The organism is Streptomyces sp. NPDC051219 (assembly GCF_040682335.1).
GTDB lineage: Bacteria > Actinomycetota > Actinomycetes > Streptomycetales > Streptomycetaceae > Streptomyces.
Genome location: NZ_JBFBAS010000003.1, coordinates 163413 through 278755 on the forward strand (window position 1 = coordinate 163413; position 115343 = coordinate 278755).

Consider the following 115343-nt stretch of genomic DNA (forward strand, 5'->3'; position numbering starts at 1 on the left):
GCGTCAGCACCCGCAGCGTCAGCACCCGCAGCGTCAGCACCCGCAGCGTCAGCACCCGCAGCGTCAGCACCCGCAGCGTCAGCACCCGCAGCGTCAGCACCCGCAGCGTCAGCGGCGGTGGTGGTAGTAGTCGTTGTGGTGGGGGGGGCGTCACATCCCGCCGGCCTGGTGATCACGTTGGTGTCCAGCGTCACGGCCCCGTTGCGGGCCAGCACCCGCCCCTCGATGTCCGCCCCATTGACGACCGTGATCGAGGTGAGCGCCATGAGGGTGCCCACGAAGTTGGAGCCGGCTTGGATCGTGGCCGATTCGTCGGTCACCCAGAACACGTTGCACGCCTGGGCGCCGTTCTGGAGCACCACGCTGCTCCCGGTTGCCGTTGTCAGGCCCGCAGGAACCTTGAATACCCAGACGGCATCGGGGTTGTCCTGGGCGTCCAGGGTCCAGACACCGTTGACCAGGAGACCGGACTCAACGGCGTAGGTGCCCGGAATCAGCGTCGGAGTCACCGGCGCCGCGGAAAGGGCAAACTCCGTGGGCTGGGCGAAGGCGTTGTTGTACGCCGTGACCAGGTCGGCCTTCGCGTCCTCAGCCACTTCGTCACCGGCGTGGAACGTCCCGCCCACCACAATGCCGGGCGGAAATCCTCCAATGGCCTCCCCCGGATCTACGCCGACGTCTCCGGTGATCACAGAAGCACCGGTGTTGGTGACAGCCGTACCGGCCAGCACCGCGAAGGGTGTCGCGGTACCCAGTTGTACGAATGTTGCTGCATTTGCCCGCGTAGGCGTCACTGCCACAACTGCAAAGGCGACCAGCAGGGTGAGTACCCCCGCGATCCAGGCCGTCATTGTGCGCCGATGCGGCGCATCGGGAATATTCAGTGTCATCAAGGAGCCAACTCCTGTGGGGGGTGGTGACGTCCGGCGTTCCTCGTCGAACGGAATCGCCTCTTCTGCCGGGCGGCATATTACGCAGACACCCCCACCCGGTTACGATTCATCCGGGGATGTCGCTGGAACTCACCGTATGAATCGAAGAATGTACGACAAATATTGAGCCGACTGGGTGTCATTCGACTCGCGCGGCAAGCCACCGTCGATGCAGTCATTGACGTCAGAGGCAGAAGACGATTTCGGCTCCGAATGCTCCTCCGTCTTCTGCGACATTGAACAAGCGGCACCACATGTCCCCTGGATGGCGCAGGCCGGAAAAAACATATGCCAGGCCGGATGCGGATTCCGAGATCAGTCAGGGGCCCACAGCGCCGGGCCCGTGAGCCGAGCGCACGCGTGCGTCCGGCGGGTCAGGCCGACATGGCCGGCTCGGTTCCACTGCTGGTACCGCCCCCATCCCATATCGTCCCTTGGGGTCTTGAAGCGACCGGGAGTCTCCCCGGCCGAGGTGGCTCGCCGAGCGGGGCACAGCATCCTTGTTCTTTTCCGCTTCTACGCCAAGGCCATCCATCGCACTCAGCAACGGTCTAACCAGCAGATCGAGCAAGCTCTCGACGCAGCAGACGAGGAGTAGCCACACCACTCACCGCAGTGACTACGGCGCCGCTTTGCCCACCGCGGGCAGGGCGGCACCCTCGCGTTTCGCGGGCTGTGGATCGATCGGTACTCCGGGCTGACTCACACCCCATAAGGGACAACCCCTCAGCTCAGGCTGCGGTTTCTGTGATGAGGACGGCGGTGGTGACCGGGCCCGGGGTCTCACTGGTGGCTGCGCCGGCTACCGCTGCCCGGACGGCGCGGGCGACTTCCAGTGGATGGTGTCCGGGGGCGACCGCGAGCTGGACCTCGATGTGCCGGCCGGGTGGATCGTCATGTTGCTCCACCTTGACCGGGCGGCTTCCCAGCACGGTGGTGAGGCGGGCGACGCCGGGAACGGCCGCCGCGACGTCGGCCAGCTCCCCGTTGGGCCCCCGCATGGGTCCTGTTCCGGGCGCTGGGGGCGAGCTTTGCGTGGCTGCAGTTTCCGGCGGGGGTCTCACGGCGCTGTCCGAGGTCTGTGACCTGACGGCTGCCTCCGGGCCTTCGAGGAGGTCTGTGACGCGCAGATCAACTGTCACGATGGCCAGGCCGAGCTGTTCAGCGGCCGCGCCGAGCAGTGTGGTCCTCAACTGTTCGGCGGTCTGAGGCAGCGGCTGCCCCATGGACGCGGAGAAGGCGGCCTCGATCCTGAGCGGGCCAGGCGGTAGCGCGCTGGCCGGTGGACGGACGGTCGGCTCGGACACGGGCTCAAGTGGTGCCGTTCCGATGCGCAGGGTCTCCAGCCAAAGGCCGGGAATCTCAGCGGCCGTGCGCCTGAGAGCCCGGGCGGCCGCTTGCTCGGTGATCCACGTCCCGTCGTCGGGCCCGCCGAGCGGGAGTAGACGGCCAAGGTAGAGATGGCGCCGCGTTGCCTGCGTCCGCACCTCAGTCACCAACCTCTCACCCTCTTTTCTTCCATGGCCGCGGTTCTCTTCCTGCCGCACTGCGCCCGGAGTGTCCGCGAGGACTCCGGGCAGGGGCGCTCGTGCCACTCGTTCGACCACCCGTCCCATGGTCCGAACTTCGAATAGAACGCACTAAAACGAATATAATCCGAACAAAGAGTGCTAGGTGAGCTCCTAAGGGAGGAATGGCCCGATGACTGAGAACACCGGCGTAAAGCCCGGCGGTGCGCCCGGCTCTCGCGGCCGGACGACCGTCGCCGATGTGGTGGTGGAGAAGATCGCCGGAATGGCGGCGCGGGACGTGCTCGGCGTCTATGCCCTGGGCAGTGGGTTCGCGCGCTCGATGGGGTCCATGCGGGAGCGGATGCCCGGCGCCGGTAGTGGCAAATCCGCCACGCGCGGGGTCAGTGTCGAGGTCGGAGAGGAGCAGGCGGCCATCGATCTGGAGATCGTCGTCGACTACGGCATCTCGATCACGGACGTGGCCAGTGCAGTGCGGGAGAACGTGATCTCCGCAGTGGAGCGGATGGCGGGTCGGGAAGTCGTGGAAGTCAACATCATGGTCAGTGATGTGAAGCTGCCCGACGAGGAGGACGAAGGGGAAGAGCGGCAGCGGGTCCAGTAGCCGGCCGGAGCCGGCTGCTTGAGTGAAGGAGCGCGTGATGAGCAGGGGCGTGGTGGGCTTGATTGCCGGAATGGCGCTGGGTTTCGCCGCGCATTTCGGTGGCTTCGGGGCCTTCCTGCTGGTGCTGGGACTGGGCGTCGTCGGACTCGTGGCCGGGCGGTTGATGGAAGGTGATTTGGAACCGAGCGACTTCATCCGCCGCCGTGACAACCAGCAGCGGATCCGCGATGAGCGGCGACGGGCTCGGAGAGACTGGCAGCAGTGACCAGTGAAGCCGATCGGCGCCCGGGCGTCCCCGCGGGGAGCGGGGTGCGACTACCGTCGCCGACTGGGTCGTCACGGAGATCGCTTCCCGGGTGGACCGCGAGGCGCTGAGCCGGTTCACCGAATCGGCCGGCCACGTACCGCCCGGCCGCTGGACGCCAGGCGTGACGACGTCCGTGCGGCGGGCACCCGAGCGGAACGACGAAGGACGAGACGGCGATCCTGCCGAATGCCGACCGGCCGTGCTCGGCGAAGCATGGATGCGCATCGCCGTGAAGGTGGGCTACAAGGAGGGAGCCAACGGCGCGGTGAGTCAATGACGCCGCCCCAGTCGGTCTCCGAGTTGTGGCGAGGCCGTTCGGAGGCTCGGAATGAGTACTCCAGGGCGATGTCGAGGCTGCACGTAACACTGATGAGCTTCGCCGAGGGAGTCCACTCACTTCTCTTCGCAGGCTCAGTACAGCCCCATGGAAGCTGGCGACGGCTTCACCGTTGGTTGGTCGGCTTCCGGGCACCCCGGGAGTCTGACTCGATCCGAGTAGGCCCCCAGACGCAAATCCTGGCCCGCCGCTGGCCCACACGCCCTGATCGGAACCGGGATCCGCGTGAGACAGTTCGAGACGAAATCGAAAAGAGGGGGTGTCCGGAAGCTCCGGACACCCCCTCTCACCTGGCCTTATAGGCCCTGGCGGTGGGTGGGATTTGAACCCACGGTGACATCGCTGCCACGACGGTTTTCAAGAGGGTGCGAAATCGTGGCGCCCCTACGTACTCTGACCTGCTGGTTCTCGGCCCGTCATGGGGCTGAGGTAGTCCCGTGGTCCACACCTGGTCCACGGGCGCGTCCGATGGGCAGACTGGCGCCCCCGCGAATCGTTCTCGCGCAGGCGGCTGCTCTGACCGACGTCAGGGGAATACCAGTGCGCGCAATCCCCTTCCGTACTTCGGTTGTCAACGGTCAGCGGCAGGCCATCCTGGGGGCAGTAGAGCTTGTTGGCCAGAAGGACGGCCAGCCGTTGCGGGGGATAGAGGATTCGAACTCGTGAGGGGTTGCCCCCAACACGCTTTCCAACCGTTCGTCCGGGGGTACGGGCTGGCCCGCCAGTGTCCTGACCTGCGGCGGATTGGTTCGATCTTCGACGACAGGACCGGGCTGAACGGGGGTGAATGCAACCCTGACTGCAACCCTCGGGTTATCCAGCACGGCAGGTAGCCGCAGACCGTCCACGGGTCGTTCTCCTAGGCACCGCGCCGCGCCGCCGCCAGCAGTTCCCTCGTGTGCGGGTGCTCCGCCGCCCCGTACAGCGCCTGCGCGGACGCCGTCTCCACGATGCGGCCGGCCTGCATCACCGCCACCCGGTGCGCCATGTGCCGGACCAGTGCCAGATCGTGGCAGATGAGTAGGTACGCCAGCCCGAGCCGCTCCTGTAGGTCCGTCAGCAGATTGAGCACCCCGGCCCGTACGGATGGGTCGAGCGCGGCCACCGGTTCGTCCAGGACGAGCAGTTGGGGGTCGCTCGCCAGCGCGCGGGCCACGCCGACCCGCTGGCACTGGCCCCCGGACAGCTCGTCCGGCAGTCGATCGCCGTGTGCCGTCGCGTCCAGGCCGACCAGCTCCAGCAGTTCGGAGACCCGGCGCGGTCCGGAGCGCGGATCCCAGCGGCCCTGGACGCGCAGCGGTTCGGCCACCGCGTCCCGTATCCGCCGACGCGGGCTCAGCGAGCCGTACGGGTCCTGGAACACCGGCTGGAACCGCGGGCGCAGCGGCCGCAGCTGCGGCTCGTCCAGGGCTGTGAGCTCGTGCCCGTCGAACCACACCTCACCGCTTTCGGGGCGGCGCAGCCCCAGTACCGCCGAGGCGGTGCTCGACTTGCCCGATCCCGATTCGCCGATCAAGGCCAGCGTCTGACCGGCGGCCAGTTCGAAGGAGACCCCGTCGACGGCGAGCCGGGGCGGCACCCGGCGGTTACGGCCCGGATAGCGGACCACCAGGTCGCGCACGCTGAGCAGGGTGGTCATACGACTCCGTCCCTCAGGAACAAGTCATCGGCAGGGAAAGGGAGTCGCGCCAAGTGGTGGCAGGAGACCAGCGACCCGCCGGGCCCGGCCGGCGTCGGCTCGGGCTCCTGTGTACGGCAGCGTTCGTCGGCCAGCGGGCAGCGCGGCGCGAACGCGCACCCCGGAAGCGGGCCCGAGGGCGGAACCCCGGCGATCGCCGGAAGTCTGCGGCCGGGCACCGGTTCCTCGGGCGGCAGCGAGGCGAGCAGCCCGGCGGTGTACGGAGCCCGGGGGCGGGCGAAGACGCCTTCGACCGGCCCCGACTCGGCGTGCCGTCCCGCGTACATCACCAGCACCCGGTCGGCGCGGTCGGCGACGATTCCCAGGTCGTGGGTGATGAGCAGGAGCGCCGCGCCCGTCGCCTCGCGCTGTGCCGCCAGGACGTCGAGGACCTGCCGCTGGACGGACGGGTCGAGCGCGGTCGTCGGCTCGTCCGCGATCAGCAGCTCGGGCTCGTTGAGCATGGCCATCGCGATGGCCGCGCGCTGACGCATCCCGCCGGAGAACTCGTGCGGATACGCGCGGGCGCGGCGGGCCGCATCCGGGATCGCCACTCGCTCCAGCGCGGCGACCGCCCGCTCGCGCGCCGCCTGTCGGCTCACCCCGCTGACCGACCGTACGACGGCGGCGAGTTGCGCCCCGACGGTGTGCACCGGCGACAGCACGGAGAGCGCGTCCTGTGGTACGTATCCGATACGCCGCCCCCACAGGCCTGCATACACAGCCCGGCGCGCCCCGAGCAGCTCCAGCTCCCCCAGCCGCACGCTGCCCGTGACCCGGGTGGAGCGCGGCAGCATCCCCAGGACCGCGCGCGCGGTCAGCGACTTTCCCGCGCCCGACTCGCCGACGAGGGCCAGGACTTCACCGCCGCGCACATCGAAGGAGAGCCCGCGTACGGCGAGGGTGCCCGAGGGCAGGGCGATGCGCAGATCGCGTACGGACAACAGGGCAGAGGTGTCATGCGGCATGGGTGCTGCGCCTTCGGGTCAGGGGGAGTGCGGCCAGCGATACGGCCAGGCCCGCGAGCAGGGCGAGCGCGCCCGCCGGGGCGAGGGCCGCCCACGGCGCGCGCTCCATATACGCACGCGACTCGTCCAGCAGCAGCCCCCACTCGGGCGCGGGCGGCTGCGCGCCGAGCCCCAGGAAGCCGAGCGAGGCCAGCGCCAGCGCGATGCCCGGCAGCCGCAGCACGGCGTGCCGCACCACGGGCCCGGCCACCGAGGGCAGGACGTGACGCGTGAGGATCCAGAACCGGCTGGAACCGATCGCCCGCTGCGCCGCGAGGAAGCCGGAGGCCCGCACCTCCTGGACCAGCGCGGCGGCGTGCGCGGCCAGTGGCGGCCACGAGACCAGCGCGACCGCCAGCGACGCGCCGCCCGTGCCGGGCCCGAGGGCGGCGGAGACGAAGATGCCCACGATCACCGGCGGCAGCGCGTTGGCGATGTCCGACGCGCCCGCCGCGACGGACGGCAGAAAGCCGATCGCCAGCGCCAGCAGGCAGCTGACCCCGCAGACCGCGAAGGCGACGCCGACGGTCGCCGCCGCGCCGTGCCCGATCCGCGCGAGCACGTCCCGGCCGAGCCCGTCGGTGCCCAGCGGATGCGCCCCGGAGGGGGCGGCCAGCCGGAGCGCGGTGTCCACGGCGTACGGATCGCGCAGCAGCCCCGCGCCGACGATTGCGGTCAGCGCCGCCCCGAGGACGATGGGCACGGCGGTACGAAGCCGTCCGGGGACGGGCGGCGCGGGTGCGGCCAGCGCCAGTTGCGCGTCGCGCAGGCCGGGGCCGAGCAGCCGCCGTCGTACCAGATGGGTGAGCGCGCCCGCCAGCAGCCCGAGCACGAGAAGCGCCAGCACGACGCCCTGGAGCATCGGCAGATCCTGTGACTTGGCCGCGCCCAGCGCCGTACGTCCAATGCCGGGAATGGCGAATACGGTCTCGACGGCGACCGCGCCGCCCGTCAGGCCGACGGCGACCAGTTCGAGTTGGGGCAGTACGGAGGGCAGGGACCGGCGCAGCGCGGCAGCCGCGATACGCCAAGCGGTGACTCCCGAGGCGCGCCACAACTCCGTCCAGCGCTCCGCGAAGACCGCGGGCAGCGCGTCGTCGACGAGACGCCCGAGCAGTCCGCCCGCGGGAATGCCCAACGCCAGCGCGGGCAGCACCAGATGGCTCGGCCCCTGCCAGCCGGAGGTCGGCAACAGCCCCCACCACACCCCCAGGACCAGCAGTCCGACGGTGGCGAGCAGGAACTCCGGCAGGGACACCAGGATCGCCGCGGCCGTCCCGGACCGGTGGCGTGCTGTGGCGCGTGCCCCGCGTACCAGCGGTACGGCGCAGAGCGCGGTCGCCGTCACCAGCGCCACCAGCAGGGACGCGCCCATGAGCCCGAGCGAGACACCGAGCCCGGAGAGCACCGACGGCAGCACATCGGCGCCGGACACCCAGGAGGTGCCGAGGTCGCCGCGGACCAGGCCGCCCGCCCAGTCGCCGAGCAGGCTGAGCGGCCCCGCGCCGAGCCCGAGATCGTCCCGGATCGACGCCAGCGCCTCGGCGGTGGGCTCCTGTTCGGCCGAGCGGGCGCGGAGCACGGTGAGCGCCGGGTCGCGCCCCGAGAGCCAGGGCAGCAGCCCGACACAGGCCGTCACCGCGGCCAACCCGGTCACGCGAGTCAGCGCAGCCTTCATGAGATGACCCTTATGAGTTGAGCCTTCATGAGTTGCGCTCTCATGAGATATGCGTGGCGATGCTGATCAACTCACGCTCGCGCGGGTCCTTCACCGACCCCACCACATGCGCCGCGTCGCCCTGGATGACCCGCTCATGGAGCAGCGGGAGCGCGGCATCGGAGTTGAGGACCGCGGTCTCCGCCGCCAGGATCGCGGCGCGCCGGGCGTCACCCGCGGGGGTGGCCGACGCCTTCCGCAGCGCCTGGTCCACGGCGGGGTCGGAGAGCTGGGCGATATTGAACGAGCCTTCGCTGCCGAAGTCGCTCTGCAGGTACGCGGTCGGGTCGCCGGAGTCCAGGATGGTCGCGCGGGACAAGATGAACGCGTCGAACTTTCCGGCCAGCGCGTCCTGCTCGATGTTGGCGTACTCACGGATGTCCAGCTTCACCTTGAAGCCGGCCTTCTGGAGCTGCTGTTGGAGACTGGCCGCGACCTCCGGCAGCTCGGCGCGGTCGGTGAAGGTGCCGATGGTGATGGTGGCGCCGTTCGCCTTGCCCGGGGCGGTGGCGGCGGTGCGGCCCTGGCGCTGCTTCGCCCACGGCAGCGCGGGTCCCAGCAGGCCCTCGGCGACGTCGGCGCGGTTCTCGTACACCCCGGAGACCAGGGCCTTGGCGTCGATCGCCACGCGGGCGGCGGCGCGTATCGCCGGGTCCTTGAAGGCCCCCTTCTCGGTGTTGAGGTACAGGGTGTTGGTGCGCGGCATCGGCACCTCGGTGATCTGGTTCTCGGCGAGCAGCGGCGCCTGGGAGACGGGGATCGATTCGACGATGTCGGCCTCGCCGCTGCGCAACGCGGCGGCGCGGGCGGTGCCGTCGGGAATGAACCGCACGTCGATTCCGGGTGCCTTGGCCCGGCCGCCCCAGTACTTCTCATTGCGGTCCAGGGCGGCGGAGCTGGTGCCGTTCACCTTCGTCAGCACGAACGCGCCGGTGCCCGCGCCGACCGGGTTGACGGTCTTTCCTTGGTACGCCTTGGCCGCGAGGATCGACAACTGCGGCGAGGAGAGCCGCTGGGGGACCAGCGGATCGGCGTCGCTGGTGGTGACCCGCACGGTGTTGCCCTCGGCCGCGGCCGTCAGGCCGACGCCGTCGAGGATGCGCGGCTTGGGGGCGGCGGTGGCGGCCCGCGTGAGCGAGCGGGCGACGGCCTCGGCGGTCAGCGCGGTGCCGTCGTGGAAGGTGACGCCCTCGCGCACGGTGAACGTCCACGTACGGGGGTCGCTGCGCTGCCACTTGGCGGCCAGGGCGGGCCGGGGGTCGCCGTCCTTGTCGAGTGTGACCAGGGTTTCCGCCGTCGACCACCGGGAGAGCTTGAAGGCATCGTCGCTGAGCGGGGAGAGCCCGGCCCGCGGCGGCTGCATCATCGCGAGCCTGATGCGGCGCTCGCCGTTGGAGTCACCTCCGGCGCTGTCGGCGCCGGAGGCGAAGCAGCCGGTGAGGAGGAGGGCCGAGATGGCGGCGAGGGAGCCCTGGGGCAGGAGCTTGGACGGGTGCATGGGGAGACTTTCAGGCCATGGGACGGGGGCGCTGGAGGGCACACCCGAACCTAGCACATGACAATCATATTCAATTATTCCCAGGGTCCTTTACGCCAGGACCCCTTACACGGCGATGACGACTTCGCTCGCGCGTGCCCCATTTCCAGATACCGGATCGCCTCGGGCGCCTCGCTCAACGGATAGGTCCGGTCCATGACCGGGGTGACCTCGGGCCATAGCATCGCGGTCCTCTTCCGCTTCTACGCCAAGGCTATTCACCGCAGCCAGCAGCGCTCGAACCAGCAGATCGAGCGGGCCTTGGAGGCAGCAGAGGAGGAGGAGTAGGAACACAAGCACCACGGCCCGGCTGCGGGCCGCAAAGGCACCACCCCCACCCACCTACGGGTCGGGGGTGGTGCCTTTCGTGCTCTCGGGCACAGCGTGGTCCTGGTCCTCACGCCTCTTCAGAGCACGGGTGTGACCTGCGAGTTTCCGGGCTCTCTTCGGCGGAATCCTGGTCCACGCCTGGTCCACACACGATGATCCAAAGCGGTACAGAGGCGAATCAAGGTGAGACGGGCCCCACGAAAAAGGGGCGCCCCAGAACTGGGACACCCCTTCTGACCAGCGCATACGCTGACCTGCTGCGGTGGGTGTGGGATTTGAACCCACGGTGACTCGCGCCACGACGGTTTTCAAGACCGTTCCCTTAGGCCGCTCGGGCAACCCACCCCGCGTCACCGACCGACGGTGGCGCGAGGACAGCCTAGCCGGTCAGCTGTCGCCCTCGCGCTGGCCCAGGGTGACATCCACCGTCGTCGTCTTGCCGCCGCGCTCGTAGGTGAGCTTCACCTTGTCGCCCGGCTTGTGGGTCCAGATCTCGCTGATCAGGGTCGGGCCGCTGTCGACGACCGTGTCGTCCAGCTTCGTGATGACGTCCCCCGGCTTGAGGCCTGCCTTGGCTGCCGGGCCGTTCGGGGTCACCGCGGTCGTGCTGCCGCTGCCCTGCTCGGAGATCTTGGCGCCGTCGCCCTCGGCCTGCATGTCGACCGAGACGCCGATCACCGGGTAGACCGGCTTGCCGGTCTTGATCAGCTGCTCCGCGACGTTCTTCGCCTGGTTGATCGGGATCGCGAAACCGAGGCCGATGGAGCCCGACTGCGTCGCACCCAGGCCGCCACTGCCCGCCGACTGGATGGCCGAGTTGATGCCGATGACCGCCCCACGCGCGTCGAGCAGCGGGCCGCCGGAGTTGCCCGGGTTGATGGACGCGTCCGTCTGCAGGGCACTCATGTACGAGTTCTTGCCGCCCGAGCCGTCCCCGGAGGCGACGGGACGATTCTTCGCGCTGATGATGCCGGTCGTGACCGTGTTGGACAGACCGAAGGGCGCGCCGATCGCGATCGTCGAGTCGCCGACCGCGACCCGCTCGGAGTTGCCCAGCGGGAGCGGGGTGAGTCCGGAGGCGTTCTTCAGCTTCAGTACGGCGACGTCATAGCCCTCGGCGCGTCCTATGACCTGTGCGTCGTACTTCTTGCCGTTGGAGAACGTCACGGAGAGTTTCCCGCCGTCGGCGGCGGACGCCACCACGTGGTTGTTGGTGAGGATGTGGCCCTGCTTGTCGTAGACGAAGCCGGTGCCGGTGCCGCCCTCTCCCTCTCCGCCCTCAGCGTCGATGGTGACCACGCTCGGCAGCGCCTTGGCCGCGAGGCCGGCGACCGAGCCGGGTTCCCGCTTCAGGTCCGCCTGGCTCTGCGGCGCGCTGATGGTGGTGGAGCCGCCGGAGTTGTCGCTGCTCTCGGCTGCCCAGTAGCCGATTCCGCCGCCGATCCCGCCCGCGACCAGCGCTGCCGCCACGACCGCGGACACCAGACCACCCGAGCGCCTCGGGCCGCCCGCGGGGGACGGCGTCGGCTGGGGGGCTCCCCATACAGGCCCCCCGCCGCCGGCTCCGTATGGGGGGAGCGCGGCCGGAGGCGGTGGCCACCCGGCGGCACCGCCCGTCGGCGGACCGGCCGGCGGGTCGGCCGGCGCGCCCGTCGGCGTCGCGGACTGCGTATCGGTCGGCCGGTCGGCCTGCGCTACGGGCTCGGGCGCGGGAGCGGCCACCGGCACGGGAGGTGCGGACGGGGCCGCGGGGGAGCCAGGTACCGCGGGGCCCTCGTTCTCGGTGTTCACAGCTCTCTCCTCGTTCCACGGCGTCTTGATGTGACGGCCGGCTGCACGCGTGACTGGGAACAGCTTTTCCCATGGGCCGTCAGAGCACTGTAAGCCGGACCTGTGAGTCCCGTCGCCATCCTTTATCTCCGACAATACGGACGCATCCGCACAGTGGCCGTACACATCGGGACTCCGGACGGTGGCACCATGACGCGGTGACCCACGCACGGCAGCAGACCATCCAAGTCGTCGCTCACCGGGGCGCCTCCGAGGACGCCCCCGAGCACACCCTGGCCGCGTACAGAAAAGCAATCGAGGACGGTGCGGACGCCCTCGAATGCGACGTCCGGCTCACCGCCGACGGCCACCTCGTCTGTGTGCACGACCGCCGGGTGAACCGCACCTCCAACGGCCGCGGCGCCGTCTCCGCCCTCGAGCTGGCCGACCTCGCCGCCCTGGACTTCGGCTCGTGGAAGGACCGGGAGGAGTCCCCGGACTGGGACCCGGACCGTGAGCGGACCTCGGTACTGACCCTGGAGCGGCTGCTCGAACTGGTCGCCGACGCGGGACGCCCGGTCGAGCTGGCCATCGAGACCAAGCACCCCACGCGCTGGGCGGGCCAGGTGGAGGAGCGGCTGCTCCACCTCCTCAAGCGGTTCGGCCTCGACGCGCCGCCCGCCGACGGGCCGTCCCCGGTGCGGGTCATGAGCTTCTCGGCGCGCTCGCTGCACCGGGTTCACGCCGCGGCGCCGGACATCCCCACCGTCTATCTGATGCAGTTCATCTCGCCGCGGATGCGCGACGGGCGGCTGCCCGCCGGGGTACGGATCGCCGGACCGGGCATCCGAACGGTCCGCAACCACCCCGGCTTCGTCGAGCGGCTGCAGCGCGCCGGCAACTCGGTGCACGTCTGGACGGTCAACGAGCCGGAGGACGTCCAGCTGTGCGTCGATCTCGGCATCGAGGCGATCATCACGAACCGCCCCCGGCAGGTCCTGACCCAACTTGGCCGCACATAGTCCCTGTTACGGGGTGTGCCCCGGCGCATCCGGTCCGTATCCGATCGTTACGAGTGCGTCACTGGCCTCCGCTTGGCCGGTTTCCGGTCCAGTCCATTGGGGCATTCACACCGTGGCGTGGGGCTAAGGAGGTTCCGGGGGTGGCGTTGGTGGTGGCACAAGAAGTGCCCACGTCGTCGAGCATGGCCGTACCCCATGGTCCTGCGGGCGTGGGAGAGGCGAGGCACCGGATGCGCGAACAATTGCGTATCAGCAGGGTGCCCGACTCGGTCGTCGACGATGCAGTTCTGATCCTTTCCGAATTGCTGAGCAATGCCTGCAGGCATGGCAGACCGCTGGGGCAACGGGAGGTCGGCGACGGCGACATCCGCGCCGCGTGGCGCGTCGACCAGGCGGGCCGGCTGACAGTCGAAGTGACGGACGGAGGCGGGCCCACCCGCCCTGTTCCGGCCACGCCCTCGGTCACCGCACGTGGCGGCCGTGGGCTCAACATCATCAGCGCGCTGGCGCAGGACTGGGGCGTACGGGACGGCGCCGCGGGCGAGGTCACCGTGTGGGTGATCGTCAGCGAGGGGCATCGGCACGATGATTTCGCTACGCGCGTTGCGGCGCCACCGGTGATCGAGTTCGCCACGTCGCTGGAGGAGTTGGAGTGACGAGCCGGTTCCGGCCTGCGGCGCGTGCGAGCGACTAGGCTCGCGCCCGTCAGCAAAGCCGCACTCGGGAGACACCCACGATGGCCAAGAAGCGCCAGACCAAGGCCAAGCAGCCGCAGCTCGCCACAGGGGCCCGTGCCGGGGGCACTGATGAGAACTATCCGGTGGTGGGCGCCCGGGAGCCCTGCCCGTGCGGTTCCGGCCGCCGCTACAAGGCCTGCCACGGCCGGGCCGCCGCACACGCGGTGACGGAGCTGGTCCAGCGCCCGTTCGAGGGGCTGCCGGGCGAGTGCGACTGGGTCGCGCTGCGCGAGCTCGTGCCCGCCGCGACGATCGCACTGACGCTGAAGGGCGGGCTCCCCGAAGACGTTCCGTCGGTGACTCTGGCGACCGTACTGCCGATGGCCTGGCCCGCGCTGCGCCGCGACGACGGCTCCGTACTGGTCGGCCTGCAGAACGACACGACCTCCAGCGACCTGAGCCGCGATCTGGCGGACACTCTCCAGCGCGCGCTGGTCGCGAAGCCCGGCACGCCCGTCGCGGCCCAGCGCGTCGCGCCCACCGGTCCGCGGCTGCAGGATCTGCTCGACCCGGCGGGTCCTTTCGAGCCGGTTGTGCACAGCGGCTTCGAATTCTGGCTCCCGGACTGGGAGAACGCCACGCCCGAGGTCGCCGCCTCTTTGGAGCGCGCGAACGAGGCCGCCATTCCCACGGTCAAGCTCTCCGGCGTCGAGGCCGCGTACTGGTGTGAGACCCCCGAGAAGAACCACCTCCGGTGGGTCATGCCGCACCCCGAGGAGCAGCTGCTGGACGCGCTCGCCCGGCTGCACGCCGCGGGTACGTCGAGCCTCGGCGAAGGCACCCGCCTGGTCGGCTCGTTCCGTGCGCACGGCCTGATGGTCCCGGTCTGGGACCTGCCGACAGGGGTGGGTGCGAAGGACGTGGAGCAGCCGGCGGCGGAGTTCGCGGAGCGGCTGGCGCGTGCACTCGCCACGGACGCCCCCCTGAGCGCGGACGAGCGGCGGGCGCGCGGCGGGCTCACCAATCGCCAGGTGACGCTGAGCTGACGGCACCGACCGACCAGCCAGTCCGGTGACTCCGGTCACAACTCCTGGTTATGGGCTATAAATCGATGTCCGAATGCCTGAGATCGAATTTGCGAACTGCCGATCTCTTGTTACCGTTCCAGTAGCCCGGTCGCTGGTGCATCCCCCGTCGCCAGCGACCGGGCGTCCGTGTTCTCCGCCATACCGCCGCAATTTCGGCGGCGCCCTCCGCGTGACGCGATACGACTCAACTGCCCGTCGTGGACGCCGGGTTACTGCCCGAGCGCAGCAGTAGCGGATCGCCGACATTCGGAGCAGCGAATTCCGCTACCGCCGTGTAGGCGCCCGGCATTCCCTCCGTCGCCTCGCGCGGCGTCTCGCACGTATCCGGCTCGTCTTCCGCACCCACCGCGCAGTTGATCTGCACGGTACGGCCGTCCGGCCCCATCAGGGAGAGCGCGGCCCGCAGTTCCGTGCCGGTGGCATTGCGGTAATAGGTGCGCGCCCAGGTGCCGTCCTGGGAGCTGGTCAGCACGCAGGTCTGCGCCTCCACGCCGGTCGGCGAGAAAAGTTCGGGACCGCATTGGGCGGACGTTTGCGGCATCTCGCTTTCTTTCGTGCCAGAAAGCTCAATTCCGGACAGAAGAGAATCGGGCGGCGTCTTTCGTACAGGCCTCTTGTCGTCCGCTTGTACGGGACGGGCTTCCCGGGAGCCGGACCGCCCCTCCGGGCCGGCCGAGGCGCCCGCCAGTGGCAGCAGGGCGGTGAACACCACGACGGCCGCGAGCCCGAGCATGCGGAGATTCATGGCGCGTTCCACCTGTCGACGGCCGGAAATCAAGACGGTGAGCCGAAGATAGCGACGGAACTATGGCATGAGGCGACCGCGCGCCCGTTTACCTGGGAACTCCGCCCAGCCCACACCCGTACGAGTGACCGCCGTCAGTAGGCCAGCCGGCTCCCGCCGTCCGGCGCGCTGGTGCTGGCCTGGACCAGTGCGTCCACGACCGCAACGACGTCAGGCAGCCACGGCCGTGCGGAACCGGGGAGCGGAGCCCGTTCCCAGCTCACCTGACCGGTGCCCGCCTCGGACGGCGGCAGCAGCAGATAGCCGCCCTCGCCGTGGAAACGCAGCGAACTGGGCACCCAGTCCTTGGCATGCAGCAGCTCTCCGAGCTGTTCCAGCGAGTACGGCGCCACCAGCAGCGACCAACGGGTAGGCGTCGCGACGACGGGGCCGAGCCGCATGCCCATCCGGTCGAGCTCGACCAGGGCGCGGGCGCCCGCCACAGCGGGCAGGCTCACCGCACAGGGGGCGCGGCCGCCGGTGGCAAGCAGGACCGGGGCGGTCGGGCGGTTGGTCCACCACCAGCGCACCATGCGCTCGTCGGTGGAGGCGGCCAGCAGACCGGGGTCGAAGGGGTGCGCCCCGGGCACCGCACACTCGGCATCCGGACAGGCACAACGGCGCCCCCGGCCTCCGGCCGGTGCCGTTCCCACACCCGGGAGTACGGGCCAATTCCATTCAGTTGCGCAGGTCAGCGCCGCGCCGAGCAGGGCAGGCTTCCCATTTCGCCGGAACAGGAGCCTGCGTCGCCTTCCGAGGATCTCGCGCATGAGCGCTCGTTCCTTTCCGTTGAACGCCGAGGGCCACATCACACCGTGTGTGCATCACTTCACTACACGTACAAAGTTCCGCGTCATCGCTTCCGAACGCCCCGGCCGGCCTGCGGCACGGGTGACTACTCAGTCGAGCGTCGAGCGAAGTCGAACTGGGCTGTGTCCATCAAACACCTGGCGGGGGGTGGCGCGGGCGTGGCGCTTACTGCTCCGTGTACACCGGATGCCGTCCGGGGATAACTTGTCCCGCCACTCGGGGATGCGGCGCGACCCGCTCCGGTAAGGACGCCGAGGCCTGCCGCCAGGTTCCGGGACGGCCCCAACTGCCCCTGACCATCACCGATTACGTACCCCGCACGCTCGATATGACGCTCCCCCCGGGACTTCGTCCTGGGAGGATCCCCCTTGTCGAACGCCCTCAGTCGACCGCAAAAGCTCCTCACCTGATGCATTTTTCAGCCAAGTTCACCATCCGCCGGATGCGCCGATATGGCCCCACAGACACCAGGAATGCCAGCTGGGCAATGCTGGACATCGGCTCACATCTGCGTGTAGATGTGGATGCATTGATAGCGGCGCAGAATGACATGGGGGTTTGCGATGCTATTGAGCAGAACGCACCCGGCGGAAAGGCGACTGCCATGAGCGCCCCCCATCTGCCGAAAGTGGCTGGAATCGACCCGGCCGTCCCCACCCCCGCGCACACTGTGGCGCCCATCCCCGCGGACCGGACGGCCCCGCCTGCCCCGGGCGCGCTGATCCAGGACCGCCTCGCCGGCTGGGTCTCCGACCTCACCACGCTGCACGAGCTCACCGAACGGCTGGCCCGCAGCAGCGGCCTCGAAGAGACGCTGAAGGAACTGCTGAGCGCCGGGGCGGCCCTCGTCGGCGCGCGCCGCGGCCTGGTCGTCCTCGAACCGGCCGACGGGCTCGGCCCCAGCACCACCATCGGCCTCGGTCTCGCCCACGCCGACCTCGGCCACATCGAGACCGTGCCGCGCAGCGCGACCTCGTACGGCCGCATCCTGGACGGCCTGCCGGACGGTGAGGGAGCACACCCCGACCTGCTCGGCGAGGAAGGGCTCGACCCGCGCCACCGCGAGGTCGCGGCCCGGCTCGGCTACGCCGCCAGCTACGCCGTGCCGCTGGCCGCCGAGGCGGCGGGCCGGCTGGGCGCTGCCGTGTGGCTCTACGACGAGCCGGCCGAGCCGGTCGAGCGCCAGCGCCACCTGGTCGGCCTCTACGCCCGGTACGCGACCGAGCACCTCGCCCGCATCCTGGAGCTGGAACGGGCCCGCGCCCAGGTGGCCACCATCGCCGAGGAACTGCTGCCCAGCCGCCTCCCCCGGGTCGCCGGAGTACAGCTCGCCGCCCGGCACCGCACCTGCCCCCGCGGCGGCGGCGACTGGTACGACGCGCTGCCGCTGCCCGAGGGCGCGCTCGGACTCGCCGTCGGCTCGGTCACCGGCTCGGGGCCCAGCGCGGTCGCCGCGATGGGCCGGCTGCGGGCGTCCCTGCGCGCGTACGCCGTAATGGAGGGCGAGGACCCGGTCGCCGTACTCTCCGACCTCGAACTGCTGCTGCGGCTGACCGAGCCCGCCCGCTCGGCGACCGCGCTCTTCGCGTACTGCGAACCCGCCCGCCACAAGATCGTGCTGGCCGGCGCGGGCCACACTCCGCCGTTGCTCATCGGTGAACGGCGGACGGAGTTCGTGGAGACCTCGCTGTCCGCACCGCTGGGAATGCTGTCCTGTTGGGAGGCACCGAGCGTGGAGGTCGAGCCCGCGCCCGGAGAAACGGTGCTGCTCTACACCGACGGGCTGCTGCACCGCACCGGCGAGCCCATGGACCGGGCCTTCGCGCGGCTGCACTCGGCTGCGACGAGCGTCCCCAAGAGCATCCGGGACGATCCGGGGGCGATCGCGGACCATGTGTTGCGGACCGTGCTGCCCGACGGTCTCGACGCCGTCGACTCGGGCGAGGACATCGTGCTGCTCACTGCCCGCTTTGACTGATTTCTCACATGTTTCCGGGCCGTCTTCCGCTCACACATACGATGGATGGGACCTGCCAGGGTCCAGTGCCGTATCGAGGAGAAGACGTGGCTGAGGAGCTCATCCCGGAGACCCCGGAAGCAGCTGACGAAGAACCCATCAAGCAGCGGAAGAACGGCCTGTACCCGGGCGTCTCCGACGAGCTTGCCGAGAACATGCAGTCAGGCTGGGCGGACAGCGAGCTGCACGGCCTCGAGCCCATCGCGCAGGCGCAGCACACCGCCGCCCGCCGCGCCGCGCTCTCCGCGCGCTTCCCCGGCGAGCGCCTGGTGATTCCCGCGGGCAACCTGAAGACCCGCTCGAACGACACCGAGTACCCCTTCCGCGCCTCGACCGAGTACGCGTACCTCACCGGCGACCAGACCCAGGACGGCGTCCTGGTCCTGGAGCCGACGAACGGCGGGCACGAGGCCACCGTCTACCTGCTGCCCCGCTCCAACCGCGGCAACGGCGAGTTCTGGCTCGACGGCCAGGGCGAGCTGTGGGTCGGCCGTCGGCACTCCCTCACCGAGGCCGAACAGCTCCTCGGCATCCCCGCCAAGGACGTGCGCGAACTCCCCGCCGCCCTCACCGAGGCCACCGGCCCGGTCCGGTGCGTCCGCGGCCACGACGCCGCGATCCAGGCCGCGCTGACCGACAAGGTCACCGCCGAGCGCGACGAGGAACTGCGCGTCCACCTCTCCGAGGCGCGCGCCGTGAAGGACGCCTTCGAGATCGGTGAACTGCAGAAGGCGGTCGACTCGACCGTCCGCGGCTTCGAGGACGTCGTCAGGGTCCTGGACAAGGCCGAGGCGACCAGCGAGCGCTACATCGAGGGCACCTTCTTCCTGCGCGCCCGCGTCGAGGGCAACGACATCGGCTACGGCTCGATCTGCGCCGCCGGCCCGCACGCCACCACCCTCCACTGGGTGCGCAACGACGGCGACGTCCGCTCCGGCGAACTGCTGCTGCTCGACGCAGGCGTTGAGACCCACACGCTCTACACCGCCGACGTCACCCGCACCCTGCCGATCAACGGCACCTTCACACCGTTGCAGCGCAAGATCTACGACGCGGTGTACGAGGCCCAGGAAGCCGGCATCGCGGCCGTTAAGCCCGGCGCCAAGTACCGCGACTTCCACGACGCCGCGCAGCGCGTGCTCGCCGAGAAGCTCGTCGAATGGGGCCTCGTCGAGGGCCCCGTCGAGCGCGTCCTCGAGCTCGGCCTGCAACGTCGCTGGACCCTGCACGGCACCGGCCACATGCTGGGCATGGACGTCCACGACTGCGCCGCCGCGCGCACCGAGGCGTACGTCGACGGAACGCTCGAGCCTGGGATGTGCCTCACCGTCGAGCCCGGCCTGTACTTCCAGGCCGACGATCTGACCGTGCCCGAGGAATACCGCGGCATCGGCGTCCGGATCGAGGACGACATCCTCGTCACCGAGGACGGCAACCGGAACATGTCCGCGGCCCTGCCGCGACAGGCCGACGAGGTCGAGGCGTGGATGGCGGCCACCAAGCAGGCCAAGAGCGCCTGACCGGACCGCACGCGCCGCGAGGGCGCGCTGCTCAGGACACTCTGAGCAGCGCGTCCTCGCGCCATTTGAGGATCTTGTCGAAGCTCACCACCGCGCCGCACCCCGGCTTGTTCCTGAAGTGGACGTGGTCGGCGAGCTCTTCGATGAGGCACAGGCCCCGGCCGTGCTCTGCCATGGCCGGCGGACGGACAGCGGTGCGAGGAGCCCGACGTGCGGGAAAACCCGGACCCGAGTCGGTGACCTCGATACGGCATTTCTCACCGTCGAGGTAGGCGGTGACCCGGTAGGCCCCCGAGGATGCGCCGGACCCGTCGTCCCCACCGTGCTCGACCGCGTTCGCACACGCTTCGCTGAGCGCGACCGACAGATCGTAGGAGATGTCCGGATCCACCCCCGCGGTCTCCATGGTCCCGAGAAGAAGCTTTCGGGCGAGCGGTACGCTCGCGGCCTCGCGCCGCAAGTGGAGAGACCACCAGATGCTCATGCTCCAGCCTCCTGGCTGCGGCTCGACATACCGATACGTATTGCCGCTAGTAGCGGTCCGTAAGCACCCCGCGCCTGTGATAGCGCTCATTCGGCGGACGCGCCCGCCCCTTACGCCGGTGTATGTACGGCGTACAGGGACGGATGGGAGGTTCCGGACCTGCCGTATGGAGGGCCGGACGGCAGTGCGATGATGGCCCGGCCATGCCTACCCCTGGCGCGACACCGGTCGCGCACGCCGGAGCCGGTCTGCGGCTGCTGAGGGCCGCGGTGTTCACCGCGGTCCTTGTCGTGCTGTCCGCGGCCGGGCATGCGCTCGCCTCCTGCGCGACCGTCCCCTGGTGGGCGCTGGGCGCCGGGTTCCTCGCCGTGTTCGCCGCCGCCGCGCCGCTGGCCGGACGGACGCGCTCACTGCCGGCCGTCTCCGGCGCACTGGCCGGCGGACAGCTCGCCCTGCACGCCCTGTTCGGGCTCGGTCAGCACACCGCGCCGGCCGGACGGGGCTTCTCGGACAGTTCCCGGGACGCCTCGTCGGCCGCGCTCGCCTCGCTGGCCGCCAAGCTGGTGTGCGGGGGCAACGCCGTACCGCTGAGTCCGGCCGAGGCCCGCCAGGTGCTCACCGCCGCGGGCCTCGGCCCGGCCGCGGGCCATGCCGCGCACCAGCACACCGGCACCGCCGCGAACGCCGCCGACCCCGCCGCGGGACTACTGCCCTCCCTGCCCATGCTGCTCGGACACCTGCTGGCCGCCCTGGCCACGGGCTGGCTCCTCAGCCGCGGCGACGCCGCGCTGACCCGGGTGGTCCGGCTTTCCGCACACGGCATGGGCGAGATCGCGGCAGCGACGCTCGTCAGGGCGCTGCGCGCCGCCCTCTGCCTCGTCCGGGCGCTGCGCACCGGATTGCCGGGGGCGCCCGTACGGGGTGCGCATGGCCCGCGTACCCCTCAGGCCACGCCCCTGCACGCAGGCGGCGCCGTACTCCAGCACACGGTGATCAGACGCGGGCCGCCGGCGCCCGCCCCCGTACGCGTCATCGAACTCGTACGCGCGGCCTGACGCGGCACTCTCCACGGGAGCGGTGCCGCGAGTGCGCGCGCACCCGCGCGCCAACCCACCGTTCCTCACTGCCTGTGGAGTGTTTCTGCCATGAACGTCTCACGTCTCGCCGCCGCCGGCGCCGTCGCCGCTTCCGCCGTCCTGCTGCTGTCGGGCCCTGCCTTCGCGCACGTCAGCGTGCAGCCCGGCCAGGCCGAGAAGGGCGGTTACGCCACCATCAGCTTCAAGGTCCCCAACGAGCGGGACAACGCCTCGACCAACAAGCTCGAGGTCACCTTCCCGACCGATCACCCGCTCGCGTCCGTGATGCCGCAGCCCGTGCCCGGCTGGCAGGTCGAAGTCACCAAGGCCAAGCTCACCAAGCCGCTCAAGGTCCACGGCAAGGAGATCAAGGAGGCCGTCTCCAAGGTCACCTGGACCGGCGGAAAGATCGCTCCTGGACAGTTCCAGCAGTTCCCCCTCTCCGTTGGCCGGCTTCCCGAGGACGCCGACCAGCTGGTCTTCAAGTCTCTCCAGACGTACGACAACAAGGAGGTCGTGCGCTGGATCGAGGAGCCCAAGGAGGGTGGGGAGGAGCCGCAGAACCCGGCCCCCGTACTGAAGCTGACCGAGCCGACCGGCGAGGGGCACCACGGCGGCGCGTCCGGCGGCAAGGCCGACGACACCTCCGACGACAAGGCCACGAGCCACAAGGACGACGACCACCAGAAGGCCGCCGCCTCCGACAGCACTGACACCACCGCCCGTGTCCTGGCCGGCGTGGGCATCGCCGTCGGAGCCGCGGGCGTCGCCTTCGGTGTCCTTGCCGGCCGCCGCCGCAGCTCCTGACCGACCCCCTCACCACAGGACACATCCCCATGCGCAAGAAGAGCGTGCTCACCGCTGCCCTCGTGGCCGCGGCCGCACTCACCCTGTCCGCCTGCGGCGGCGCCGACGACAGGAGCGACAGCCCCGTCGCCGACGTCTCGGCCCAGGCGAAGACGAAGGCCGCGACCGTACTCGACCGGCCGTTCGAGAAGCCGGACCTCGTCCTCACCGACACCACCGGCAAGAAGTACGACCTGCGCGAACAGACCAAGGGCAAGCCGACGCTGATCTACTTCGGCTACACCAACTGCCCCGATGTCTGCCCGCTGACCATGAGCAACATCGCCATCGCCAAGAAGGCGCTCCCCAAGGCCGATCAGGACAACCTGCGCGTCGTCTTCGTCACCACCGACCCCGAGCGGGACACCCCCGCCTCACTCGGCGAGTGGCTCAAGGCCCAGGACCCGTCCTTCGTCGGCCTCACCGGCGACTTCCCCACCATCCAGGCCGGCGCCCGCACTCTCGGCATCGGCATCGACCCCGCCACGAAGGAGAAGGACGGCAGCGTCGTCTCCATGCACGGGGCCCAGGTCATCGCGTTCTCCCCGAAAAACGACGAGGGGTACGTCCTGTACGGCGAGGACACCGAGTCCGACGACTACGCCAAGGACCTGCCGAAGATCGTCAAGGGAGAGAACCCGTGAACGGCCGCGCCACCCTTGCCGCCGCCATAGCCCTCAGCGCCTCCATGACGCTCGCGGGCTGCTCCTCGGACAGCGACGCCGCCGGCGGCAAGCCCGAGTTGAAGGTCAGCGGCGCGTTCATGCCCGAGCCCGTCATGGACGACATGGCGGCCGGCTTCCTCACCGTCGAGAACAGCAGCGGTACCGCGGACAAGCTCACCTCGGTCACCAGCGACATCGCCGACGAGGTCCAGATCCACGAGACCAAGGATCAGAGGATGCAGGAGGTCGAATCCTTCGACATCCCCGCCGACGGCGAACTGAATCTTGAGCGCGGCGGAAACCACATCATGTTCCTGAAGCTGAAGCAGAAGCCGAAGCAGGGCGAAAAGGTTTCGGTGGAACTGCATTTCGAGAAGGCCGGCCTCATCAAGGTCGAGCTTCCCGTGAAGGAGACCACGCACAACCCGAAGAAGCAGTGAGGGACTGACACGTCATGACGGCCACCGCCCCCCGCTTCGGAGCCGCACCACTGGTGCGGCTGCTGCTCGTCGCCGCCGCCCTCCTGGGCACCCTGCTCGCCGGCGCCACCCCCGCCTCGGCGCACGCCGCGCTGACCGGAAGCAACCCGAAGGACGGGGCGGTGGTCGCGGGCGCACCCCAGGACGTCACCCTCACCTTCTCCGAACAGGTCGCCATGGGCGACGACTCGATCCGCGTGATGGACCCCAGCGCGAAACGCGTCGACACCGGCGAACTGCGCGACCTGTGCAGCGGCAACATCGTCAAGTACGGCGTCGCCCTGCATTCCGGGCTGCCCAACGGCACGTACACGGTGGCCTGGCAGGCCGTGTCCGCCGACAGCCACCCCATCTCCGGCGCCTTCACCTTCTCCATCGGCGCCCCCTCGCAGACCACCGTCGACCTGCCCGAACAGCAGGCCGGCGGCGGCGTGGTCGGCGTCCTCTACGACATCGCGCGCTACGCCGCCTACGCCGGGTTCATCCTGCTGGCGGGCGGCGCCGCCTTCGTCCTCGCCTGCTGGCAGCGCGGCGCAGGCGTCCGGGCCCTGCAACGCCTCGTCGTGCAGGGCTGGGTGACCCTGACCGCCGCCACGCTGGCGATGCTGCTGCTGCGCAACCCGTACACCGGATCCGGGAAACTCGCAGACGCCTTCGACCTGACCGGGCTCAAGGCCGTACTCGACACCAAGACCGGCGCGTCCCTCGTCTCGCGGCTACTGCTGCTCGGGGCTGCCGCGCTGTTCGTCGCCGTCCTCTTCGGGGCGTTCGCCAAACGCGACGCCTCCCCCGACGACGAACCCCGCGGAAAAGAAGCGGCGGACGAAGCGGCGGACGAGAAGAAGGACCTCACCTTCGGGCTCGCCATCGGCGGCACCGTCGTCGCCGCCGGCATCGCCGCCACCTGGGCCCTGTCCGAGCACGCCTCGACCGGCATCCAGCCCGGCATCGCCATGCCCGTCGACGTCCTGCACCTGCTCGCCGTCGCCGCGTGGCTGGGTGGGCTGGCGGCACTGCTCGTCGCCCTCCACCAGACACCGGGCATCGAGCGCGACGCCGTGCAGCGGTTCTCCCGGATCGCCTTCGGCAGCGTCCTCGTGCTCGCCGCGACAGGCCTCTACCAGTCCTGGCGACAGGTCGGCTCCTGGTCCGCGCTGACCAGTACGTCGTACGGGCAGTTGCTGCTCGTGAAGGTGGCGCTCGTCGCCGTACTCGTCGGCGTCGCGTGGATCTCCCGGAAGTGGACCGCCCGGCTCACAGCGACCGCGGCCCCCGAGGCGCCGGGCGGCGGCCGCGCGGAAGAACCCGCCGAAGTACCCGCCGGGGAGCCGGCCGAAAATCCCGCCGAGGTACCCGAGCCCGTCACCGTCCCCGACGACCCCGCACGCGCCGTCCAGCTCGCCCGCCAGAAGGCCGTACTCGCCACCGCACGCGAGAAGCGGATCCGCGACGCCGACGCCGAGCGGACCGGACTGCGCCGCTCCGTACTGGCGGAGGCAGCCGTCGCGGTGGTGCTGCTGGCCGTGACGACCGTCCTGACGAGCACCGAGCCCGGCCGCGCCGAGGAGCAGGAGGCCGGCCGCGGCGGCGGCCAGGCGTCCACCGCCGTACCCGACCGCCCCGTGAAAATCAGCATCCCCTTCGACACCGGCGGCGAGGACGGCAAGGGCACTGCCCGCCTCGAACTCGACCCGGGCCGCACCGGCGGCAACGAGATGCACGTCTGGCTCGACCGCCCGAACGGCAAACCGCTCGACGTCCCCGAAGTGAAGGTCGCCTTCACCCTGGAGGCCAAGCGGATCGGCCCCCTCCCCATCACGCCCGACCGCCTCGCCACCGGCCACTGGACCGCGAGCGGCGTGCAGATCCCACTGCCGGGCGACTGGAAGATCGAACTGACCGTGCGCTCCTCCGACATCGACCAAGTGACCGTCAAGAAGAACGTGAAGATCGGCTGACCGGCGTGACCGACAACGACATCACCCGGCGGCGACTGCTCGGCGCAGTCGGCGCAACAGGCGCCGCCGGCCTCGCGCTCGGCGCGGCCGGCGGCGCACTCGGACACGCCGCGGCCGCCTCGGACCCCGCTCCCGCCGCGCCGGAACTGACCACCCTCGGCTCCACCGCCAGCGCCTTCCACGGCGAGCACCAGGCCGGCATCACCACCCCCATGCAGGCCAAGGGACACCTCGTCGCCTTCGACCTCGCACCCGGCGCCGGGCGCAAGGAAGCCGCCGCGCTGCTGCGCCGCTGGTCGGCCACCGCGCAGCGGCTGATGGCGGGCGAGCCTGTCGGCCCCGACGGCCAGGACACCGGCATTGCCCAGGACGCCGGACCCTCCTCGCTGACCATCACGTTCGGCTTCGGCCGTACGTTCTTCGACCGCACCGGCCTCACAGGACGGCGGCCCACCCAGCTCGACCCACTGCCCGACTTCTCCTCCGACCGGCTCGACCCCGGGCGCAGCAACGGCGACCTCTGGGTACAGATCGGCGCGAACGACGCGCTGGTGGCCTTCCACGCGCTGCGCGCGCTCCAGAAGGGGGCGGGCGAGGCCGCCCGGGTCCGCTGGCAGATGAACGGCTTCAACCGTTCGCCCGGCGCGACCGCCCGGCCGATGACCGCCCGCAATCTCATGGGCCAGATCGACGGCACCGGCAACCCGAAGTCCTCCGACGACGACTTCGACCGGCGGATCTTCGTGCCGGCGGGCAGTGCACCGGAGTACGGATGGATGGCAGGCGGGTCCTACGCGATCGTCCGGCGCATCCGCATGCTCCTCGACGACTGGGAGAAGCTCGCCCTCGCCGAGCAGGAACAGGTCATCGGACGGAAGAAATCGAATGGCGCTCCTCTTTCGGGCGGTGGCGAAACCACCGAAATGGACCTCGACAAGACCGGCCCGGACGGGAAACTCGTCATCCCCTCCAACGCCCACGCCCGGATCTCCGCGCCCGAACAGAACGGCGGCGCGGCCATGCTGCGGCGGCCGTTCTCCTACCACGACGGCATCGGACCGGACGGGGTACCGGACGCCGGCCTGCTCTTCGTCTGCTGGCAGGCCGACCCGCTGAAGGGATTCGTGCCCGTACAGCGCAAGCTCGACCGGGGCGACGCGCTGTCACCCTTCATCCGGCACGAGGCGAGTGGGCTTTTCGCCGTGCCCGGTGGGGCGCGGCCCGGCGAGTACGTCGGCCAGCGGCTGCTGGAGTCGTGAGCTCCTGCCGCCCATTAGGGTGACTGTTATGTCGGCGACTCGATATACGTATCTCGGCCCCGAGGGCACCTTCACCGAGGCCGCCCTGCGCACGCTGCCCGAAGCCGCCACCCGGGAACTCGTCCCGATGGTGTCCGTGCCGGCCGCGCTGGACGCGGTACGCAACGGGGAGGCCGCGGCCGCGCTCGTACCGATCGAGAACTCCGTGGAGGGGGGCGTCACCGCCACCCTCGACGAACTCGCCTCCGGCGAACCGCTGATGATCTACCGCGAGGTGCTGCTGCCGATCGCTTTCGCGCTGCTCGTACGGCCGGGAACCAAGCTCTCCGAGGTCAAGACGGTGACCGGACACCCGGTCGCCCAGCCGCAGGTCCGCAACTGGCTGGCCGCGAACCTGCCGCACGCCCTGTGGGAATCGGCCGCCTCGAACGCCGACGGCGCACGGCTGGTCCAGGAAGGCCGGTTCGACGCCGCCTTCGCGGGCGAGTTCGCGGCGGCGACCTACGCGCTCGTCCCGCTGGTCACCGAGATCCACGACGCGGAGAACGCCGAGACGCGCTTCGTCCTTGTGGGCCGGCCCGCCCGGCCGTCCGCCCCAACCGGGGCGGACAAGACTTCCGTCGTCATCTGGCTGGGCGACGACCATCCGGGTGCACTGCTGGAGCTGCTCCAGGAGTTCGCGGTGCGCGGGGTCAACCTCATGCTGATCCAGTCGCGGCCGACCGGTGCCGGCATCGGCAACTACTGCTTCGCCGTCGATGCCGAGGGGCATATCTCGGACCGGCGGGTGGGCGAGGCACTGATGGGGCTCAAGCGGATCTGCCCGCAGGTGCGCTTCCTCGGGTCGTATCCGCGGGCGGGAGTGGCCACCGAGGATGTCCGGGCGCTGCGCCGCGGTACTTCGGACCGGGAGTTCACGGCGGCGTCGGACTGGCTGACGCGCTGCCTCGACGGGCGGGCGTAGCAGCCGGGGGCCGTAGCCCTGTCATCGCACCGTCGGCAGTCCTACTGTCCACCCTTCCGCCAGTCCTGCTGTCATTTTTCATCCACTGCCTGACTAGTTATCCACAGGGGTCGCTCTCGACCTGGGGACAAGTCGACACGGGAATCCGGCATGGTCGACAAATCAACTCAGAGACCGCAGTTGCGTCCACAGGCAACCAGGTCCCCCTTCGTCAGCCCCATTCCATTGATCAACCCTTTGGAGCGAGCCATTCCCACCCGAATGAGTGCGTGAGAGGGGTTTGAGTAGGGAATCCCTCGTCCCGCATGCGCCTTTCGGAATGATCTCTTCCACTGTCCACAGATCGCCCACACAGCCTGTGGATAACTTTATGCGAGCTGTGAATTCCTGTGGACAACCCGCTCCAGGGCCCTTGCGTCCAAGACATCCGCGTCAGGTGACCACCGAGGGGGCGACGCTTCCTTTCCAACACGGGAGGGCTCCCCATTCCGGCAATTCACCCAACCCGTGCGAAGTGGAATATCGGGTCGAGGACACGAAGTCCGCACCGGTAGCCTGGGGGGGTGATTGACCTTCGCCTGCTCCGTGAGGACCCCGACCGAGTGCGCGCCTCCCAGCGCGCCCGTGGAGAGGACGTCGCGCTCGTCGACGCGCTTCTCTCCGCCGATGAGCGGCGCAGGTCTTCCGCCGTCCGCTTCGACGACCTCCGCTCCGAACAGAAGTCGCTCGGCAAGCTCATCCCCAAGGCCACCGGCGACGAGAAGGCCGAGCTGCTCAAGCGCACTGCCGAACTCTCCGCCGCCGTCAAGGCCGCCGACGCCGAACAGGACGAGGCCGCCGAGGAGGCGAAGCGCCTGCTTCTCCAGCTCGGCAACGTCGTCCACCCCGACGTCCCGGTCGGCGGCGAGGAGGACTTCGTCGTCCTCGAGACGCACGGCACCATCCGCGACTTCGGCGCCGAGGGCTTCGAGCCCAAGGACCACCTGGAGCTCGGCGAGGCGCTGGGCGCCATCGACGTCGAGCGCGGCGCCAAGGTCTCCGGCTCGCGCTTCTACTACCTGACGGGCGTCGGCGCGCTGCTCGAACTGGCGCTGGTGAACGCCGCCATCGCGCAGGCCACCGAGGCCGGCTTCATCCCGATGCTGACGCCCGCCCTGGTGCGTCCGCGCGCCATGGAGGGGACGGGCTTCCTCGGCCAGGCCGCCGAGAACGTCTACCACCTGGAGAAGGACGACTACTACCTGGTCGGCACCTCCGAGGTTCCGCTCGCGGCCTACCACATGGACGAGATCATCGAGGCCGGCAAGCTGCCGCTGCGTTACGCGGGCTTCTCGCCGTGCTTCCGCCGCGAGGCCGGTACGTACGGCAAGGACACCCGCGGCATCTTCCGCGTGCACCAGTTCGACAAGGTCGAGATGTTTTCGTACGTCGCACCGGAGGACGCCGAGGCCGAGCACAAGCGGCTCCTGGAGTGGGAGAAGCAGTGGCTGACCGGCCTGGAGCTGCCCTTCCAGGTGATCGACGTGGCGACCGGTGACCTCGGGGCCTCGGCCTCACGGAAGTTCGACTGCGAGGCGTGGATCCCGACCCAGGGCAAGTACCGCGAGCTGACCTCCGCCTCGAACTGCGACGAGTTCCAGGCGCGCCGGCTCTCGGTACGTATGAGGGACGGCAAGAAGGTGCAGCCGCTCGCGACGCTGAACGGCACGCTGTGCGCCGTACCGCGCACGATCGTTGCCATCCTGGAGAACCACCAGCTCGCCGACGGCTCGGTGCGGGTGCCCGAGATGCTCCGTCCCTACCTGGGCGGCCGTGAGCTGCTGGAGCCGGTCTCCAAGTGAGTTCCGCTCCGACCCCTTTCCCGTACCGCCTCATCGCGACCGACCTGGACGGCACGCTGCTGCGGAGCGACGAGACCGTCTCGCGGCGCACGCGTGACGCGCTCTCCGCCGCCACGGCGGCGGGCGCCGCGCACATCGTCGTCACCGGCCGGGCGGTACCGTGGACCCGGCACATCCTGGACGACCTGGGGTACGAGGGGCTGGCCGTCTGCGGTCAGGGGGCGCAGGTCTACCACTCGGGCGAGCACCGGCTGCTGACCTCCGTGACCCTGGACCGGCAGCTGGCAGGGATCGCCCTCGCGAAGATCGAGGCGGAGGTCGGTCCGCTGGCGCTGGCCGCGAGCCGGGACGGGCTCGATGGCGAGGTGCTGGTGGGATCCGGCTACCGGGTGCAGGACGGGCCGCTTCCGGTGGTTCCCCTCGAAGACCCGGCCGAGTTGTGGTCGGCACCGCTGAACAAGGTCTACATCCAGCACCCCGGTCTCGACGACGACGCGCTCGCGCGGGTCGCCCGCTCGACCGTGGGCAACCTGGTCGACGTGGTGATGGCGGGCCCCGGCATCGTGGAGATCCTTCCCCTGGGACTGAGCAAGGCCACCGGACTCTCGCTGGCCGCGCGGCGGCTGGGGCTGCGGGCCGCGGACACGATCGCCTTCGGTGACATGCCGAACGACATCCCGATGTTCGCGTGGGCGGCACACGGGGTGGCGATGGCCAACGCGCACGAGGAGCTGAAGGCCGTGGCCAACGAGGTGACGGCATCGAACGAGAACGACGGCATCGCGGTGGTGCTGGAGCAGTTGCTGCTCGGCTGACGCGCTGCGCTCCGGGTGGCGGAAGAGGTGGGGGTCCAACCCACCCGGGTGCTCGCGCACCCCGACGCTTTTCGAGAGCGGGGCCGGCGCCGACTGTCGGCCGGCTCTTCCCGGTGCTTACTGCGCGGAGGATGCGCGGATCGAACGCGCGCGGGTTTTCACCCGACTACGGCTGCTTCTGATGGTGCACAGTGCAAGCCGCTGCCTTGCCACTCGGCCAATCCTCCGGGAGGGCGGCCCGCGCGAATGCGCGCTCGAAGCGGCCGCCCCGGGCAGTTCCGCGGCGGCTGCGCGGAGTGGTTGGCTACTCCGGTGCCTGCCGCCTGCTGCCCTGAGGGGAACTCGACGGACTCGTACTGATCTCGGTCATCGCCGCGCTCCTCCCCGGTCCTGTGGGCCTGTCCGCCTCCACCACTCTGCCCGTACAGCTGCTGGTCCACCACTCATTTATTCGACCGCTGTCGTGACTTGTGTGATGGTCGGTCGTTCCTCAAGGTGCGTGGAGACAACTGGAGTTCGTGGCGACGTACCTTTCGTGAAGTTGAGGAGTGCCGGTGCCGGCGGAAGCCGGGCCGGTCATTGAGTGAGTGGCATCCGTGAGCGTCCGGGTGGCCCGGACCGGTGACGGCATGGTCCGCCATGAACAGCAGGATGGACCACTTCGCCGACTTGCTGCAGGAGCAGCTGCGGAAGCAGAAGCGGGCGCCCAAGCAGCGATGACGCCCTGATCCGACCCGGGCTTGAGAGGCTCCACAGCGGGCCTTTCAAGCCCGGCCCGGTCCGCAAGGTGTAGATCTAGGGACCATGAGCGACATCCGGGTCCGCCGGGTCTACGACGCCCCCGCGGACGACGACGGTACGCGCGTCCTGGCCGACCGGCTGTGGCCGCGCGGCTTGTCCAAGGACGCGGCCCGCATCGACGAGTGGCCCAAGGCCCTCACGCCGTCCACCGAGCTGCGCCGCTGGTATCACGGCCAGGAGGGGGACGCGTACGAGGAGTTCCGCCGTCGCTACGACGCCGAGCTGAACTCCCCGGACGCGGCCGCCGCGCTGGAGGGCCTGCGTGGGCTGGCCCGTACCGGGCGGCTCACGCTGCTCACCGCGGCCAAGGATCCTGAGCGCAGCCACGCGGCCGTCCTCGCGGACCGCCTCGTCACTCGTCGCCGACGAGGGTGAGCCGGCGCAACTTCTGGCCCGCGTACCAGGTGGCGCCGGCCGTGACGGCCGCCAGCAGTGTCACGGCAGCGGGGAGTCCCACGTCGGAGGCGATGGCTCCCTCGGCGCCGATCCGTTCGGCGAGGGCCAGTGCCCACTGCTGGACGCTGAGGGTCTTGGCGCCCGGCACCAGGCTGCCGAAGAGGGATTCCCACACCAGGGCGTACACGAGGCCGAAGACCACGGCGTGCCGGCTGACCGTACCGAGAAGCAGGAACAACGCGCTGTACGCGATCGAGGCGACCAGTGCCGCGACCGTGTAGGCGATGGCGATCTGCTGTCCGTTGCCGTTGAGGATGAGGCCCGCGATGAACGTGGGGATGGCGGAGAAGGCCATGGTCACGGCGATCGCCACGATCAGTTTGGTGAGGATGATCGTCGGTCGTTTCACCGGCTTCGCCAGCAGATAGACGATCGAGCCGTCGTCGATCTCCGGGCCGATTGCGCCTGTGCCGGCGATGACACCGATCAGCGGCACCATCGTGGCCAGGGCGAATCCGCCCAGTAGGTCGGCGGCGACCTGGTCGTCCGCGCCGGTGAACATCCGCACCGCCGCGGCGATGACCAGCAGCAGGGCAGGCAGCGCGAAGAGGATCAGTGCGCGGCGGCGGCCGAGAAGGGCCCGGTAGGTGAGCCGGGCAACCGTGGGGTTGTACATCGATGCCAGCTCCTTCAGGCCGCTACGAGGTAGGAGAAGACCGACTCGAGGGACTCGTCGGAGGGCGAGACCGTCAGCAGCCGGATGTCGTGCGCGCGGGCGACCCGCGGCAGCAGCTCGGTGAACCGGCCGAAGTCGACCGCCTGGATACGCAGGGCTCCTTCGGCGTGGTCGACCTCGATTCCGGCGGTGGACGGGTCGGCGATCAGCGCGGCGGCGAGCGCGCGGTCGTCGGAGGACCGTACGAGATAGCGGTGCGGGCGGTCGGTCATGAGCCGGCGGATCTTGCGGAAGTCGCCGGAGGCGGCGTGCCGGCCGGCCACGATCACCTCGATGTGGGAGGCGAGCTGTTCGACCTCCTCGAGGATGTGGGAGGAGAAGAGGACGGTGCGTCCCTCGTCGCCCATCCGCCGCAGGAGGTCCATCAGCTGCATGCGCTGGCGCGGGTCCATGCCGTTGAACGGCTCGTCGAGCAGCAGTACCGAGGGGTCGTGGACGAGGGCCGAGGCCATCTTCACGCGCTGCCGCATGCCCTTGCTGTACGTGGAGATCTTGCGGTCCTGGGCGTACTCCATCTCGACGGTGGCCAGGGCCCGCTGCGCGGCCCGCTCGTCCAGGCCGTGGAGCTCGGCGTTGGCGACGACGAACTCGCGGCCGGTCAGAAAGTCGTACATGGACTCCCGCTCCGGCACGATGCCGATCTGCCGGTAGACCGACTCGTTGCGCCAGATCGCACTGCCGTCGAGCGTGACGGTGCCGGTGGAGGGGGCGAGGAAGCCGCCCATCATGTTGATCAGGGTGGACTTGCCCGCGCCGTTGGGGCCGAGCAGGCCGGTCACGCCGGGGCCGATCGTCATGGTGACGTCGTTGACGGCCACCACGTTGCCGAACCAGCGCGAGGTGTGGTCGATGTTGATGGTGGTCACAGCCCGACCTTCCGGTAACGGCGCATGAGGACGGCGTACGAGCCGAGGACGAGCGCGAAGACGGCCAGCAGGTAGACGATGCCGATGGCGGCGGAGGGGCCGTCACCGCCCGGGAAGGATGAGGTCGCCCCGAGGAAGGCGGTCTGTACGCCGTCGATGAGCGTGCCCGGCGAGAAGAGGCCGAGCCATTCGATGGCGCCGGGTGAGCCCGTTTCGTAGGCGATCGCCTGGACGGTGGAGACCGCTCCGTAGGAGATGGTCATCACGGCGATGACGGCGGCGACACCGAACCCGCGGCGCGGTGTCAGCGCGGCGAGCACCAGGCCGATGCCGGCGAAGAAGACGGAGAGCAGCAGCACGGAGACCAGTCCCTGTGCGAACCCCTTCGTCTGGTCCGCGAAGTCGAATTTTGCGAGCAGCGCGCCGGCGTACAGGACGACGAGCGGTGCGGCGGTCAGGATGAAGAGGGCCGACGCCATCGCCGCGAACTTGGCGAGTACGTAGTCGACGCGCTCGATGGGGCGCGAGAAGTACAGCGAGACGCTCTTGAAGCGCAGGTCACGGGAGACGGACTGCGGCGCTTGCGCGGCGAGGTAGAGCCCGATGACGGCCTGGAGGTAGATCGCGTACGCGGTGTACTTGATCGGCAGGGCGGTGGCCACCGGGTTGGCGACGGCGACGGCGACGATGATGGCGGCAGGCAGGACCATCACCGCGAAGAGGATCACCGGCAGGACCTTGGACTTGGCGGAACGGCCGAGTCCGTAGGCGCCGCGCAGCGACTGCGAGAAGAGCGAGCGGCGGGCGTAGGCGCGGCCCAGGCGGGCTCCGTCGTAGTTCCGGTAGCCGATGTTGTGGATCTGGGTGGTCTCGGTACTCATCGCGCCTGTACCTCCATGGCAGGGGCGGAATCGGCCGGCCGGGCGGCGTCCACGCGGAAGACTTCCGCGATGTGGTGGCGGCGCTGCTCCATCCGTACGAGACCGAGGCCGAGGTCGGCGACGGTGTCCCGGACGAGGTCGTACGTGTCCTCGCCGGTGGCCTCCACGAGCAGAATGTGCCCGGCGCCCGGCAGGCCCTGCTCCTCGCCGCCGTGCAGCGTGACGCCGGCTGCGCCGAGGGCTTCACGCAGCGCGAGCGTCCCGTCGGGATGGGTGTCGGAGTCGGTGACCTCGACGGCGAGCGTGGTGGTGATCTGGGTGAAGTCGCTCGTGGAGCTGGAGCGCAGAAGTGAGCCGCCGTCGATGACGACGACGTGGTCGCAGGTGCGCTCCAGCTCTCCCAGAAGGTGCGAGGTGACCAGGACCGAAATGCCGAAGTCGGTGTGGATGCGGCGGATGAGGCCGAGCATCTCGTCGCGGCCGACCGGGTCGAGGCCGTTCGTCGGTTCGTCGAGGAGGACCAGCTGCGGGTCGTGGACCAGCGCCTGCGCGAGCTTGACGCGCTGCTTCATGCCGGTCGAATAGCCGCCGATGGGCCGGTAGCGCTCCTCGTACAGTCCGACGTGGCGCAGGATGTCCGCGGTGCGTTCGCGCGCCGCGGACGGCGGGAGTCCGGACATGCGCGCCATGTGGACGACGAACTCGGTGGCCGAGACGTCCGGCGGCAGGCAGTCGTGCTCGGGCATGTAACCGACCCGTTCGCGGATGGCGCCGCCACTGGTGGCGACGTCCAGGCCGAGCACGGCGGCGCGGCCTTCGGTGGCGGGGGACAGACCCAGCAGGATCTTGATCAAGGTGGACTTGCCGGCTCCGTTGGCGCCCACCAGGCCGGTCACACCGGGTCCGATGTCCATGGAGAGCCGGTCAAGCGCGGTCACCCGTGGGAACCGCTTGCTCAGGCTTTCGGTCACGATCACAGTCACGGTTCGAAGGTAGTGGCGCAGGACACAGAAGTCGTCAGACCTGACGGTGGGATCGGGTCACTCTCGAGTCGTACGTACCCGTAGGGGAGATACGACGAGGGGCAGGCCGGCGGAGCTACGGGAGAGAGCAGTCCGCAGACAGTTGTCCACAGGCCTGCGCACCCTCTTGACGCAGCCGCCGTGCATTGTCACATTCATCAGTGTCAAGTTGATGCGATGCGTACGGCTCACCTCATACTCCTCGGGACGGACAGGTGGCATGACGTCAGCAGTGCCCAGAACAGCGGGTGTCGGCCTGGACGCGGAACTTCGCGGCTTCAGGGAAGTACAGAGCCTCGCCTATGCCTGCGCGGAGGCGGTCGCGGCCCAGCTCAAACCCGGTGTCACCGAGCGCGAGGCGGCGCGGATGCAGCGCGACTGGCTCCGTGAGCGGGGGGTCCGGGACTGGTTCCACCTGCCGTTCGCCTGGTTCGGGGACCGCACGGCCTTCGCCGGCTTCCGGATACCGCTGCAGTTCTTTCCCACGAATCGCAAGCTGGAGCCGGGGATGCCTTTCATCCTCGACATGGCTCCGGTCTACAAGGGCTGCACTGCCGACATCGGCTACTCGGGCTGCCTCGGCCTCAATCCTGTGCACGACAAGCTCCTCGCCGACCTCGAGGTACACCGCGAGCTGATTTTGCAAGAGGTGCGCGAGCGCCGCCCGCTACGTCGGATATACGAGAACGTCGAAAGCCTGATGATCCGCCAGGGGTACGCCAACCGGCACCGCGCGTATCCCTTCGGGGTCATCGCCCACAAGGTCGACCGAGTCAAGGATCGCCGCTGGTCGCCCCAGGTCTTCGGGTTCGGTACGCAGGCGCTGAAAGGGCTGGCGAGCGACGCGCTGCGCGGGCACCGCGAGGGATGGTCGCCATTGTGGAGCCCGTACAAATTTTCCGACCATCCGCCCCGGCCGGGTCTGTGGGCGGTGGAACCGCACCTCGGATTCCGGGGTACGGGCGCGAAGTTCGAGGAGATCCTGGTCGTCACCGACTCCCGGGACCCCGAGCAGAGCGCGTTCTGGCTGGACGACGACCTGCCGCACGTGCGGCGCTGGGCGGAGGAGATCTCGTGAGTCTCGAAGGAGCGCGTGAGCGCCGGGTCCGAACGGGCGGGGTCGAACTGTGCGTCGCCGAGATGGGGACCGCGCCGAAGGACGGCACCCGGCCGACCGTCGTGCTCCTGCACGGCTACCCGGACAGCAAGGAAGTGTGGAGTGAGGTCGCCGAGCGGCTTGCCGAGCGCTTCCACGTCGTGCTGTACGACGTGCGAGGCCACGGCCGGTCGACCGCGCCCGCGCCACTGCGTGGTGGCTTCACCCTGGAGAAGCTGACCGACGACTTTCTGGCCGTGATCGACGCCGTGAGCCCGGACCGGCCGGTGCACGTGGTCGGACACGACTGGGGCTCGGTGCAGGCCTGGGAGTTCGTCACGGTCCGGCGCACCGAGGGGCGGATCGCCTCCTTCACCTCGATGTCCGGTCCCTCGCTCGACCACTTCGGACACTGGATCAAGAAGCGGATTGCCCGGCCCACTCCTCGCAGAGTCGGTCAGCTGCTCGGGCAGGGCGCCAAGTCCTGGTACGTGTACATGCTGCACACCCCCGTGCTGCCGGAGCTCGCCTGGCGCGGGCCGCTCGGCAAGCAGTGGCCGAAGATCCTTCAGCGGGTGGAGAAGTTGCCCGGCGGTGCCTATCCGACCTCCTCACTGCCCACCGACGCGGCGCACGGCGCCTGGCTGTACCGGGACAACGTCCGCACCCGGCTGCGCAGGCCGCGCTCGGACGCGTACGCGCACGCGCCCGTCCAGCTGATCACACCGACCGGCGACGCCTTCCTTTCCGAGCGGCTCTACGACGAGTTGGAGCAGTGGGCCCCACAGCTCGTCCGGCGGTCGCTCCCGGCCAAGCACTGGGTGCCGCGCACGCGGCCCGACCGGGTGGCCGGCTGGATCGCCGAATTCGTGCAGGCCAACGAGAACGGGGCGCTCCCCGGCGGCATCGTGGCGACCGGCCCGTACGCCGAGCGCTTCGGTGGTCAGCTCGTCCTGGTGACGGGCGCCGCCAGCGGCATCGGGCGGGCCACGGCCTTCGCGTTCGCCGAGGCGGGGGCGCGGGTGGTGGCCGTGGACCGGGACGCCGAGGGGGCGGCACGGACGGCGGACATGGCCCGGCTGATCGGCTCGCCCGACGCGTGGGCCGAGACCGTCGACGTCAGCGACGAGCAGGCGATGGAGAAGCTGGCCGAGAAGGTCGCCACCGAGTACGGGATCGTGGACGTGCTGGTCAACAATGCCGGCATCGGGTTGTCGGGGTCGTTCTTCGAGACCACCAGCGAGGACTGGAAGAAGGTCCTCGACGTGAATCTGTGGGGTGTGATCCACGGCTGCCGGATCTTCGGCAAGCAGATGGCCGCGCGCGGCCAGGGCGGCCACATCGTCAACACCGCGTCCGCGGCGGCGTATCAGCCGTCGAAGGCGCTGCCCGCGTACAGCACCTCCAAGGCGGCGGTGCTGATGCTCAGCGAGTGCCTGCGCGCCGAGCTGGCCGGGCAGTCCATCGGGGTCTCGGCGATCTGCCCCGGCTTCGTCAACACCAACATCACTGCCACCGCGCGCTTCGCCGGGGTCGACGAGGCGGAGGAGAAGCGTCGCCAGAAGAAGTCGAGCCGGCTGTACGGACTGCGCAACTATCCGCCGGAGAAGGTCGCCGACGCGATTCTGCGCGCCGTCGTGAACAACCAGGCGGTCGTACCGGTGACACCGGAGTCCCGTGGGGCCCGCTTCCTGTCCCGATTCGCCCCCAAGATCCTGCGGGCGATCGCGCGGCTGGAGCCTCGGCTGTGAGCGCCGCGAAAAAGCACCGGACCGGGGACCACCACAGCATCGTGCCGCGCAGGGTCTCGTTCGACTGGCGCGAAACCCCGTTGCACTGGATACCGGACGAGCCCACGGCCACCCATGTCATCAACGTGCTGCACCTGCTGCTGCCGGCCGGCGAACGGTGGTTCGTCAAGGTGTTCAAGGAGGGCCTCCCGCTCGTCACCGACCCGGCCCTACGGAAAGATGTCAAGGGCTTCATGGGCCAGGAAGCCACGCACAGCGTCCAGCACGCGTACGTACTGGACCACCTGGCGGACCAGCGGCTGGACGCGGAGGCGTACACGCGGCACGTCGACTTCCTCTTCGAGAAACTCCTGGGCGAGAAGCCTCCCTTCGGCGTTCCGATACCCGTCGGGGAGTGGCTGCGATTCCGCCTCGCTCTGATCGCCGCGATCGAGCAGTTCACGGCAGTCCTGGGGAACTGGGTCCTGCATGCCGAAGGGCTCGACCGCGCGGGAGCCGACGAGGTCATGCTCGACCTGCTGCGCTGGCACGGCGCGGAGGAGGTCGAGCACCGGGCCGTCGCCTTCGACATGTACCAGCACTGCGGCGGCACGGGACTGCCTCGCTACGCCCGTCGTATCGAGGGGATGGCCGTGGTCGCGCCGGTGCTCCTGTGGCTCTGGTGCTGGGGCGCCTCGTATCTGATCCGTCACGACCCGCAGCTCGCGGGCCGGCGGCGCTATTCACTCCGGGAGCACAACAGGGCGGTGGCGAGAGGTCTGCTGCCCGGCTGGCGTGAGCTCGGCTCGGCCATACCCCGCTACTTCCGGCGGTCGTACCATCCCTCGCAGGAAGGCTCGCTGCGCAAGGCCGTCGAATATCTGGCGGTCTCACCGGCGGCCCGTGCGGCGGCGGGAGCGATCGGCCGCGCGGCCTTGTTGTAGCTCTTCGTAGGGAGTGGCTTTGTCCGAGCAAGGAGTCGCCGAGTACCGGATCGAGGACCTGTCACACCACAGTGGTGCCACGGTTCGGACCATCCGCGCCTACCAGGACCGCGGGCTCCTGCCGAGGCCGGAGCGACGCGGACGGTCCAACGTCTACCGGGACACTCACCTTGCACGGCTGCGCCAGATCGCCGGCCTCCTCGACCGCGGCTACACCCTGGCCTCCATCAAGGAGCTCCTGGAGGCATGGGACGCCGGACGCGGGCTCGGTGGGGTGCTCGGGCTGGTCGCCGAAGTGCAGGGGCCCTGGACCGACGAGGTGGCCACCCGCATCTCGCGCGCCGAGCTGGACGAGAGGTTCGGCGGCAAGCCCGACGACACCGCGGTGGAGGAGGCCGTCGATCTCGGCGTGCTGGAGCGTGTTCCGGGGCGGGAAGACGAGTTCCTGGTGCCCAGCCCGCAGGAGCTGGCGGTGGCGGCCGAGCTGCACGCGGCGGGTGTGCCGCTGCCCGCGATCTCCGGTCATCTGCGCGAGCTGCGCGGCCAGGTCGAGCACATCGCCTCGCGGTTCCTGGAGTTCACGACGGAGCACGTATTCGCCCGCTACCTGGGCCACCGTCCGCCGACGGATGCGGATGCCACGGAAGCGGCCGCTCTGGTACGGCGGCTGCGCCCGCTGGCCCAGCAGACGGTGGACGCGGAGCTGGCCCGTGCGATGCAGCTGTTCGCCACCCGTCACCTGCAGAGCCACCTCGGCACGGTCGGCCAGCCGCCCGCCGATGAGGGACCGGCTCCGGTGGCCCTCCCGGCGGATACGGTCCGCGCGGTACAGGAGCTGGTGGGACCGGACCAGGTGGCGGCGTTCGTCAGGGCGGCCACGGAGCGGGAGCTGCAGGCCCGCACCATGAATGCCCTGGCCGAGCGGGCTGCCGGACCGCCCGTCGCCTGATCCGACCGCTCGATTGTGCTCATTGAGTTACCCACAGCCCCCGGCCGCCTGGATGTCCGAACCGACCACCACGGTCACGAGGGCGCCGTGCCGACAGGGAGCGTAAACCAGGTGCCGAGGTGCGCCCCGCGCGGGCACTCTGACGTCATGGATGAAAGACGCACCGTGAAGGTGTCGAAGTACCTCTCGAAGCATCTGCGGCACCAGCCGGAACGCATCGGCCTCACGCTCGACCCCAGCGGCTGGGTGGAGATAGACGTCCTCATGCGGGCCGCCGCCGCGCACGGCTTCCCCTTCACTCGGGACGAGCTGGACCATGTGGTCGCCGCCAATGACAAACAGCGCTTCGCCGTCGACGGCAGCCGTATCCGGGCCAGTCAGGGCCACACCGTCCGGATCGACCTCGGTCTGCCCCCGGCCGAGCCGCCCGCGTACCTCTACCACGGCACCGTTTCCCGCAGCCTGGACGCGATCCGCGCCGAAGGCCTGCGCCCGATGAACCGCCACCATGTCCATCTCTCACCCGACCGCGAGACCGCGACCCGGGTGGGTGCCCGGCGCGGCCGTCCGGTTGTCCTCGCAGTCGACGCCGGTGCGATGCACCGAGCCGGGCACGTCTTCCGGGTGAGCGCCAACGGCGTCTGGCTCGCTGATGCCGTACCACCGGAGTTCCTGCGCTTCCCGGGCTGACCGGCAGCACCAAATCCGCCAGCCGCAGGCTGAAACGCCGTGGCCCAGGCTGCGGAAGAGGCCCCGGTGGGAAGTCCACCCGGGCCCCTCGCGTTCAGCAGGTTCAGCCCGCGCGCAGGAACGCGCTGGTGGAAACCCTGCCCACCATCTTCAGCCGGGTATGCCCGGCCAGATGGGCGTCGGCCGCCTCCTGCACACCGGGCCACCTGCCGTCCCCGTAGTCGTCCAGCACCACGATCGCGCCCGTCGCCGCGATCTGCTCGACCCACTCCAGGTCCCTGGCCACGCCCTCCTTGGAGTGGTCCCCGTCGACGACGATCACTCCGTACCGCCGGTCCGACAGCGCCTCCCGCACGGCCGGGTCCTCGGAGAAGCCGCGGTGCAGCCGCAGCCGCTCCGGGTCCACCCCCGCGTAGGCGAGATTGGCACGTACGACGTCCTCCGTGATCGGCGTCCCGGACGGATCACGGTTGATCTCCACGCCCGGCTGTAGTTGTACCGGGGCGATCGGGTCCACGATCGTCAGCTGGTATGCGAGCCCGCGCCGCAGCAGCTGTCGGGCCATTCCGCCCGCAAAAAGGCCGTACAGCGTGCCGATTTCGAGAATTTCGCCGTTCGGCGGCCCCAGCAGCGGTGTGGTGGTCAGCTTTCCCAGGATGTTCGACGTGGAGCCGGCGATCCGGCCGACGCCGCGCGACTCCAGTTCCACCAGGGTACGGAAGGCCTGGACGGTCTCCGTGTACGCACCTTGGCGACCCGTCACCTCGGCGATGCGAGCTGCCAGTTCGGTGATCATCTGCTTACTGGGCATCCGGTCGTTCAGCCGGCCCTCGCGCCCGTACAGCATGTCGTAGGAGTGCGGCCGCACATGCTGCGCGGACATCTGCTGCCGCGTTTCCCTCAGTTCCTTGCGCAGGCTCTCGATCTCACGGTCGGCCGCATGCAGCCTTTTGTCTATGCGCCGGTCGATCCGGGAGATCACAGGCTGGAGCAGGCGCCGCGCGGGCAGGGCCCGCAGCGGGCGCAAGGGGACGTCGGTCATGGTGTTCTCCTGATTCGATGTACGGCGGTACGCAGTCGGGCCACGGGCGTGGCGGGCCCGGGAGCCCCCGGCAGCCCGAGCGCGCGCAGTCTGCGGCGTTTGAAATAGGGGGCGGTCTCCGGGCCGAGCGGGCGGCCCGGCCCTTCGCAGTGCGCGGCAAGGAAACGCTCGGCGTCCTCCCGGAGATGGGCGCAGCCTTCAGGCTGCATGCAGTGGCCGACGGCCGTCAGAAGCGGTGCGATGCGCCCGTTCACGACAGCCGGCGACAGGTCGAGGGGCTTGCCGTCGCAGCCGTCCCGCTCCAGGTCGGGCAGGAGGGCGCGGACAAGGGTGACGGGGACGCGGTTGCTGTTCTCGTACGGGGACAGGCGCTCCAGCAGCAGATCTGTACCGACGGCGGCCACGGGCACGCCGTAGTGCACGGCGGCGGTGAGCAGGGCGGTGGAGAAGCAGCCGGTGACCAGCGCCGGACGCAGCCGCTGAACGAGCGTCTCGGCGAGGATCGGGGTGTCGCACACGACCAGCCGTATCCCGGCCGCTTCGGCCGCGAGCTGCAAGGACTCCTCGCCCAGCGGAAGCGCGGATGGGTGCGGCTTGAACACCACGGTGCGGTGTCCGGCCCGGGCAGCCGCATGCAGCATGCGCCCGTGCAGCTCCCGTTCCTCGTACACGGACAGGATGCCGGCCGCTGCGAGGTACTGGCCGAGCATCAGTACCGGGCCCTCTCGGTCCTGGCCGGGCGGCGTCCCGCCGGGCTGCTCCTGCGCGGCCAGTCCCTGGCCCTCCAACGGTGGGGCGGCTCTTTCCAGTTCGGCGAAGACGCCCTGTATGGCCCCGGCCGGCACCGTCTCGGCCGGCACCGCGTACTCGGAGAGAAGCAGGGGCCGGAGACCGTTCACCAGGTCGGGGTGGAGGAGCCGGCGGATCCGGCCGTGCACGGAGTGCGGGAGGGCGTCGCGGGTGGGCCCGTAGCTCATCAAGCCGTCCGCATAGACGTCGAGGGGACTGTCGGCGAAGACGGCGGCGAGCGCGAGGGCCGGGGCGGCCTGAATGGACTCCAGGGCGAGTTCGACCGGCTCGCTCCCCAGGTCCCAGGCATGGCGCAGCAGCCGTTGCCAGGCGGTGATGTCCTGTGTACGCGGGACCCAGGCGGCGGGGTGGTGCGGATGGATCACCTTGTTCCAGTGGACGACCGCGTCGAAGCGGGCGCGGATCCGGTCGAAGCCGGGCATCCGGTCCAGTGCCGGCGTGACCTCTGGATTGGGTGCGTTGTTGGTGACGAGCAGGGTGCGGTGCACCCGGTTGCCAGGACCGAACATCCCGGCGTCGAGGGCGGCGGCGAGGGTGGCCGCGCCGTACCCGGTGGAGGCGGCAAAGATCTGATGCCGCCTGCCGCTGCGGAGGGTCATACGGCGAGGGCCTTTCTCTTCGTCGGCCGCATCCGGGTCATCAGCCCGCGCATCCCGTACAGCGCGTCGAGGGCGGCGGCACGCTCGGGCGGCATGTCCCTCAGCACCCGGTCGAGGACTGCCCGGTCCATCCGGTCGAGCCGCGCGCGGGCCAGGGCGGGCAGCCGCCGGGCGACCGTCGGCTGGTAGCGGTCGGCTTGCAAAAGCTGGCCCGCCATGATCGAGCAGTACGTCTGGACCGCTTTGGGTAGCAGCCGGTCGTGTTCCGGGTCCTCGGCGAGCTGGTCGAGCAGCAGGTCGAAGGCGCGGAAGAAGTCCAGCCGCCGCTCGTCTCCCGCCTGGGTGAGTGAAGCGGCCACCCCGCGCCGGTAGCGGATGCCGTCCAGCGTGACGACGGCGTACGACCGGGCCTGCCGGTGCAGCCGCCAGATCCAGGGCCGGTCCTCGGTCATCCGCAGGCCGGCGTCGAAGCGCAGGACCCCGCGGTCCAGCAGCGCCCGGTCGTAGATACCGGCCCACGCGTACGGGTAGTCGGTCATCGTCTGCCGGTCGTGCGGCAGGATCGAGCCGCGAGGATCGAGGACCTGTTCGCGGCGGGGTTCGGGGGCCCGGTGCAGCACCCGTCTGAGACCGGTGACCTGCACGTGATCGGTGCGGACGAACTCGCAGCCGTGGCGCTCAATGGCGGCGACCAGCCGGTCGAGATGGCCCGGGGCCAGCCAGTCGTCACCGTCGAGAAAGGTGACATAGCGGCCACGGGCGGCGTCGAGACCCGTATTGCGCGCGTCGGCGAGACCGCGGTTGTCCGGGTGCCGGATGACAACACTGCCGGGCAGCAGTTCCGCGAAGTGCTCGATGATCCGGAGCGTCCGGTCGGTGGAGCAGTCGTCGACGAGAACGAACTCGAAGCCGGGGCGTGTGTTGTGGACCAGACTCTGGAGGGTCTCGGCGGCGTAGTCCTGGACGTTGTGGAAGGGAACGACGACGGACAGTTTCACGTGAAACGACGCTAGGAGTTCTCAGCCGCCACCCCAAGACCCTCGGCCCGAAGTTCGCGCGCTGATCATCTGCCCAGCACCTGTCCCGTCGACCTCCGTTCACGGCCCGTCCACCGTGCCCTCGCCGTGGGGCCGCGCGACGGGCCGGACCCGTATGACAGACGTACCGGTACGGGCGATCGGCCGCCGAGCATGCGGCATGAGCCGTCCACCCGGGTGAGGTAACCCCGGGTCCGTCACCGGGTTGACGGCGGTGGGTAACGGGTCGGCCGCGCGGTGCAGCAGCAGGTTCCGCAGCGGGCGCTAGCCGAGCTGAGCCAGGCCCTCCATCGCGATGCGCTCGAAGACCTTCACGTCGGTGGCGAAGTCCGAGTCGGGGATCGGGGCGTGAATCACGATCTCGGTGATTCCCAGGGCGAAGTGCCGGCCCGCGAAGTCGACGAAGGCGTCGATGGAGTCCAGGGGACGGTCCGGGGTGAAGCCGGTGAGAAAGATCTTGTCGAGTTCGCTCGCGTCCCGGCCGATCTCCGCGCAGGCCGCACCGAGCTTCCCGATCTGCCCGCGGATGGCCTCCAGCGACTGGCCGGGCGTTCCGGACTCGAAGAGCCTCGGGTCGCCGGTGGTCACCCAGGCCTGCCCGTGCCGTGCGGCCAGCTTGAGCCCCCGAGGCCCGGTCGCGGCGACGGCGAAGGGCAGGCGTGGGCGCTGTACACAGCCCGGGATGTTGCGGGCCTCGGTGGCGGAGTAGTGGGTGCCCTCGTGGGTGACCACGGGCTCGGTGAGCAGCCGGTCCAGCAGCGGCACGAATTCCGCGAAATGGTCGGCCCGCTCACGGGGCGTCCAGGGCTCCTGGCCGCTTTTCAACAGCGTCGTGGCGTCGAAGCCGTTACCGCCGGCGCCGATGCCGAGAGTGATACGGCCGCCCGAGACGTCGTCCAGGGTGATCAAATCCTTGGCCAGGGTCACCGGGTGCCGGAAGTTCGGCGACGTGACCAAAGTGCCCAGACGCAGCCGGTCGGTGGACGCGGCGGCCGCCGTGAGCGTCGGGACGGCGCCGAACCACGGTCCGTCGCGGAACGTCCGCCACGACAGGTGGTCGTAGGTGTACGCGGTGTGGAAACCGAGCTGCTCGGCTCGCTGCCACTGCTCGCGGCCACCCTCATGCCAGCGGCGGACAGGAAGGATCACGGTACTCAGGCGCATATGTACGACCATACGGTGCCCGCGCGCACACCCTGTCCGGCCCCATTTGCCCGCGCCCGGTGCCGGAACTCAGATGTGCGCCCTCGCGAACGCTCGTGCACCCCGGTGCGCGAAGATGGATCCGTGACCTCAGCTCCCAAGAACCTCACTGGCCCCCGGCTGATCGCCACCGATCTGGATGGCACGCTGCTGCGTGACGACAAATCGGTCTCGGACCGTACGATCGCCGCCCTTGCGGCCGCCGAGGAGGCCGGGATCGAGGTCTTCTTCGTCACCGGACGCCCCGCCCGCTGGATGGACGTCGTCAGCGCCCATGTGCATGGTCACGGCCTGGCGATCTGCGCCAACGGCGCGGCGGTCGTCGATCTGCACGCAGGCGGCCGGATCATCGAGGTCCGCGCCCTTGAGCGGGCACGCGCCCTCGAAATCGTGCACGCGCTCCGCGCCGCCGCCCCCGGGACGTCCTTCGCGGTCGAGCTGACCACCGGTATTCACTACGAGCCGACCTACCCGCCGTTCTTCCTAGACCCGGGCGCCACCGTCGCCATCGCCGAGAAGCTCCTGCACGAGGAGTCGGAGGGTGCCGGAGCGCCGGTGCTCAAGCTGCTCGCCCACCACCCCGAGCTCGCGCCTGACGACTTCCTCACCCTCGGCCGCACGGCGGCGGGTGACCTCGGGTCCATCACGCGCTCCAGCGCCACCGCTTTGCTGGAGATCAGCGGGCTCGGTGTCTCCAAGGCCAGCACGCTCGCGCTCTGCTGCGCCGAGCGCGGCATCGCGCCCGAGCAGGTCGTGGCCTTCGGGGACATGCCGAACGACCTGGAGATGCTGAGCTGGGCCGGCACGTCGTACGCGATGGGCAATGCCCACCCCGACGTGGTGGCCGCAGCCTCCGGACGCACCGTGGCGAACAACGAGGACGGCGTCGCCGTCGTCATCGAGCGCATCCTCGCCGAGTGCCGCGACGGCCGCCTCTAGCCAGTCCCTGTCCGGTGCCGAGCGCCACCCTGCCGGGCCCGCCTACTCGGTGGGATCCGCCCCGTGTGCGCGCAGCCAGCGCGCCGGGTCGACACCCGAACCGTGGTGGGGTGTGAGCCGCATCTCGAAGTGGAGGTGCGGCCCGGTCGAGTTGCCCGTGGACCCCGCCCGTCCGATCCACTGGCCGGTGCGCACCCGTTCCCCGCGATCTACGGCGACCGAGGCCAGGTGCGCGTACTGCGAGTAGTAGCCGTTGGGGTGCCCGACCACGATCTCGGTGCCGAAGGCGCCGCCGCACGCCACGCGCACGACCTGTCCGTCGCCCACCGAACGCACGGGCGTGCCGGACGGAACGGCGAAGTCCTGCCCGGTGTGCCCGTTCGACCAACGTGCCCCGGTACTGCCGAAGGACGTGGACAACACGTAGCCCTCCACGGGCAGGACCCAGCTCAGCCCGCCGGCCGCACCGCTGGGCTGGTTCACGCGCACTGCGCCGGGGCACGGTCCGGCCGCCCCGGAACCGCTGTCCGATCCGTCGCTTCCTCCGCTGGTGACCGCCGAAACCAGCAGCCCGCCGCATACGCACAGCACGGGAACGAGGGGCAGCCCAAGTGGTCCACGTCGCATGCACGGATCGTCGCCCAGCCCCGGCACGGTTTTTCGTATCAACTGCCTCGATAGGACCGTCTGGCCGACAGCGATACCTCCCTGACCCCTGTCCGGCCCCGGATGGCGTCGTAGGGCGGGGAAAGCCCGTCATCGACTACCGCCGAGGACCCGTCGACGGTCAGTCCGTACAGGACGGTGGTCGCCAGCTCACGCTCCAGCATCCGGCGCAGCGGCCCCTCGGCCGCCGCCAGCTCGGCGTACGTACCGCGCTGCACGACCCGGCCCCCGTCCAGCACGATCACCTCGTCGACCGCGTCCAGCCCCTGCAGCCGGTGGGTGATGAGCAGGGTCGTACGCCCCGCGGTCGCGGTGAGCAGATCTGCCGTCAGCGCGTCCGCCGTCTCCAGGTCGAGGTGCTCGGCAGGCTCGTCCAGTACGAGTACGGGAAAGTCGGCCAGCAGCGCACGGGCCAGGGCAAGTCGCCGGCGCTGGCCGCCGGAGATCCGCTCCCCGTGCTCGCCGACCAGGGTGTCGAGCCCGTCGGGCAGCCCGTCGGCCCACTCCAGCAGCCGGGCGGCGGCAAGGGCGGCCCGCAGCTCCCCCTCCGTGGCCCCGGTGCGGGCCATCCGGAGATTTTCCCGCACCGAGCTGTCGAAGAGATGCGCGTCTTCGGCGCAGAGCCCGACGAACCCGCGCACCGCGTCGCCGTGCAACGCTGACGCGTCCGTTCCACCGAGGGTGTACGACCCCTCTCGCGCGTCCAGGAAGCGGAGCAGCACCTGGGCGAGCGTTGTCTTGCCGGAACCCGAGGAACCGACGACGGCGACCCTCTGCCCTGCCTCCAGGGTCAGATCGAAATCGCTGAGCGCATCCCACTCCTGCCCCGGGTATCGGGCGGACAGCCCGCTCACCTTCAGCGGGAAGGGAGACTCGGGCCTCCGGGCCGGTACGCGCGCCTCGGTGACCGGCACCGGAGCGTCGAGCACCTCGTACACCCGCTCGGCACTGCGCTTCACGCGTTGCCGGTACTGGACGGCGAGCGGCAGGCCGCTGACTGCCTCGAATGCGGCCAGCGGAGTCAGTACGACCACCGCCAGTTGCACTCCGGGCAGCCGCCCGTCGTAGACGGCGACCACTCCGACGAGCGCCGCGCTCACCACGGTCAGGCCGCAGGCGAGTGCGGACAGACCGCCGCCCAGCGCGGTCGCGGCGGCGCCCCGCGAGGCAAGGCGGGTGAGCATGGAGTCCGCCTCCCGGGCCTGCGCCTTGCGCCCCTCCAGGGCTCCCGCGACAGTCAACTCTGCCGTGCCGGAAAGGAGATCCACTATCCGGGTCGCCAATCGGCCGCGGGCCGGAGCCAGCTGCCGCTCCGCCCGCCGGGCGCCCACACCGCTGAGCGCAGGCACCCCCACGCCCGCGACGAGCAGCCCGGCCGCGAGCACCGCACCCGCCTCGGGGAGCAACCATGCGGTGAATCCGACCGATGCGGTGCCCACCAGCAGGGCCGTGCCGACCGGCAGCAGCCACCGCAGCCAGTAGTCCTGCAGAGCGTCCACGTCGGAGACCAGCCGGGACAGCAGATCCCCACGCCGGGTCTCGCGGAGTCCGGCCGGGGCGATCCGCTCCAGCCGCCGGTACACACTCACCCGCAGATCCGCCAGGATCCGGAGCACCGCATCGTGCGAGACCAGGCGCTCGGCGTAGCGGAACACGGCCCGCCCGATGCCGAACGCGCGGGTCGCCGTCACGGCCACCATCAGATACAACACGGGCGGCTGCTCGGACGCACGCGAGATCAGCCATCCGGAGACGGCCATGAGCCCCACGGCCGATCCCACCGCGAGGCTCCCGAGCAGCAACGCCAGTCCGAAGCGCCCACGCAGCGCCGCGGCGTCCCGCCGCACCCGGGCAAGCTGAGCCCCATGTGCGCGGTCGTCGCCCGCGGCTTGCGGCGCGTCCGGTGCGGAAGTGGATTCCGTCACCGTTATACCGGGAGCACCGTCCTGGGTCCACAGAGCCGTGGCCCCTCCGTGCCCCTCCACCATGTCGAGAGCGGGAGCCAGCCGCACCACACGGTCGGCCACCGCCAGCAGCGCCGGCCGGTGGACGACCAGCAGGACCGTACGGCCTACGGCTAGTCTGCGCACTGCGTCGACGACGGCCGCCTCCGTCTCGCCGTCCAGGTTCGCCGTCGGTTCGTCGAGCAGCAGCAGCGGCCTGTCCGCCAGGAAGGCCCGGGCCAGCGCCAGCCGTTGGCGCTGGCCGGCGGAGAGTCCCGTACCGCCCTCACCCAGCACCGTGTCCGCACCTTGGGGGAGTGCCTCGACGAAGTCGTAGGCGCCTGCCTCCCGGAGCGCCGTCCGTACGGCCGCGTCGTCGGCGTCCGGTCGCGCCAGCCGTACGTTCTCCGCGATGGTGCCCGCGAACAGATGGGGCCGCTGCGGAACCCAGGCGATCTGCTCCCGCCACTGCTGGGGGGAGAGCGACGCGAGGTCGGCGTCCCCGACCATTACGCGCCCATCGGTAGGAGGCACGAAGCCGAGCAGCACGCCCAACAGCGTGGACTTGCCGGCTCCGCTGGGGCCGACGATCGCCACTGTCTCGCCCGGCTGGACCGTCAACGACACCGTAGGGAGCGAGGGTTCGGTGCGCCCGGGATGACGGACCATGACGTGCTCAACGCGCAGTGGGCCCGCCGGGACGGCGGCTGTCCCAGCCACCCGCAGCGGCTCCGTCTCCAGTACCGAGAAGATCTCCTCCGCCGCCGAGAGTCCCTCGGCGGCGGCGTGGTACTGCGCTCCGACCTGACGCAGTGGCAAGTACGCCTCCGGCGCCAGGACCAGGATCACCAGACCGGTGTAGAGGTCGAGGTCCCCGTGCACCAGCCGCATACCGATGCCGACCGCGACCAGGGCGACCGAGAGGGTGGAGAGCAGTTCCAGGGCGAACGATGACAGGAAGGCGATACGCAGCGTCCGAAGTGTCGCTCGGCGGTAGTCGTCGGTGATGGCACGGATCGACTCGGCCTGGGCCTTGGCCCGGCCGAAAACCTTGAGCGTGGGCAGCCCCGCGACGACATCGAGGAAGTGTCCGGACAGCCGGGACAGCAGCCGCCACTGGCGGTCCATCCGGGCCTGGGTGGCCCATCCGATGAGGACCATGAAGAGCGGGATCAGCGGAAGGGTGAGCACGATGACCGCGGCCGAGACCCAGTCCTCGGTGACAATCCTGGCCAGTACCGCGACCGGAACCACCACCGCGAGCCCCAGCTGGGGCAGATAGCGAGCAAAGTAGTCGTCGAGGGCGTCGACCCCGCGGGTCGCCAGCGCGACGAGAGATCCGGTGCGCTGTCCACTGAGCCAGCCGGGCCCCAGTTCAGTGGCCCGTTCCAGCAGCCGCACACGCAGCTCGGACTTCACCGCCGCGCCGGCCCGGTGAGCGGCGAGCTCGGTCAGCCAGGCCACCAGCCCGCGTCCGAGTGCCACAACCGCGAGCAGGAGCAGCGGTGTCCGCAGCTCGGAGCCGTCCGGACTCCGCTGGAACGCGCCCACCACCACTTCGGCGATAAGCATGGCCTGGGCCACGACCAGGCCCGCTCCGGCCAGCCCGAGGACCACCACGGCTACGAGGAAGTGACGTGTGGACCGGGCGTAACGGAGCAGACGCGGGTCGATCGGTTTCACGTGAAACATCCCCCACTAGTGCGCATCGGCGATGTGCTGCGTCCCGATCCGCTTGCGGAACACCCAGTACGTCCAACTTTGATACAGCAGCACGATCGGCGTTGCGACCGCCGCACACCAGGTCATGATCTTCAAGGTGTACGGGCTGGACGAGGCGTTGGTGACCGTGAGGTTCCACTCCTCGTTCAGCGAGGACGGCATGACGTTCGGAAACAGCGTCAGGAACAGCATCGCGACAGCCGCCGCGATAGTGACCCCGGACAGGGCGAACGCCCAGCCTTCTCGCCCCGCCACGTTGAAGCCAAGCGCCGCCGCAAGGGCGAGAACCGCCACGATCATCGCGACGAGGCTCTTGCCGTCGCCGCGCGAGATCTGAGTCCAGGCCAGGAAGACAAGTGCCAGCACGGCCGTCACCAGACCAAGTGAGGTCGCGAGCCGCCGTGACCGGTCCCGTATGTCCCCCACCGTCTTGAGGGCGGTGAACACAGCGCCGTGGAAGGTGAAGAGAGTGAGCGTGACCAGTCCACCGAGTATCGAGTAGAGGTTGACCAGGTCCCCGAGGCTGCCGACGTACTCCATCTCGGCATCGATCTTCACCCCGCGCACGATGTTGCCGAAGGCGACACCCCACAGCAGCGCGGGGAGCAATGAGGTCCAGAAGATCGCGTGTTCCCAGTTGGTCTGCCACTTCTCCTCGGGCCGCTTCGCCCGGTACTCGAAGGCGACCCCGCGCACGATCAGGCACACGAGGATCAGCAGCAAGGGCAGGTAGAAGCCGGAGAAGAGGGTCGCGTACCACTCGGGGAAGGCAGCGAAAGTCGCACCGCCGGCGGTGAGCAGCCAGACCTCGTTGCCGTCCCAGACGGGACCGATGGTGTTGATGAGGACCCGCCGCTCCTTGCGGTCGCGGGCCAGCAGCTTGGTCAGCACCCCGACCCCGAAGTCGAAGCCCTCGAGGAAGAAGTAGCCGGTCCAGAGAACGGCTATGAGCACGAACCAGACGTCGTGGAGTTCCATACCTCAGCTCCTCAGCGACTCAGTACGAGAAGGCCATGGGTCGGTCGGCGTCTTTGTCGTCGCCGCCGATCCGGGTGGGCGGGTTGAGGTCGGCCTCCGTGAGTTCGGGCGGTCCCGCCTTGACGTACTTCAGCAGCAGCCTGACCTCGATCACGGCGAGGATTGCGTAGAGGAGGGTGAAGACCGTCATCGAGATGATCACCTCGCCCTGCGAGACACCGGGGGAGACCGCATCGCGGGTGCGCAGGACGCCGTAGACAACCCAGGGCTGGCGGCCCATCTCGGTGAAGATCCAGCCCCAGGAGTTGGCGATCAGCGGGAAGGCCATCGTCCACAGCGCCACGATCCAGTACCACGTGGTGAACCTGGGACTGAGGGCCTTGTTCCGGAAGAGCACCAGACCCGGCACCTCGTCGTGGCCGGTGCGCAGCCCCGGCGGCAGAAGGAACTTCCTCCGCGTGAGCCAGAGGCCGAGGAGCCCGATACCGAAGGACGTCATACCGAAGCCGATCATCCAGCGGAAGCCCCAGTAGGCGACCGGGATATTGGGCCGGTAGTCCCCGGGCCCGAACCGCTCCTGCTCCGCCTTGTTGACGTCGTTGATGCCGGGGACGTACGAGGTGAAATCGTCGTTGGCCAGGAAGGAAAGCAGTCCCGGGATCTCCACGGCCACCTTGTTGTGGCCCGCGTCGACGTCTCCGTACGCGAAGACCGAGAAGGGTGCGGGCGCTTCGCCGTCCCACAGCGCCTCGGCCGCGGCCATCTTCATCGGCTGCTGCTTGAACATGACCTTGCCGAGCAGGTCACCACTCACGGCCGTGAGTGCTCCGGCGATCACCACCGTCACCAGCCCTACGCGCAGGGAGGTCCGCATCACGGGGATGTGCCGCTTGCGCGCCAGATGGAAGGCGGAGATGCCGGCCATGAACGCGCCGCCGACGAGAAAGGCGGCCGTCATGGTGTGGAAGAACTGGGTGAGCGCGGTGTTCTGGGTGAGCACGAGCCAGAAGTCGGTGAGCTCCGCCCGCCCACGCTCCTCGTTGATCCGGTAGCCGACCGGGTGCTGCATCCAGGAGTTGGCGGCCAGGATGAAGTACGCGGAGAGAACGGTGCCGATCGACACCATCCACATGCACGCGAGGTGGATCTTTTTCGGCAGCTTGTCCCAGCCGAAGATCCACAGCCCGATGAATGTGGACTCGAAGAAGAAGGCGATCAGGGCTTCGAACGCAAGCGGGGCGCCGAAGATGTCGCCGACGAAGCGGGAGTAGTCGGACCAGTTCATGCCGAACTGGAACTCCTGAACGATGCCGGTGACCACACCCATGGCGATGTTGATCAGGAAGAGCTTTCCCCAGAACTTCGTGGCCCTGAGGTACTTCTCGTTCTCCGTCCGCACCCAGGCGGTCTGCAGGCCCGCGGTCAGCGCGGCGAGAGAGATCGTCAAAGGCACGAAGAGGAAGTGGTAGACGGTGGTGATACCGAACTGCCAGCGCGCGAGAGTCTCTGGCGCAAGAGCGAGGTCCACGTCGTCTCTCCTTACTTCACCGTTGTCACAGCGGCCGTCTCCCCGGTTGTTCACTGACATCGCGTGACAAACCAGGACGCGCTTGTGAAAGCGTTCACATTCACAAGCATTATTGCTCATAGAAACTTCGCATGTTCCACCGGGGGGTGGCTTCCGGATTTCTTCAACATATTGTTGAATCCGACCATGAAGATCCGAATCTCCTGGCCTGCCGGGCACCTGACGGCAACCCTCGACCGGACCCCGACGAGCAAGGTCCTCATCGCGGCCCTGCCGCTCTCCGCCTCCGCCCACACCTGGGGTGAGGAGGTCTACTTCGATACCTGCCTGACCGCCGCCCTCGAACCGGACGCGCAGCAGGTGGTGGGACCGGGCACGGTCGCGTTCTGGACCGACGGCGACGCGCTAGCCCTGCCGTACGGCCCCACACCGATCTCGCGAGGCGGGGAATGCCGCCTCGCGAGCCCGTGCAATCTGCTCGGCCGGATCGACGGCGACCCGCGCCTGCTGGCCACCGTGCGCGACGGTGACCCGATCCGGGTGGAACTCGTGCCATAGGGAGCGGGAACCTCCCGACCACACGGTGAATCACATCTCCAAGACCTACACCTACACCTACAGCCGAGCGCACCAACTGCCTGCAGCTGCGCGTACCGACTGCGCGCTACTGCCCCGCGGCCTACAGCTCCTGACGGAAGGCCTCGGCCGTGTGCAGGAACAGGTCATTGGCCTCGGACTCACCGATCGTGACCCGCAGGCCCTCCCCCGCGAACGGCCGGACCACCACACCGGCCCGCTCGCACGCCGCGGCGAAGTCGGTCGTCCGCTCCCCCAGCCGCAGCCAGACGAAGTTCGCCTGCGTCTCGGGCACGGTCCAGCCCTGCTTGATCAGCGTTTCGCAGACCCGGTTGCGCTCACAAACCAGTGAGCCGACCCGCCCGAGGAGTTCGTCCTCGGCCTGCAACGAAGCCACCGCCGCATCCTGGGCGAGCTGGCTCACACCGAAGGGGACAGCCGTCTTGCGCAGCGCGGCCGCGACCGGCTCGTGTGCGACGGCGAATCCGACCCGCAGGCCGGCCAGCCCGTAGGCCTTGGAAAACGTGCGCAGCACAGCCACGTTCGGTCGCGCGCGGTAGATCTCGATGCCGTCGGGGACATCGGCATCCCTGATGAACTCCCGGTACGCCTCGTCCAGGACCACGAGCACATCCGTGGGGACCCGGTCGAGGAATCGCTCCAGCTCGGCCCTGCGTACCACCGTGCCGGTCGGGTTGTTCGGGTTGCACACGAAGATCAGCCGCGTCCGGTCGGTGATCGCGTCCGCCATCGCGTCCAGGTCGTGCACGTCGCCGGCCGTCAGCGGAACAGGCACCGCCGTCGCGCCAGAAATCTGGGTAATGATCGGGTAGGCCTCGAACGACCGCCAGGCGTAGATGACCTCGTCGCCAGGCCCCGACGTCGACTGCAGCAGCGACTGCGCGACACCGACCGAGCCGGTGCCGGTCGCCAGGTGCGAAACGGGAACCGCGAACCGCTCGGCCAGCTCGTTCATCAGGCCCGTGCAGGCCATGTCCGGGTAGCGGTTGAAGTTCCCGGCCGCGGCGATCACGCTCTCGAGCACACCGGGCAGCGGCGGATACGGGTTCTCGTTCGAGGACAGCTTGTACGCCGACGGACCCCCGGCCGCGGCAGGCCTGCCCGGCTTGTAGGTGGGGATGCCGTCCAGCTCGGCGCGCAGCTTGGGGCTCTTCTCGCTCACCGCAGGTCCTCCTCGACCGACCGTTCCCGTGCAACTCAATACTCCTCACCTTATGAGGATTCCGCTCTGCTGCGAATGGGCGGCGGACAGAAAGGGGGGAGCGCCCCTCAATCGTCGCGCGCCGGTGGCTTGCGCCGTGGCGCGCATCCCTCGTGAAGGTGAGTTGAGACCGCTTCGAAACATCGGTTCCTTGGCAGGCCCGCGCCGGTCGATGAGCGCCAGATCACCCCCTCTAACCCCAACTGCCTCCGTTTCTAAGGTAGTTGGGGGTGGTGAACCTTGCAGAAACGTGCCTGTCAACGAGTGCATATGCACGCGGACCAACCACCCGTCCGAGCCCTACTATCGGCTCGCCATGACAGCAGCAGGGAAGCACCAGGTAAGCCGGACGGACACACCCCGGCGGGGCAGCCGGCGAGGGCGAGCGGGCATCAGGGACGTGGCCGCCGCAGCCGGTGTCTCCATCACGACCGTCTCCGACGCGCTCAACGGCAAGGGCCGGCTCCCTGATGCCACCCGCCGCCACGTCCGCGAGGTCGCAGAGCGGCTGGGCTACCGCCCATCCGCGGCGGCCCGCACGCTCCGTACCGGAAAGTCGGGCCTCATCGGCCTGACCGTGACGACCTACGGGGATGAACCTTTCACCTTCACCGAATTCGCGTACTTCGCCGAGATGGCCAGAGCGGCCACCTCCGCCGCGCTCGCCCGCGGCTATGCCCTGGTCATCCTCCCCGCCACCTCCCGGCACGACGTCTGGTCGAACGTCGCCCTCGACGGCACCGTCGTCATCGACCCCTCCGACCACGACCCGGTCGTTTCCGAGCTGGTACGACAGGGCCTGCCCGTCGTGTCCGACGGACGCCCGGCCGGCTCCCTCCCCGTCACCGCCTGGGTCGACAACGACCACGAGGCCGCCGTACTGGGACTGCTCGACCACCTGGCCGACGCCGGCGCCCGCCGGATCGGACTGCTCACCGGCACCACCACCGACACCTACACCCGGCTCTCCACCACCGCGTACCTCAACTGGTGCGACCGCGTGGGACAAGACCCGGTGTACGAGTCCTACCCCGCCCACGACCCGTGCGCCGGCGCCGTCGCCGCCGACCGGCTGCTCGCCCGGCCCGACCGGCCCGACGCCGTGTACGGGCTCTTCGACCCCAACGGCACAGACCTGCTCGCCGCCGCCCGGCGGTACGGGCTGCGCGTCCCCGATGACCTCCTGCTGGTCTGCTGCAGCGAGTCCACCGTGTACGCCAACACCGAACCGCCCATCACCACACTCTCGCTCAAGCCGCGCCGCATCGGAACCGCCGTGGTCCAGCTCCTCATCGACGCCATCGAGGGCATCGACACCGGCCGGCCCATCGAGCAGGTGATACCGACCGAACTCATCATCCGCACCTCGTCGCAGCGCCGCCCGCCACGCACCACGGTCAGCGCACCGCGCTCCCCGTCCCAGGAATGAGCCCGACGGACTCCCCGACGGGCTCGCGCACGGGCTCCCCCACGGCCTCCCGGACGAAACCCCTCACCATCTACCGACCGAAACCTTCAGGACCCACCACGAGCGATCCCACCCATTTCGGGAGAAACACCCGGCGAACCTCGTTGCCTGCTCCGATTCACCACCCCTGGTGCGTCACACAGCACGAGCCGCATTCCTATGATGGGCGCACGACACCGCGGACCCCCACGACCAGGAAGGTCCGACGGTGTACGGCGGCGCGACGGTGGTGGAGGGGTCGATGACACAGGGGGCCGGTCAGGGACCCGTGGTGCGGACGGCGACATTGCGGGACTTCCGCGTTCCTCCGGTGCCCGTGCACGAGTCCGTTCCGTATGCCGCCGAGCCCGACCCGTACGCGGCCCAGCGGGTGCCGTACACCGCTGAGCAGGTTCCGTACGCGGCCGAGGAACCCGACGGCTACACCCCGACGCAGCGCGATCTCCCGGTCATCGGCCGTGGCGGCCCCGGCGACACCGTCCAGGTCCAGGTCCCGGCGGACCCGGACTCCGACGCGGACCCGGCCGGCGCGCCGACCCCCGACGGCCCCGGGCCGCTGTACGTCGTCGGCGACGTCCACGGTTACCTCGACGAACTCGTGACCGAGCTGCACGCCCAGGGCCTCATCGACGCCGACGGCCACTGGTCCGCCGGTACCGCCCGGCTCTGGTTTCTCGGCGACTTCACCGACCGTGGCCCCGACGGCATCGGCGTCATCGACCTCGTCATGCGGCTCTCCGCCGAGGCCGCGGCCGCGGGCGGCTACTGCAAGGCCCTGATGGGCAACCACGAACTGCTTCTTCTCGGCGCCAAGCGGTTCGGCGACACACCGGTCAACTCCGGTGCCGGCACCGCCACCTTCCAGGCCGCCTGGCTGCTCAACGGCGGCCAGCGCACCGACATGGAACGCCTCCAGGACGTCCACCTCCAGTGGATGGCCCGCCTCGACGCGGTCGTCGAGGCGGACGGACATCTGCTGATGCACTCCGACACGACCGCCTACCTCGACTACGGCGACTCCATCGAGGCCGTCAACGACACCGTCCACGACGTCCTCAACCGCAACGACGCCAACGAGTGCTGGGACCTCTTCCGGAAGTTCACCAAGCGCTTCGCATTCCGCGACGACACCGGTCCCCAGGCGGTCCGGGAGCTGCTCGGCGCCTATGGCGGGCAGCGCGTCGTCCACGGCCACAGCCCGATCCCGTATCTCCTCGGCGAAGTCGGCTCGGAGGACGGAGAGGACGGCGGAACGCCTGGCGTCGACGGGCCGCACGTGTACGCCGACGGGCTCGCCATCGCGATGGACGGCGGAGTGACCATGGCAGGCAAACTCCTGGTAGTCCAACTCCCTTTGGGCAATTGACTCCCAATGGTGCAGACTCCGTGGTTGATTGGGGGAGATCGGCCCGGCTCGTGCGGCCAATTTCCGCAAAGGCCCTGTCACCGCGTGCCGTAGGCGTTCTACCATCGGCTTATCCGTAGCAGACTCTCCTCCGTTTCCGCCGACTGCCCGGTCTACGCGGGCAAACCGGCCCTACGGAGCATCGGGGGATGCACATGACCAGCGCTCCGCACCTGCTGACCGAGGACCGTCCGGAATTCGAGCGGATCCTCGATGAGGCACTGCGCACCGCGCACGACCGTCCTGATCTGTCGGCCATCGGCGAGCGGCTCAACGCCGAACAACTGCGCACGATGGCACTGAACGCAAGTGCGCTTCTCACCACGGCGGCCGCCGCCGAGTATGAGCATTTCGTGAAGGTCCGCGAGGAGCTCCGGGATCCGTCCGCGGCCCGCGGCGGACTGACTCTCGACACGGGCACGGGCACGGGCCCAGGTGCGGGGTCGGGAACGGGCTTGGCCGACGTGACCAGCGGCGCCGGACTCAGCGCGATTGTCGCCGTGCTCGCGCCCGTCCTCGCCGGCACCGCCGCGTTGATCTTCCTGCTCGTGGGTTACATCCTCAAGCTGCTCACCCCGGAGCCGGCGTTCGCGGACACAATGATCACCACGGGCTGGCTCTTCGGCGGCCTCACCGCGGCGGCCATCCTCGTCGCCGCGGTCGGCCTGCTGCTCACCGCGTTGCGCAACAGCGAGACAGAGGTGGTGGCGAACGAGTCGGACGAGCTCCCCGACGAGGTCTTCCGGGCCCGCGAGGCCTGGCGCAACGCCCTGCTCGAGCGCGGCATCCTGCCGTTCCTGCGCGACGCCCTGGCGGACCCCAGCACCGACCCGGCCGCCTCCGCCCCACGCCGCCCCGTGGGCCGTATCCCGAACCTGGGTTACAGCCGCCCGGATTTCACCAGTCCTGGTCCGGACGGCGGCCCGTCGGCGGGGCGCCCGAGCTACAGCAGTCCGGACTTCACCAGCCCGGACTTCGGCGGCCCGGAACACCAGCCGGACTGAGGGAAGACCGGCGAAGACCGGGCCGGCGGAGACAGGGCCGGCGAGGACAGGGCCGACGGGGGTGGCCGCGTCCACGAGCCGGGGCACCCCCTGCTGTCGCCCCGCGGCGGCACGTGCATGATGGCGGTGCCGGCCCGAGTGGTGGCCGCCGCCAGTGACCGCCGGGGAGCCTGTTGAGTACCGAAGGCCTGCCCGAGGCCGCCCCGGCCCAGTGGGACGTCCCGCCGCGGCGGAAGTGGCAGCTGCCGCTGGTCGGTGGCTGCGCGGCAGCCCTGGGCTGCGGGCTGTTGCTGGCGCTCACGCCCGCCGTGCTGCTCGGCCTGATGGTCCTCGGGCGGTACCTGTTTCCGCCGCCGGTGCCCCTCGGTGACCCGCTCGTGCTCACGCAGGCGGAACTGGTCGGCGCCTGGCAGGACGAGGAGGGCGGGACTCTCGCCCTGGCTCCGGACATGACATTCACGGCGGCCGGGGTCTGCACGGCCGACGAGCCCGTCGTCCTCGCACCGGGTCCGGGCACCTGGCGGCACGACGAATGGGCGTTGCCGGACGACGATGCCCCGGCCACCCAAGTCGATTTTGACTACAACGACGAATTCTTCTCGTACGAAGCGATCGGCACCCAGGACGCCCCGGCGCTGTGGACGTACGTCGGCGACCCCGACAGCGGTGAACTCTGCGTCCTGACCCGGAAGTGACCCGCAAGGCACCGGTATACGCCCCCGAATGACAGGGAAGTGAGCCGACCCGGACCGCCTTTTTCGCGGCGCGGCCCGGGCCCTGGCTCCCGGGTCAGTCCGCGAGCGGCAGGTAGACGCGGTTGCCCGCCGCCGCGAACTCCGCCGACTTCTCCGCCATCCCGGCCTCGATCTCGTCGGTCTGCAGGGCGTCGCCGTGCCGGCGCCGGATGTCCTGGGAGATCTTCATCGAGCAGAACTTCGGCCCGCACATCGAGCAGAAGTGCGCCGTCTTCGCCGGTTCGGCGGGCAGTGTCTCGTCGTGGAACTCACGGGCCGTGTCCGGGTCGAGAGCCAGGTTGAACTGGTCCTCCCACCGGAACTCGAACCGCGCGTCCGACAGCGCGTCGTCCCATTCCTGCGCGCCGGGGTGCCCCTTCGCCAGGTCCGCCGCGTGCGCCGCGATCTTGTACGTGATGACGCCGGTCTTCACGTCGTCGCGGTCCGGCAGGCCCAGGTGCTCCTTGGGCGTGACGTAACACAGCATCGCCGTACCCCACCAGGCGATCATCGCGGCCCCGATGCCGGACGTGATGTGGTCGTACGCCGGGGCGACATCGGTGGTCAGGGGGCCCAGAGTGTAGAACGGCGCCTCCTCGCAGATTTCCTGCTGGAGGTCGATGTTCTCCTTGATCTTGTGCATCGGGACGTGACCGGGGCCCTCGATCATCGTCTGTACGTTGTGCCGCTTGGCGATGGTGTTGAGCTCACCCAGCGTGCGCAGCTCCGCGAACTGCGCCTCGTCGTTGGCGTCGGCGATCGATCCGGGGCGCAGGCCGTCACCGAGGGAGTACGTGACGTCGTACGCGGCGAGGATCGCGCAGAGCTCGTCGAAGTTCTCGTACAGGAACGACTCCTTGTGGTGCGCCAGGCACCAGGCGGCCATGATCGAGCCGCCGCGCGAGACGATGCCGGTTTTGCGGCGCGCGGTCAGCGGCACGTACCGCAGAAGCACACCGGCATGGACCGTCATGTAGTCGACACCCTGCTCGGCCTGCTCGATGACCGTGTCCTTGTAGATCTCCCAGGTCAGCTCCTCGGCCTTGCCGTCGACCTTCTCCAGAGCCTGGTAGAGCGGAACGGTGCCGATCGGCACGGGAGAGTTGCGCAGCACCCACTCGCGGGTGGTGTGGATGTTGCGGCCGGTGGAGAGGTCCATGACGGTGTCCGCGCCCCACTTCGTCGCCCACGTCATCTTCTCCACCTCCTCTTCGATGGAGGACGTGACGGCCGAGTTCCCGATGTTGGCGTTGACCTTGACCAGGAACCGCTTGCCGATGATCATCGGCTCGATCTCCGGGTGGTTCACGTTGGCAGGCAGCACGGCCCGGCCGGCCGCGATCTCCTCCCGTACGACCTCGGGAGAGACGTTTTCGCGGATCGCGACGTACTCCATCTCCGGAGTGATCTCGCCCCGGCGCGCGTACGCGAGTTGCGTCACCGCCTGCCCGTCCCGGCCCCGCCGCGGCTGGCGCGGGCGGCCGGGGAAGACCGCGTCGAGGTTGCGCAGGCCCCCGCGCGGCGAGGTGTGCTTGATGCCGTCGTCCTCGGGACGGACCGGGCGCCCCGCGTACTCCTCGGTGTCGCCGCGGCCGACGATCCAGTTCTCCCGCAGCGGCGGCAGCCCGCGGCGGACGTCGGTTTCGACGGTGGGGTCGGTGTACGGACCGGACGTGTCGTACAGCGTCACGTCCTTGCCGTTGGTGAGGTGCACCTGACGTACCGGCACGCGGAGGTCGGGGCGCGAGCCCGTGACGTATCCCTTGTGCCAGCCCGGCTTGCGTTCCGCCGGATCGGCGGCAGGCGTGCGTGCATCCTGAATGGTCATGAGACCTACTCCCTACGCCGGCATTACCCGGTAACAGGTTCGGCGGTCGGCGCAGCTTCGTCAGCGCCCTCTCAGCCCGGTGCTCCGAGCTCCCGCGTGTGCAAAGGTGCCCCCACGCTAGCGTCCTCTCTGGCGTGCTGAACAGTGGACCCCCTGTGTTCTTGCGATGATCGGTCGGTGACCTCCTTGCCCCCGCCCCCACCAGAGCCCCATGGCCACCCGCACGGCCACTCCCACGGCCACGGTCCTGCGGCTCCCGTCTCGCAGCACCTGCGCAAGGTCATCGCCGCTGTTCTGATCCCGTTCGCCACCGCGGTCCTCGTCGGTCTGGTGGTGCTCTGGCCAGGCGGTGCGCCCGCGCACGAGCGCACCGGTGTGGGTTTCGACCGCCAGACGCAGCAGGGCACGGTCACCAAGGTCGAGAAAGTCGACTGCAAGGACGTCAACGCCGCGCAGGTCCCACCGACAGGCGACACGTCGACGCCCGAGGGCCGCGAGGCGCAGCAGGCCCAGAACGGGGAGTGCGCGAGAGCGACGATCAAGGTGACCACCGGCGAGGACAAGGGCCGCACCTTCGTCGAGATCATCCAGCCTGACGCGCCGCGGCAGTTGACCGAGGGACAGGGCGTGGTGGTGGCGTACGCGCCGGACGCACCCCGCGACCTTCAGTACTCGGTGACCGATGTGAACCGGAAGGTCCCGTTGGCGGTGCTGGCGGGGATCTTCGCCGTCGCCGTGGTCGCAGTCGGCCGGCTGCGCGGCCTGTTCGCGCTGATCGCGCTCGTGGTCAGCTTCGCCATCCTGACGCTCTTCATCCTCCCGGCGATTCTGCAGGGCTCCGATCCGCTGATCGTCGCGGTGGTCGGGGCGAGCGCGATCATGTTGATCGCGCTGTACGTGTGCCACGGCTTTACGGCCCGTACGTCCGTCGCCGTCATCGGCACACTGATCTCGCTGCTGCTGATCGGCCTGCTCGGCTCGGGCTTCATCGACTGGGCCAGTCTCACCGGCAACACGGACGACAACACCGGGCTGATTCACGGCCTTTACCCGGACATCGACATGAGCGGCCTGCTGCTCGCGAGCGTCATCATCGGTTCGCTCGGCGTACTGGACGATGTGACGGTCACTCAGACGTCGGCGGTATGGGAACTGCGCCAGGCCGACCCGACGATGGGTCCGCGCGCCCTCTACCGGGCCGGCATCCGGATCGGCCGGGACCACATCGCGTCCGTCGTCAACACGCTCGTGCTGGCCTACGCGGGCGCGGCGCTGCCGCTGCTGCTGCTCTTCTCGATCGCGCAGAGCAGTGTGGGGACCGTTGCCAACAGCGAGCTGGTGGCGGAGGAGATCGTACGGACCCTCGTCGGATCCATCGGCCTCGTGGCCTCGGTGCCGGTGACGACGGCCTTGGCGGCGTTGGTGGTGTCCGCCGACCGCCCGGCTTCCGACAGCGCCCTGGGATCCGGGGGCGCGCCGGGATCCGGGGGCGCGTCGGGATCCGGGGGCGCGTCGGCCTCTGCCCCCCCGCCGAGGCGTGGGGGCAGAGGCCGGCGCCGCAAGGCCTGAAGTGCCGGTCCGGGCACAGTCCGGGAGGCGAGCGCGTGGCGGCGTGGCGAGGCGAGGGCGCAATCAGCCCGCGTTCTGCTCCTCCGCGTCCTCGGCGAGGATCCGTACGAGCGCGTCGTCGAGGTTTCCCTCGAAGTCCCCGAGCGCGCGCTCCTGCCCCAGGGGCACGAGCCGGTCGGTACGGTCGAGGAACGCGATCAGGGGCGCGGCGCCCACCCGGAACCGGGCCCGGTCCGGGCCGACCTGGAGCAGGATGTGTACGTCGGGGAGGTAGGCGGCGACCGGGGAGCCCGCCCGGATTTCGGCCGGGGTTTCGGCCGGGATACCCGCCGGGACGATGTGGACATCGCCTTCCCCACAGGGCCCGTTGACGCCGTCGAGGAGCAATTCGCGGCCGAAAGCCCAGGTCACCGGGTCGTCGCCGGGAAGGCGGAAGGTCAGCCGGACGGCGTACGGGTCGCTCGCGTCGTACCGCAGATCCACCGGAATCCGGAACGAGAGCTCCTCCGAGACGAGGAAGCTCATCATGACCTCTGCCTGCACCGACTCGCGCATTGCCAACCCCGCTGTTGTGGAGAGTGGTCAGAAATGATCCCTCTGGCCGTATTGACCCAATCGTGGTGTAAGCGCTAGGGGACCACAAGAAGTGAGTTTTCAGATACTGATAGAGAACGCGAGCGAACTCAACAGCGCGCCTACTTCACTCCGAAGTCGGTCAACTGCATAGAGCAAACGCTCTTCTTGATGCAGAGGAAGCGAAATGGCCATGGTCCCGGCGGTCGATCCGGCCGTGATCGGGATGGCGGCGCACACTGTTCCGAGTGCGTACTCCTGGCGCTCGACGACCGGCTGCATACGTTCCGTCGAGGACAGGCGTTGGCGCAGTGCCCTGTTGTCCCGCACCGTGTACGGAGTGATGGCCCGTACCGGATAGCGGTCGAGATGGTCCTGTCGGGACTTCTCGTCGAGCTGGCTCAGCAGGCACTGACCGATCGCATGCGCGTGCGCCGTCTCGCGGAAGTCGGCCCACTCCTCGACGGCGGGCGAGCTGGGTGTGTCGGCGACGGAGACGAGTTCGACCTCGCCTTCGCGGTAGAGCGCGAAGTAAACCGGGACGCCGATGATGTCGCGCCAGTGCGCGAGCGAGTCGATGATCATCCTGCGTTGATTCTGCTGGGCACAGCCTCCGCCCAGCCGCTCGGCAGCCGCACCGAGAACGAACACCCCGTTCTCCCGGCGCAGATAGCCCTCGTGGCTGAGGGTGCGCAGCAGGTGGTACGCGGTCGGAAGCGGAATGCCAGCCTCACGGGCGAGCTGCTTTGCCGGCGCTCCGCCGACATGGGAGCTTGCCGCTTCCAGCAGTCTCAGCGCTCTCTGCACCGAGCCGATCAGGGTCGGAACGACCGGACTTTGAGCCGTGGCCACAGGTCACCCCCAGGCGTGCCGACGGGCAGCGAGCCCGCCCGCGGGGGCCGCCCCCGCGCCCGCCGTACTCCTGGGGGACGGACGGCAGACCATGGACCATCCGACAGAACCGCAGGTCACGGCAATGCAACCGACGAGCTGCCCAGGAAACGGCACAGATTTTCACCGTAGCGGCCCGTCCCCGGCGGGAGGGGGCTAACGCCTCACGTTCCCTCAGCCGGGCTAACCGGTCCGCCGGTGCCGTGTCGCGTGCCGTCGCGTCCGGTCGGCGCCGGTTGCCCTCCCATGGGCGCGTTACGTCCCGTCGGTCCTATTCATCCCCGTCCCGACCCGCTCACATCACCAGTCGCTGCGTGAGGTCGAGGTCGACGTGAACTTCCGCACGACGAAGACCAGTCCGGCAACGAGCGCCACGAAGACCAGGACCTTGAAGAGCAGTCCGAACACAAGGCTGAGCAGGCTCGTGATGAGGCCGCCGAACACGACAAGAGCGATGACCGGCACCGCGATCCACTTCACCCACCACGGCATCCCCGCGAAAATCTCCCGTACGGCCATCGTCCCTACCTCTTTCCAGGCTGTGTCTGTGCCTTTGATGCTAGGGGCGCAGAGGTGCCTAACGGGGCCCCGAAGGCCCTTGGTCTCCCCTGATGTCCCCCCTAGGGAGACCCGGGCCCGCGGGTCAGCTCTCAGGCGGAGAGAAGATGACCATCACCCGCAGATCCTCGCTGATGTGGTGGAACTTGTGCGGCACACCGGCCGGGACGTACACGACACTGCCCCGCCCGACCTGCGTCGTCTCCATCCCCACAGTGATCGAGGCGCGGCCGCTGACGACCAAGTACACCTCGTCCTGCCGGTGCGGCTGCTGTGGATCACTCTGGCCGGCGTCCAGCGCGTACAGGCCGACGGACATGTTCCGCTCACGCAGGAACTGCAGATACGCCCCGTCGTTGGCGGCCCGCTCCGCCTCCAGTTCATCCAGCCGGAATGCCTTCATCGCCCGTCCGCCCCTTGCGCTTGATTCCACGGTCCACTGCACGGTCCGCCGTACGGCCTGCGTGCGCAGATCGATTCCACGGTTTCCGCCGGTGTGCTGCACCGATCACGTCTGCCACGATCAGACACATGAAGAATTTCGTAGTCAAGACGATCGCCAACGCGGCAGCCCTCGCGGTGGCCATCTGGCTGCTCCAGGACATCACGCTGACCGGCGAGAGCACCGGCCGCAAGGCCCTCACCCTCGTCCTGGTCGCTCTGCTCTTCGGGCTGGTCAACTTCGTCGTCAAGCCCGTTGTGAAACTGCTGACGCTGCCGCTGTTCATCCTCACACTCGGCCTGATCACCCTCGTCATCAACGCCCTGATGCTGCTGCTGACCTCCTGGCTCGCCGACAAACTGGATCTCAGCTTCCATGTCGAGGGCTTCTGGACCGCCATACTCGGTGGCCTGATCATCAGCATCGTGTCCTGGGGAATGAACGTCCTCCTGCCCGACGACAAGGACTGAAGAGTGAACATCGGGGACGGTACGCGAGCGGTACGCGCCGGGCTGCCCGAGCCCGTCAAGAACGAACCCACCCTGCCCGGCCCGGTCTTCGCCGCGCACTTCCACCTGCCCGGCGAACCCACCGGCCCGTACACCTACGGCCGCGACGAGAACCCCACCTGGACCCACCTCGAGCGGGCCATCGGTGAGCTGGAGGCGCCGGACGAGCCCGGCGGGGCGGAGACGGTCGTCTTCGCCTCCGGCATGGCGGCGATCTCGGCGGTACTGCTCTCCCACGCCAGGGCAGGCGAGGCGGTGGTCCTTCCCGACGACGGCTACCAGGCGCTGCCGCTGCTGCGCGAGCAACTGGAGGCCTACGGCATCGAGGTGCGCACCGCGCCGACCGCCGGCGACGCGCAGCTGCCGTTGCTGGACGGAGCCCGGCTGCTGTGGCTCGAGACGCCGTCGAACCCGGGGCTCGACGTGTGCGACGTACGGCGGCTGGCCGACGCGGCACACGCCGCCGGGGCACTGGTCGCCGTGGACAACACCCTCGCCACCCCGCTCGGGCAGCGGCCCCTCGAACTGGGCGCGGACTTCTCCGTGGCCAGCGGCACCAAGGGGCTGACCGGCCACGGCGACCTCCTGCTCGGCTATGTGACCTGCCGCGATGCCGAACTCGCCGTCCGGGTACGACGTTGGCGCAAGATCGTCGGAGCCATCCCGGGCCCGATGGAAGCCTGGCTGGCACACCGCTCCCTGGCCACCCTCCAGCTGCGGGCCGCCCGGCAGAGCGCCAACGCGCTCGCCATCGCCGAAGCTCTGGCCGCCCGCCCCGAGGTGACCGGCCTCCGCCATCCCGGACTGCCCGGCGACCCCGCGCACAGGACGGCCTCGGCGCAGATGCGGAGCTACGGCTGCGTCGTGTCCTTCACACTCCCCGACCGCGCCCACGCCGAGCGCTTCCTGGGTGCCCTCCGGCTCGTCGACGACGCGACAAGCTTCGGCGGCGTACGGTCCACCGCCGAGCGGCGCGGACGTTGGGGCGGCGACGCCGTGGCGGAGGGCTTCATCCGCTTCTCGGCCGGCGCCGAGGACACCCCCGACCTGGTTGCCGATGTGCTGCATGCGCTGGACGAGGCGTCCTCGCGATAGCGGGGCGCTACGCCACGGCTACGCAATTCGGACGGTCCGAGCCTCCCCCCTCATGGCTCGGACCGCCCAGGTTCCACGCGTGAAGAACCTCCCGCACAAGGCTAGTTGACTCTGCGTCAGTGTCCAATCACTGTAGCGACAGAGACCTATCGACTTATTTATAGTTGGGAACTCGCCCGGGGGCGCCGAACCAGGAGGGGCTGCTGCCATGGATCTGGCCCTGCTCCGCACGTTCGTCACCGTGCACCGGGCCGGCTCCTTCACGCGTGCCGCCGCCCTCCTGGGGCTCTCCCAGCCCGCGGTGACCTCCCAGATCCGCACCCTGGAACGCCAGCTGGGCCGGCCGCTCTTCCTGCGCCAGGCCCGGGGCGTGACCCCCACCACCATCGGCGACGAACTTGCCCACAAGGCCGCCCCGCACCTGGACGCGCTGGTGGAGATCACCGAAGCCGGACTCGACGAGGAGTCCGCCGTACGGACCCTCCACCTCGTCGGCCCCCCGGAGTTCACCTCGCTGCGCGCCCTGCCCGCCCTCACACCGCTCATCACCCAGGGCCTCGCGCTGCGCGCCGCCTTCGTCGACAACGCCGCGGAGACCATGGAAGGCCTCGCCGCCGGCCACCACGACCTCGCCATCACCACGGCCCGGCCCCGCGGCGGACTACTCGCCGCCAGCCCGCTCTGCGACGAGGAACACGTCCTGGTCGCCGCGCCCCGCTGGGCCTCGCGCATCGGCCCGGGGCTGCTGCGCCACAAAGGCCCCGCCGTACTGGACCAGATGCCCGTCGTCGAAGTGCACGAGTCCCTGCCCTTCTTCTCCCGCTACTGGACCACCGTCTTCGACACCCGGCCGACAGCCGCGGCCACCGTCATCGCACCCGATCTGCGCGCAGTCCTCCAGTGCACCGCGGCCGGCGCCGGAATGGCCGTACTGCCCCGCTACCTCTGCGAGTCCGCCCTGGACAGCGGCGAAGTAGTGGCCCTGCTCGACCCGCCGGTGCCCCCGCTGCGCACGTACTTCCTGGTGGTGCGTGCCGGCACACTCGCCCTGCCGCACCTCGCGCGGGCACACGAATGGCTGCTGCGCGCGGCAGTCGACTGGTGAAGTCCGCCAACACGGGTACGGCCGGGAGTTTCAGAACCGGTATCGCGGGCCACTCTCTTCCCATGACCGAACGACCCGTGGTCAAGCGCACCGCACGCGCCATCCTGCTCGACGGCAACGACCTCGTTTTGATCAAGCGCACCAAGCCCGGCATGGATCCGTACTGGCTCACCCCCGGCGGCGGCGTCGAACCGGAGGACGCCACCGTCATCGACGCCCTGCACCGGGAAGTGGACGAGGAACTCGGCGCCAAGATCACCGATGTGGTGCCCTGCTTCGTCGACACCGTCGAGCACATCGCCGACGGCGGAGTGACGGGCGTCAAGGTGCAGCACTTCTTCGTATGCCGGCTCGAGTCGATGGACACCTCCCAGCGGCACGGGCCCGAGGTCGACGAACCCTGCGGGGAGTACGAGATCGTCCGCGTCCCGTTCAGCCGCGTCGGCATCGCCGCCGTCCATCTCGTACCGCTGTCCCTGCGGCACTACCTCGACGGCAACATCGAGGGAGTACGGGCCATGCACGCACCCGATTTGGGCTAGGCCCGGGCTAGGACCCGTCGGGGCGATCCTGTCGGTGCAGGGCCGTCAGTCGCCTGCTGCGACCAGCTCCTCGACCGAGTCGTGCCGTATCCGCTCGTCCGGTATTCCGATCCTCTTCAGCGCGTCCACCCCACTGCGGATCATGCCGGGCGGCCCCGAGAGGTACGCGTCGTACGAGTTCCACGGACCGTACTCGCCCACGGCCTCCGGCAGCTGACCGGTCAGCCCTCCGGACATGCTGTCGGAGACGACGGGCCGTACCGACAGCCAGGGATGCGACTGCTGCAGCCGAAGCATCGTGTCGATGTCGTACAGGTCGTGGTTGCTGCGTGCCCCGTAGAAGACCTCCACCGGACGTCGTTCGCCGTGCTCGGCGACATCCTCGATCAGCGCCTTGATGGGCGCGATGCCCGTGCCGCCGCCCAGACACAGCATTCCGTTGGCCGTGCTGTGGTCGACGACCATCGAGCCGGCCGGCGGTCCCAGCCGGATCACATCGCCGGGCCGGGCGTGATGCACAAGGGCGTTGGACACCCAGCCCGCGGGGACCGCCTTGACGTGGAAGGAGAGCAGACCGTCGGCACGGGGCGCGGAGGCGAAGGAGTAGTGCCGCCAAATCCGCGGCCACCAGGGAGTCTCCAAGCTGGTGTACTGGCCCGCGAGAAACGGGTACGGCTGGTCGGGCCGAACGGTGACGACGGCGATGTCCGGGGTGCGCAGGTCGTGGGAGACGACCTCGCCATGCCACCAGGCCGGTGCCTGGTGTTCGTTCTCGGCGGCTGCATCGATCATGATCTGCGAGATCGCCGTGTACGTCCGCACCCACGCCGCCTCGGTCTCCGCGTCCCAGGTCCGGGTGGCATACCGGGCCAGCGCCCCGATGAGCGCCTCACCGACCGCCGGGTAGTGCTCGGCCTGCGTGCCGTACTTACGGTGGCCGCGGCCCAGGTTCTGCAGATATGCGACGAGTACGTCGGGGTTGTCGATGTTCTCCGCGGCGGTGAGCAGGGCCTTCAGGATGCGGTCGCGCTGGGTGTCCATCGCGGCGGGGAACAGCGCACGCAGTTCGGGGTGGCCGATGAAGACCAGAGCGTAGAAGTAGGAGGTCACCTTGTCCGCGACGGGGGCGATCTCCGCCAGCGTGCGCCGGACGAGGATGGCGTCGGGCGACGCGTCCGAGCCGTCGTACGGGGCGGTGGCGGGCTCGGCGGGGACTCGAGCGGAGGCCGGCGACGGTTCGTGGCGCGGGACGTACTGCTGCCGCTCGTACTGTCCGGGGGCCTGCGAGGGCTCAGGGCCAGGGCCCGGCGGCGCCGGCGCGTGGCGCGGATCCGGTGCCGACTGGGCGCGGTGCTGCTCAGCTGCGGACTGGGGGCGGTGGGTTGACGGTGCCGGCTGAGGGCGGGAATCCGGCCTAGCCGCCGAACGCTCCTGAGCCGAGCGCACCGGGCGGATCGAGGCCACCTGCCGGATCGGCAACCCGTTCCGCTCCGGTATCCGGTCATGGCTGGAGGCGGAGTCATGGTCCTCACCGGCCGGCTGTCTGTGCGGTGTGAACCAGCCGCTTCCGTCTCCGCTGCCCTCGCCGGACATGCTGTTGCCTGTCGGCGTGGTGGGCAGAGCGTCCATCCTGTGCCTCGCTTCAAGACATTTGGTCGGTCTGCGCGCTGCACGGCCTCACATTTAAACGATCTTGGCCGCAGTTCCCGTCGTCGCAGCATGCCAGGATCGAACAACCCCTCGGACAAATAGCGGGAACTCCGGGTATTCGACTCGTCCGCCCGTTAGGATCGCTACCCGGCGTGCCCGGACGACTGCACAAGGCGGTAGGCCTCCCGTAGGTCCCCCGTCCCTTATTGGTGTACGTGGCGAGCCCGGTCAGATGATGGTCCGCGTTGACCGCGACCGACGCGGAGACGACCCCGAACAGCGCCGCGTCGGACATGGTGTCCCCATACGCGACACAGTCGGTCCTCCCCACCCCGAACTCCGCGCACAGCCGGTCCGCGATCTCCAGGATGTGCGCCACATCGGCCGGCCCCGTAAACGGCACGCCCGGGAAAACGGGAGCCGTGCGCGGCGTGCGCACTCCAGTCGAGGAGCAGCTCCACAAATCCGGCGAGTGATGAAATCCCGCTCCAGTTCTGCGATCTCCGCATCGAGCGCGAGCTGCCGGGATATCTCCACCTGGGCGGCCGAGCCATGGATCAGCGTTCCGTCGAGGTCGAAGAGATGCAAGGTCGCCATGTACGCCGAGGCTAGTACGGGCGGTTACTCCCACCGGCAGACGACCCGAGCCCCAGCGCGCGGCACCGTGTTTCACGTGAAACATCTCCGTCGCCCCACACGCCGGGCGCTCCTTGTCGTCCGTGTCGCTGTGTCCGTCAGCTGGCTGGGCCTCACCATCGGGGCTCACCCTGATCACCACAGGTCTCTCGATCTTCTCCCTCCGTCCCGGGATCAACCAGGCCGGCGTCGAGGGGGCGGTCGACATCAACCTTGTCGTCGCCCCGTCCGTGTCCGCAGCCACCTACTTCTTCATCACGGCCGTCTCGGCCCTCAAGCCCTGGGGGCTGACGAGACGCGGCCGGGATCACCGCTCGGGCGCCGGAAGAGCGGTGGCCGCCACCAGTGCGCGCCGACCCGCCTGACCCCCGGCGCCACGTACCCGCTGTGGGGCCAGGGTGGGACGGAAGTCGACGGGTGAGCCGGCGCGGAGGCCAACGTTGCGCGGGGGCAGAGGTCAACGGCGGGCCGGGGCGGACGCGATCCGCTCCGGCACCGAGAGGGAGGCGAGAGCACCCGATCCGCCGTCGAGTACACCGCTGCCACGGACGCGGCGCTCCAACGCACCGGAGAGGAGGGCGAGAGCAAGCGCCGACGCGGCGAGAGCCGCGCCCACCCAGTTGGGGGCGGTGTAGCCGAAGCCACCGGCGATGACGAGGCCGCCGAGCCACGCGGCCAGCGCGTTGCCGAGGTTGAAGGCTCCGATGTTCACCGCTGATGCGAGGGTGGGAGCTCCCGCGGCCTGGTCCAGGACGCGCTTTTGCAACGGCGGTACGGTCGCGAAGCCCAGGGCGCCGATGAGCACAATGGTCGCGGCTGCGGCGATCTTGTGGTGAGCGGTCAGGGTGAACAGGGCGAGAACGACCGCGAGGGCGCCCAGCGACACGTACAGCATCGGCATCAGCTTGCGGTCCGCGTAACGCCCGCCGACGAGATTGCCGCCGACCATTCCGAGGCCGAAGAGGACCAGCAGCCAGGTGACCGAGGTGTCGGCGAAGCCGGCGACGTCGGTCATCATCGGCGTGATGTAGGTGATGGCGGCGAACACTCCGCCGAAGCCCAGAACCGTCATCGCCATGGCAAGCAGTACCTGGACATTGCGGAACGCTGCCAATTCGAGGCGAACACGTACGCCTTCGGGCCGAGGCTGCTCGGGCACCAGCCTTGCCACACCCAACAGCCCGACGACACCGAGTGCGGCGACGATCAGGAAGGTGACGCGCCAGCCGAGGGTCTGACCCACGAGCGTGCCCATCGGCACACCGACGACGTTGGCGACAGTCAGGCCCGTGAACATCATGGCGATGGCACCGGCCTTCTTCTGCGGGGCGACCAGGTCGGCGGCTACCACGGACCCGATACCGAAGAACGCGCCATGCGCCAGTGAGGCCACAACGCGCCCCGCGAGCATCACACCGAAGACGGAGGCCACGGCGGAGATCACGTTGCCCACGATGAACAGACCCATGAGCAGCATCAGCATGCGCTTACGGGAGACCCGGGTGCCGAGGATCGTCATCAGCGGGGCGCCCAGAACGACGCCGAGCGCGTAGCCCGTGACCAGGAAACCGGCAGTGGGAATCGAGACACCGTAGTCGGCGGCGACCTCAGGGAGCAGCCCCGTGATCACGAACTCGGTGGTGCCGATCCCGAAGGCCCCGATGGCGAGTGCCAGCAGCGCGAGAGGCATGGGAAGAACCCTTCAGGAGAATGCGTTAGCTGTTTACGAGCGTAAACAATAATTGCAGACGCTCATTAATTGCAAGCGCGGGCTATTTCGGAAGTGGCCTATCCTGGTCTCACGCCATACGCACCGCGCCGAAGGAGGACTCCCATGATCGCCACGGGAACCGAACCCACCGCCGCCCTCTCCCAAGGCTGGTGCGCCCTCTCCCTGCTCCACGGCAGGATCGAGGCCCACATCGAACGCGCCCTGCAGACACACAACGGCCTCAGCGTCCGCGAGTACTCACTCCTCGACGTCCTCAGCCGACAGCACAACGGCCCCGGCGGCCACCTGCGCATGCACCAGGTCGCCGACTCCGTCGTCCTCAGCCAGAGCGCCACCACCCGCCTGGTCTCCCGCCTCGAAGACCGCGGCCTCCTCAGCCGCTACCTCTGCGACACCGACCGGCGCGGCATCTACACCGACGTCACCGAAGCCGGCCTCACACTCCTCGCCGAGGCCCGGCCCACCAACGACACCGCCCTGCGCGAGGCTCTCGACGAAGCCGCGAAAAACCCCGAGCTGGCCCCCCTGGTCACCGCCGTCGAAACGATGAAGGCCCCCGCGCCCACCGCATAGCCCGCCCCGACCACGCGGTCGATAGTCTGCGGATCATGAGCGAACCGGACACCCTGGAGATACGGCCGGCCGCAGCTGCCGACCTGCCCGCCATCGTCGCGATGCTGGCCGACGACCCGCTCGGGGCAACACGCGAATCACCGGACGACCTCATCCCGTACCAACGCGCGCTCGAACGGCTGGACGGCGACCCCAACCAGCACGTCGTCGTCGCCGTCCGCGGCAACCACGTCGTCGGAACACTGCAGCTCACCGTCATACCCGGCCTGTCGCGCCGCGCCGCGACCCGCTCGGTCATCGAAGGCGTACGCATCCACGCCGACGAACGCGGCAGCGGCCTGGGCACCCGGCTCATCGAATGGGCCATCGGCGCGTCCCGCCGCCAGGACTGCCAGATGGTCCAACTGACCTCAGACACCACCCGGGCCGACGCCCACCGCTTCTACGAGCGACTCGGCTTCACCGCCTCACACGTGGGCTTCAAGCTCCAGCTCTGAGACAGTCGCAACCTGGTGGCGACCGGCGACACCGAACCCGAACCGCGGTCGAACCCTGAGCGGCCCTGCTGCCCGGCCTCGACCCCAGTGCGATGGGCTGGTCCGACCGCGACTTTCACCTCCGCCCCCGGACCACCGTGGCGCATTCTTCGACCGCGCCGGAAATACGTTCAGCCGGACTGTCGTCCCACTCCTCAACATCGCCATCCAGAGCGACAGCGAGCAGCGCGCCCAGCTCGAGGCGCGTGAAGAAGAGATCACCCGCCTCCAGCGCGTCCTGCACGAGCGCGAGGCCGCCGGCTCCATGGGCGCCCTCGACGCCATGAATCCCGGGCAGTTCGAGCAGCACATCGCCTGGCTCTGCCGCCGCGACGGCTGCGACCGGGTCAGTGTGACCGGCGGCCACGGTGGCACCGGTGCGGACATCGTCACGTACACGCCCGACGGTCGCCGGGTCATGGTCCAGTGCAAGTCACGCAACCCCGGCGGATCCATCACCAGCGGCGACGTCCAGCAGTTCATCGGAATGGCCAAGCTCGAATGCCGGGCTGACATCGCCCTGCTGGTCGCCACATGCCCCTTCACCCGTGACGCGCTTCTCCTGGCCACGCGCCACGACATCACGGACGTACACCGAGGCCTACTGGAGGCCTGGAACAGCGGTACGAAGCTGCAGGTGCTGCGGTAGGGATTCGCGCAATCGCAATGACACGGGCAGGGCCCGAAGTCGCAGATCCACGTTGCGGCTTCGGGCCCGCCCGGACTCTACCGAGACCCCAGCCAGCCGCGTGGGTCAACGCCACCAGGAACCGGCGCCCCCGTCTCGTACGGCTCGCGCGTGAACACGAACGACCCCAGGTCCAGATGGCTCACCGCGCCGCCTTCGCCTCGCACCGACCGCAGCGTCTCACCCGCGTAGTAGCCGTTGAGTCCGGTCCACGAACCGTCCCCGTCTGCCTGGAATCGCGCACTCCGGCCGCCGCCCGTGAGCGGGCCCAGCTCCAGCCCCCCATCAGCCGACACCCGCAATCCGAACGCCGCGGTCCCCCAGTACCAGACACCGGTCAACTGGAGCAGGGCCTCATCCACTTCCGCCAGCGGCTGCCAAGGATGCGGAATGCGAGGCTCCGAATCTGCCACGATCCGTACGAGGTCAGCCGCCACCGTCGCCGCCGGCAACCCCGACGTGCAGTTGGCCAGCGTCACCGCCGCCACGTCGTCCGCCTCGCTCATCCACAACCCCGCCACGAATCCCGGCAGTGAACCGCTGTGCCCCGCCAGCGTCCTGCCCCCGACGCGCGAAACCTGCAGCCCCAGCCCGTACCCGGCGTCCAGCGCATCGGCTTCGGGCGGCCCCGACGGCGTGCGCATCTCCCGCGCCGACTCCGCACTCAGCACCCGCTCGTCGCCCCCCGCCAGGAACACGGCGAACCGCGCCAGATCATCCGCCGTGGACCACAGCTGCCCGGCCGGAGCCATCAGCCCCAGGTCCTCCAACGGCTCGGGCATCATCACATCCGCCCATGGATGCACGGCCCAGCCACCCGCGTGAGGGCCCTGCGGCTGGGCCGTCGTACGCCGCAGGCCGAGCGGCTCCAGAACCTCGCGCCGCAGCACCTCTTCCCACGACGCCCCACGCAGCGCCTCGACCAGCGAACCGAGCAGCGTGTAACCGGGATTGGAGTAGTGGTACCTGCGCCCGGCCGGATGCAGAGCGGGCCGCTCACCCAGCACATCGGCCAGCTCCGCCCGCAACGCGCCGGGGGTCCGCTCCCACCACGGCCCGGGCGTCTCCGCAGCAAGGCCCGCGGTGTGACCCAGCAACTGACCGATGGTCACCTCGCCCACGCCGGTACCGGTCAGATGCTCTTCCAGTCGGTCCCCGAGATCCAGCAGGCCTTCGTCTCGCAACCGCAGCACCAGCACAGCCGTGAAGGTCTTGGTGATGGACCCGATGCGGTACTGCACGTTCGCGTCCGGGCCGTGCCCCTCGACCGACGTACGCGAACCCGTCCAGACCGTCCGTCCGCCGCGCACCACCGCCGCCACGACCGACGGAGCCCGACCCTCCGCCTGAGCGGTGGCGATGCGGTGCAGCAGCGCCCGCCGCGTATCGGGGAGAAGTTCTTCAAGCGCAGATGTCATGGCACACCTCTATCCCCGCGACGGCCCACAGTCGACCTCTTTTCGCCTGCGCACGACACGTCGGACCCGTACGACTCCGGCCGCGGGATGCGGCACGGATCGAGCCCTGCAGCCCCACTACTCAGGTCTGAGCCATGTCCACAAAACGCGAATAGTGACCCTGGAACGCCACAGTGATCGTCGCCGTCGGACCATTACGGTGCTTCGCCACGATCAGGTCCGCCTCGCCAGCGCGCGGTGACTCCTTCTCGTACGCGTCCTCCCGGTGCAACAGGATCACCATGTCGGCGTCCTGCTCGATCGAGCCCGACTCACGCAGGTCCGAGACCATCGGCTTCTTGTCCGTACGCTGCTCCGGGCCACGGTTCAGCTGAGACAGCGCAATCACCGGCACCTCAAGCTCCTTCGCGAGCAGCTTCAGGTTTCGCGACATGTCCGAGACCTCCTGCTGCCGGCTCTCGGGACGCCTCGCACCACCGGACTGCATCAGCTGCAGATAGTCGATCACGACCAACTGCAGATCCTGCCGCTGCTTGAGCCGACGGCACTTCGCCCGGATCTCCATCATCGAAAGGTTCGGCGAATCGTCGATATAGAGCGGCGCCGCCGACACATCCGGCATCCGTCGGGCCAGCCGCGTCCAGTCCTCGTCCGTCATCGAACCCGACCGCATGTGATGCAGAGCCACCCGCGCCTCTGCCGACAGCAGACGCATCGCGATCTCGTTCCGCCCCATTTCGAGCGAGAAGATCACGCTCGGCATATTGGCCTTGATCGAGCAGGCCCGGGCGAAGTCCAGCGCCAGCGTCGACTTACCCATCGCCGGACGCGCCGCGATGACAATCATCTGTCCCGGATGCAGCCCGTTCGTCAGCGAATCCAGGTCCGTGAAACCCGTCGGCACACCCGACATCTGGCCACTGCGCGAACCGATCGCCTCGATCTCGTCGAGAGCGCCCTCCATGATGTCGCCCAGCGGCAGATAGTCCTCGGACGTCCGCTGCTCGGTCACCGCGTAGATCTCGGCCTGGGCGGAGTTGACGATCTCGTCGACATCCCCGTCCGCCGCATATCCCATCTGCGTGATCTTCGTGCCTGCCTCGACCAGCCGCCGCAGCACCGCACGCTCATGGACGATTTCCGCGTAGTACTCGGCGTTGGCCGCGGTAGGCACCGACTGCACCAATGTGTGCAGATACGATGCGCCGCCCACTCTCGTGATCTCGCCACGTTTGGTGAGCTCCGCGCCCACCGTGATCGGGTCGGCCGGCTCGCCCTTCGCGTACAGGTCGAGGATCGCCTGGAAAACCGTCTCATGGGCGGGCCGGTAGAAGTCATTGCCCTTGAGCACCTCGACGACATCCGCGATGGCGTCCTTCGACAGGAGCATGCCGCCCAGGACGGACTGCTCCGCGTCCAGGTCCTGCGGGGGTACGCGCTCGAACGCGGCCCCGCCACCATCCCAGACCCCACCGTCCCGGCCCCGCTCGTGCTGGTCCTCGCGGCCCCTGGCTTCACCGCGGCGCGGGCGGGAGACGGGCAGACGATCCCCCGGACCAGTGTCGGTCCAGGGGTCGTCAATGGGCTCGGGAATGCTCACCGGGCCACCTCCTCCGTCCGCCGCGCGGACCTCGCCGTGCCACTCTTCCTACGGCACAGCTCTGACATTCCGACGCGCCCGATTCCGCTTCCGGCACGTCGGGTTCGACAGGTGACGGGAGTCAAAACAGGAGGCAGGCGCCGCACAACGGTAGGCCCGCAGGCACCGTCAGCCAATCTGGTTATCCACAGGCCATGTGGACGAGACCGCATTGCCTGTGGGTAACTCCACGGAACCTGTGCACGGACCGGGGGACAGCACTGTGGACAAACTCATACCAGCCCCTTCCAAACCAGCCTGACCTGCAGTTTTGCCGTCCACTGGCTGTGGGGAAGAAAAACTTTCCCGCCCGGATCAAGATCGCCGCAAACAGCGCACGAAAGAGCCCCCGGTCAGGGGTCAGGTAAGCCCCTCTAGGCGATTGCATCTCTTACCTGTGGAAGATTAGATTGCACCCATGACACGGGCCCCCGCGATACCGAAGGCTGTCCGCCGACGCCATGACCGAGAGATCATCGCTCTCGCCGTTCCCGCCTTCGGCGCCCTCGTCGCCGAGCCGCTGTTCGTCATGGTCGACAGCGCCATCGTCGGCCATCTTGGGACTCCTCAGCTTGCCGGTCTCGGTATCGCTGCGGCGCTGCTGGTGACTGCTGTCAGCGTCTTCGTTTTCCTTGCGTACGCGACCACGGCTGCCGTGGCCCGGCGGGTGGGCGCCGGCGATCTCCCCGCCGCCATCAGACAGGGGATGGACGGTATTTGGCTGGCCCTCCTGCTCGGTGCCGTGGTGGTGGCGGTGGTGCTGCCCACGGCGCCTTGGCTGATCGGGTTGTTCGGCGCCTCTGACACTGCCGCTCCGTATGCGGTCACGTATCTGCGGATCTCCGCGTTCGGCATCCCGGCCATGCTGGTCGTGCTGGCGGCCACGGGTGTGCTGCGTGGTCTGCAGGACACGAGGACACCGCTCTATGTGGCGGTGGGCGGCTTCGCTGCCAACGCGGCATTGAATGTGGGCTTGGTGTACGGCGCGGGTTTCGGAATTGCGGGATCTGCCTGGGGCACGGTGATCGCTCAGTGTGCGATGGCCGTGGCCTATCTGGTTGTGGTGGTGCGGGGTGCTCGCGTGCACGGTGCTTCCCTGCGGCCCGATTCAGCGGGGATCAGGGCTTGTGCGCAGGCCGGGGCGCCGTTGTTGGTGCGTACGTTGTCGCTGCGCGCGGTGTTGCTGATTGTGACGGCGGTGGCCGCACGGCTGGGTGATGCAGAGGTGGCCGCGCATCAGGTCATTCTCTCGCTGTGGAGTTTGCTTGCCTTCGCGCTTGATGCGATCGCCATTGCTGGGCAGGCGATCATCGGCCGTTATCTGGGCGCGGGTGACGCTGCTGGTGCGAGGGCTGCGTGCCGTCGCATGGTGCAGTGGGGTGTGGCGGCGGGTGTGGTGCTGGGTGTGCTGGTGGTCGTGTCGCGGCCGCTGTTCATCCCTCTGTTCACGACTGATCCGGCGGTGCGGGACGCCCTGTTGCCGGCATTGCTGGTGGTGGGTGTTTCTCAGCCGGTTTCGGGGATCGTGTTTGTGCTGGACGGGGTGTTGATGGGCGCGGGGGACGGTCCGTATCTGGCGTGGGCGATGCTGGTGACTCTGGTTGTGTTCACGCCGGTGGCGCTGCTGGTGCCCGCGCTGGGGGGCGGTCTGACGGCGCTGTGGTGTGCGATGACGTTGATGATGGTGATTCGTATGGTGACGCTGCAGTTGCGTGTGCGGTCGGGCCGCTGGGTGGTTACGGGTGCGACGCGCTGACGGGGTCCGGGAGCCGAGGTCGGGGACGGGAGTCTTAGTCGGCATGTGTTTCACGTGAAACATCCGGTTCGGGTTGTTTCACGTGAAACGACGAAGGGCCGCACCCCTGAGGGTGCGGCCCTTCCTGCACTCTATGGGAGTGCAGCGCTTACGCGGCGACGACCTCGATGCCAAGCTTCGCGGCGACCTCGGGGTGCAGACGCACGGAGATCTGGTGCGAGCCCAGGGTCTTGATCGGGGCGCCCAGTTCGATGCGACGCTTGTCGACCTCGGGGCCACCGGCGTCCTTGATCGCCGAGGCGATGTCGGCCGGAGTGACGGAACCGAAGAGGCGGCCGGCGTCACCCGAGCGGGTGGCCAGGCGAACCTTCACGCCTTCGAGCTTGGCCTTGACCTCGTTGGCCTGCTCGATGGTCGCGATCTCGTGGATCTTGCGGGCACGGCGGATCTGCTCGACGTCCTTCTCGCCACCCTTGGTCCAGCGGATCGCGAAACCGCGCGGGACCAGGTAGTTGCGAGCGTAGCCGTCCTTGACGTCAACGACGTCGCCGGCAGTGCCGAGGCCGGACACCTCGTGGGTGAGGATGATCTTCATGTTTCGGTCACCCTTCCCTTATCGCGCGGTGGACGTGTAGGGCAGCAGCGCCATCTCACGGCTGTTCTTGACGGCCGTGGCGACGTCACGCTGGTGCTGCGTGCAGTTGCCGGTGACGCGGCGGGCACGGATCTTGCCGCGGTCGGAAATGAACTTCCGCAGCATGTTCGTGTCCTTGTAGTCCACGTACTGGGTCTTGTCCTTGCAGAATGCGCAGACCTTCTTCTTAGGCTTGCGCACAGGCGGCTTCGCCATTGTGTTTCTCCTGTGTGATCAAGAAGTGGGGTACGGGCTGCCCTTAGAAGGGCGGCTCGTCCGAGTAGCCGCCGCTGGAGCCGCCGGAGCCGCCGGAGCTTCCGCCCCAGCTGCCCCCACCCTGCTGCTGACCGCCGCCGGCCGGGGCGCTGGTGGCCCAGGGGTCGTCGGCGGGTGCACCGCCGCCGCCCTGCTGGCCGCCGCTGGGGGCTCCGCCCCAGTTGCCGCCGCCCTGCTGGCCGCCACCGCCGCCGTATCCGCCCTGGCCGCCTCGGCCGGTGGTCTTGGTGACCTTGGCCGTGGCGTTCTTGAGGCTGGGGCCGACTTCCTCGACGTCCAGCTCGTAGACCGTGCGCTTGACGCCGTCACGGTCCTCGTAGGACCGCTGCTTCAGCCGGCCCTGCACGACGACGCGCATGCCTCGCTGGAGCGACTCGGCGACATTCTCCGCCGCCTGACGCCAGACCGAGCAGGTGAGGAACAGGCCTTCGCCGTCCTTCCACTCATTGGTCTGCTTGTCGAAGATGCGGGGAGTGGACGCGACACGGAACTTCGCGACCGCCGCACCGGACGGGGTGAAGCGCAGCTCGGGGTCGTCGACGAGATTGCCGACGACCGTGATGACGGTCTCGCCTGCCATGGGTGAACCTCTCGGCGGGGATTGCTGCTGGCTGCTTGTGCTGCTACTCGAACCCGATTACCTCTGAGCTACTGGCTCAGTGGGTCTCGGGGCGGAGGACCTTGGTCCGGAGGACCGACTCGTTCAGGTTCATCTGGCGGTCGAGCTCCTTGACGACCGCAGGCTCGGCCTGCAGGTCGATGACCGAGTAGATGCCCTCGGGCTTCTTCTTGATCTCGTAAGCGAGACGACGACGGCCCCAGGTGTCGACCTTCTCAACCTTTCCGCTGCCCTCACGGACGACGGAGAGGAAGTTCTCGATCAGCGGGGAGACAGCGCGCTCCTCGAGATCGGGGTCGAGGATGACCATCACCTCGTAGTGACGCATGTGGAACCCACCTCCTTTGGACTCAGCGGCCACGGTCGTTCCGTGGCAGGAGGGTCGTGATGCGTAAGCAACGGTATCCGCCGCCACTGACAATCCGGGGGGACTGTGTGTGACCTGGGCAGACACCGGTGCAGACCGTACAGACTACCTGCTCACCTCCTTCCGGTTGAAATCCGGCGGTCAGGGGACACAATCTGTACACAGCGGGTGTGCGCGGTGCTATGGCTCCGGCTCTCGTCCGGGGCGCCGGGTGCACCGCCCCGTTTCCAGCCAGGAGGTGCCTCATGGCACAGGCAATGCGACGAAACTCCTCTGTCTCTCTGCTCGCGACCGACGGCAAGCCTCATCCCCTCCAGGACACCCTGGTGGCAGTGACGGTCGTGCTGGGTGCGGTGGCCTTCGTCACTGCGATGTTCCACAACCTGCATCTGCTGAGTTCCTGGGCGGGGCTCATCGGAATCATCACGGGTGCGTACGGGCAGTTCATCTCGGTGACCACGCGTGAGCGTTTCGCGCTGATCGTGGGCCTCGGAGCGTCGGCGATGGGCTTCTTCCTCGGCATGGCTCACGGTGGACTTTTCGGCGGGGTGCTCGGGTAGCTCACTCGGCGTGGGGACTCGGGGGCCGGCGGTGGGTGGACCGTCCCCCAGTGGGGTCGCGCCCTTGTCGCAGTAGGCTTCGCGCCATACCCAGCGAAGTCCGCCGGAGGAGCGCCCCGCATGAGCCTGTCCTTGAGGACCATCAGCCGAGAGCAGCATCTGGCTTATATCCAGAGCCTGCCCTCGGCTAGCCACTGTCAGGTCCCGGCATGGGCCGACGTGAAGAACGAATGGCGCTCGGAGAACCTTGGTTGGTTCGACAAGTCCGGCGAACTGGTCGGTGTGGCCCTGGTGTTGTATCGCCAGTTGCCCAAGGTGAAGCGCTATTTGGCGTACTTGCCGGAGGGCCCGGTCATCAACTGGTATGCGCCGAATCTTGACGAGTGGCTGCAGCCGATGCTGGCGCACCTGAAGCAGCAGGGTGCGTTCACGGTGAAGATGGGCCCTCCAGTGGTGATCCGTCGCTGGAACGCGGCGGCGATCAAGTCGGGGATCCAGGACCCGGATGTGAAGCGGCTGCGGGACGTCGAGGCGTCGCACATCGAGCCGCGCGCCTTCGAGGTGTCGGACAAGCTGCGCCGGATGGGCTGGCAGCAGGGCGAGGACGGCGGGGCCGGATTCGGTGATGTGCAGCCGCGGTACGTCTTCCAGGTGCCGCTGGCGAATCGTTCGCTGGATGACGTCCTGAAGGGCTTCAACCAGTTGTGGCGGCGCAACATCAAGAAGGCGGAGAAGGCCGGCGTCGAGGTCGTCCAGGGTGGCTACGACGATCTGCCGGTGTGGCAGCAGTTGTACGAAGTCACGGCGGAGCGCGACCGGTTCCGGCCGAGGCCGCTGAGCTACTTCCAGCGTCAGTGGACGGCCCTCAACTCCGAGGACCCGAACCGGATGCGCCTGTACATCGCCAAGCATGACGGCGAGCCGCTGGCGGCTGCGACGATGCTGACGGTGGGCCACCATGTCTGGTACTCGTACGGGGCGTCGGCGAACCACAAGCGCGAAGTGCGGCCGTCGAACGCGATGCAGTGGCGGATGCTGCGTGATGCGTACGCACTGGGTGCGAGCGTGTATGACCTGCGCGGCATCAGTGACTCGCTCGACGAGACCGATCACCTGTTCGGCCTGATCCAGTTCAAGGTCGGTACGGGTGGTGAGGCGGTCGAGTACGTCGGGGAGTGGGACTTCCCGCTGAACAAGCTGCTTCACAAGGCGCTCGACATTTACATGTCGCGCCGCTGATCCGGTTGACTCCCCGTAGTTACCGTTCATACCTCTGATACACCGCAGCCACGAGAAAGGTTCCGGACCGGCCATGGCGCTCACGCTTTACGTCGACACCGCGCGCTGGCGGGCGCACCAGAAGCATGTGATCGAGCAGTTCCCGGGGATCGTGCCGGTCTGCAAGGGCAACGGGTACGGCTTCGGTCATGAGCGGCTGGCGGAGGAGGCGACGCGTTTCGGGTCCGACGTCCTCGCGGTGGGGACGACCTACGAGGCCGCCCGTATCAAGGACTGGTTCAGCGGTGATCTGCTGGTTCTTACGCCGTTCCGGCGGGGTGAGGAGCCGGTGCCGTTGCCGGACCGGGTGATCCGTTCTGTCTCGTCGGTGGACGGGGTGCACGGCCTGGTGGGGGCGCGTGTGGTCATCGAGTGCATGAGTTCGATGAAGCGCCACGGTATTGCCGAGCATGAGCTGGGGCAGCTGCACGCCGCGATCGAGGATGTGCGGCTGGAGGGCTTCGCCCTGCATCTGCCGCTGGACCGTACGGACGGGTCCGACGCGGTCGAGGAGGTCATCGGGTGGATGGACCGGCTGCGTGCGGCCCGGCTGCCGTTGCACACGATGTTCGTGAGCCATCTGCGCGCTCAGGAGCTGGGGCGGCTGCAGCAGCAGTTCCCGCAGACGCGGTTCCGGGCGCGGATCGGGACGCGGCTGTGGCTGGGCGATCACGATGCGACGGAGTACCGGGGCGCGGTGCTGGACGTGACCCGTGTCTCCAAGGGCGACCGTTTCGGCTACCGGCAGCAGAAGGCTGCTTCGGACGGCTGGCTGGTCGTGGTGGCGGGGGGTACGTCGCACGGGGTGGGGCTGGAGGCTCCGAAGGCGCTGCACGGGGTGATGCCGCGTGCCAAGGGTGTGGCGCGTGCGGGTCTGGCGACGGTGAACCGGAATCTGTCGCCGTTCGTGTGGGCGGGCAAGCAGCGCTGGTTCGCGGAGCCGCCGCACATGCAGGTGTCGATTCTCTTCGTGCCGGCGGATGCGCCGGAGCCGAAGGTGGGCGAGGAGCTGGTGGCTCATCTACGGCACACGACAACGCAGTTCGACCGGGTGGTCGACCGCTGATGCTTCACACCGCGTGAAACGTTGAGCAGCTGAAAAGGGGCCCGGGCCGCACCGTTGGGTGTCGGCCAGGGCCCCTTTCGCGTGCCGTGGAAGTGCCGGGCAGCCGCTATTCGCGCAGGGCGGTGCCCCATTCGACGCGGGGATGCGCCTCCAGGTGGGCGACTTGCCCGTGTGGGCGGGCTGCCTCGCCGAGGACGAAGACATCGGGTGCGCCGTCGAGGACCCCGCCGGAGGGGTCGTCCGAGCCGTCCTTGCGTACGACGTCCCGTTCCGGCAGGAGCACGTCACGTACAACAACGGCGCACAGGTACAAGGTGCCCAGCAGGTGGACGGCGATGGCGAGCTGGTAGCCCTCGGTGGGGAGTCCCTGGTGTTTGTCGCCGCTCTCGGTATAGGCGAGGTACATCCAGATGCCCAGGAAGTACATCACCTCGCAGGCCTGCCAGATCAGGAAGTCCCGCCAGCGGGGCCGGGCGAGGGCTGCGAGGGGGATGAGCCACAGCACGTACTGCGGTGAGTAGACCTTGTTGGTGAGGATGAAGACGGCGACGACCAGGTAGGCCAGCTGGGCGAAGCGGGGCCGGCGTGGGGCGGTGAGGGCGAGCGCCCCGATGCCCGCGCAGAGGACCAGGGTGAGGAGTGTGGCGTAGGTGTTGGCATCTTCCAGGGGGTTGCCGGTGCGCTGGGAGATGATCAGCCAGAGGGAGCCGAAGTCCACGGGGCGTTCCTGGCTGAAGGTGTAGAACTTCTTCCAGCCTTCGGGGGCGAAGTACATGACGGGCAGGTTGACCGCCAGCCAGGCGCCGGTGGCGCCGAGCGCGCCGGCCGCGAGTTCGCGCCACTTCCCGGCGCGCCAGCACAGCACGAACAGCGGTCCCAGGAGCAGCGCGGGGTAAAGCTTGGCGGCGGTTGCGAGGCCGAGGAGGATGCCGAAGGCGAGGGGCCTGGAGCGCGACCACATGAGCATCGCCGCCGCGGTCAGGGAGACAGCGAGCAGGTCCCAGTTGATGGTGGCGGTCAGGGCGAAGGCTGGTGCGAGGGCGACGAGCAGTGCGTCCCAGGGGCGCCGGCGGTGGGTGCGGGTCACGCAGACGGCGATGACAGCGGCGCAGACCATCAGCATGCCCGCGTTGACCATCCAGTAGACCTGTTCGCGGTACACGATGGAGCCGCTGCTGGGGGTGAGCCACGAGGCGGCTTCCATGAACAGGCCTGTCAGCACGGGGTATTCGAGGTACTCCATGTCACCGGGCAGCCGGTCGAAGTACGGTAGGAGACTGTCGGCGAATCCGCGTCCGGCGTAGAGGTGCGGGATGTCGGAGTAGCAGGCGTGGGTGTACTGCGACGTCGCCCCGCGGAACCAGGCCCAGTCGTAGCACGGCACTTTCTGCGCCATGCCGAGGGCGAACATGCCGAGAGCGACCAGGACGATGACGCGGACAGGGGTGAGCGGGCCTGTGCCGAGCGCCGCGTAGCGGCCGGTCGGTCCGCCGATGATCTCGCTCCCGGCTGCGGCCACTTCGTCCTGCTGCGTGGGCAGTACGGGTGGGTCCTCGTGCACGCTCGTCATGGGCTCATCCTGCCGTACGTACCCGCGTACGCGTGAAGGCCGTCGCGGCTGCCGCGACGGCCCTCACGCCGTGCTCGGTTGCCTAGCGGCGGCTAGCCGGCCGGTCCGCCGAAGAAGCCGCCGTTACCGTTGCCGTTACCGCCGTTGCCGTTACCGCCGGTGGGCGGGGAGGGTGAGGGCGACGTTCCGCCGGCGGTCCCGTCGGTGGTTCCCGCGTCGGTGCCGGTGGTGGTACCGGAATCGGTGCCGCCGTTCTCCTCGCAGTCCCAGTCGAAGGGCTTGCAGGACGGGCTCGGTCCGGGGCTGTTCGACGGGGACGGCACGGGGGCCGACTCGGAGGGCTTGTCCTCCGGCTCATCCGAGGGGGTGTTGGACGGTGTCGGCGTGGGCGTCGGTGCGCCGTCGGCGTCGGCCTTCGCCCCGATGTTCTGGGTCTCGGGGAAGTCCTTGACCGGCTCGCCCTTGAGGGCATCGCGCATGTAGTTGGTCCACACCTCGGCGGGGATGTCGCCGCCGTGGATGGAGGGTACGCCGCCGGTCCCGTTCATCGAGAGGAGTTTCTTGTCCTCCGGATCGGTACGGAACAGGGTGACGGCGGTCGAGAGCTGCGGGGTGTAGCCGACGAACCAGGCCGACTTGTTCTTGTCGGTGGTGCCGGTCTTGCCGGCAGCCGGGCGGCCCAGCTCCTTGGCCTTCTTGCCGGTGCCGTTCTGGACGACGTTCTCGAGGACCTTGGTGATGTTGTCGGCGATGGTGTCGTCCATGGCCGTCTGCTGCTCGGGAGGCTCGAAGCCGTCCAGCTCCTGGCCGTCCCTGACGACCTTGGTGACGGAGTACGGCTCGTAGTGGTTGCCGGAGGCGGCGAAGGTCGCGTACGAGTCGGCCATCCGGATGGCACTGGGGGTGGAGGTACCGAGCGAGAAGGAGGCGTTGTTGTTGGGGTCCATCGACTCCTCGAGGATCCCGGTGGACTTCGCGACTTCGCGGACGTTGTCCAGGCCGACGTCCATGCCGAGCTGGGCGAAGGGGGTGTTGATGGACTTCTCCATCGCCTCGGTGAGCGTCACGTAGCCGTAGGGCGTGGGGCTCTCGTTCTTCTGCCGGAACGGCTGTCCCTTGTTGTTCATGAGGGGCTGGCCGTCGCGGTTCTTGATGACGGCCAGGTCGTTGCCGTTGTACTTGCTCTCGGGCGAGAGGCCTTCGCCGCCGGAGTTGGCCGTGCCGTGCTCCATGGCGGCCGCGAGTACGTAGGGCTTCCAGGTGGAGCCGACCGGGACGCCGGAGGTGTCGGCGTTGTTGGTGAAGTGGTTCTGGTCCCAGCCCTTGCCGCCGTAGAGCGCGACGATCTTGCCGCTGTCGGGTTCGACGGAGGCACCGCCGAACTGGACGTACTTGTCCTTGTCCGGGCGCTTCTTCTCGTCCAGGAACTCCTTGCGGGTCTTCTCGACCGATGCGGTGAGCGCCTTGACCTTCTTCTCGTTGAAGGTCGTGTAGATCCGGTAGCCGCCGCGTTCGAGCTCTTCGGCCGTGATGCCCTTTTTCTTCATGACGTACTTCTTGGCCGTCTCGACGAGGTAGCCCGTCTGGCCGGCCAGCGACCTCGCCTGCGCGGAGTCGGCGAGCTTGGGGAAGTCCCGGTGCTTGGCGCGCTCCGCCGGGTCCATGCGTCCGACCTCGACCTCGCGGTCGAGGACCCATGCCCAGCGCTCCTTGGCGCGCTTGGTGTTCTCCTCGGGGGTGGCGCCGGGGCCGATGCCGCCGTCCGGATTGTAGAGGTTGGGGCCCTTGAGCAGTGCGGCGAGGAAGGCACACTCGGAGGGGTCGAGTGCCTGGCTGTCCTTCTTGAAGTACGCCTGCGCCGCGGCCTGGATTCCGTAGGCGTCACGGCCGTAGTACGCCGTGTTGAGGTAGCCGGCGAGGATGACGTCCTTGTCCTCGGTGGCACCGAGCTTTATGGAGATGAAAAGCTCGGTGACCTTGCGCTTCATCGTCTGGTCCTGCTCCAGGTACGTGTTCTTCACGTACTGCTGGGTGATCGTCGATCCGCCCTGCGTGGAGCCGCCCTTGGCCATGTTCACGACGGCCCGGGCGATACCCATGGGGTCCACGCCCTTGTCGGTCTCGAAGGAGGCGTTCTCGGCGGCGATCACCGCGTCCTGCATTTCCTTCGGGATCTTGTCGATGCTCACGATCTGGCGGTTGCGCTCACCGCCGGTCGCGGCCATCTGTTTGCCGCTGTCCCAGTAGAAGACGTTGTTCTGCGCCTGGGCGGCCCGCTGCGGGTCCGGCTTTCCGACCATCGCCAGGGCGATGCCGGTGCCCGCCATCAAGATTGCGAAGAAGCCGAGACACGTCCCGCTGACCAGCTTCCAGGAGGGCACCCAGCGCCTCCAGCCGTACTTGTCCCAGCGCGGGTAGTCGATGAAGCGCTTCTTGGGGCGCGGATTGCCGCGGCCGGGGCCGCTTTCGTGGCCGCCACCGCCGCGCCGGCCTCCGCCGCCGTGGCCTCCGTGACCGCCGCCCTCGGCAGCGCGTCTGCGGCCGCCTCCGGTGGGGGTGCGCTGCGCGGCGCGCCGGGCCTCGGCGCGGCCCCCGTAGGGGCGCTCCGGCTCGTACGAGCCGGAGGACGACCCGGTGGGGACGTCCCGACCGGCTGGCCCGCGGCGGCCGGAAGACGGCTGCTGCGCGGCTCGCCTGGCCGCGGCACGTCCGCCGCCTTGCGGCTGCGGCGGTTTGCGACGGTGCTCGCTCATCGAACGACTACTCCTCGGGCAGGCGCGATCGCCTGGAAGCGGCAGTTGAGTTCCGGTCCCCCCGAAGTACGGACCAGCCTGTGAATGGGCTCATCCGTACTGCCCCCGGGGCGAGGACGCCCCCCGGCGTCACTTGGTTCCCGGTGGTCTGCATGCCGCACAGACTACGCACGGTCAAAACCCTTCCAGTGCCGAAGTTCACCCCAAAACAGGCAACTTGCCCCGCATCAATTGATGATGTGACGCCGGTCACGGTGGCCCCCCTTGTCGCAGGAGGCTGCCCGTTCTATCGTCTGGATGTATCGAGTCGATACATCAGCTCGGCATACGGGGTCAGGACGACGAGGAGGCGAAGAGTGAGCAGACGCTCCGGCATCCTCGAATTCGCCGTTCTCGGTCTGCTGCGTGAGTCCCCGATGCATGGCTATGAGCTGCGCAAACGGCTCAACACCTCGCTCGGAGTGTTCCGCGCGTTCAGCTACGGAACGCTCTACCCCTGCCTCAAGACGCTGGTCGCCAACGGCTGGTTGATCGAGGAACCGGGCAGTGCGCCGGAGGATGCGCTCGCCGCATCCCTCGCGGGGCGCCGCGCCAAGATCGTCTACCGGCTCACGGCCGAGGGCAAGGAGCACTTCGAGGAGCTGCTCTCGCACACCGGCCCGGACGCCTGGGAAGACGAGCACTTCGCCGCCCGCTTCGCCTTCTTCGGGCAGACCGAGCGGGAGGTGCGGATGCGGGTGCTGGAGGGCCGCCGGAGCCGGCTTGAGGAGCGTCTCGAGAAGATGAGCGCCTCCCTGGCCCGCACCCGCGAGCGCCTCGACGACTACACGCTTGAGCTGCAGCGGCACGGCATGGAGTCCGTGGAGCGCGAAGTGCGCTGGCTGAACGAGCTCATCGAGAGCGAGCGGGCGGGCCGGGATCAGCGACGACCCGGTGCCGGCTCCGCTCAGCAGGACAACACATCTGGAGAGACGGGCGGTCTGCCCCGGCACGGGGGTGGGGCGGCCTCCGGGGGGACGCCCCCCGGATCCCCCAACCCGCCGGATCCGTCCGACGACACCGCCAAGTGAGGCTCTGCACCCGCAGAGCTTCGTCGAGTACACACAGGGAGCAACCGCCAATGGGTTCGGTTCGCGTAGCCATCGTCGGCGTGGGCAACTGCGCCGCCTCGCTGGTGCAGGGCGTCGAGTACTACAAGGACGCCGACCCGGCGGCCAAGGTGCCGGGGCTCATGCACGTTCAGTTCGGCGAATACCACGTGCGGGGCGTCGAGTTCGTAGCCGCCTTCGACGTCGATGCGAAGAAGGTCGGCCTGGACCTCTCGGACGCCATCGGGGCCAGCGAGAACAACACCATCAAGATCTGCGACGTGCCCAGCAAGGGCATCACCGTCCAGCGTGGTCACACCCTCGACGGTCTGGGCAAGTACTACCGCCAGACCATCGAGGAGTCCGCCGAGGCGCCGGTCGACGTCGTCCAGGTCCTCAAGGACCGTGAGGTCGACGTTCTGGTCTGCTACCTGCCCGTCGGTTCCGAGGACGCTGCGAAGTTCTATGCGCAGTGCGCCATTGACGCCAAGGTCGCCTTCGTCAACGCTCTTCCGGTCTTCATCGCCGGCACGAAGGAGTGGGCGGACAAGTTCACCGCGGCCGGGGTGCCGATCGTCGGTGACGACATCAAGTCCCAGGTGGGCGCCACCATCACGCACCGCGTGATGGCGAAGCTCTTCGAGGACCGCGGTGTGCTCCTCGAGCGCACCATGCAGCTGAACGTCGGCGGCAACATGGACTTCAAGAACATGCTCGAGCGGGACCGCCTCGAGTCGAAGAAGATCTCGAAGACCCAGGCCGTCACCTCGCAGATCCCCGACCGCGACATGGGCGAGAACAACGTCCACATCGGCCCGTCGGACTACGTGGCGTGGCTGGACGACCGCAAATGGGCGTACGTGCGTCTTGAGGGCCGCGCGTTCGGTGACGTTCCGCTGAACCTGGAGTACAAGCTCGAAGTCTGGGACTCCCCGAACTCCGCGGGTGTCATCATCGACGCCCTGCGCGCTGCGAAGATTGCCAAGGACCGCGGGATCGGTGGCCCGATCCTCTCGGCCTCCTCGTACTTCATGAAGTCCCCGCCGGTTCAGTACTTCGATGACGAGGCGCGCGAGAACGTGGAGAAGTTCATCGCCGGGGAAGTCGAGCGCTAGCGAGACAGGGCGCAGCGCGCTGGCGAGACAGGGCGCAGCGCGTCAGCAGGAGACAGCGCGGCGCGCCTGTAGGACGGGCGCTTCCGCGAGCGTGCCGAGGAGGGTCCCCGGGCAATGTGCCCGGGGACCCTCCTCGTATGTGACGCTTGCGCACATGCCTGTCGTACGTGATCTGCGCGTACTCCTGCGCTTGAGGGATTTCCGCCGCCTGCTCGCCGTACGACTCCTCTCCCAGTCGGCAGACGGCGTCTACCAAGTGGCCCTTGCCACGTACGTCGTGTTCTCTCCGGAGCGGCAGACATCGCCTGCGGCCATCGCCTCGGCCATGGCCGTACTACTCCTGCCGTATTCGTTGATCGGCCCGTTCGCGGGCGTCCTGCTGGACCGCTGGCGGCGTCGGCAGGTTTTTCTCTACGGCAATCTGCTGCGGGCGGCGCTGGCGTGCGTGACAGCGCTGCTGATTCTCGCCTCCGTCCCGGACTGGCTGTTCTACGTCTCGGCGCTGTCCGTCACCGCTCTCAACCGCTTCGTTCTGGCGGGCCTTTCGGCCGCTCTGCCCCGTGTCGTGGATGCCGACCGGCTGGTGATGGCCAATTCGGTCTCGCCGACCGCGGGTACGCTCGCGGCGACCGCCGGTGGAGGGCTCGCCTTCGCCATGCGACTGGTGGGTGCCGACTCCGATGTGGCCGTCGTCCTGGTGGGGGCCTGCCTCTATCTGGCTGCCGCGGTCGCGTCGCTGCGTATCGCTACAGCTCTACTGGGACCCGATCTCGAACCTGATGCCGCGCGTCTTGGACTGTCCGCGGCCGCGGCCATGACGGCTCGCGGACTGGCAGGAGGATTGCGCCATCTGGCGGAGCGGCGGACGGCCGCCTTGGCGCTGGCCGCCATGACCGTCCTGCGGTTCTGTTACGGGTCGCTGACTGTGATGGTGCTGATGCTGTGCCGCTACGCCTGGACAGAGCAGGAGTCCGATGGCCTGGCTCTGCTCGGCCTCGCCATCGCCCTGTCGGGCGCCGGATTCTTTGCGGCGGCGGTGGTGACACCGTGGGCGGTGAGCAAGCTCGGGTCGTACGGGTGGATCGCGGCCTGCGCCGCGTCGGCAGCCGTGCTGGTGCCGTCTCTCGGCCTGCGGTTCACGCCGGGGCCCATGATGTTCGCTGCCTTCGTTCTCGGACTGATCACCCAGGGAGCGAAGATCTCCACTGACACCGTGGTTCAGTCCTCGGTGGACGACGCCTTCCGCGGGCGGATCTTCTCGATCTATGACGTTCTGTTCAATGTGGCATTCGTCGGCGCCGCCGGGGTGGCCGCCCTCATTTTGCCGCCAGATGGCCGGTCGGCGGCCCTGGTCGTATCGGTCGCAGTGCTCTACGCCATGGTGGCCGCGGCGATGGCGCGCCCGGTGAAGCGCTAGACAGGCGCGGGAAAGGGCGATGTTTCACGTGAAACATCGCCCTTGCTACGCCCCCATGTTTCACGTGAAACATGGCTCAGTTCTGGGTGGCCCACCACTCCTTCAGTGACGCGATCGCCGCGTCCCGCGCCATGGGGCCGTTCTCCAAGCGGAGTTCCAGCAGGAACTTGTAGGCCTTGCCGATCACCGGGCCGGGCCCGACGCCGAGGACCTCCATGATCTCGTTGCCGTCGAGGTCCGGGCGGATTGCATCCAGCTCCTCCTGCTCCTTGAGCTGCGCGATGCGCTCCTCAAGGCCGTCGTAGGCGCGGGACAGGGCATTCGCCTTGCGCTTGTTGCGTGTGGTGCAGTCTGAGCGTGTCAGTTTATGCAGCCGCTCCAGCAGAGGGCCCGCATCGCGCACATAGCGGCGGACTGCGGAGTCGGTCCACTCCCCGGTTCCGTAGCCATGGAACCGCAGGTGCAGCTCCACGAGCTTCGAGACGTCCTTGACCATGTCGTTGGAGTACTTGAGTGCGGTCATGCGCTTGCGGGTCATCTTGGCGCCGACCACCTCGTGGTGGTGGAAGGAGACCCGGCCGTCCGTCTCAAACCGGCGCGTCCGCGGCTTGCCGATGTCATGCAACAGCGCGGCCAGCCGCAGCACCAGATCTGGGCCACCGCCGGGCTCGTCCCGAGGGGCTTCGAGGTCGATCGCCTGCTCCAGCACGGTCAGCGAGTGCTCGTAGACGTCCTTGTGCCGGTGATGTTCGTCGCTCTCCAGTCGCAGCGCCGGAAGCTCGGGGACCACACGATCGGCGATGCCAGTCCCGACCAGAAGACCCAGGCCCTTGCAAGGATTGGGTGAGAGCAGCAGCTTGTTGAACTCGTCACGCACACGCTCGGCGGAGACGATCTCGATCCGCTCAGCCATCGAAGTCATCGCCTCGACGACTTCAGGAGCCACCTCGAAGTCCAGCTGCGCGGCGAAGCGGGCAGCTCGCATCATGCGCAGCGGGTCGTCGGAGAAAGATTCCTCGGGCGTCCCCGGGGTGCGCAGCACGTGTGCCGCCAAGTCGTCCAAGCCGCCGTGCGGGTCGATGAACTCCTTCTCCGGGAGAGCCACCGCCATCGCGTTGACCGTGAAGTCCCGGCGCACCAGATCCTGCTCGATGGAGTCACCGTAGGAGACCTCCGGCTTGCGGGACGTCCGGTCGTACGCCTCAGAGCGGTAGGTGGTGACCTCGATCTGGAAGAACCGGTCCGCGTCTCCGTCACCGGCGGCCTTCTGGCATCCCACCGTGCCGAAGGCGATGCCGACGTCCCACACGGAATCGGCCCACGGTCGGACGATCTTCAGTACGTCCTCGGGACGCGCGTCAGTGGTGAAGTCGAGGTCGTTGCCGAGCCGCCCGAGCAACGCGTCCCTGACCGAGCCGCCAACGAGGGCAAGGCTGAAGCCCGCGTCCCGGAAACGTCGGGCGAGATCGTCGGCGACAGGGGACACCCGCAGCAGTTCACTCACCGCGCGGCGCTGCACCTGACTCAGGGCACTGGGGTTGTCTTCATTGGCGTTCGGCACAACAGAACAGAGTACGTGGCCCGGCCGGCGGGAGCGCCCTCGTTTCCTTCCACCCCCGTGCTCTGTCCGATCATGTGGAGCAGTCCGCGGCACTCACCCACAGCCGGCCTCGTTACCATGCGTGGACGCACAACCGACGACCACTGACGACAAGGGACGGGCGAGCGCGTGGCCGAGGCGGCAGACTTCCAGGGGACGGGCTCCTCTCCTGCCCGCCGATGGCTGCGTCGAGCAGCCGTACTGCTGGCGGGGACGCCCCTCCTGGCCGGACTGATGTACGTCCCAGCGACCTCGCCCGCACACGCAGCCACCGCCGCAGGGCCGGAGAGTGTCGACGTGTCTCTCGACACACTGACCCCCGCCGCTCCTGTGGAGGGCGACACACTCACGATCTCCGGCACTGTGAGGAACGAGAGCCAGGAGACGATCACCGACGCACGAGTCGGGGTTCGGGTTGGCCCACCGATGACGGGCAGGGCAGCGATCGCCACAGCCGCCGAGCGCACGGGTCCTGAGCCCGGCGATCTCTCGGAGATCGACGACGAGTACACGGTGAAAATCGCGAAGCTGCCCTCCAAGATCGGACACGATTTCACGATCAAAGTCCCGGTCGACAAGCTGGGACTCGACGCGAACGGTGTCTACCAGGTCGGCGTGTCCCTGGCGGGCCACACAGCCAGCCGGTCCTACCCGCAGGTCCTGGGCATGGAGCGGACCCTCCTGCCGTGGCAGCCCGAACCGGCGGACAAGAAAACTCAGCTCACCTTCGCGTGGCCGCTCATCTCCTCGACCCATCTCACCTCCGAGACAGGCTCCGACGAACAGCAGACGCCGGTCTTCCAGGACGACAGCCTGACAGCGGAGCTGGCCCCGGGCGGGCGGCTGGAACAGCTCGTTTCGCTCGGCAAAGAGCTGCCGGTCACCTGGCTCGTCGATCCCGATCTGCTCGCCACGGTTGACGCGATGACCAGAAACTACGAGGTCAGGCGTCCCGACGGCACCACTGTCGCGGGCAAGAGCCAGGACATCGCGAACCAGTGGCTGAGCTCACTTCAGGACGCCGTACAGGACCAGAAGGTCGTCGCTCTTCCGTTCGCCGATCCCGATCTCGCTTCTCTGGCACACCGTGGCAGGCACGTGTCCGGGTCGCTCAGCCATCTGCGGCCGGCCACCGAGGTAGCCAAGCAGGCGGTGGAGACGATCCTCCACGTGACGCCCTCCACCGACTTCGCATGGCCGGTCGAAGGTGCCGTCGATCCAGCGATCGTCAACACCGCCACGTCCGCGGGCGCCCATCATGTGATCGCCCGCAGTGACAGCATGCGCGAGAGGGGCAACCTCTCGTACACACCGACCGCGGCCCGGCCCATCGGCGGCGGCACCACTGCCGTGGTCGCCGATGCCCGGCTCTCCACAGCCTTCCAAGGAGACATGACCGGCGCGGAGAGCTCGACGCTCGCCGTCCAGGAGTTCCTGGCGCAGAGCCTGGCGCTGAACCTGCAGAGCACCAACGCGGAACGCAGCATCGTCGTCGCGCCGCAGCGGATGCCGACAGCCAGCCAGGCACAGTCCATGGCAAGCGCGCTGCAGGGTCTGCAGTCGGGCCGCTGGACGCAGCCGCTCGACCTGGAGGCAGCGGCAAAGGCCAAGCCCGACCCCGACGCCACCACGAGCGTTCCCGGCTCCGGCTCCTACCCCGTCTCCCTGCGCAAGAAAGAACTGCCGCGGGCGGCCTTCGAGGAGATCCGGAACACCCAGAACACGCTCGACCACTTCAAGGTGATCCTCACCGCGGAGGACCGGGTCGACATCCCGTTCGGCAACGCCATCCGTCGGGGCATGTCGGCCTCCTGGCGCGGCCAGCCGAAGGAGGCCGCCCAGTACCGTGCTGCAGTACAGAGCTATCTGATCGGTCTCGCCAAGAAGGTCCAGCTGATTCCGAAGTCGGACGCGACCCTTTCCGGCCGCAGCGCGACGATCCCGGTGACCGTTCAGAACGGCCTGGTTCAGGGCGTCGACCACCTGGTGCTCCGGCTCACTTCGGACAAGCCGAACCGGCTCAAGTTCGGGGACGAGGCGGAGGCGGAACAGCCGGTGGCCGTCCAGGGAGGCCACAGCCAGTCGGTGAAATTCACCGCCAACGCCACGGCCAGCGGACCGGTCGAGGTGACCGCCCAGCTCTACACCGAGGACGGGGTCCGCTACGGAGAGGCGAGAAGATTCACCGTGGAAGCCACCGAGATCACTCCTACGGTGATGCTCGTGATCGCCGGCGGTGTGCTTCTCCTTGTCCTCGCCGGCATCAGGATGTACTCGCACCGCAAGCGGGCAGCGGCGCGCACGACGGCCGACGGCAGGGAAGCGACGGACGCGGAAGCGACGGCACCGGCAGGCGGGGCAGTCGGCGAGTCCGCCAGGAACCCTGAGGAGGTGGACGGCGCCGAGCAGCAGAGTGACCCGACGCCGGACACCGGACCGGAAAGCGGCAACCCATCCGGCACGGGTGAGAAAGTGGACCGTTGAGCGATGGCGTGGCCGGTCGGCCCGGGGACGATGAGGTGGGGTTTCGATGAACGCGCCGTACGACGGTGACCGCGGACAGGGCGCGGGTGGCACTGCCGCGACACCGGGGGCCGTTCCAGGGCCACCGGGGCCGGGGCAGGTCCCCGCGCAGTCCCCGCCTGTCTCCGACCCCTATCTGCAGGACGCCTACGACCACGATCCGTACCGGGAGCAGGACCTCGCCGCCCAGGACCCCGTGGCCGAGGCCCTCTACGACCGCGCCTCGCACCCCCCGCCGCCGCCTGGCACCTACCAGGCGACGCAGCCGCTCTACGAGCAGCCTGCGGCCCCTGTGCACGCCCCGGACCCGCAGGTGTGGGCTCAGACACCGGCACCCGAACCGGACGGGCCCTCCCGCCACCTCCCCTACGGCGACGATGCACGGACCACCCAGTTCGTCGGGGTGGACGACCTGGTCACCCGGGCCGGTGAGGAAGAGCCGGAGCCGGACGCGTTCGCACACCTCTTCCGCGACCAGCAGGACAACGACCGCCCCCCCGGTTCCCAGCCCGAACCCGGGCCGGTCGCCGCGCCAGCCCCGAAGAAGTCAGGTCGTGCATCGGGACTGCTGAAGTCCAGTGCCGTGATGGCGGCCGGCACGATGGTCTCCCGGCTCACCGGATTCGTCCGCAGCCTGGTGATCACCGCGGCCCTGGGCGCCGCGGTACTCGGCGATGCGTTCACCATCGCCTACACCCTGCCGACGATGATCTACATCCTCACCGTCGGCGGCGGCCTCAACTCCGTCTTCGTGCCGCAGCTCGTACGCGCCATGAAGAACGACGAGGACGGCGGCGAGGCCTACGCCAACCGCCTGCTGACTCTCGTCATGGTGGCCCTCGGCGTCATCGTCGTCGCCGCCGTGTTCGCGGCACCTGTGCTGATCCGCCTCATGTCGGACACGATCGCCAGCAATCCGGAAGCCAACGGCGTCGCCGTCGTCTTCGCCCGTTATTGCCTGCCGACCATCTTCTTCATGGGCGTGCACGTGGTCATGGGCCAGATCCTCAACGCCCGCGGCAAGTTCGGCGCGATGATGTGGACCCCGGTCCTGAACAACATCGTCATGATCTTCACCTTCGGGCTGTTCATCTGGGTCTACGGCACCGCAGCCGAGTCCGGCATGGGCGTGGACACCATCCCGGCAGAAGGCGTCCGGCTCCTGGGCATCGGAACGCTGCTCGGACTCGTCGTCCAGGCCCTGGCGATGATCCCGTACCTCCGCGAGGCGGGCTTCCGCTTCCGTCCCCGCTTCGACTGGAAGGGCCACGGCCTCGGCAAGACGGTCAAGCTCGCCAAGTGGACCGTCTTCTTCGTCCTGGCCAACCAGGCAGGCGTCCTCGTCGTCACCCAGCTCGCTACCGCGGCGGGCGAGGCGTCCGACCGCAGCGGTGCCGGCTTCCTCGCCTACTCCAACGCCCAGCTGATCTGGGGCATGCCGCAGGCCATCATCACCGTCTCGGTGATGGCCGCCCTGCTGCCCCGCATCTCACGGGCCGCGCACGACAACGACCCCGGTGCGGTACGCGACGACATCTCCCAGGGGCTGCGCAACTCCGCCGTCGCGATCGTGCCCGTCTCGTTCGCCTTCGTCGCCCTCGGCCTCCCCATGTGCACCTTGCTCTTCGGGCCGTCGGGTGCCGAAGCGGCCCAGTCGATGGGCTTCATTCTGATGGCGTTCGGACTCGGCCTGATCCCGTACTCCGTGCAGTACGTGGTGCTGCGCGGCTTCTACGCCTACGAGGACACCCGGACGCCCTTCTACAACACCGTTATCGTCGCCGCGGTCAACGCGGCGGTGTCGGCGCTGGCCTACGTCGTCCTGCCGTCCCGCTGGGCGGTGGTCGGCATGGCCGCCGCGTACGGCTTGGCTTACGGCGTCGGCGTAAGCGTCGCCTGGCGCCGGCTGCGCAACCGTCTCGGGGGCGATCTCGACGGCGCGCACGTCATCCGTACGTACGCCCGGCTCTCGGGGGCGTGTGTTCCCGCGGCGCTGGCCGCAGGCGCCGTCGCCTTCGCGATCACCAAGGGCCTCGGCAGTGGAGCGCTCGGCTCGCTCGCCTCTCTGGTCGGCGGCGGTGTCGTCCTGATGACCGTCTTCCTCGTGGCAGCGAAGCGGATGCGCATCGAAGAGCTCAACGCGATGGTCGGAATGGTCCGCGGACGGCTCGGGCGCTGACTCTCGCACAACCATCGTCCGTCGCCGCGTGTCGTGCATAGCGCCGGACTGTGGGCACAATTGGCATGGCTTTGCAGACTGGCCGACAGCGTGCAACGGATGGGGAGGCAGGAACGACGGTGGCGGAACGTAGCACAGCTGCCGTCGACGTGGCCGACAACAGCGGCGACGAGCCGCTGACCGCTAAGGCGGACGGCGCCACGGCCGACGGGGTGGCGGAAGCCCAGCAGACGGCGGATACGAGCACCCCGGAAACGGGCGACGAGCGGAAGAACGGCGCCCTAGGGCACGTCGCCGCGCCCGAGCTGCACAGCGGCCACAAGCTCGCCAGACGCTACCGGCTCGAAGAGTGCGTCACCCGTCTGGACGGTTTCAGCAGCTGGCGGGCCGTCGACGAAAAGCTCCGCCGGGCCGTCGGTGTCCACCTTCTTCCCGCAGAGCACCCGCGTGCCCGCTCGGTCCTCGCCGCAGCGCGGTCGTCGGCGCTCCTCGGCGACCCGCGCTTCGTGCAGGTCCTGGACGCTGTCGAGGAGAACGATCTCGTCTACGTCGTTCACGAGTGGCTTCCGGACGCCACCGAACTCACCACTCTCCTGGCGGCCGGTCCGATGGAGGCGCACGATGCATACCAGCTCGTCAGCCAGGTCTCCCAAGCCATGGCCGCGGCCCATCGCGAGGGCCTGGCCCATCTCCGGCTGACGCCAGGCGCCATACTGCGCACCTCCTCCGGCCAGTACCGCATCCGCGGCCTCGCCGTGAACGCCGCCCTGCGCGGCATCACCTCCGAGCACCCGCAGCGCACCGACACCGAGGCGATCGGCGCCCTGCTGTACGCCTCCCTCACCCAGCGCTGGCCGTACGAGAACGACGCGTACGGGTTGTCCGGGCTGCCCAAGGGAGTGGGTCTCATCGCCCCCGACCAGGTTCGGGCGGGCGTCCACCGCGGCCTTGCCGAGCTCGCCATGCGCGCTCTGGCCAACGACGGCGCCACTGCCTCCCGCCAGGAACCACCCTGCACCACTCCGGAGGAGCTGGCCAAGGCGGTCGCGGCCATGCCTCGCATCCGACCGCCGGAGCCCGCTTTCACCGCACCGCCCGAGTACCAGCGCACCACCTACCCGCAGGGAACCTACGGACGCTCGCCGTCCCGTCCCGCCTCGACCACCCAGCCGATGACGGCTGCCCCGCCGCCCCCGCTGCAGACCCGGACGGGAAAAGCCCTGAAGTGGAGTGTTGCCGCGCTGCTCATCGCCGCACTGGGGCTGGGCAGCTGGCAACTGGCAGACACTCTTCTCGACCGCCGGGGCTCCGCCGGCCCGGGCGGGACACAGACGACGGACAGCGACGAAAAGCCGGTAAAGACTGCCCCTAAGCCGATTGCCGTCCAGGGGGCCGAGGAGTACTACCCCGACGGGAAGCCGCAGAACGCCGACGGCGTCAAGAACACCTATGACGGCGACGGCTCGACGTACTGGCGGTCGAAGAGCTTCATAGACGGACCGAAGCTCGCACCCTTCAAGCAGGGCATCGGCATCATCTACGACCTCGGTTCCGACCAGAACGTTTCGGCCGCTTCGATAGGGCTCCGCTTCGGTGGTGACCACACCACGGTCACCCTGTACGGCACGGACTCGATGTCGTCGTCCACCCCCGTCGACTCGATGAAGAAGATCGCCACCACCGAGACGCAGGGCACCACTGCCGCACTCGCCGCCCCGGCTCCGGTGAAGACCCGGTACGTCCTCGTCTGGCTCACCGAGGTTCCGAAGTCCGACGGAGACGAGTTCAGCAGCGCCGGATACAAGCAGGCGATCACGGACGTGAAGTTCTCGGGCTGACCAGGACAGCAGGGGGAGGGGGTTCACCGTTGGACGACGCCAACCCGGGCGGCGCAAGCGACCAGGATCTGCTGGCTCGTCATGTCGCGGGCGATCCCGACGCCTTCGGTGAGATCGTCCGCCGCCACCGGGACCGCCTGTGGGCCGTGGCCCTGCGCACGCTGGGCGACCGTGAGGAAGCCGCAGACGCGGTGCAGGACGCTCTCGTCTCCGCCTACCGAGCCGCCCACACCTTCCGGGGACAGTCCGCCGTCACGACCTGGCTGCATCGCATCACGGTGAACGCCTGCCTTGACCGCGCCCGCAAAGCCGCTTCACGCAAGACCTCACCCATGGACGACACCGAGCGACTCGAGCAGCTCCTTGAGCCTCACGAGTCGGCCGAGGCGCCCGCAGAGCGCCAGGATCTACACCGCGAACTCCTGGCCGCCCTGCGCACACTTCCCCCCGAGCAGCGGGCCGTTCTGATCCTCGTCGACATGCAGGGCTATCCGGTGGCAGAAGCCGCCCAGATCCTCGACGTGCCGACCGGGACGGTGAAGAGCCGCTGCGCTCGAGGCCGGGCAAGGCTGCAGCCGATACTCAGGCATCTGCGTACCGACGCCCCGGATATCAACGACCTCAGCCGGGGAAGGAACCGGACGCAGGGGACATCCGTCCCACCGGCAGCAGAACCCAAGGACACAGACGCGGTGAAGGGCGGAGGTGGGCGACTGTGACATCCACGACCGGCGCAATCCGGCACCCGGACGTCTCTGAGATCTCCGACCTCACCGAGGGACTGCTCTCTCCGCCACGCACAGCCGAAGTCCAGAAGCACCTCGACGTATGCCGTCTATGTGCCGATGTTCGAGCCTCCCTGGACGAGATCCGCGGGCTCCTGGGCACGCTGCCGGGCCCTCAGCGCATGCCGGCCGACATCGCGGAACGCATCGACGCAGCCCTCGCAGCCGAAGCTCTGCTGGACGCCACGTCCCCCATCGCCGAAGGCGATGTTTCACGTGAAACATCGCCTTCCCATGCTCCGCAAGCGCCGCCCTCCCCGCGGCCCGTCGGCCATCCGCGTGCGGCCACAGGCCCCGGCCGCGGTACACGAACCAAACGGCGGCGCCGCGCCGTTCTCGGAGGCGTTATCGGCACGGCCGCGATCGGCATGAGCATTTTCCTGATGCAATCGCTGCACACCTCTGAAGGAGGCGCAGAGAAAACCGCGGACAGCGGTGTGGGCGTCGCGTCCGACACACCTGGCACGTTCTCCGCATCCGCCCTCGAGAGCCGAGTCCAGGCGCTTCTTGCCCCGGCATCATCGGCCGGTCAGAAACCGGAGAAAAAGAAGTCCCTCGACGCCCAGACCGCCCCGCACTCGCCGTTGCGGGACACGGAAGCAGCCACGACCGTCCCCCCCTGTGTCCAGGCCGGGACAGGCCGGACAGAACCGCTCCTCGCCTCCGAACTGGGCACCTTCGAGGGCGCTGAGGCCTATCTGCTCGTGCTCCCTCACGCCTCGGACAGCTCCGTGGTACAGGCTTACGTCGTCGACGCCTCCTGCCAGGAAACAGCGCTCTCGGGCAAGGGCGAAGTTCTGCTGTCACGCACCTACCCCCGCCGCTGACACACCCATCGGGCACTCGACCACCCCGGGAATGCGGGCCCCGTAGGATCCGTTGGGTGGGGTGAGAGTCATTGACCGGCCCCGGTAGGCAGTAGGCAGTCCGCAGAGACGAGGAAGACACCCGTGAGCGACGTCCGTAACGTGATCATCATCGGCTCCGGGCCGGCCGGCTACACCGCCGCCCTCTACACCGCACGCGCGTCGCTCAAGCCGCTTGTGTTCGAAGGCGCCGTCACGGCAGGCGGCGCGCTGATGAACACCACCGAGGTGGAGAACTTTCCCGGCTTTCGGGACGGGATCATGGGCCCGGAACTGATGGACAACATGCGGGCCCAGGCTGAGCGGTTCGGAGCCGAATTGGTGCCCGACGACATCGTCTCCGTCGACCTGACCGGTGACATCAAGACCGTGACCGACACCGCCGGCACCGTCCATCGCGCCAAGGCCGTCATCGTCACCACCGGTTCCCAGCACCGCAAGCTTGGCCTGCCCTACGAGGACGCTCTTTCCGGGCGCGGAGTCTCCTGGTGCGCCACCTGCGACGGGTTCTTCTTCAAGGACCAGGACATCGCCGTGGTCGGCGGCGGTGACACCGCGATGGAGGAGGCCACCTTCCTCTCCCGGTTCGCCAAGTCCGTCACGATCATCCACCGCCGGGACACTCTGCGCGCTTCCAAGGCCATGCAGGAGCGAGCGTTCGCGGACCCGAAGATCAAGTTCGCGTGGAACAGCGAAGTTGCCGCTATCCACGGTGATCAGAAACTCTCCGGCCTCACCTTGCGCAACACCAAGACGTGCGAGACGTCCACGCTGCCAGTGACCGGCCTGTTCATCGCCGTGGGCCATGACCCGCGTACCGAGCTCTTCAAGGGGCAGGTGGAACTGGACGACGAAGGCTACCTGCGGGTCGATGCTCCCTCGACGCGCACCAACCTCACCGGTGTCTTCGGCGCCGGTGACGTCGTCGACCACACGTACCGGCAGGCCATCACCGCCGCCGGCACCGGCTGCTCCGCCGCCCTCGATGCCGAGCGCTACCTCGCAGCCCTCGGCGACGAGGAGAAGGCCGCCGCCGCGGCGGTCTGACCCACACGCTTACCCCACCCCACACCCCAGGAAGAAAGAGGAGGCTGCCGTGGCCGGCACCCTGAAGAACGTGACTGACGACTCCTTCGAAGAGGATGTTCTCAAGAACGACAAGCCTGTGCTCGTGGACTTCTGGGCCGCCTGGTGCGGTCCCTGCCGTCAGATCGCTCCGTCTCTCGAGGCGATCGCGGCGGAACACGGCGACTCGATCGAGATCGTCAAGCTCAACATCGACGAGAACCCGGCCACCGCCGCCAAGTACGGCGTGATGTCCATCCCGACGCTCAACGTCTACCAGGGCGGCGAGGTCGCCAAGACCATCGTCGGAGCCAAGCCGAAGGCCGCCCTCGAGCGGGACCTCGCTGACTTCATCGGTGACAGGGCCACCAAGGCCTGACAGAGCACCGTTCCACGTGAAACAAGGGCCGCCCCGAGGGGCGGCCCTTGCCTCTGTCAGAACGATTCTTCAAAGGGGCCGCAGAACAGGCTCCTTCTGAACCGCACCCAGCAGCCTGTCCAGAGCAAGCTCTACGTCTTCCTTCCAGGACAGTGTCGTCCGCAGCTCCAGACGCAAGCGCGGATGCACTGGATGGGGACGCACCGTCTTGAACCCCACCGCCAGCAGGTGGTCAGCCGGCAGCACACATGCCGGCTCGTTCCACCGGGCGTCTCCAAACGCCTCGATCGCCTTGAAGCCCCGCCGTAGCAGATCCTTCGCGACCGTCTGCACCATCACACGGCCAAGTCCCTGCCCCTGGTACCCCGGCATGATCCACCCGGTCATCAGCTGAACCGCGTCAGGAGAGACGGGGCTCGTGGGAAACGCCGTGGAGCGCGGCACATAAGCCGGAGGCGCGTAGAGAACGAAGCCGACGGGCACCTCATCAACGTAGACGACCCGACCGCAGGACCCCCACTCGAGAAGAACAGCGGAGATCCACGCCTCCTTCTCCAGCTCAGACGTTCCTGCCTTTACCGCAACTTCGCCACTGACCGGATCAAGTTCCCAGAAGACACACGCCCGGCAGCGCTTGGGAAGGTCCGGAAGGTTGTCCAGCGTGAGCGGTACGAGCCGACGACCCATGAAGGCTGATCCTCACTTCCCTCACTTGCCGCGTCCCGGGCCGCCGTCAGCGCGCTCCGCTCCTGGAGCAGACTGCCGACGAAACCGCCGACCACCCCCAGCCCCAGTCCTGCTGTCATCAGTCCGGTGCGGCTCACCGATCGCATGCCCCGCCCTCTCCGTTTGAGGTGCCTTCAGGTGATGCGTCCTAGCTGAACGCATCGTATCCACCCAGCGATTGCATCGATACCGCCTGAAAGCAAAGGACGGGCCGTGTTCCGGTATACACCGGACACAGCCCGCCCACCACACGGCACTCCAGGGCTCAACTCATTCCTGTTCATCCTCAGGGTGCCCGTTCTCCAGGACTCGACCTTCGCCCGGCGCCAAAGTCCCCAGAATCCGCTCCAGATCGTCCATCGAAGCAAACTCGACAACGATCTTGCCCTTCTTCTGCCCGAGGTCAACCTTCACCCGCGTTTCGAAGCGGTCCGAGAGCCGTGCGGCGAGACCAGACAGCGCGGGCGACACACGCGCCCCCGCCCGGGGACCCTTGGGCTTCACAGAACTCGACGGCTCCGAGCCCATCAGAGTGACAATCTCCTCGACCGCACGCACTGAAAGCCCCTCGGCCACAATGCGATGCGCCAACCTGTCCTGCTCCTCGGAGTCGTCCACCGAGAGCAGGGCCCGAGCGTGGCCGGCCGACAACACGCCGGCAGCTACCCGGCGCTGAACCGACGGCGACAGCCGCAGGAGCCTTAGGGTGTTGGAAACCTGCGGACGCGAACGCCCGATCCGGTCGGCCAGCTGGTCGTGCGTGCAGTTGAAGTCCTTGAGCAGCTGGTCGTATGCCGCCGCTTCCTCCAGCGGGTTCAGCTGAGCACGGTGCAGGTTCTCCAGAAGCGCGTCCAGGAGAAGCTTCTCGTCGTCCGTGGCCCGGATGATCGCGGGGATCCGCTGCAGACCCGCCTCACGGCAGGCCCTCCAGCGCCGCTCACCCATGATGAGCTCATAGCTCTCGGGCCCCTGCTGCCGTACGACGACTGGCTGGAGGAGCCCCACCTCCTGGATGGAGGTGACGAGCTCGGAGAGCGCGTCCTCGTCAAACACCTCGCGCGGCTGGCGCGAGTTGGGCGTGATCGAATCTAGCGGCAACTCGGCGAACGTGGCCCCGGCTACCGGCTCGGCCACCGACTCAGCTGCGGGCTCCGCAACCTGTGCCGGCACTTCCGTTTCACGTGAAACGGCGCTCTGCGGAAGTGAGGCGACCTTCGCAGCCGCCACACCGCGCTCCGCAGTCAACACCGGAACGCCAGTGGGAGAAGTCGCAGGAGTCCCCATGGCGGGAACGGCCTTCTCCTGCGGAGCGGCAGGGATCAGCGCACCCAGTCCGCGCCCCAGCCCTCTACGTCGCTCACTCACTGGATCCCCTCCGACATGTTCTGCTGGCTGTTCCGGCCGCCCGAGTGGGCGTGCTGGGCGTCATAGTGCAATCCGACCCCGCGCAGCGCGATCTCGCGCGCAGCTTCCAAATAGGAGAGCGAACCACTAGAGCCCGGATCATAGGTGAGGACCGTCTGGCCGTAGCTCGGCGCCTCCGAGATCCGCACGGACCGCGGGATGCTCGTACGCAGCACTTCGTTGCCGAAGTGGCTACGCACCTCGTCCGCCACCTGCGAGGCCAGCCGGGTCCGGCCGTCGTACATGGTCAGGAGAATCGTCGACACATGCAGCGTGGGGTTCAGGTGACCGCGCACGAGATCGACGTTCCGCAGCAGCTGGCCGAGGCCTTCCAGGGCGTAGTACTCACACTGGATGGGGATCAGCACCTCGGCTCCCGCAACCAGCGCGTTGACCGTCAGCAGTCCAAGGGAAGGCGGGCAGTCGATGAGGATGTAATCCAGCGGCTGCTCGTACGCCTGGATCGCCCGCTGCAGCCGACTCTCCCGCGCCACCAGCGACACAAGCTCGATCTCCGCACCGGCGAGATCGATCGTGGCGGGGGCACAGAAGAGGCCTTCGACATCCGGAACCGGCTGCACCACGTCCGAGAGCGGCTTGCTGTCCACCAGGACGTCGTAGATCGATGGGACTTCGGCGTGATGGTCGATACCCAGGGCAGTGGAGGCATTGCCTTGGGGGTCGAGGTCGATCACCAGGACCCGAGCGCCATGCAGCGCAAGGGACGCGGCGAGGTTGACCGTGGTAGTGGTCTTACCTACGCCGCCTTTCTGGTTGGCGACCACCATGACGCGCGTCTGCTCAGGCCTGGGCAAGCCCTCGCCGGCGCGGCCGAGGGCTTCCACCGCCAGCTGGGCAGCACGACCAATAGGGGTGTCGTCCATCGGAGGCGGTGTTTCACGTGAAACATCCTCCCCCACCGACTCGGTACGGGGACCGGGGACCGGATCGGTCATCGGTCCCGCGATGTTGGCGTCGGACCGCAAGGATTCACTCTCCTCGACATCAGGCTCGCAATGAGCAGAGCCTGCCATGCTTTCGGGGTTGTGAACCAGCGAGGGCCGTTCTCCTGTGGATGAATCCACCTTTGTGGACAACTGGGGGACCCCAGGAGACTTGCGATCACGCGGCGAAGTAGCCGCCCGACCGCGACTGATGATTCCGTGCAGCAGAGAGCGACGTTTCACGTGAAACACGATGCACGGATAGCCACGTCAGACTGCTTCGACACTCCGAAATGCGTACGTTTGGCAGCTTGTATGGAGCACCGCTGGTAGACGGTACAGATCAACGCCGCCGACGGGCGCGGCCGGCCCGAGCCGCCTTGGCCCGCTTCGTGGCGAACCGAACCCCGCCGGGGCTTTCCCCGACCTCCACCCGCACCACCGTGGACAGCGGATCCACCACGCCTGCACCCACGTGCAGCACTGAGGTCTTCACCACACCCAGCTTGGCCAGCGCGGACTTCGCCGCCACCAGCTCCTCCTCGGCGGTGTCTCCCTTCAGCGCCAACATCTCTCCGTACGGACGCAGCAGGGGAACGCCCCAACCGGCCAGCCGGTCCAACGGCGCCACCGCGCGCGCTGTCACCACATGCACCGGCGGGAGCGTGCCCAAAACCTCCTCGGCCCGGCCCCGGACCACGGTCACGTGGTCCAGTCCCAGCAGCTCCACCACTTCCTGGAGAAAGTTCGTACGCCGCAGAAGTGGCTCCAGCAGGGTGATCTTCAGATCCGGCCGAACCAGCGCCAAGGGAATGCCGGGCAAACCGGCGCCCGAACCCACGTCGCAAACCGAAACACCCTCGGCCACCACCTCGGAGAGCACGGCGCAGTTCAGCAGATGCCGCTCCCACAACCGCGGCACCTCACGAGGCCCGATCAGCCCCCGCTTGACGCCCGCGTCCGCCAGCAGCTCCGCGTACCGGACAGCTTCCGGGAAGCACTCGCCGAATACCGCCCTCGCCTCTTCCGGGGCCGGGGGGAGCTCCGCTGCCTCCGTCACGGGGACCGTCCTTCCGTACCGCACTGTCGTAGCTGACCTATCAGGCTGACAAGATCGGCCCCGCCTGCGAACAGACGGGGCCGACCACACTGGGGAGCCGATCAGACCGGGAGCACAACGACGAAGCGCTCCGGCTCCTCGCCCTCGGACTCGCTGCGCAAGCCGGCGGCCGCAACAGCGTCGTGCACGACCTTGCGCTCGAACGGGGTCATCGGCTCGAGCTTTACGGGCTCACCGCTGTTCTTCGCCTCGTCCGCAGCCTTCGCACCCAGAGCCGCAAGCTCCTCACGCTTCTTGGCGCGGAACCCGGCGATATCCAGCATCAGACGGCTCCGGTCACCGGTCTCCCGGTGTACCGCCAGCCGGGTCAGCTCCTGGAGAGCCTCCAGGACCTCACCGTCACGGCCGACCAGCTTCTGCAGATCACGACTGGCCGAGTCACTGATGATGGAAACTGCGGCTCGGTCGGCCTCGACGTCCATGTCGATGTCACCGTCGAGGTCGGCGATGTCCAGCAGGCCCTCGAGGTAGTCGGCCGCGATCTCCCCCTCCTGCTCAAGGCGGGTCAGGGTGTCGCCACCCTCAGCGGCGGCGGAGGTGGTGCCTTCCGTCACGGGATGGGCTCCTTCTTACTTCTTGGAGGACGGGTGCTTGGGCCGCTGCTGGCCCTTGCGCTGTCCCGGCTTGGCTTGACGGGGTGAACCGGAAGCAGACTTCGTGGCCGGCGGCTTCGACCCGGCATCCTGCGATCCGTCCTGCTTCTCGAGCGAGGTATTGGCGCCCGCCTCGGCAACCTCGGCCGTTCCGACTCCCGCTCCGGGAGTGGCCGCCTGGCGCTTCGCCTTGGTCTGCCGCTTGGGCTGCTGCCGCTTGGCCATCCCGGCCGCCCCCGCGTCCACGGTGGGCTCGGAGCTCTTGATCACCGTGCCGTCGGCCTGCGCGACCAGCCCCTGCTTGGCCAGCCCGGTGACGAAGCGTCGCTCGTTGTCGTTGCGGTCGGTGCCCTTGGCGACGAGCGCCTGGACGACTCCGCGCTTACGGCGTCCGCGGACCTGGCCATGGGCGCCGACGCTCTTCAGCAGACGCTGGAGGTACTGGTCCTGGGCCTTGCTTCCGGGGGTCGGGTTCTGGTTGATCACGTACATCTGCTGGCCCATGGTCCACACGTTGGTGGTCAGCCAGTAGACAAGGACACCGACGGGGAAGTTGATACCCATCACGGCGAAGATCACCGGGAAGATGTACATAAGCATCTTCTGCTGCTGCATGAACGGCGTCTTGACCGACAGGTCGACGTTCTTCTGCATCAGCTGGCGCTGCGTGTAGAACTGCGACAGCGACATCAGGATGATCATGACCGCGGTAACGATGCGGACGTCCATCAGCGACGCGTTCAGCGCCGCGACCTTCTCCGTGCTGTCCGTGAACTTCGCGGCCAGCGGCGCACCGAAGATGTGTGCCTTCTGCGCACTCTGCAGCAGCGGCTCATTGATGACACCAATGGTGTCATTCGAAGCGATCTTCGAAAGCACGTGATAGAGGGCAAAGAAGAACGGTGACTGCGCCAGGATGGGAAGGCACGAAGAAAGCGGGTTGGTACCCGTCTCCTTGTACAGCTTCATCATCTCTTCGGACTGACGCTGCTTGTCGTTCTTGTAGCGCTCCTGGATCACTTTCATCTTCGGCTGGAGCGCCTGCATGTTCCGGGTCGACTTGATCTGCTTGACGAACAGCGGGATCAGACAGATCCGGATCAGCACCACCAGCGACACGATGGACAGTCCCCAGGCCCAACCCGTGTCCGGGCCGAAGATCGCCCCGTACAGCGAGTGGAATTGGACGATGACCCAGGAAACAGGTGTCGTGATAAAGCTGAAGAGGCTGGCAATCGTGTCCACTAATCAGGCTCCTTGAGCATTGGGCGAGCTCTCTGCGGCCGGGATGTTCTCAGCGGCGGAGTGACCGCCCTTGCTGCCGCGCAAGGCGCTGCGCAACAGTTCGTGCCAACGTGGGCGCTTGCGGGCGGGAACATGATCGACACCACCGGGCGACCACGGGTTGCACCGCAGAATGCGCCAAGCGGTCAAGGCCGTCCCTTTCACCGCACCATGCCGGTCGATGGCCGTATATCCGTAGTGCGAGCACGACGGGTAGTACCTGCACACCGGCCCGAGCAACGGACTGATCGTCCACTGGTACAGCTTGATCAAAGCCAGCAGCGGGTACTTCATCGCGCCACCCCTCCCAGCAACCGCAGAAGGGCGGCATCCAGGTCTCGGGCAAGCTCAGCATGGTCGGCGTCGCCCGCTCCGGGCAGCGCCCGTACGACTACCAGGCTACCGGGGGGCAACTGAGGCAGTCGTTCGCGTATCAGATGGCGAAGCCTGCGCTTCACCTGGTTGCGGACGACCGCACCGCCCACAGCCTTGCTGACAACGAAACCCGCACGCGTCGGGGAAGCGCTCTCCCCAGGCGCGTGCGGGTCCGTTGCACCGCAAAAACGTAGGTGCACGACGAGGAGCGGGCGTCCAGCCCGGTTTCCCCGACGTACCGCGGTCGCGAAGTCCTCGCGCCGCCTCAGCCGATTCTCGGTAGGCAGCACGACGTCACGACCTGTTTTCGATCAGGCGGACAGGCGGGCGCGACCCTTGTCACGGCGGGACGCGAGAATCGCGCGGCCGGCGCGGGTGCGCATACGCAGGCGGAAGCCGTGGGTCTTCGCACGACGGCGGTTGTTCGGCTGGAAGGTGCGCTTGCTCACTCGGGGGCTCCAGAAATGAATCGTGTGGTGGCGGGACATCGCCTGGCTGTCACCGTGCGCCCACGAGGAACTCGCGTAAACGCCCGAGTGGCACCGCTTCACAACCACAGATCGTGATCATTGCCCATCGGAGGCAGGCGGCAGCAGCCATCGACAACTCGACCTGGTTACGGTACGCGCGGCTACGCCATCCGGTCAAACCGGAGCTTCAGCCGGTGTCCACTATGCACAGGCTGTGGACAACAACTTGAACCGTACCGTTGCCCTGACTACCGTGGCTGGACTCCAATCCTTTTTCTTCCCGACCGTCCCAAAGAACCACACCTTCGTGGGACCCCGTGAGAGAGCGTGCTCTGTGGCTGACGTACCTGCCGATCTTGCCGCAGTGTGGCCACGAGTGCTCGAGCAACTCCTTGACGAAGGACAGCAGGGCATCGAGGCGAAGGACAAACAGTGGATCGAGCGGTGCCAGCCGCTCGCCCTGGTGGCCGACACCGCCCTCCTCGCCGTCCCCAATGAATGGGGCAAGCGCGTACTCGAAGGCCGCCTCGCCCCCCTCATCAGCGAAACGCTCAGCCGCGAGTGCGGCCGCCCGATCCGGATCGCCATCACCGTCGACGACTCCGCCGGCGAGCCCCCCGCCCCGCACATTCCGCCCGTACAGCAGGAACGATCGCGCTACGACGAGCCGTCGCACCGCGACGCCTACGACGGCTACGCGCAGCGCCCCGGCAACGACCAGCGCCAGGGCGACCGCGACCAGATGCCGGCCCCGCGCGCCGATCACCTCCCCACCGCGAGGCCGGCGTACCCCGACTACCAGCAGCAGCGCCCGCAGCCCGGTGCCTGGCCACGCCCTCCTCAGGACGACTACGGCTGGCAGCAGCCCCGGCTCGGCGGCTACCAGGAACGCGACCCGTACGCGTCCCCCCAGCCCCAGCACGGCTACCGGCCGCAGGGTGAGCGTCCGGCGTATGACGAGACGCAGTACGACCAGTCGCCGTACGACCCGCAGCGCCCCGACCGGCACGACAGGCGTGAGCGGCATGACCGCCATGAGCGACCCGACCCGCAGTCTCCCCAGGGCAACCCGGCCCTGTCCTCCACCGGCGGCGGACGGCCGTCGTCCCAGCCCGTCTCCGCGCCGGGGCCCGGCGAGCCGACCGCCCGCCTGAACCCGAAGTACCTCTTCGACACCTTCGTGATCGGCGCCTCCAACCGCTTCGCGCACGCCGCCGCGGTCGCAGTCGCCGAAGCGCCGGCCAAGGCGTACAACCCGCTCTTTGTCTACGGGGAGTCGGGCCTCGGCAAGACCCACCTGCTGCATGCGATCGGCCACTACGCGCGCAGCCTCTACCCCGGCACGCGCGTCCGGTACGTGAGCTCGGAGGAATTCACCAACGAGTTCATCAACTCCATCCGCGACGGCAAGGGCGACTCCTTCCGCAAGCGCTACCGCGAGATGGACATCCTGCTCGTCGACGACATCCAGTTCCTGGCGAGCAAGGAGTCGACGCAGGAGGAGTTCTTCCACACCTTCAATACGCTCCACAACGCCAACAAGCAGATCGTCCTGTCCTCGGACCGGCCGCCCAAGCAGCTGGTGACCCTGGAGGACCGGCTGCGGAACCGCTTCGAGTGGGGCCTCATCACGGACGTACAGCCGCCGGAGCTGGAGACGCGCATCGCGATCCTCCGCAAGAAGGCGGTGCAGGAGCAGCTGAACGCCCCGCCGGAGGTACTGGAGTTCATCGCGTCCCGCATCTCGCGCAACATTCGAGAGCTGGAGGGCGCGCTGATCCGGGTCACGGCCTTCGCGTCGTTGAACCGGCAGCCGGTCGATCTCGGCCTCACCGAGGACGTCCTGAAGAACCTGATCCCGGGCGGCGAGGACGCCGCCCCGGAGATCACGGCGCCGGCCATCATGGCCGCGACCGCCGACTATTTCGGCCTGACCGTGGACGACCTGTGCGGCTCTTCGCGCAGCCGCGTGCTGGTGACGGCACGCCAGATCGCGATGTACCTGTGCCGTGAGCTCACCGACCTCTCACTGCCCAAGATCGGGGCGCAGTTCGGCGGTCGCGACCATACGACCGTGATGCACGCGGACCGCAAGATCCGCGCGCTGATGGCCGAGCGGCGGTCCATCTACAACCAGGTCACCGAGCTCACCAACCGCATCAAGAACGGCTGACACACACCGGCTCAACGGCCGGCCCAGTAGGTACGAAGGGCGCCCCGGGACGACTCCCGGGGCGCCCTTCGTCGTCGCGCGACCCGTATCCGGTGGTCGGGCCGCGTGCCTGTTCCCTTCCCGCTGTTCGAATGGCTGTCGGATGGGACCGCTCCTCCACAGATCCTGGAGTAAACCGCCGTCCACACCCTGGGGACTGGAAAGTTGTCCAGACTGCGTCCACAGAGGTGGTGGTCGAGACCTCTTCGCCCCAGGTCAGGACCCTGTGGAATTGTGATCAACTGCCGTCCACAGACTGTGGACGGAGGAGGTGGCCGCCGGCGGACCTCCGAGTTGTCCACCGGCGGCCCACAGGCAAAATCATGTTGTGCACAGCTTCTGCGAGCTTCTCCACAGCCTTGTCCACTGTTCGGCAACGAAACACGCGACCTCACTGGGGCGAGTGAAAGGCGTCACACCACGGAGGGCGGTTGGGCTGTGGGGAACGTGGGTAAAGCTGGGGACGGTGCTGTGGAGTACACCGGGCTGCCTGTGCACCGAATGTGCAGAACTTTCGCTTCTCCACAGCGGGAGCTACTTGTCCACCGGCTCCACCCACAGGCTCAGTGGACAAAATAGTGGGCTTGACCTGCGGATACAGGGTTATCCACCGTTTCCACAGGCCCTACTACTACTCCCACATAGAGATACCTGGGAATCCGCTTCGAAACGGGGCCTGTGCACAACTTGAGCCCGGAGCCCCCAGCACCTGTTGTCTCGACTTGACCCCGAGCCGCACCGAGTGTCGGTGGCGTGCGTCAGACTGGTCCCCGGCAACACAGCCAGACGACGAAGGCCAGCAGGGCGAGCCAGCAACAGCAGGAGGCGGTTCCGGTGAAGATCCGGGTGGAGCGCGATGTACTCGCGGAGGCGGTGGCGTGGGCGGCTCGTAGCCTCCCGGCCCGTCCGCCCGTCCCCGTCCTCGCGGGCCTGCTCCTGAAGGCGGAGGACGGCACTCTCAGTCTCTCCGGCTTCGACTACGAGGTCTCGGCGCGGGTCTCGGTGGAGGCGGATGTGGAGGAGGACGGCACGGTCCTCGTCTCCGGCCGGCTGCTCGCCGACATCTGCCGGGCGCTCCCCAACCGGCCGGTGGAGATTTCCACAGACGGTGTGCGGGCCGTGGTGGTCTGCGGCTCCTCGCGGTTCACACTCCACACGCTGCCTGTGGAGGAGTACCCGACGCTGCCCCAGATGCCGACCGCGACCGGCACGGTGCCCGGCGAGGTCTTCGCTTCCGCGGCCGCCCAGGTGGCCATCGCCGCCGGGCGCGACGACACGCTGCCCGTGCTGACCGGCGTACGGATCGAGATCGAGGGCGACACGGTCACCCTGGCGTCCACCGACCGCTACCGCTTCGCGGTGCGCGAGTTTCTGTGGAAGCCGGAGAACCCGGACGCCTCCGCGGTCGCGCTGGTGCCCGCGAAGACGCTGCTCGACACGGCCAAGTCGCTGACCAGCGGTGACACGGTCACCATCGCTCTCTCCGGCTCCGGTGCGGGTGAGGGCCTGATCGGTTTCGAGGGAGCCGGCCGCCGCACCACGACACGGCTGCTCGAGGGTGACCTGCCCAAGTACCGGACCCTCTTCCCGACCGAGTTCAACTCGATCGCGGTCATCGAGACGGCTCCGTTCGTCGAGGCCGTCAAGCGTGTGGCGCTGGTGGCCGAGCGGAACACCCCGGTGCGGCTGAGCTTCGAGCAGGGTGTGCTCATCCTCGAGGCCGGTTCCAGCGACGATGCACAGGCTGTGGAACGCGTCGACGCCAAGCTCGAGGGCGACGACATCTCGATCGCCTTCAACCCGACCTTCCTGCTGGACGGCCTGAGTGCGATCGACTCGCCGGCCGCCCAGCTCTCGTTCACCACCTCGACCAAGCCCGCGCTGCTGAGCGGCCGGCCGGCGGTGGATGCCGAGGCGGACGAGGCGTACAAGTACCTGATCATGCCGGTACGGCTCTCGGGCTGACCGGCCCTCGTCCTGCCGGTCACAGCGGCCGGTCTCGTACCGAGGAGCTGCGCCCAGCCGTCGTCGCAGGTCAGGGCCGGTTTCGACGTACGAGCCGGGCCCGTGCCCTCCTGTCGGGCCGCTTTTGCGCGCCGGGCGTAGGCTCGGTCTCGGGTACGAATCGCCTCAACGCTTAAGGAACCACTGATGGAGCTCGGTCTCGTCGGTCTCGGCAAGATGGGCGGCAACATGCGCGAGCGCATTCGCCGCGCAGGCCACACCGTCATCGGATACGACCGCAATCCGGACCTCGCTGATGTCCACAGCCTCGAGGAGCTTGTGGGCAAGCTCAAGGCCCCGCGAGCGGTGTGGGTGATGGTGCCGGCGGGTGCCGCGACCCAGTCCACCATCGACGAGCTTGCTGAGCTGCTGTCTCCGGGGGACGTCGTTGTGGACGGCGGGAACTCTCGCTGGACGGACGACGAGAAGCACGCCGCGGAACTGGGCCTGAAGGACATCGGGTTTGTCGACTGCGGTGTCTCGGGCGGTGTCTGGGGCCTGGAGAACGGCTACGCGCTGATGTACGGCGGCGACGCCGAGAACGTCGCCAAGGTGCAGCCGATCTTCGACGCCCTCAAGCCGGAGGGCGAACTCGGGGCGGTTCACGCGGGCAAGGTCGGAGCCGGGCACTTCGCGAAGATGGTTCACAACGGCATCGAGTACGCCATGATGCAGGCGTATGCCGAGGGCTGGGAGCTGCTGGAGAAGGTCGACTCGGTCACGGACGTCCGAGAGGTCTTCCGGTCCTGGCAGGAGGGCACGGTCATCCGTTCCTGGCTGCTCGACCTCGCGGTCAATGCGCTGGACCAGGACGAGCACCTTGAGCAGCTGCGCGGTTACGCCGCTGACTCGGGTGAAGGCCGTTGGACGGTGGAGGCGGCGATCGACCACGCGGTACCGCTGCACGCCATCACGGCTTCCCTGTTCGCGCGCTTCGCGTCGCGTCAGACCGACTCCCCCCAGATGAAGATGATCGCGGCTCTGCGTAACCAGTTCGGTGGTCACGCGGTCGAGCCCATGCTGTAACGAAAGAGCTGAAAGCAGTCGGGGGAGGTCCGCGCATATCCATGCATGTATCGCATCTGTCGCTGGCCGACTTCCGCTCGTACGCCCGGGTCGAGGTCCCTCTCGATCCGGGCGTCACCGCTTTTGTCGGTCCGAACGGCCAGGGCAAGACGAACCTCGTCGAGGCGGTCGGCTATCTGGCGACGCTGGGCAGCCACCGGGTTTCCTCGGACGCTCCGCTGGTGCGGATGGGAGCGGACCGGGCGGTCATTCGCGCTGCCGTGGTGCAGGGGGAGCGGCAACAGCTGGTCGAGCTGGAGCTCAATCCGGGCCGGGCGAACCGTGCGCGGATCAACAGGTCTTCACAGGTCCGGCCCCGTGATGTGCTGGGAATCGTGCGGTCGGTGCTGTTCGCGCCCGAGGACCTGGCGCTGGTCAAGGGGGATCC

General features: G+C 68.7%; 104 protein-coding genes, 3 tRNA genes, 4 pseudogenes and 1 riboswitch (1 of these 112 only partly in view). Of the genes and pseudogenes, 58 read left to right on the forward strand and 53 right to left on the reverse strand.

From position 1 onward, the window contains the following. A partial coding sequence (locus AB0M62_RS05720; RefSeq protein WP_366072839.1) for an ice-binding family protein occupies positions 1–890 on the reverse strand: 890 nt, incomplete at its 3' end. A 773-nt stretch (positions 891–1663) separates the two neighbouring features. Next, positions 1664–1933, reverse strand: a complete 270-nt coding sequence (locus AB0M62_RS05725) for a hypothetical protein (protein WP_366072840.1) — start codon at positions 1931–1933, stop codon at positions 1664–1666. 700 nt (positions 1934–2633) lie between these two features. Here AB0M62_RS05725 and AB0M62_RS05730 point away from each other — a divergent pair. The 3 genes from AB0M62_RS05730 to AB0M62_RS05740 all read left to right on the forward strand — a co-directional run bounded on the left by AB0M62_RS05730 (position 2634) and on the right by AB0M62_RS05740 (position 3649). Further along, positions 2634–3065: an Asp23/Gls24 family envelope stress response protein gene (locus AB0M62_RS05730; protein ID WP_366072841.1), complete on the forward strand. Its 432-nt coding sequence runs from the start codon at positions 2634–2636 to the stop codon at positions 3063–3065. Positions 3066–3102: 37 nt separating this feature from the next. Then, positions 3103–3330, forward strand: a complete 228-nt coding sequence (locus AB0M62_RS05735) for a hypothetical protein (RefSeq protein ID WP_366072842.1) — start codon at positions 3103–3105, stop codon at positions 3328–3330. Between the two features lie 91 nt (positions 3331–3421). Further along, positions 3422–3649, forward strand: a complete 228-nt coding sequence (locus AB0M62_RS05740) for a hypothetical protein (RefSeq protein WP_366072843.1) — start codon at positions 3422–3424, stop codon at positions 3647–3649. Positions 3650–4568: 919 nt separating this feature from the next. Here AB0M62_RS05740 and AB0M62_RS05745 read toward each other — a convergent pair. The 5 genes from AB0M62_RS05745 to AB0M62_RS05765 all read right to left on the reverse strand — a co-directional run bounded on the left by AB0M62_RS05745 (position 4569) and on the right by AB0M62_RS05765 (position 9833). After that, positions 4569–5348 (reverse strand): dipeptide/oligopeptide/nickel ABC transporter ATP-binding protein, encoded by a 780-nt coding sequence (locus AB0M62_RS05745; protein WP_366072844.1) that lies wholly within the window; start codon positions 5346–5348, stop codon positions 4569–4571. Further along, on the reverse strand, positions 5345–6355 hold the full coding sequence (locus AB0M62_RS05750) for an ABC transporter ATP-binding protein (protein WP_366072845.1): 1011 nt from the start codon (positions 6353–6355) through the stop codon (positions 5345–5347). The genes AB0M62_RS05745 and AB0M62_RS05750 overlap by 4 nt, the downstream gene beginning before the upstream one ends. Next, positions 6345–8072 carry an ABC transporter permease subunit gene (locus AB0M62_RS05755; RefSeq protein ID WP_366072846.1) on the reverse strand — a complete coding sequence of 576 codons (1728 nt, stop codon included), beginning with the start codon at positions 8070–8072 and terminating at the stop codon, positions 6345–6347. Before AB0M62_RS05755 ends, AB0M62_RS05750 begins: the two co-directional genes overlap by 11 nt. Positions 8073–8112: 40 nt before the next feature. Further along, complete coding sequence (locus AB0M62_RS05760; RefSeq protein ID WP_366072847.1) at positions 8113–9609, reverse strand: ABC transporter substrate-binding protein; 1497 nt, start codon at positions 9607–9609, stop codon at positions 8113–8115. Positions 9610–9683: 74 nt separating this feature from the next. Next, the gene (locus AB0M62_RS05765) at positions 9684–9833 is read right to left on the reverse strand and encodes a zinc-binding dehydrogenase (RefSeq protein ID WP_366072848.1); all 150 of its coding nucleotides are present in this window, start codon (positions 9831–9833) and stop codon (positions 9684–9686) included. Here AB0M62_RS05765 and AB0M62_RS05770 point away from each other — a divergent pair. Next, on the forward strand, positions 9814–9936 hold the full coding sequence (locus AB0M62_RS05770) for a hypothetical protein (RefSeq protein WP_366072849.1): 123 nt from the start codon (positions 9814–9816) through the stop codon (positions 9934–9936). The two genes, AB0M62_RS05765 and AB0M62_RS05770, sit on opposite strands and share 20 nt — an antisense overlap. A gap of 302 nt (positions 9937–10238) precedes the next feature. Here AB0M62_RS05770 and AB0M62_RS05775 read toward each other — a convergent pair. Both AB0M62_RS05775 and AB0M62_RS05780 read right to left on the reverse strand, forming a co-directional pair. Beyond that, positions 10239–10323 (reverse strand) — tRNA-Ser (locus tag AB0M62_RS05775). Positions 10324–10365: 42 nt separating this feature from the next. Next, complete coding sequence (locus tag AB0M62_RS05780) at positions 10366–11769, reverse strand: trypsin-like peptidase domain-containing protein (RefSeq protein WP_366072850.1); 1404 nt, start codon at positions 11767–11769, stop codon at positions 10366–10368. A 197-nt stretch (positions 11770–11966) separates the two neighbouring features. Between AB0M62_RS05780 and AB0M62_RS05785 the strand changes: the two genes are divergently transcribed. From AB0M62_RS05785 to AB0M62_RS05795, 3 genes are all read left to right on the forward strand, one after another. Continuing rightward, positions 11967–12770: a glycerophosphodiester phosphodiesterase gene (locus tag AB0M62_RS05785; protein WP_366072851.1), complete on the forward strand. Its 804-nt coding sequence runs from the start codon at positions 11967–11969 to the stop codon at positions 12768–12770. A 53-nt stretch (positions 12771–12823) separates the two neighbouring features. Beyond that, positions 12824–13426 carry an ATP-binding protein gene (locus AB0M62_RS05790; protein WP_366072852.1) on the forward strand — a complete coding sequence of 201 codons (603 nt, stop codon included), beginning with the start codon at positions 12824–12826 and terminating at the stop codon, positions 13424–13426. An 80-nt stretch (positions 13427–13506) separates the two neighbouring features. Beyond that, the gene (locus AB0M62_RS05795; protein ID WP_366072853.1) at positions 13507–14493 is read left to right on the forward strand and encodes a DUF5926 family protein; all 987 of its coding nucleotides are present in this window, start codon (positions 13507–13509) and stop codon (positions 14491–14493) included. Positions 14494–14719: 226 nt separating this feature from the next. Here the strand turns inward: AB0M62_RS05795 and AB0M62_RS05800 are convergent, their stop codons facing one another. Next, positions 14720–15280 carry a hypothetical protein gene (locus tag AB0M62_RS05800; RefSeq protein ID WP_366072854.1) on the reverse strand — a complete coding sequence of 187 codons (561 nt, stop codon included), beginning with the start codon at positions 15278–15280 and terminating at the stop codon, positions 14720–14722. 134 nt (positions 15281–15414) lie between these two features. Then, the gene (locus tag AB0M62_RS05805; RefSeq protein WP_366072855.1) at positions 15415–16089 is read right to left on the reverse strand and encodes a bifunctional DNA primase/polymerase; all 675 of its coding nucleotides are present in this window, start codon (positions 16087–16089) and stop codon (positions 15415–15417) included. Between the two features lie 527 nt (positions 16090–16616). Here AB0M62_RS05805 and AB0M62_RS05810 point away from each other — a divergent pair. Together AB0M62_RS05810 and AB0M62_RS05815 are read left to right on the forward strand one after the other, a co-directional pair. Then, positions 16617–18107: a PP2C family protein-serine/threonine phosphatase gene (locus tag AB0M62_RS05810; protein WP_366073065.1), complete on the forward strand. Its 1491-nt coding sequence runs from the start codon at positions 16617–16619 to the stop codon at positions 18105–18107. 86 nt (positions 18108–18193) lie between these two features. Continuing rightward, on the forward strand, positions 18194–19666 hold the full coding sequence (locus tag AB0M62_RS05815; RefSeq protein ID WP_366072856.1) for an aminopeptidase P family protein: 1473 nt from the start codon (positions 18194–18196) through the stop codon (positions 19664–19666). A 31-nt stretch (positions 19667–19697) separates the two neighbouring features. Here AB0M62_RS05815 and AB0M62_RS05820 read toward each other — a convergent pair whose 3' ends face one another. Beyond that, on the reverse strand, positions 19698–20150 hold the full coding sequence (locus AB0M62_RS05820) for an ATP-binding protein (protein WP_366072857.1): 453 nt from the start codon (positions 20148–20150) through the stop codon (positions 19698–19700). Between the two features lie 203 nt (positions 20151–20353). On the opposite strand from AB0M62_RS05820, the gene AB0M62_RS05825 reads away from it, so the two are divergent. The 9 genes from AB0M62_RS05825 to AB0M62_RS05865 all read left to right on the forward strand — a co-directional run bounded on the left by AB0M62_RS05825 (position 20354) and on the right by AB0M62_RS05865 (position 30053). Beyond that, positions 20354–21205 carry a hypothetical protein gene (locus AB0M62_RS05825; RefSeq protein ID WP_366072858.1) on the forward strand — a complete coding sequence of 284 codons (852 nt, stop codon included), beginning with the start codon at positions 20354–20356 and terminating at the stop codon, positions 21203–21205. Between the two features lie 90 nt (positions 21206–21295). Further along, entirely contained in the window at positions 21296–22033 is a 738-nt protein-coding gene (locus tag AB0M62_RS05830) for a YcnI family protein (protein WP_366072859.1), read from the forward strand. A gap of 29 nt (positions 22034–22062) precedes the next feature. Continuing rightward, entirely contained in the window at positions 22063–22716 is a 654-nt protein-coding gene (locus AB0M62_RS05835) for an SCO family protein (protein WP_366072860.1), read from the forward strand. Beyond that, complete coding sequence (locus AB0M62_RS05840; protein ID WP_366072861.1) at positions 22713–23177, forward strand: copper chaperone PCu(A)C; 465 nt, start codon at positions 22713–22715, stop codon at positions 23175–23177. Before AB0M62_RS05835 ends, AB0M62_RS05840 begins: the two co-directional genes overlap by 4 nt. Before the next feature lie 14 nt (positions 23178–23191). Then, positions 23192–25174, forward strand: a complete 1983-nt coding sequence (locus AB0M62_RS05845; protein WP_366072862.1) for a copper resistance protein CopC — start codon at positions 23192–23194, stop codon at positions 25172–25174. A gap of 5 nt (positions 25175–25179) precedes the next feature. Next, positions 25180–26433, forward strand: a complete 1254-nt coding sequence (gene efeB / locus AB0M62_RS05850) for an iron uptake transporter deferrochelatase/peroxidase subunit (protein ID WP_366072863.1) — start codon at positions 25180–25182, stop codon at positions 26431–26433. Between the two features lie 28 nt (positions 26434–26461). Beyond that, positions 26462–27397, forward strand: a complete 936-nt coding sequence (pheA, locus tag AB0M62_RS05855) for a prephenate dehydratase (protein WP_366072864.1) — start codon at positions 26462–26464, stop codon at positions 27395–27397. Between the two features lie 563 nt (positions 27398–27960). Next, positions 27961–29238 carry a serine--tRNA ligase gene (serS, locus tag AB0M62_RS05860; RefSeq protein WP_366072865.1) on the forward strand — a complete coding sequence of 426 codons (1278 nt, stop codon included), beginning with the start codon at positions 27961–27963 and terminating at the stop codon, positions 29236–29238. After that, positions 29235–30053: an HAD family hydrolase gene (locus AB0M62_RS05865; protein ID WP_366072866.1), complete on the forward strand. Its 819-nt coding sequence runs from the start codon at positions 29235–29237 to the stop codon at positions 30051–30053. The genes serS and AB0M62_RS05865 overlap by 4 nt, the downstream gene beginning before the upstream one ends. Before the next feature lie 16 nt (positions 30054–30069). Here the strand turns inward: AB0M62_RS05865 and AB0M62_RS05870 are convergent. Together AB0M62_RS05870 and AB0M62_RS05875 are read right to left on the reverse strand one after the other, a co-directional pair. Continuing rightward, positions 30070–30164: transfer RNA gene (locus AB0M62_RS05870), tRNA-Ser, on the reverse strand. Positions 30165–30178: 14 nt separating this feature from the next. Continuing rightward, positions 30179–30280: transfer RNA gene (locus tag AB0M62_RS05875), tRNA-OTHER, on the reverse strand. Between the two features lie 577 nt (positions 30281–30857). Between AB0M62_RS05875 and AB0M62_RS05880 the strand changes: the two genes are divergently transcribed. Continuing rightward, positions 30858–31229 (forward strand): DUF488 family protein, encoded by a 372-nt coding sequence (locus AB0M62_RS05880; protein ID WP_366072867.1) that lies wholly within the window; start codon positions 30858–30860, stop codon positions 31227–31229. On the opposite strand, the gene AB0M62_RS05885 is transcribed toward AB0M62_RS05880, so the two are convergent. The 4 genes from AB0M62_RS05885 to AB0M62_RS05900 are packed head-to-tail and all read right to left on the reverse strand — an operon-like array spanning position 31207 to position 34710. Then, on the reverse strand, positions 31207–31926 hold the full coding sequence (locus tag AB0M62_RS05885; protein WP_366072868.1) for an ABC transporter permease subunit: 720 nt from the start codon (positions 31924–31926) through the stop codon (positions 31207–31209). The two genes, AB0M62_RS05880 and AB0M62_RS05885, sit on opposite strands and share 23 nt — an antisense overlap. 14 nt (positions 31927–31940) lie before the next feature. Next, positions 31941–32852 carry an ABC transporter ATP-binding protein gene (locus AB0M62_RS05890; protein WP_366072869.1) on the reverse strand — a complete coding sequence of 304 codons (912 nt, stop codon included), beginning with the start codon at positions 32850–32852 and terminating at the stop codon, positions 31941–31943. Further along, positions 32849–33733: an ABC transporter permease gene (locus tag AB0M62_RS05895; RefSeq protein ID WP_366072870.1), complete on the reverse strand. Its 885-nt coding sequence runs from the start codon at positions 33731–33733 to the stop codon at positions 32849–32851. Before AB0M62_RS05895 ends, AB0M62_RS05890 begins: the two co-directional genes overlap by 4 nt. Beyond that, entirely contained in the window at positions 33730–34710 is a 981-nt protein-coding gene (locus tag AB0M62_RS05900) for an ABC transporter ATP-binding protein (protein WP_366073066.1), read from the reverse strand. Before AB0M62_RS05900 ends, AB0M62_RS05895 begins: the two co-directional genes overlap by 4 nt. A gap of 265 nt (positions 34711–34975) precedes the next feature. On the opposite strand from AB0M62_RS05900, the gene AB0M62_RS05905 reads away from it, so the two are divergent. The 5 genes from AB0M62_RS05905 (at position 34976) to AB0M62_RS05925 (ending at position 40164) form a co-directional block, all read left to right on the forward strand. Beyond that, a complete protein-coding gene (locus AB0M62_RS05905) occupies positions 34976–35833 on the forward strand; it encodes a M24 family metallopeptidase (RefSeq protein ID WP_366072871.1) in 858 nt (285 codons plus the stop codon). After that, positions 35830–37602: an SDR family oxidoreductase gene (locus AB0M62_RS05910; RefSeq protein WP_366072872.1), complete on the forward strand. Its 1773-nt coding sequence runs from the start codon at positions 35830–35832 to the stop codon at positions 37600–37602. The genes AB0M62_RS05905 and AB0M62_RS05910 overlap by 4 nt, the downstream gene beginning before the upstream one ends. Continuing rightward, positions 37599–38525, forward strand: coding sequence for a metal-dependent hydrolase (locus AB0M62_RS05915; protein ID WP_366072873.1), 927 nt, complete (start codon positions 37599–37601; stop codon positions 38523–38525). The genes AB0M62_RS05910 and AB0M62_RS05915 overlap by 4 nt, the downstream gene beginning before the upstream one ends. A 19-nt stretch (positions 38526–38544) precedes the next feature. Continuing rightward, the gene (locus tag AB0M62_RS05920) at positions 38545–39474 is read left to right on the forward strand and encodes a MerR family transcriptional regulator (RefSeq protein ID WP_366072874.1); all 930 of its coding nucleotides are present in this window, start codon (positions 38545–38547) and stop codon (positions 39472–39474) included. A gap of 147 nt (positions 39475–39621) precedes the next feature. Further along, positions 39622–40164 carry an RNA 2'-phosphotransferase gene (locus tag AB0M62_RS05925; protein ID WP_366072875.1) on the forward strand — a complete coding sequence of 181 codons (543 nt, stop codon included), beginning with the start codon at positions 39622–39624 and terminating at the stop codon, positions 40162–40164. Positions 40165–40267: 103 nt separating this feature from the next. On the opposite strand, the gene AB0M62_RS05930 is transcribed toward AB0M62_RS05925, so the two are convergent. From AB0M62_RS05930 to AB0M62_RS05945, 4 genes are all read right to left on the reverse strand, one after another. Next, complete coding sequence (locus AB0M62_RS05930; protein ID WP_366072876.1) at positions 40268–41206, reverse strand: class I SAM-dependent methyltransferase; 939 nt, start codon at positions 41204–41206, stop codon at positions 40268–40270. Beyond that, complete coding sequence (locus tag AB0M62_RS05935; RefSeq protein WP_366072877.1) at positions 41203–42615, reverse strand: polysialyltransferase family glycosyltransferase; 1413 nt, start codon at positions 42613–42615, stop codon at positions 41203–41205. Before AB0M62_RS05935 ends, AB0M62_RS05930 begins: the two co-directional genes overlap by 4 nt. Then, complete coding sequence (locus AB0M62_RS05940) at positions 42612–43613, reverse strand: glycosyltransferase family 2 protein (RefSeq protein WP_366072878.1); 1002 nt, start codon at positions 43611–43613, stop codon at positions 42612–42614. The genes AB0M62_RS05935 and AB0M62_RS05940 overlap by 4 nt, the downstream gene beginning before the upstream one ends. A gap of 303 nt (positions 43614–43916) precedes the next feature. Continuing rightward, positions 43917–44816, reverse strand: a complete 900-nt coding sequence (locus AB0M62_RS05945) for an LLM class flavin-dependent oxidoreductase (protein WP_366072879.1) — start codon at positions 44814–44816, stop codon at positions 43917–43919. A 123-nt stretch (positions 44817–44939) separates the two neighbouring features. Here AB0M62_RS05945 and AB0M62_RS05950 point away from each other — a divergent pair, with 123 nt between their 5' ends. Further along, on the forward strand, positions 44940–45794 hold the full coding sequence (locus AB0M62_RS05950) for an HAD-IIB family hydrolase (RefSeq protein WP_366072880.1): 855 nt from the start codon (positions 44940–44942) through the stop codon (positions 45792–45794). A 42-nt stretch (positions 45795–45836) separates the two neighbouring features. On the opposite strand, the pseudogene AB0M62_RS05955 reads toward AB0M62_RS05950, so the two are convergent. From AB0M62_RS05955 to AB0M62_RS05970, 4 genes and pseudogenes are all read right to left on the reverse strand, one after another. Next, positions 45837–46313, reverse strand: a pseudogene (locus AB0M62_RS05955) (M23 family metallopeptidase); the annotation flags it as partial. Between the two features lie 146 nt (positions 46314–46459). Then, entirely contained in the window at positions 46460–50086 is a 3627-nt protein-coding gene (gene cydD, locus AB0M62_RS05960; RefSeq protein ID WP_366072881.1) for a thiol reductant ABC exporter subunit CydD, read from the reverse strand. 15 nt (positions 50087–50101) lie between these two features. Continuing rightward, the gene (gene cydB, locus AB0M62_RS05965; RefSeq protein WP_366072882.1) at positions 50102–51103 is read right to left on the reverse strand and encodes a cytochrome d ubiquinol oxidase subunit II; all 1002 of its coding nucleotides are present in this window, start codon (positions 51101–51103) and stop codon (positions 50102–50104) included. 19 nt (positions 51104–51122) lie between these two features. Next, entirely contained in the window at positions 51123–52631 is a 1509-nt protein-coding gene (locus tag AB0M62_RS05970) for a cytochrome ubiquinol oxidase subunit I (protein WP_366072883.1), read from the reverse strand. 186 nt (positions 52632–52817) lie between these two features. On the opposite strand from AB0M62_RS05970, the gene AB0M62_RS05975 reads away from it, so the two are divergent. After that, positions 52818–53189 (forward strand): cyclophilin-like fold protein, encoded by a 372-nt coding sequence (locus AB0M62_RS05975; protein WP_366072884.1) that lies wholly within the window; start codon positions 52818–52820, stop codon positions 53187–53189. A 121-nt stretch (positions 53190–53310) separates the two neighbouring features. On the opposite strand, the gene hisC is transcribed toward AB0M62_RS05975, so the two are convergent. Beyond that, positions 53311–54390, reverse strand: a complete 1080-nt coding sequence (gene hisC / locus AB0M62_RS05980; RefSeq protein ID WP_366072885.1) for a histidinol-phosphate transaminase — start codon at positions 54388–54390, stop codon at positions 53311–53313. Positions 54391–54745: 355 nt separating this feature from the next. On the opposite strand from hisC, the gene AB0M62_RS05985 reads away from it, so the two are divergent. The 4 genes from AB0M62_RS05985 to AB0M62_RS06000 all read left to right on the forward strand — a co-directional run bounded on the left by AB0M62_RS05985 (position 54746) and on the right by AB0M62_RS06000 (position 59001). Then, complete coding sequence (locus AB0M62_RS05985) at positions 54746–55858, forward strand: LacI family DNA-binding transcriptional regulator (protein ID WP_366072886.1); 1113 nt, start codon at positions 54746–54748, stop codon at positions 55856–55858. Between the two features lie 280 nt (positions 55859–56138). Then, a complete protein-coding gene (locus tag AB0M62_RS05990; RefSeq protein WP_366072887.1) occupies positions 56139–57263 on the forward strand; it encodes a metallophosphoesterase in 1125 nt (374 codons plus the stop codon). Between the two features lie 188 nt (positions 57264–57451). Further along, positions 57452–58306 carry a hypothetical protein gene (locus AB0M62_RS05995; RefSeq protein WP_366072888.1) on the forward strand — a complete coding sequence of 285 codons (855 nt, stop codon included), beginning with the start codon at positions 57452–57454 and terminating at the stop codon, positions 58304–58306. A 173-nt stretch (positions 58307–58479) separates the two neighbouring features. After that, positions 58480–59001, forward strand: a complete 522-nt coding sequence (locus AB0M62_RS06000; RefSeq protein WP_366072889.1) for a hypothetical protein — start codon at positions 58480–58482, stop codon at positions 58999–59001. A gap of 94 nt (positions 59002–59095) precedes the next feature. Here AB0M62_RS06000 and thiC read toward each other — a convergent pair whose 3' ends face one another. Continuing rightward, positions 59096–60868, reverse strand: a complete 1773-nt coding sequence (gene thiC / locus AB0M62_RS06005) for a phosphomethylpyrimidine synthase ThiC (protein WP_366072890.1) — start codon at positions 60866–60868, stop codon at positions 59096–59098. Then, positions 60861–60974: riboswitch (TPP riboswitch) on the reverse strand. Its footprint overlaps the gene before it by 8 nt. A 71-nt stretch (positions 60975–61045) precedes the next feature. On the opposite strand from thiC, the gene AB0M62_RS06010 reads away from it, so the two are divergent. Then, entirely contained in the window at positions 61046–62437 is a 1392-nt protein-coding gene (locus AB0M62_RS06010) for a YibE/F family protein (protein ID WP_366072891.1), read from the forward strand. Positions 62438–62500: 63 nt separating this feature from the next. Here the strand turns inward: AB0M62_RS06010 and AB0M62_RS06015 are convergent, their stop codons facing one another. The 4 genes from AB0M62_RS06015 to AB0M62_RS06030 form a co-directional block, all read right to left on the reverse strand. After that, positions 62501–62992 carry an SsgA family sporulation/cell division regulator gene (locus AB0M62_RS06015; protein WP_366072892.1) on the reverse strand — a complete coding sequence of 164 codons (492 nt, stop codon included), beginning with the start codon at positions 62990–62992 and terminating at the stop codon, positions 62501–62503. 99 nt (positions 62993–63091) lie between these two features. After that, entirely contained in the window at positions 63092–63862 is a 771-nt protein-coding gene (locus tag AB0M62_RS06020; protein ID WP_366072893.1) for an IclR family transcriptional regulator C-terminal domain-containing protein, read from the reverse strand. A 339-nt stretch (positions 63863–64201) separates the two neighbouring features. After that, on the reverse strand, positions 64202–64420 hold the full coding sequence (locus AB0M62_RS06025) for a DUF5326 family protein (protein WP_366072894.1): 219 nt from the start codon (positions 64418–64420) through the stop codon (positions 64202–64204). Positions 64421–64544: 124 nt separating this feature from the next. Further along, a complete protein-coding gene (locus tag AB0M62_RS06030; protein WP_366072895.1) occupies positions 64545–64862 on the reverse strand; it encodes a cupin domain-containing protein in 318 nt (105 codons plus the stop codon). A 128-nt stretch (positions 64863–64990) separates the two neighbouring features. Here AB0M62_RS06030 and AB0M62_RS06035 point away from each other — a divergent pair, with 128 nt between their 5' ends. The 4 genes from AB0M62_RS06035 (at position 64991) to AB0M62_RS06050 (ending at position 68152) form a co-directional block, all read left to right on the forward strand. Next, positions 64991–65371 (forward strand): phage holin family protein, encoded by a 381-nt coding sequence (locus AB0M62_RS06035; protein ID WP_366072896.1) that lies wholly within the window; start codon positions 64991–64993, stop codon positions 65369–65371. Positions 65372–65374: 3 nt separating this feature from the next. Then, complete coding sequence (locus AB0M62_RS06040; RefSeq protein WP_366072897.1) at positions 65375–66505, forward strand: cystathionine gamma-lyase; 1131 nt, start codon at positions 65375–65377, stop codon at positions 66503–66505. Between the two features lie 208 nt (positions 66506–66713). Next, on the forward strand, positions 66714–67610 hold the full coding sequence (locus AB0M62_RS06045; RefSeq protein WP_366072898.1) for a LysR family transcriptional regulator: 897 nt from the start codon (positions 66714–66716) through the stop codon (positions 67608–67610). A 62-nt stretch (positions 67611–67672) separates the two neighbouring features. Then, positions 67673–68152, forward strand: a complete 480-nt coding sequence (locus tag AB0M62_RS06050) for an NUDIX hydrolase (protein WP_366072899.1) — start codon at positions 67673–67675, stop codon at positions 68150–68152. Positions 68153–68197: 45 nt separating this feature from the next. On the opposite strand, the gene AB0M62_RS06055 is transcribed toward AB0M62_RS06050, so the two are convergent. Further along, entirely contained in the window at positions 68198–69781 is a 1584-nt protein-coding gene (locus tag AB0M62_RS06055) for a globin domain-containing protein (protein ID WP_366072900.1), read from the reverse strand. A 164-nt stretch (positions 69782–69945) separates the two neighbouring features. Further along, a pseudogene (locus AB0M62_RS06060) lies at positions 69946–70399 on the reverse strand (hydrolase). Positions 70400–70475: 76 nt separating this feature from the next. Here AB0M62_RS06060 and AB0M62_RS06065 point away from each other — a divergent pair. Then, a pseudogene (locus AB0M62_RS06065) lies at positions 70476–70803 on the forward strand (hypothetical protein). Between the two features lie 92 nt (positions 70804–70895). Here AB0M62_RS06065 and AB0M62_RS06070 read toward each other — a convergent pair. Continuing rightward, the gene (locus tag AB0M62_RS06070) at positions 70896–72128 is read right to left on the reverse strand and encodes an MFS transporter (RefSeq protein ID WP_366072901.1); all 1233 of its coding nucleotides are present in this window, start codon (positions 72126–72128) and stop codon (positions 70896–70898) included. Between the two features lie 144 nt (positions 72129–72272). On the opposite strand from AB0M62_RS06070, the gene AB0M62_RS06075 reads away from it, so the two are divergent. From AB0M62_RS06075 to AB0M62_RS06090, 4 genes and pseudogenes are all read left to right on the forward strand, one after another. After that, complete coding sequence (locus AB0M62_RS06075) at positions 72273–72743, forward strand: MarR family transcriptional regulator (protein ID WP_366072902.1); 471 nt, start codon at positions 72273–72275, stop codon at positions 72741–72743. A 35-nt stretch (positions 72744–72778) separates the two neighbouring features. Further along, positions 72779–73240, forward strand: a complete 462-nt coding sequence (locus tag AB0M62_RS06080) for a GNAT family N-acetyltransferase (RefSeq protein WP_366072904.1) — start codon at positions 72779–72781, stop codon at positions 73238–73240. Between the two features lie 50 nt (positions 73241–73290). After that, positions 73291–73406 (forward strand): annotated as a pseudogene (locus tag AB0M62_RS06085) (winged helix DNA-binding domain-containing protein); the annotation flags it as partial. 156 nt (positions 73407–73562) lie between these two features. After that, on the forward strand, positions 73563–73928 hold the full coding sequence (locus tag AB0M62_RS06090; protein WP_366073067.1) for a restriction endonuclease: 366 nt from the start codon (positions 73563–73565) through the stop codon (positions 73926–73928). A gap of 77 nt (positions 73929–74005) precedes the next feature. Here the strand turns inward: AB0M62_RS06090 and AB0M62_RS06095 are convergent, their stop codons facing one another. After that, on the reverse strand, positions 74006–75385 hold the full coding sequence (locus AB0M62_RS06095) for a serine hydrolase domain-containing protein (protein WP_366072905.1): 1380 nt from the start codon (positions 75383–75385) through the stop codon (positions 74006–74008). 121 nt (positions 75386–75506) lie between these two features. After that, positions 75507–76985, reverse strand: coding sequence for a replicative DNA helicase (gene dnaB, locus AB0M62_RS06100; protein ID WP_366072906.1), 1479 nt, complete (start codon positions 76983–76985; stop codon positions 75507–75509). Between the two features lie 457 nt (positions 76986–77442). Here dnaB and AB0M62_RS06105 point away from each other — a divergent pair, with 457 nt between their 5' ends. Further along, complete coding sequence (locus AB0M62_RS06105; protein ID WP_366072907.1) at positions 77443–78780, forward strand: MATE family efflux transporter; 1338 nt, start codon at positions 77443–77445, stop codon at positions 78778–78780. Positions 78781–78928: 148 nt separating this feature from the next. Here AB0M62_RS06105 and rplI read toward each other — a convergent pair whose 3' ends face one another. The 4 genes from rplI to rpsF form a co-directional block, all read right to left on the reverse strand. Next, positions 78929–79375, reverse strand: coding sequence for a 50S ribosomal protein L9 (gene rplI, locus AB0M62_RS06110; protein WP_366072908.1), 447 nt, complete (start codon positions 79373–79375; stop codon positions 78929–78931). Positions 79376–79393: 18 nt separating this feature from the next. After that, positions 79394–79630: a 30S ribosomal protein S18 gene (gene rpsR / locus AB0M62_RS06115; protein ID WP_003967857.1), complete on the reverse strand. Its 237-nt coding sequence runs from the start codon at positions 79628–79630 to the stop codon at positions 79394–79396. A gap of 43 nt (positions 79631–79673) precedes the next feature. After that, positions 79674–80270, reverse strand: a complete 597-nt coding sequence (locus AB0M62_RS06120; RefSeq protein ID WP_366072909.1) for a single-stranded DNA-binding protein — start codon at positions 80268–80270, stop codon at positions 79674–79676. A 76-nt stretch (positions 80271–80346) separates the two neighbouring features. Continuing rightward, positions 80347–80637 (reverse strand): 30S ribosomal protein S6, encoded by a 291-nt coding sequence (rpsF, locus tag AB0M62_RS06125; RefSeq protein WP_100108075.1) that lies wholly within the window; start codon positions 80635–80637, stop codon positions 80347–80349. Between the two features lie 284 nt (positions 80638–80921). On the opposite strand from rpsF, the gene AB0M62_RS06130 reads away from it, so the two are divergent. The 3 genes from AB0M62_RS06130 to AB0M62_RS06140 all read left to right on the forward strand — a co-directional run bounded on the left by AB0M62_RS06130 (position 80922) and on the right by AB0M62_RS06140 (position 83580). Next, positions 80922–81236 (forward strand): hypothetical protein, encoded by a 315-nt coding sequence (locus tag AB0M62_RS06130; RefSeq protein ID WP_366072910.1) that lies wholly within the window; start codon positions 80922–80924, stop codon positions 81234–81236. Between the two features lie 120 nt (positions 81237–81356). Further along, positions 81357–82475 carry a peptidoglycan bridge formation glycyltransferase FemA/FemB family protein gene (locus AB0M62_RS06135; RefSeq protein ID WP_366072911.1) on the forward strand — a complete coding sequence of 373 codons (1119 nt, stop codon included), beginning with the start codon at positions 81357–81359 and terminating at the stop codon, positions 82473–82475. 73 nt (positions 82476–82548) lie between these two features. Then, positions 82549–83580 carry an alanine racemase gene (locus tag AB0M62_RS06140; protein WP_366072912.1) on the forward strand — a complete coding sequence of 344 codons (1032 nt, stop codon included), beginning with the start codon at positions 82549–82551 and terminating at the stop codon, positions 83578–83580. 106 nt (positions 83581–83686) lie between these two features. Here the strand turns inward: AB0M62_RS06140 and AB0M62_RS06145 are convergent, their stop codons facing one another. After that, positions 83687–85150: a glycosyltransferase 87 family protein gene (locus AB0M62_RS06145; RefSeq protein WP_366072913.1), complete on the reverse strand. Its 1464-nt coding sequence runs from the start codon at positions 85148–85150 to the stop codon at positions 83687–83689. A gap of 92 nt (positions 85151–85242) precedes the next feature. Continuing rightward, the gene (locus AB0M62_RS06150; protein ID WP_366072914.1) at positions 85243–87903 is read right to left on the reverse strand and encodes a transglycosylase domain-containing protein; all 2661 of its coding nucleotides are present in this window, start codon (positions 87901–87903) and stop codon (positions 85243–85245) included. A 356-nt stretch (positions 87904–88259) separates the two neighbouring features. Here AB0M62_RS06150 and AB0M62_RS06155 point away from each other — a divergent pair, with 356 nt between their 5' ends. The 3 genes from AB0M62_RS06155 (at position 88260) to AB0M62_RS06165 (ending at position 91523) form a co-directional block, all read left to right on the forward strand. Next, entirely contained in the window at positions 88260–88973 is a 714-nt protein-coding gene (locus AB0M62_RS06155; protein ID WP_366072915.1) for a PadR family transcriptional regulator, read from the forward strand. Between the two features lie 50 nt (positions 88974–89023). Further along, positions 89024–90106, forward strand: a complete 1083-nt coding sequence (locus AB0M62_RS06160) for an inositol-3-phosphate synthase (protein WP_366072916.1) — start codon at positions 89024–89026, stop codon at positions 90104–90106. Positions 90107–90260: 154 nt separating this feature from the next. Then, entirely contained in the window at positions 90261–91523 is a 1263-nt protein-coding gene (locus AB0M62_RS06165) for an MFS transporter (RefSeq protein ID WP_366072917.1), read from the forward strand. Between the two features lie 76 nt (positions 91524–91599). Here the strand turns inward: AB0M62_RS06165 and AB0M62_RS06170 are convergent, their stop codons facing one another. Then, complete coding sequence (locus tag AB0M62_RS06170; protein WP_366072918.1) at positions 91600–93084, reverse strand: CCA tRNA nucleotidyltransferase; 1485 nt, start codon at positions 93082–93084, stop codon at positions 91600–91602. Between the two features lie 168 nt (positions 93085–93252). On the opposite strand from AB0M62_RS06170, the gene AB0M62_RS06175 reads away from it, so the two are divergent. From AB0M62_RS06175 to trxA, 7 genes are all read left to right on the forward strand, one after another. Then, entirely contained in the window at positions 93253–95607 is a 2355-nt protein-coding gene (locus AB0M62_RS06175) for a DUF6049 family protein (RefSeq protein WP_366072919.1), read from the forward strand. Positions 95608–95653: 46 nt separating this feature from the next. After that, positions 95654–97825: a murein biosynthesis integral membrane protein MurJ gene (gene murJ / locus AB0M62_RS06180; RefSeq protein ID WP_366072920.1), complete on the forward strand. Its 2172-nt coding sequence runs from the start codon at positions 95654–95656 to the stop codon at positions 97823–97825. Positions 97826–97944: 119 nt separating this feature from the next. Next, entirely contained in the window at positions 97945–99663 is a 1719-nt protein-coding gene (locus AB0M62_RS06185; protein WP_366072921.1) for a serine/threonine protein kinase, read from the forward strand. Between the two features lie 29 nt (positions 99664–99692). Continuing rightward, a complete protein-coding gene (gene sigM / locus AB0M62_RS06190; RefSeq protein ID WP_366072922.1) occupies positions 99693–100382 on the forward strand; it encodes an RNA polymerase sigma factor SigM in 690 nt (229 codons plus the stop codon). Then, complete coding sequence (locus tag AB0M62_RS06195) at positions 100379–101275, forward strand: hypothetical protein (protein WP_366072923.1); 897 nt, start codon at positions 100379–100381, stop codon at positions 101273–101275. The genes sigM and AB0M62_RS06195 overlap by 4 nt, the downstream gene beginning before the upstream one ends. Before the next feature lie 123 nt (positions 101276–101398). Continuing rightward, complete coding sequence (trxB, locus tag AB0M62_RS06200) at positions 101399–102361, forward strand: thioredoxin-disulfide reductase (RefSeq protein WP_366072924.1); 963 nt, start codon at positions 101399–101401, stop codon at positions 102359–102361. A gap of 49 nt (positions 102362–102410) precedes the next feature. After that, the gene (trxA, locus tag AB0M62_RS06205) at positions 102411–102758 is read left to right on the forward strand and encodes a thioredoxin (RefSeq protein ID WP_366072925.1); all 348 of its coding nucleotides are present in this window, start codon (positions 102411–102413) and stop codon (positions 102756–102758) included. A 69-nt stretch (positions 102759–102827) separates the two neighbouring features. Here trxA and AB0M62_RS06210 read toward each other — a convergent pair whose 3' ends face one another. From AB0M62_RS06210 to rpmH, 9 genes are all read right to left on the reverse strand, one after another. Beyond that, entirely contained in the window at positions 102828–103445 is a 618-nt protein-coding gene (locus tag AB0M62_RS06210) for a GNAT family N-acetyltransferase (RefSeq protein ID WP_366072926.1), read from the reverse strand. 309 nt (positions 103446–103754) lie between these two features. Next, positions 103755–104849, reverse strand: coding sequence for a ParB/RepB/Spo0J family partition protein (locus tag AB0M62_RS06215; RefSeq protein ID WP_366072927.1), 1095 nt, complete (start codon positions 104847–104849; stop codon positions 103755–103757). Beyond that, positions 104846–105922, reverse strand: coding sequence for an AAA family ATPase (locus tag AB0M62_RS06220; RefSeq protein WP_366072928.1), 1077 nt, complete (start codon positions 105920–105922; stop codon positions 104846–104848). The genes AB0M62_RS06215 and AB0M62_RS06220 overlap by 4 nt, the downstream gene beginning before the upstream one ends. Positions 105923–106175: 253 nt before the next feature. Continuing rightward, positions 106176–106892 (reverse strand): 16S rRNA (guanine(527)-N(7))-methyltransferase RsmG, encoded by a 717-nt coding sequence (gene rsmG, locus AB0M62_RS06225; protein ID WP_366072929.1) that lies wholly within the window; start codon positions 106890–106892, stop codon positions 106176–106178. A gap of 101 nt (positions 106893–106993) precedes the next feature. Continuing rightward, the gene (locus AB0M62_RS06230) at positions 106994–107506 is read right to left on the reverse strand and encodes a R3H domain-containing nucleic acid-binding protein (protein ID WP_366072930.1); all 513 of its coding nucleotides are present in this window, start codon (positions 107504–107506) and stop codon (positions 106994–106996) included. Positions 107507–107521: 15 nt separating this feature from the next. Then, complete coding sequence (gene yidC / locus AB0M62_RS06235; protein WP_366072931.1) at positions 107522–108790, reverse strand: membrane protein insertase YidC; 1269 nt, start codon at positions 108788–108790, stop codon at positions 107522–107524. Between the two features lie 3 nt (positions 108791–108793). After that, complete coding sequence (gene yidD, locus AB0M62_RS06240) at positions 108794–109123, reverse strand: membrane protein insertion efficiency factor YidD (protein ID WP_366072932.1); 330 nt, start codon at positions 109121–109123, stop codon at positions 108794–108796. Continuing rightward, positions 109120–109494: a ribonuclease P protein component gene (rnpA, locus tag AB0M62_RS06245; RefSeq protein ID WP_366072933.1), complete on the reverse strand. Its 375-nt coding sequence runs from the start codon at positions 109492–109494 to the stop codon at positions 109120–109122. The genes yidD and rnpA overlap by 4 nt, the downstream gene beginning before the upstream one ends. A 21-nt stretch (positions 109495–109515) precedes the next feature. Further along, complete coding sequence (gene rpmH, locus AB0M62_RS06250) at positions 109516–109653, reverse strand: 50S ribosomal protein L34 (RefSeq protein ID WP_073787211.1); 138 nt, start codon at positions 109651–109653, stop codon at positions 109516–109518. Positions 109654–110008: 355 nt separating this feature from the next. Here rpmH and dnaA point away from each other — a divergent pair, with 355 nt between their 5' ends. The 4 genes from dnaA to recF all read left to right on the forward strand — a co-directional run. Further along, positions 110009–111847 (forward strand): chromosomal replication initiator protein DnaA, encoded by a 1839-nt coding sequence (dnaA, locus tag AB0M62_RS06255; protein ID WP_366072934.1) that lies wholly within the window; start codon positions 110009–110011, stop codon positions 111845–111847. An 873-nt stretch (positions 111848–112720) separates the two neighbouring features. After that, positions 112721–113851, forward strand: coding sequence for a DNA polymerase III subunit beta (gene dnaN, locus AB0M62_RS06260; RefSeq protein ID WP_366072935.1), 1131 nt, complete (start codon positions 112721–112723; stop codon positions 113849–113851). A gap of 186 nt (positions 113852–114037) precedes the next feature. Continuing rightward, a complete protein-coding gene (gene gnd / locus AB0M62_RS06265; RefSeq protein ID WP_366072936.1) occupies positions 114038–114916 on the forward strand; it encodes a phosphogluconate dehydrogenase (NAD(+)-dependent, decarboxylating) in 879 nt (292 codons plus the stop codon). A gap of 41 nt (positions 114917–114957) precedes the next feature. Next, positions 114958–115343: the beginning of a DNA replication/repair protein RecF gene (gene recF, locus AB0M62_RS06270; RefSeq protein ID WP_366072937.1), read on the forward strand. The gene runs 745 nt beyond the window's last position; only the first 386 of its 1131 coding nucleotides appear in the window; its start codon is at positions 114958–114960; its stop codon lies off the right edge, out of view.

Coding starts and splice junctions, on each gene's coding strand:
- AB0M62_RS05725 (WP_366072840.1), bottom strand. CDS start 1,933: ATGCGGGGGCCCAACGGGGAGCTGGCCGACGTCGCGGCGGCCGTTCCC.
- AB0M62_RS05730 (WP_366072841.1), top strand. CDS start 2,634: ATGACTGAGAACACCGGCGTAAAGCCCGGCGGTGCGCCCGGCTCTCGC.
- AB0M62_RS05735 (WP_366072842.1), top strand. CDS start 3,103: ATGAGCAGGGGCGTGGTGGGCTTGATTGCCGGAATGGCGCTGGGTTTC.
- AB0M62_RS05745 (WP_366072844.1), bottom strand. CDS start 5,348: ATGACCACCCTGCTCAGCGTGCGCGACCTGGTGGTCCGCTATCCGGGC.
- AB0M62_RS05750 (WP_366072845.1), bottom strand. CDS start 6,355: ATGCCGCATGACACCTCTGCCCTGTTGTCCGTACGCGATCTGCGCATC.
- AB0M62_RS05755 (WP_366072846.1), bottom strand. CDS start 8,072: ATGAAGGCTGCGCTGACTCGCGTGACCGGGTTGGCCGCGGTGACGGCC.
- AB0M62_RS05760 (WP_366072847.1), bottom strand. CDS start 9,609: ATGCACCCGTCCAAGCTCCTGCCCCAGGGCTCCCTCGCCGCCATCTCG.
- AB0M62_RS05765 (WP_366072848.1), bottom strand. CDS start 9,833: ATGCTATGGCCCGAGGTCACCCCGGTCATGGACCGGACCTATCCGTTG.
- AB0M62_RS05795 (WP_366072853.1), top strand. CDS start 13,507: ATGGCCAAGAAGCGCCAGACCAAGGCCAAGCAGCCGCAGCTCGCCACA.
- AB0M62_RS05800 (WP_366072854.1), bottom strand. CDS start 15,280: ATGAATCTCCGCATGCTCGGGCTCGCGGCCGTCGTGGTGTTCACCGCC.
- AB0M62_RS05805 (WP_366072855.1), bottom strand. CDS start 16,089: ATGCGCGAGATCCTCGGAAGGCGACGCAGGCTCCTGTTCCGGCGAAAT.
- AB0M62_RS05810 (WP_366073065.1), top strand. CDS start 16,617: ATGCTGGACATCGGCTCACATCTGCGTGTAGATGTGGATGCATTGATA.
- AB0M62_RS05820 (WP_366072857.1), bottom strand. CDS start 20,150: ATGAGCATCTGGTGGTCTCTCCACTTGCGGCGCGAGGCCGCGAGCGTA.
- AB0M62_RS05825 (WP_366072858.1), top strand. CDS start 20,354: ATGCCTACCCCTGGCGCGACACCGGTCGCGCACGCCGGAGCCGGTCTG.
- AB0M62_RS05830 (WP_366072859.1), top strand. CDS start 21,296: ATGAACGTCTCACGTCTCGCCGCCGCCGGCGCCGTCGCCGCTTCCGCC.
- AB0M62_RS05835 (WP_366072860.1), top strand. CDS start 22,063: ATGCGCAAGAAGAGCGTGCTCACCGCTGCCCTCGTGGCCGCGGCCGCA.
- AB0M62_RS05845 (WP_366072862.1), top strand. CDS start 23,192: ATGACGGCCACCGCCCCCCGCTTCGGAGCCGCACCACTGGTGCGGCTG.
- pheA (WP_366072864.1), top strand. CDS start 26,462: ATGTCGGCGACTCGATATACGTATCTCGGCCCCGAGGGCACCTTCACC.
- AB0M62_RS05880 (WP_366072867.1), top strand. CDS start 30,858: ATGAGCGACATCCGGGTCCGCCGGGTCTACGACGCCCCCGCGGACGAC.
- AB0M62_RS05885 (WP_366072868.1), bottom strand. CDS start 31,926: ATGTACAACCCCACGGTTGCCCGGCTCACCTACCGGGCCCTTCTCGGC.
- AB0M62_RS05895 (WP_366072870.1), bottom strand. CDS start 33,733: ATGAGTACCGAGACCACCCAGATCCACAACATCGGCTACCGGAACTAC.
- AB0M62_RS05905 (WP_366072871.1), top strand. CDS start 34,976: ATGACGTCAGCAGTGCCCAGAACAGCGGGTGTCGGCCTGGACGCGGAA.
- AB0M62_RS05925 (WP_366072875.1), top strand. CDS start 39,622: ATGGATGAAAGACGCACCGTGAAGGTGTCGAAGTACCTCTCGAAGCAT.
- AB0M62_RS05930 (WP_366072876.1), bottom strand. CDS start 41,206: ATGACCGACGTCCCCTTGCGCCCGCTGCGGGCCCTGCCCGCGCGGCGC.
- AB0M62_RS05935 (WP_366072877.1), bottom strand. CDS start 42,615: ATGACCCTCCGCAGCGGCAGGCGGCATCAGATCTTTGCCGCCTCCACC.
- AB0M62_RS05945 (WP_366072879.1), bottom strand. CDS start 44,816: ATGCGCCTGAGTACCGTGATCCTTCCTGTCCGCCGCTGGCATGAGGGT.
- cydB (WP_366072882.1), bottom strand. CDS start 51,103: ATGGAACTCCACGACGTCTGGTTCGTGCTCATAGCCGTTCTCTGGACC.
- AB0M62_RS05975 (WP_366072884.1), top strand. CDS start 52,818: ATGAAGATCCGAATCTCCTGGCCTGCCGGGCACCTGACGGCAACCCTC.
- AB0M62_RS05985 (WP_366072886.1), top strand. CDS start 54,746: ATGACAGCAGCAGGGAAGCACCAGGTAAGCCGGACGGACACACCCCGG.
- AB0M62_RS05990 (WP_366072887.1), top strand. CDS start 56,139: ATGACACAGGGGGCCGGTCAGGGACCCGTGGTGCGGACGGCGACATTG.
- AB0M62_RS05995 (WP_366072888.1), top strand. CDS start 57,452: ATGCACATGACCAGCGCTCCGCACCTGCTGACCGAGGACCGTCCGGAA.
- thiC (WP_366072890.1), bottom strand. CDS start 60,868: ATGACCATTCAGGATGCACGCACGCCTGCCGCCGATCCGGCGGAACGC.
- AB0M62_RS06015 (WP_366072892.1), bottom strand. CDS start 62,992: ATGCGCGAGTCGGTGCAGGCAGAGGTCATGATGAGCTTCCTCGTCTCG.
- AB0M62_RS06025 (WP_366072894.1), bottom strand. CDS start 64,420: ATGGCCGTACGGGAGATTTTCGCGGGGATGCCGTGGTGGGTGAAGTGG.
- AB0M62_RS06030 (WP_366072895.1), bottom strand. CDS start 64,862: ATGAAGGCATTCCGGCTGGATGAACTGGAGGCGGAGCGGGCCGCCAAC.
- AB0M62_RS06035 (WP_366072896.1), top strand. CDS start 64,991: ATGAAGAATTTCGTAGTCAAGACGATCGCCAACGCGGCAGCCCTCGCG.
- AB0M62_RS06045 (WP_366072898.1), top strand. CDS start 66,714: ATGGATCTGGCCCTGCTCCGCACGTTCGTCACCGTGCACCGGGCCGGC.
- AB0M62_RS06050 (WP_366072899.1), top strand. CDS start 67,673: ATGACCGAACGACCCGTGGTCAAGCGCACCGCACGCGCCATCCTGCTC.
- AB0M62_RS06055 (WP_366072900.1), bottom strand. CDS start 69,781: ATGGACGCTCTGCCCACCACGCCGACAGGCAACAGCATGTCCGGCGAG.
- AB0M62_RS06070 (WP_366072901.1), bottom strand. CDS start 72,128: ATGCCTCTCGCGCTGCTGGCACTCGCCATCGGGGCCTTCGGGATCGGC.
- AB0M62_RS06075 (WP_366072902.1), top strand. CDS start 72,273: ATGATCGCCACGGGAACCGAACCCACCGCCGCCCTCTCCCAAGGCTGG.
- AB0M62_RS06080 (WP_366072904.1), top strand. CDS start 72,779: ATGAGCGAACCGGACACCCTGGAGATACGGCCGGCCGCAGCTGCCGAC.
- AB0M62_RS06090 (WP_366073067.1), top strand. CDS start 73,563: ATGAATCCCGGGCAGTTCGAGCAGCACATCGCCTGGCTCTGCCGCCGC.
- AB0M62_RS06095 (WP_366072905.1), bottom strand. CDS start 75,385: ATGACATCTGCGCTTGAAGAACTTCTCCCCGATACGCGGCGGGCGCTG.
- AB0M62_RS06105 (WP_366072907.1), top strand. CDS start 77,443: ATGACACGGGCCCCCGCGATACCGAAGGCTGTCCGCCGACGCCATGAC.
- rplI (WP_366072908.1), bottom strand. CDS start 79,375: ATGAAGATCATCCTCACCCACGAGGTGTCCGGCCTCGGCACTGCCGGC.
- rpsR (WP_003967857.1), bottom strand. CDS start 79,630: ATGGCGAAGCCGCCTGTGCGCAAGCCTAAGAAGAAGGTCTGCGCATTC.
- AB0M62_RS06120 (WP_366072909.1), bottom strand. CDS start 80,270: ATGGCAGGCGAGACCGTCATCACGGTCGTCGGCAATCTCGTCGACGAC.
- rpsF (WP_100108075.1), bottom strand. CDS start 80,637: ATGCGTCACTACGAGGTGATGGTCATCCTCGACCCCGATCTCGAGGAG.
- AB0M62_RS06130 (WP_366072910.1), top strand. CDS start 80,922: ATGGCACAGGCAATGCGACGAAACTCCTCTGTCTCTCTGCTCGCGACC.
- AB0M62_RS06135 (WP_366072911.1), top strand. CDS start 81,357: ATGAGCCTGTCCTTGAGGACCATCAGCCGAGAGCAGCATCTGGCTTAT.
- AB0M62_RS06140 (WP_366072912.1), top strand. CDS start 82,549: ATGGCGCTCACGCTTTACGTCGACACCGCGCGCTGGCGGGCGCACCAG.
- AB0M62_RS06145 (WP_366072913.1), bottom strand. CDS start 85,150: ATGACGAGCGTGCACGAGGACCCACCCGTACTGCCCACGCAGCAGGAC.
- AB0M62_RS06150 (WP_366072914.1), bottom strand. CDS start 87,903: ATGAGCGAGCACCGTCGCAAACCGCCGCAGCCGCAAGGCGGCGGACGT.
- AB0M62_RS06160 (WP_366072916.1), top strand. CDS start 89,024: ATGGGTTCGGTTCGCGTAGCCATCGTCGGCGTGGGCAACTGCGCCGCC.
- AB0M62_RS06165 (WP_366072917.1), top strand. CDS start 90,261: ATGCCTGTCGTACGTGATCTGCGCGTACTCCTGCGCTTGAGGGATTTC.
- murJ (WP_366072920.1), top strand. CDS start 95,654: ATGAACGCGCCGTACGACGGTGACCGCGGACAGGGCGCGGGTGGCACT.
- AB0M62_RS06210 (WP_366072926.1), bottom strand. CDS start 103,445: ATGGGTCGTCGGCTCGTACCGCTCACGCTGGACAACCTTCCGGACCTT.
- AB0M62_RS06220 (WP_366072928.1), bottom strand. CDS start 105,922: ATGGCAGGCTCTGCTCATTGCGAGCCTGATGTCGAGGAGAGTGAATCC.
- yidD (WP_366072932.1), bottom strand. CDS start 109,123: ATGAAGTACCCGCTGCTGGCTTTGATCAAGCTGTACCAGTGGACGATC.
- gnd (WP_366072936.1), top strand. CDS start 114,038: ATGGAGCTCGGTCTCGTCGGTCTCGGCAAGATGGGCGGCAACATGCGC.